General features: G+C 69.4%; 72 protein-coding genes, 2 tRNA genes and 4 pseudogenes. 34 read left to right on the forward strand and 44 right to left on the reverse strand.

Annotated elements, in window-relative coordinates; genetic code table 11:
• Positions 1–43 precede the first annotated feature (43 nt).
• Positions 44–601: a YceI family protein gene (locus tag H4N64_RS08205; RefSeq protein WP_186281444.1), complete on the forward strand. Its 558-nt coding sequence runs from the start codon at positions 44–46 to the stop codon at positions 599–601.
• Here H4N64_RS08205 and H4N64_RS08210 read toward each other — a convergent pair.
• The 5 genes from H4N64_RS08210 to H4N64_RS08230 form a co-directional block, all read right to left on the reverse strand.
• Positions 588–926 carry a hypothetical protein gene (locus H4N64_RS08210; RefSeq protein WP_186281445.1) on the reverse strand — a complete coding sequence of 113 codons (339 nt, stop codon included), beginning with the start codon at positions 924–926 and terminating at the stop codon, positions 588–590. The genes H4N64_RS08205 and H4N64_RS08210 overlap by 14 nt on opposite strands.
• A 67-nt stretch (positions 927–993) precedes the next feature.
• Complete coding sequence (locus tag H4N64_RS08215) at positions 994–1,914, reverse strand: LLM class flavin-dependent oxidoreductase (RefSeq protein WP_186281446.1); 921 nt, start codon at positions 1,912–1,914, stop codon at positions 994–996.
• Entirely contained in the window at positions 1,907–2,515 is a 609-nt protein-coding gene (locus H4N64_RS08220; RefSeq protein WP_186281447.1) for an antibiotic biosynthesis monooxygenase, read from the reverse strand. Before H4N64_RS08220 ends, H4N64_RS08215 begins: the two co-directional genes overlap by 8 nt.
• Before the next feature lie 74 nt (positions 2,516–2,589).
• Positions 2,590–3,540, reverse strand: coding sequence for a pirin family protein (locus tag H4N64_RS08225; RefSeq protein WP_186281448.1), 951 nt, complete (start codon positions 3,538–3,540; stop codon positions 2,590–2,592).
• A gap of 169 nt (positions 3,541–3,709) precedes the next feature.
• Positions 3,710–4,354: an isochorismatase family protein gene (locus H4N64_RS08230; RefSeq protein WP_186281449.1), complete on the reverse strand. Its 645-nt coding sequence runs from the start codon at positions 4,352–4,354 to the stop codon at positions 3,710–3,712.
• 289 nt (positions 4,355–4,643) lie between these two features.
• On the opposite strand from H4N64_RS08230, the gene H4N64_RS08235 reads away from it, so the two are divergent.
• Positions 4,644–4,787 (forward strand): hypothetical protein, encoded by a 144-nt coding sequence (locus H4N64_RS08235; protein WP_186281450.1) that lies wholly within the window; start codon positions 4,644–4,646, stop codon positions 4,785–4,787.
• A gap of 28 nt (positions 4,788–4,815) precedes the next feature.
• Here H4N64_RS08235 and H4N64_RS08240 read toward each other — a convergent pair whose 3' ends face one another.
• Both H4N64_RS08240 and H4N64_RS08245 read right to left on the reverse strand, forming a co-directional pair.
• A complete protein-coding gene (locus tag H4N64_RS08240; protein WP_186281451.1) occupies positions 4,816–5,457 on the reverse strand; it encodes an isochorismatase family protein in 642 nt (213 codons plus the stop codon).
• A gap of 124 nt (positions 5,458–5,581) precedes the next feature.
• Entirely contained in the window at positions 5,582–7,213 is a 1,632-nt protein-coding gene (locus H4N64_RS08245) for an MFS transporter (protein ID WP_186281452.1), read from the reverse strand.
• 185 nt (positions 7,214–7,398) lie between these two features.
• On the opposite strand from H4N64_RS08245, the gene H4N64_RS08250 reads away from it, so the two are divergent.
• Complete coding sequence (locus tag H4N64_RS08250; protein WP_186281453.1) at positions 7,399–7,788, forward strand: LysR substrate-binding domain-containing protein; 390 nt, start codon at positions 7,399–7,401, stop codon at positions 7,786–7,788.
• Here the strand turns inward: H4N64_RS08250 and H4N64_RS08255 are convergent.
• From H4N64_RS08255 to H4N64_RS08270, 4 genes are all read right to left on the reverse strand, one after another.
• Positions 7,751–9,649 (reverse strand): AMP-binding protein, encoded by a 1,899-nt coding sequence (locus tag H4N64_RS08255; protein ID WP_186281454.1) that lies wholly within the window; start codon positions 9,647–9,649, stop codon positions 7,751–7,753. The genes H4N64_RS08250 and H4N64_RS08255 overlap by 38 nt on opposite strands.
• A gap of 301 nt (positions 9,650–9,950) precedes the next feature.
• On the reverse strand, positions 9,951–10,859 hold the full coding sequence (locus H4N64_RS08260) for an NADP-dependent oxidoreductase (protein WP_186281455.1): 909 nt from the start codon (positions 10,857–10,859) through the stop codon (positions 9,951–9,953).
• Positions 10,860–10,934: 75 nt separating this feature from the next.
• Complete coding sequence (locus H4N64_RS08265) at positions 10,935–12,050, reverse strand: NAD(P)H-dependent flavin oxidoreductase (protein ID WP_186281456.1); 1,116 nt, start codon at positions 12,048–12,050, stop codon at positions 10,935–10,937.
• Between the two features lie 52 nt (positions 12,051–12,102).
• Positions 12,103–12,711 (reverse strand): flavodoxin family protein, encoded by a 609-nt coding sequence (locus H4N64_RS08270; protein ID WP_186281457.1) that lies wholly within the window; start codon positions 12,709–12,711, stop codon positions 12,103–12,105.
• A 118-nt stretch (positions 12,712–12,829) separates the two neighbouring features.
• Between H4N64_RS08270 and H4N64_RS08275 the strand changes: the two genes are divergently transcribed.
• The 4 genes and pseudogenes from H4N64_RS08275 to H4N64_RS08290 all read left to right on the forward strand — a co-directional run bounded on the left by H4N64_RS08275 (position 12,830) and on the right by H4N64_RS08290 (position 15,521).
• Positions 12,830–13,423 carry a TetR/AcrR family transcriptional regulator gene (locus H4N64_RS08275; protein ID WP_186281458.1) on the forward strand — a complete coding sequence of 198 codons (594 nt, stop codon included), beginning with the start codon at positions 12,830–12,832 and terminating at the stop codon, positions 13,421–13,423.
• Between the two features lie 160 nt (positions 13,424–13,583).
• Positions 13,584–13,789, forward strand: a pseudogene (locus H4N64_RS08280) (PAS domain-containing protein); the annotation flags it as partial.
• 306 nt (positions 13,790–14,095) lie between these two features.
• A complete protein-coding gene (locus tag H4N64_RS08285; RefSeq protein WP_186281459.1) occupies positions 14,096–14,722 on the forward strand; it encodes a carboxymuconolactone decarboxylase family protein in 627 nt (208 codons plus the stop codon).
• Complete coding sequence (locus tag H4N64_RS08290; protein WP_186281460.1) at positions 14,715–15,521, forward strand: SDR family NAD(P)-dependent oxidoreductase; 807 nt, start codon at positions 14,715–14,717, stop codon at positions 15,519–15,521. The genes H4N64_RS08285 and H4N64_RS08290 overlap by 8 nt, the downstream gene beginning before the upstream one ends.
• 66 nt (positions 15,522–15,587) lie before the next feature.
• Here H4N64_RS08290 and H4N64_RS08295 read toward each other — a convergent pair whose 3' ends face one another.
• Entirely contained in the window at positions 15,588–16,250 is a 663-nt protein-coding gene (locus H4N64_RS08295) for a TetR/AcrR family transcriptional regulator (protein ID WP_186281461.1), read from the reverse strand.
• 51 nt (positions 16,251–16,301) lie between these two features.
• Here H4N64_RS08295 and H4N64_RS08300 point away from each other — a divergent pair, with 51 nt between their 5' ends.
• On the forward strand, positions 16,302–16,652 hold the full coding sequence (locus H4N64_RS08300; RefSeq protein ID WP_186281462.1) for a DoxX family protein: 351 nt from the start codon (positions 16,302–16,304) through the stop codon (positions 16,650–16,652).
• Between the two features lie 203 nt (positions 16,653–16,855).
• Here H4N64_RS08300 and H4N64_RS08305 read toward each other — a convergent pair whose 3' ends face one another.
• The 3 genes from H4N64_RS08305 to H4N64_RS08315 form a co-directional block, all read right to left on the reverse strand.
• Positions 16,856–17,395 carry a hypothetical protein gene (locus H4N64_RS08305; RefSeq protein ID WP_186281463.1) on the reverse strand — a complete coding sequence of 180 codons (540 nt, stop codon included), beginning with the start codon at positions 17,393–17,395 and terminating at the stop codon, positions 16,856–16,858.
• Positions 17,396–17,467: 72 nt separating this feature from the next.
• Positions 17,468–18,421, reverse strand: coding sequence for a hypothetical protein (locus H4N64_RS08310; RefSeq protein WP_186281464.1), 954 nt, complete (start codon positions 18,419–18,421; stop codon positions 17,468–17,470).
• Positions 18,422–18,811: 390 nt separating this feature from the next.
• Positions 18,812–19,480, reverse strand: a complete 669-nt coding sequence (locus H4N64_RS08315; protein ID WP_186281465.1) for a TetR family transcriptional regulator — start codon at positions 19,478–19,480, stop codon at positions 18,812–18,814.
• A gap of 134 nt (positions 19,481–19,614) precedes the next feature.
• Here H4N64_RS08315 and H4N64_RS08320 point away from each other — a divergent pair, with 134 nt between their 5' ends.
• Complete coding sequence (locus H4N64_RS08320) at positions 19,615–22,410, forward strand: helix-turn-helix transcriptional regulator (RefSeq protein ID WP_186281466.1); 2,796 nt, start codon at positions 19,615–19,617, stop codon at positions 22,408–22,410.
• A gap of 99 nt (positions 22,411–22,509) precedes the next feature.
• On the opposite strand, the gene H4N64_RS08325 is transcribed toward H4N64_RS08320, so the two are convergent.
• From H4N64_RS08325 to H4N64_RS44905, 10 genes and pseudogenes are all read right to left on the reverse strand, one after another.
• Complete coding sequence (locus H4N64_RS08325) at positions 22,510–22,917, reverse strand: PIN domain-containing protein (protein WP_186281467.1); 408 nt, start codon at positions 22,915–22,917, stop codon at positions 22,510–22,512.
• Entirely contained in the window at positions 22,914–23,147 is a 234-nt protein-coding gene (locus tag H4N64_RS08330; RefSeq protein ID WP_186281468.1) for a type II toxin-antitoxin system VapB family antitoxin, read from the reverse strand. The genes H4N64_RS08325 and H4N64_RS08330 overlap by 4 nt, the downstream gene beginning before the upstream one ends.
• 81 nt (positions 23,148–23,228) lie before the next feature.
• Positions 23,229–23,987 (reverse strand): annotated as a pseudogene (locus tag H4N64_RS08335) (hypothetical protein).
• 100 nt (positions 23,988–24,087) lie between these two features.
• Positions 24,088–25,662, reverse strand: coding sequence for a sodium/solute symporter (locus tag H4N64_RS08340; protein ID WP_186281469.1), 1,575 nt, complete (start codon positions 25,660–25,662; stop codon positions 24,088–24,090).
• The gene (locus H4N64_RS46325; protein WP_186281470.1) at positions 25,662–26,288 is read right to left on the reverse strand and encodes a DUF485 domain-containing protein; all 627 of its coding nucleotides are present in this window, start codon (positions 26,286–26,288) and stop codon (positions 25,662–25,664) included. The genes H4N64_RS08340 and H4N64_RS46325 overlap by 1 nt, the downstream gene beginning before the upstream one ends.
• A gap of 348 nt (positions 26,289–26,636) precedes the next feature.
• The gene (locus H4N64_RS08350) at positions 26,637–27,806 is read right to left on the reverse strand and encodes a DUF475 domain-containing protein (RefSeq protein ID WP_186281471.1); all 1,170 of its coding nucleotides are present in this window, start codon (positions 27,804–27,806) and stop codon (positions 26,637–26,639) included.
• 61 nt (positions 27,807–27,867) lie between these two features.
• Positions 27,868–28,305, reverse strand: a complete 438-nt coding sequence (locus H4N64_RS08355; RefSeq protein WP_186281472.1) for an ATP-binding protein — start codon at positions 28,303–28,305, stop codon at positions 27,868–27,870.
• Between the two features lie 195 nt (positions 28,306–28,500).
• Positions 28,501–29,487, reverse strand: a complete 987-nt coding sequence (locus H4N64_RS08360) for a TAXI family TRAP transporter solute-binding subunit (protein WP_260859595.1) — start codon at positions 29,485–29,487, stop codon at positions 28,501–28,503.
• An 8-nt stretch (positions 29,488–29,495) separates the two neighbouring features.
• Positions 29,496–30,521 carry a TRAP transporter large permease subunit gene (locus tag H4N64_RS44900; protein ID WP_336246664.1) on the reverse strand — a complete coding sequence of 342 codons (1,026 nt, stop codon included), beginning with the start codon at positions 30,519–30,521 and terminating at the stop codon, positions 29,496–29,498.
• 79 nt (positions 30,522–30,600) lie between these two features.
• Positions 30,601–31,608, reverse strand: a pseudogene (locus tag H4N64_RS44905) (TRAP transporter large permease subunit); the annotation flags it as partial.
• Between the two features lie 207 nt (positions 31,609–31,815).
• Between H4N64_RS44905 and H4N64_RS08370 the strand changes: the two are divergent.
• Together H4N64_RS08370 and H4N64_RS08375 are read left to right on the forward strand one after the other, a co-directional pair.
• Positions 31,816–32,601, forward strand: a complete 786-nt coding sequence (locus H4N64_RS08370; protein WP_186281474.1) for a response regulator — start codon at positions 31,816–31,818, stop codon at positions 32,599–32,601.
• A 15-nt stretch (positions 32,602–32,616) separates the two neighbouring features.
• Complete coding sequence (locus H4N64_RS08375) at positions 32,617–34,044, forward strand: sensor histidine kinase (protein ID WP_186281475.1); 1,428 nt, start codon at positions 32,617–32,619, stop codon at positions 34,042–34,044.
• Between the two features lie 18 nt (positions 34,045–34,062).
• On the opposite strand, the gene H4N64_RS08380 is transcribed toward H4N64_RS08375, so the two are convergent.
• Complete coding sequence (locus H4N64_RS08380) at positions 34,063–35,025, reverse strand: TAXI family TRAP transporter solute-binding subunit (protein ID WP_186281476.1); 963 nt, start codon at positions 35,023–35,025, stop codon at positions 34,063–34,065.
• Positions 35,026–35,923: 898 nt separating this feature from the next.
• Here H4N64_RS08380 and H4N64_RS44910 point away from each other — a divergent pair.
• From H4N64_RS44910 to radC, 9 genes are all read left to right on the forward strand, one after another.
• Positions 35,924–36,052, forward strand: a complete 129-nt coding sequence (locus H4N64_RS44910) for a hypothetical protein (protein ID WP_260859596.1) — start codon at positions 35,924–35,926, stop codon at positions 36,050–36,052.
• A 225-nt stretch (positions 36,053–36,277) separates the two neighbouring features.
• Positions 36,278–36,973 carry a type 1 glutamine amidotransferase domain-containing protein gene (locus H4N64_RS08385; RefSeq protein ID WP_186281477.1) on the forward strand — a complete coding sequence of 232 codons (696 nt, stop codon included), beginning with the start codon at positions 36,278–36,280 and terminating at the stop codon, positions 36,971–36,973.
• A gap of 3 nt (positions 36,974–36,976) precedes the next feature.
• Positions 36,977–37,540: a TetR/AcrR family transcriptional regulator gene (locus tag H4N64_RS08390; RefSeq protein WP_186281478.1), complete on the forward strand. Its 564-nt coding sequence runs from the start codon at positions 36,977–36,979 to the stop codon at positions 37,538–37,540.
• Positions 37,541–37,776: 236 nt separating this feature from the next.
• Positions 37,777–39,297, forward strand: coding sequence for an MFS transporter (locus H4N64_RS08395; RefSeq protein ID WP_186281479.1), 1,521 nt, complete (start codon positions 37,777–37,779; stop codon positions 39,295–39,297).
• A 154-nt stretch (positions 39,298–39,451) separates the two neighbouring features.
• Positions 39,452–40,114, forward strand: coding sequence for an NAD(P)-binding domain-containing protein (locus H4N64_RS08400; protein WP_186281480.1), 663 nt, complete (start codon positions 39,452–39,454; stop codon positions 40,112–40,114).
• A gap of 54 nt (positions 40,115–40,168) precedes the next feature.
• Positions 40,169–41,119 carry a LysR family transcriptional regulator gene (locus H4N64_RS08405; protein WP_186281481.1) on the forward strand — a complete coding sequence of 317 codons (951 nt, stop codon included), beginning with the start codon at positions 40,169–40,171 and terminating at the stop codon, positions 41,117–41,119.
• 819 nt (positions 41,120–41,938) lie between these two features.
• Positions 41,939–42,772 (forward strand): alpha/beta fold hydrolase, encoded by an 834-nt coding sequence (locus H4N64_RS08410; RefSeq protein ID WP_186281482.1) that lies wholly within the window; start codon positions 41,939–41,941, stop codon positions 42,770–42,772.
• A gap of 63 nt (positions 42,773–42,835) precedes the next feature.
• The gene (locus tag H4N64_RS08415; protein WP_222108677.1) at positions 42,836–44,728 is read left to right on the forward strand and encodes a GmrSD restriction endonuclease domain-containing protein; all 1,893 of its coding nucleotides are present in this window, start codon (positions 42,836–42,838) and stop codon (positions 44,726–44,728) included.
• Between the two features lie 13 nt (positions 44,729–44,741).
• Positions 44,742–45,410, forward strand: a complete 669-nt coding sequence (gene radC, locus H4N64_RS08420) for a RadC family protein (RefSeq protein ID WP_186281483.1) — start codon at positions 44,742–44,744, stop codon at positions 45,408–45,410.
• Here the strand turns inward: radC and H4N64_RS08425 are convergent.
• The 8 genes from H4N64_RS08425 to H4N64_RS08460 all read right to left on the reverse strand — a co-directional run bounded on the left by H4N64_RS08425 (position 45,394) and on the right by H4N64_RS08460 (position 54,510).
• A complete protein-coding gene (locus H4N64_RS08425; RefSeq protein WP_186281484.1) occupies positions 45,394–46,098 on the reverse strand; it encodes a restriction endonuclease subunit S in 705 nt (234 codons plus the stop codon). The genes radC and H4N64_RS08425 overlap by 17 nt on opposite strands.
• Before the next feature lie 440 nt (positions 46,099–46,538).
• Positions 46,539–48,056, reverse strand: coding sequence for an HsdM family class I SAM-dependent methyltransferase (locus H4N64_RS08430; RefSeq protein ID WP_186281485.1), 1,518 nt, complete (start codon positions 48,054–48,056; stop codon positions 46,539–46,541).
• Positions 48,056–48,826: a nucleotidyl transferase AbiEii/AbiGii toxin family protein gene (locus tag H4N64_RS08435; protein ID WP_336246666.1), complete on the reverse strand. Its 771-nt coding sequence runs from the start codon at positions 48,824–48,826 to the stop codon at positions 48,056–48,058. Before H4N64_RS08435 ends, H4N64_RS08430 begins: the two co-directional genes overlap by 1 nt.
• Before the next feature lie 107 nt (positions 48,827–48,933).
• A complete protein-coding gene (locus H4N64_RS08440) occupies positions 48,934–49,533 on the reverse strand; it encodes a type IV toxin-antitoxin system AbiEi family antitoxin domain-containing protein (protein WP_186281486.1) in 600 nt (199 codons plus the stop codon).
• An 82-nt stretch (positions 49,534–49,615) separates the two neighbouring features.
• Complete coding sequence (hsdR, locus tag H4N64_RS08445) at positions 49,616–52,069, reverse strand: EcoAI/FtnUII family type I restriction enzme subunit R (RefSeq protein WP_418896253.1); 2,454 nt, start codon at positions 52,067–52,069, stop codon at positions 49,616–49,618.
• A gap of 421 nt (positions 52,070–52,490) precedes the next feature.
• Positions 52,491–53,513 (reverse strand): DUF6907 domain-containing protein, encoded by a 1,023-nt coding sequence (locus tag H4N64_RS08450; RefSeq protein ID WP_186281488.1) that lies wholly within the window; start codon positions 53,511–53,513, stop codon positions 52,491–52,493.
• A 667-nt stretch (positions 53,514–54,180) separates the two neighbouring features.
• A tRNA-Ile gene (locus tag H4N64_RS08455) sits at positions 54,181–54,257 on the reverse strand.
• Positions 54,258–54,437: 180 nt separating this feature from the next.
• A tRNA-Asn gene (locus H4N64_RS08460) sits at positions 54,438–54,510 on the reverse strand.
• A gap of 143 nt (positions 54,511–54,653) precedes the next feature.
• On the opposite strand from H4N64_RS08460, the gene H4N64_RS08465 reads away from it, so the two are divergent.
• The 4 genes from H4N64_RS08465 to H4N64_RS08480 all read left to right on the forward strand — a co-directional run bounded on the left by H4N64_RS08465 (position 54,654) and on the right by H4N64_RS08480 (position 60,222).
• The gene (locus tag H4N64_RS08465; protein WP_186281489.1) at positions 54,654–54,959 is read left to right on the forward strand and encodes a YtxH domain-containing protein; all 306 of its coding nucleotides are present in this window, start codon (positions 54,654–54,656) and stop codon (positions 54,957–54,959) included.
• 57 nt (positions 54,960–55,016) lie between these two features.
• Positions 55,017–56,456, forward strand: a complete 1,440-nt coding sequence (locus H4N64_RS08470) for a xylulokinase (RefSeq protein WP_186281490.1) — start codon at positions 55,017–55,019, stop codon at positions 56,454–56,456.
• 104 nt (positions 56,457–56,560) lie between these two features.
• On the forward strand, positions 56,561–58,294 hold the full coding sequence (locus H4N64_RS08475; protein ID WP_186281491.1) for an ABC transporter transmembrane domain-containing protein: 1,734 nt from the start codon (positions 56,561–56,563) through the stop codon (positions 58,292–58,294).
• Complete coding sequence (locus tag H4N64_RS08480) at positions 58,294–60,222, forward strand: ABC transporter ATP-binding protein (protein ID WP_186281492.1); 1,929 nt, start codon at positions 58,294–58,296, stop codon at positions 60,220–60,222. The genes H4N64_RS08475 and H4N64_RS08480 overlap by 1 nt, the downstream gene beginning before the upstream one ends.
• 34 nt (positions 60,223–60,256) lie before the next feature.
• On the opposite strand, the gene H4N64_RS08485 is transcribed toward H4N64_RS08480, so the two are convergent.
• The 5 genes from H4N64_RS08485 to H4N64_RS08505 all read right to left on the reverse strand — a co-directional run bounded on the left by H4N64_RS08485 (position 60,257) and on the right by H4N64_RS08505 (position 67,150).
• A complete protein-coding gene (locus H4N64_RS08485) occupies positions 60,257–61,528 on the reverse strand; it encodes a sigma-70 family RNA polymerase sigma factor (RefSeq protein WP_186281493.1) in 1,272 nt (423 codons plus the stop codon).
• 104 nt (positions 61,529–61,632) lie between these two features.
• Positions 61,633–63,534: a DNA primase gene (gene dnaG / locus H4N64_RS08490; protein WP_186281494.1), complete on the reverse strand. Its 1,902-nt coding sequence runs from the start codon at positions 63,532–63,534 to the stop codon at positions 61,633–61,635.
• Between the two features lie 38 nt (positions 63,535–63,572).
• A complete protein-coding gene (locus H4N64_RS08495; protein ID WP_186281495.1) occupies positions 63,573–64,838 on the reverse strand; it encodes an FAD-dependent oxidoreductase in 1,266 nt (421 codons plus the stop codon).
• 135 nt (positions 64,839–64,973) lie between these two features.
• Positions 64,974–66,263, reverse strand: a complete 1,290-nt coding sequence (locus H4N64_RS08500; RefSeq protein WP_186281496.1) for a deoxyguanosinetriphosphate triphosphohydrolase — start codon at positions 66,261–66,263, stop codon at positions 64,974–64,976.
• Positions 66,264–66,316: 53 nt separating this feature from the next.
• Positions 66,317–67,150: a sirohydrochlorin chelatase gene (locus H4N64_RS08505; protein ID WP_186281497.1), complete on the reverse strand. Its 834-nt coding sequence runs from the start codon at positions 67,148–67,150 to the stop codon at positions 66,317–66,319.
• A 173-nt stretch (positions 67,151–67,323) separates the two neighbouring features.
• Here H4N64_RS08505 and H4N64_RS08510 point away from each other — a divergent pair, with 173 nt between their 5' ends.
• The gene (locus H4N64_RS08510; RefSeq protein ID WP_186281498.1) at positions 67,324–67,992 is read left to right on the forward strand and encodes a SanA/YdcF family protein; all 669 of its coding nucleotides are present in this window, start codon (positions 67,324–67,326) and stop codon (positions 67,990–67,992) included.
• Here the strand turns inward: H4N64_RS08510 and H4N64_RS08515 are convergent.
• A pseudogene (locus tag H4N64_RS08515) lies at positions 67,979–68,089 on the reverse strand (enoyl-CoA hydratase-related protein); the annotation flags it as partial. The gene H4N64_RS08510 and the pseudogene H4N64_RS08515 overlap by 14 nt on opposite strands.
• A gap of 199 nt (positions 68,090–68,288) precedes the next feature.
• Between H4N64_RS08515 and H4N64_RS08520 the strand changes: the two are divergent.
• On the forward strand, positions 68,289–70,379 hold the full coding sequence (locus H4N64_RS08520; RefSeq protein WP_186281499.1) for a molybdopterin oxidoreductase family protein: 2,091 nt from the start codon (positions 68,289–68,291) through the stop codon (positions 70,377–70,379).
• Here H4N64_RS08520 and H4N64_RS08525 read toward each other — a convergent pair whose 3' ends face one another.
• Positions 70,380–70,787, reverse strand: coding sequence for a gamma-glutamylcyclotransferase (locus tag H4N64_RS08525; protein ID WP_186281500.1), 408 nt, complete (start codon positions 70,785–70,787; stop codon positions 70,380–70,382). It abuts the gene before it with no gap.
• Between the two features lie 108 nt (positions 70,788–70,895).
• On the opposite strand from H4N64_RS08525, the gene H4N64_RS08530 reads away from it, so the two are divergent.
• Positions 70,896–72,548: a M4 family metallopeptidase gene (locus H4N64_RS08530; RefSeq protein WP_186281501.1), complete on the forward strand. Its 1,653-nt coding sequence runs from the start codon at positions 70,896–70,898 to the stop codon at positions 72,546–72,548.
• A gap of 75 nt (positions 72,549–72,623) precedes the next feature.
• Entirely contained in the window at positions 72,624–73,529 is a 906-nt protein-coding gene (locus H4N64_RS08535; protein WP_186281502.1) for an aminoglycoside phosphotransferase family protein, read from the forward strand.
• 2 nt (positions 73,530–73,531) lie between these two features.
• Here the strand turns inward: H4N64_RS08535 and H4N64_RS08540 are convergent, their stop codons facing one another.
• Entirely contained in the window at positions 73,532–74,410 is an 879-nt protein-coding gene (locus tag H4N64_RS08540) for a Rossmann-fold NAD(P)-binding domain-containing protein (RefSeq protein ID WP_186281503.1), read from the reverse strand.
• Between the two features lie 81 nt (positions 74,411–74,491).
• On the opposite strand from H4N64_RS08540, the gene H4N64_RS08545 reads away from it, so the two are divergent.
• The gene (locus tag H4N64_RS08545) at positions 74,492–74,941 is read left to right on the forward strand and encodes a winged helix-turn-helix transcriptional regulator (protein ID WP_186281504.1); all 450 of its coding nucleotides are present in this window, start codon (positions 74,492–74,494) and stop codon (positions 74,939–74,941) included.
• A 68-nt stretch (positions 74,942–75,009) separates the two neighbouring features.
• On the opposite strand, the gene H4N64_RS08550 is transcribed toward H4N64_RS08545, so the two are convergent.
• A complete protein-coding gene (locus H4N64_RS08550; RefSeq protein WP_186281505.1) occupies positions 75,010–75,594 on the reverse strand; it encodes an NADPH-dependent FMN reductase in 585 nt (194 codons plus the stop codon).
• A 249-nt stretch (positions 75,595–75,843) separates the two neighbouring features.
• On the opposite strand from H4N64_RS08550, the gene H4N64_RS08555 reads away from it, so the two are divergent.
• Together H4N64_RS08555 and H4N64_RS08560 are read left to right on the forward strand one after the other, a co-directional pair.
• Positions 75,844–76,365 carry a hypothetical protein gene (locus H4N64_RS08555; protein ID WP_186281506.1) on the forward strand — a complete coding sequence of 174 codons (522 nt, stop codon included), beginning with the start codon at positions 75,844–75,846 and terminating at the stop codon, positions 76,363–76,365.
• Positions 76,366–76,473: 108 nt separating this feature from the next.
• A complete protein-coding gene (locus H4N64_RS08560; RefSeq protein ID WP_418896254.1) occupies positions 76,474–77,139 on the forward strand; it encodes a class F sortase in 666 nt (221 codons plus the stop codon).
• A 10-nt stretch (positions 77,140–77,149) separates the two neighbouring features.
• Here H4N64_RS08560 and H4N64_RS08565 read toward each other — a convergent pair whose 3' ends face one another.
• Positions 77,150–77,968 carry a sulfite exporter TauE/SafE family protein gene (locus H4N64_RS08565; protein ID WP_186281507.1) on the reverse strand — a complete coding sequence of 273 codons (819 nt, stop codon included), beginning with the start codon at positions 77,966–77,968 and terminating at the stop codon, positions 77,150–77,152.
• A gap of 210 nt (positions 77,969–78,178) precedes the next feature.
• On the opposite strand from H4N64_RS08565, the gene H4N64_RS08570 reads away from it, so the two are divergent.
• The 3 genes from H4N64_RS08570 to nirD are packed head-to-tail and all read left to right on the forward strand — an operon-like array spanning position 78,179 to position 82,343.
• A complete protein-coding gene (locus tag H4N64_RS08570) occupies positions 78,179–79,393 on the forward strand; it encodes an NAD(P)/FAD-dependent oxidoreductase (protein ID WP_186281508.1) in 1,215 nt (404 codons plus the stop codon).
• Positions 79,393–81,987: a nitrite reductase large subunit NirB gene (nirB, locus tag H4N64_RS08575; protein WP_186281509.1), complete on the forward strand. Its 2,595-nt coding sequence runs from the start codon at positions 79,393–79,395 to the stop codon at positions 81,985–81,987. Before H4N64_RS08570 ends, nirB begins: the two co-directional genes overlap by 1 nt.
• Positions 81,984–82,343, forward strand: coding sequence for a nitrite reductase small subunit NirD (gene nirD / locus H4N64_RS08580; RefSeq protein ID WP_186281510.1), 360 nt, complete (start codon positions 81,984–81,986; stop codon positions 82,341–82,343). Before nirB ends, nirD begins: the two co-directional genes overlap by 4 nt.
• The last annotated feature ends 29 nt before the right edge of the window (positions 82,344–82,372 follow it).

Raw genomic sequence — 82,372 nt, forward strand, 5'->3', positions numbered from 1 at the left:
GGCGGTTCGCCTTTGCCCGTCATCCGACACTCAGGAGATCACCATGAGCGCAGCGCCGCCCGCCGAGACCGACCAGCTCACTGGCGTCTGGCAGATAGACGCCGCCCATTCCGAAGTGAGCTTCACCGTGCGCCACCTCATGGCCCGCGTGCGCGGCAGCTTCTCGTCCTTCGGCGGGACCATCACCGTCGGGGACGACCCGGCACGGTCCAGCGTCCAGGCGGAGATCGACACCACGTCGATCGACACACGCAACTCCGAACGGGACAAGCACCTGCGCAGCGCCGACTACTTCGACAGCGACAAGCACCCGACGGCACTCTTCGAATCCGCCGCCGTACGGGAACAGGAAGGTGGCCGATACAGCGTCGAGGGGCTGCTGACCATCCGCGGCGAGACCCGTCCGGTCAACCTCGACCTGGTGTTCCTCGGCGTCGACAGCGACCCGTGGGGCGGTACGCGAGCCGGATTCCGGGCATCCACCCGGATCAGCCGCTCCGACTTCGGCGTGACGGGCAACGTACCCCTGGGCGGAGGCCGGGCGCTGCTCGGGGACAGCGTCGAGATCGAGATCGAGATCGAGGCCGTCAGGCAGCAGTAGTCCCCGTGCCCGGCTGGAAGGGGGCCGACGGCGAGGTGTCCGCCCCCTGGTCCGGCCCGTCGTGCCCGGACCGCGCGGACAGCGGGCAGGGCACCGTAGGGCCCAGCAGCCCCTGAGCACTCCTCCAAGGGGCGGCGGTCAAGGCGGTGGAATCGATGACGGCAGCACGCCGGTGCCGGACGGCGTCCTCACCGGCGGCGCGGGCGATCACTTGCCGCACCGCCTCGCTGCTGCGCCGCGCCTGGACGACCCACGTCTGGGTGCCGCGCACTTCCTCGTCGCCCACGGTGCGCACGGTGGGGGCGGTGACGTTCCACAAGGTCATAGCTGTAACTGCTCCTGGGTCGGGACCTTGGCGAAGGCCGGATGGTCGGGGGGGGACAGTGGCCGGATCAGCTGCAGGCCAACGGCGGCGCCTGGTCGAGCATCTCCCGTACGGCGGGCACCACTTCGCGGGCGAAGCGCCCGATCTGATCGACCGTGGCCTCCTCCGGCCAGAAGACGAAGGTCCGGAAGGGCTGCTCGGTCGCCAGGCGTGCCAGCAGTGCGGCCCACTGCTCCGCAGTCGCGCGCACAGGGGCCTTGCCCGTCCTGGCCGCGGCGTTGCCTGGCCGGTCGGTGATGGTACCGACGAGCTGAGCGATCCTCAGGACGTCCTGAGGGTTCCTGCCGGAGGCGCGGGCCGCTTCGTCGATCAGGGCGTTGGACTCGGCCCACTTCTCGTACGGCAGGTAGCTGGGGATGGGCGCGGCCCGTCCGTCTGCCAGCCGACCAGTCAGTTCCAGGGATCGGGGCCCCTGGGCGCCGATCCAGATACCGATCGGGTGGGCCGGAGCGGGCCCGCTGCGCAGTCCGGGGATGGTGTAGTGGCGGCCCTCGAACGTGACCGGCTCGGGTGCGGACCGCCACAGTGCCCTCAGGATCTGGACGGCCTCGCCCAGTTGGGACAGGGCTTCGGCCCGCCCGAGCTGGGGCGTCATTCCCATCCTGGCGATGGCGGACCAGTAGCCGCCGCCACCGATACCGAGTTCGAAGCGGCCCGCGGAGAGCAGGTCGAGCGAAGCCGCCGTCTTGGCGAGCATCGAAGGATGTCGCAGCGGCAGATTGGCCACGTCCGGGAAGAAGCGCAGCCGCTCGGTCCCTTCCAGCAGCATGGCGATGAGGGTGAAGGTGTCCACAAGCGCCGGGCTGTACGGGTGGTCCTGCACGCCGACGAGGTCGAGTCCTTCCTCCTCGGCCGCGCGGACCAGGTCGCGGTGTGCCGCGATGTCGGTGGTGGGGTTGAGCGAGAAGCCGAACCGGAGGTCACGCATGGCTGTCCTCGCGTTGGGGGGTTTGGGGTGCGGATGACGGTGCCGGACCGCTCAGCCAGCGGCGCAGGACGCGGGAGAGCGCGGGCAGCAGCGCATAGGTCATGGCGGCGCTGAAGAAGAGCGCGATCAGTGCATTGCGCAGGGCTGACGGAAGGCCGCCTGTGTACGGCACCAGGAGAACGTCGGCGAGGAGCGAGAGGGGATACACGGCGGCCGCTGCCACAAGAGTGAGCTTCCAGCGGGGCGGCGCGGCCCGGTCCGGCAGAGCGAACAGATCCTCCATGCCGGACAGATGGCGGGTGCGGACCAACTCGTGCAGTTCGCTGCCATGGTGGAGGCAACGTTCGTTGTGCGGTGAGCTCTCCCAGGCATGCAGGGAGGCCTGGTCGGTGAACCGGTAGACAAGGTGCCAGCGGTCGTCTGCGGCTGCAGGGTGCAGGACGCCGCCGCCGAGATATCCGGGGAAGCCGGCGGCTTCGGCCAGGATGCCGTACGCCCACGACCGGAACTCCTCCCCCCTGCCGGGAAGGACGCGGCGTTCGACCAGCACGGTGACGGGGTCGGCATGCCTCTGATCGGGGATGGGGCGGTCGATGCTCATGGGCGGTTTCCTGCGATGGCTCGGGAGGGTGGGGGCGGCCGGGAACTGGGACCCTGAGCGATCCCGGCACGGGATCAGGCGGCCGGGATCCGGCCGAACCGTCCGGACTGGAAGTCGTCGAACGCCTGCATGAGTTCGCTGCGCGTGTTCATGACGAAGGGGCCGTTCCAGGCGACCGGCTGACGGATCGGCAGACCGCCGAGGATCACCACGTCAAGCCCCGGGGACCTGCTCTCCTGTTTCTCGTCGGCTGCGACGCTGATCGCGTCACCCGGACCGAAGACGGCGAGCCGACCGGAGTGCACCGGTCGCCGCTCCTCACCGACGCTGCCCCGGCCCGCCAGAACGTAGACGAGGGCGTTGAAATCCGGGCGCCAGGGAAGGGTGAGCAGGGCACCGGGGCTGAGAGTGGCATGGAGCAGCGTGATCGGCGTGTGCGTCGCACCTGGCCCGTGCCTGCCCGCCAGCTCACCGGCAATCAGCCGGACCAGGGCTCCACCGTCGTCACTGGCGACGAGCTCCAGTTGTGAACCGCGGATGTCCTGGTATCGGGGTGCGGACATCTTGTGGTCGCGGGGCAGATTGACCCAGAGCTGGAAGCCGTGGAACAGACCGCCGCTCATCACCAGATGTTCGGGGGGCGTTTCGATGTGCAGCATGCCGGAGCCGGCCGTCATCCACTGGGTGTCCCCATTGGTGATGACGCCGCCGCCTCCGTTGGAATCGCGGTGCTCCATGATGCCGTCGATCATGTAGGTGACGGTCTCGAACCCCCGGTGGGGGTGCCACGGGGTTCCTTTGGGCTCGCCGGGGCTGTATTCCACCTCACCCATCTGATCCATCATCAGGAACGGGTCGAGGTGGCGCAGATCGATCCCTGCAAGTGCCCGGCGTACCGGGAATCCTTCGCCTTCGAAGCCTTGGGGAGCGGTGGTCACGGCAAGGACGGGACGCTGTCGGGCGGTTTCACCGGGACGCGGGATCCGTGGCAGGGCGAGGGGCGAGTCGACGGTTACGGCGGGCATGGTCTTTCTCCTTCACGCACCGGATCGCGCAGTGCGCAGCACCGGGTGGGGGCAATGGGGCTGGGGCCGGGTGCCGGGCCGTGCGGGGAACAGGGCCCAGCACCCGGGAGCTCCCGCGGCGCGGTTACGGGGGCCGTGCCCCGCGGGAGCGGCTCGGCGGCTGGACGGGTCAGCCGTTCTTGGAATAAGCGGCGGACAGCTGACCGACCAGGGTGGCGAACGGCATGTCCAGCGCCCCATAAAGCTCGTACGCCTTCGGGTCGGCGTTGTCGGCGAGGATCTCGACCATCGTGGTGGCGTAGTCGGTGACGATGACACCCGCCTGCTGCATCCGCAGCAGACCCGCCGTGCGCTTGGTCTCGCTGAAGGTGCCGGAGGCGTCGATGGCCGCGTACGCGTCGTAGCCGGCGGCCGTGGCGGAGATCGCCGGGAACGCGAGGCAGACCTCGATGGAGATACCCGCGATGATCAGCTTCTTGCGGCCGGTGGCCTCCACGGCCTGACGGACACGCGGCTCGTCCCAGGCGTTGACGGTGCCGCGGTCGAACACCTCCAAATCCGCGGGAAGGACCTCGGCCAGCTCTGGCACGAGCGGGCCCCACATGCCGTCCGCCATCGTGGTGGTCACCACGGTGGGGATGTCCAGCACCTGAGCCGCCTTGGCCAGCGCCGCGACGTTGTGCTTGAGCGTGGCGACCTCGATGTCACGCACTCCGGTGAACAGGCCGACCTGGTGATCGACCAGCAGCAGGGCGGCGTTGTCGCGGGTCAGGGGCTCGTGGAAGCGGCTGGTTCCGGGAAGGTTCTCGCTCATGAGGCGTCTCCTGCGTCAGGGGGCGGTCACCCGCCCCACTTTGGTAACAATCTTGATAGTCAAGAACTATGACTAGTGTCAGCCTATTCCCGCCCTGGCGGGATAGACAAGATCACCCCCCAGGAGACCCCCCGGCCCTCCCGCCACCCGCGGCCCTCGCAGGACCCGCCGCCCTACAGCCCCATCACCGAGCAGGATGCGGACGCCGCGGAGCGCCGCCTGGCGCAGCGCAGTCGCCAACTGGGCCAGGGCGACGCCGGGGCCGCGGTGCTCGGCGTGAACGACGGGCATGGCGACCGCGGTCGTCGGCGGCGTACTGTCCCGCTCCTCGCAGCGCGGCCTGGTGCGAGGAGCGGTGCGTCAACTGGTGATGACAGCCGCCGCCGACGTGACGTTCGCGCTCGGACGGACGGCCGGCACGTCCCTGGCCTGATCAGTCGGCACCCTCGGTCCGACCAAGCTCAGGAACGCTTGGCGTACGCCGTGGCGAGCTGTCCGACCAGGACCGCGAACGGCATGTCGACCGCCGCGTACAGGTCGGGTGCCAGCGGCGAGGCGTTGTCCTCGAGCATCTCGACAGCAGCCGTGGCGTAGTCGGTGAGGATCACCCCCGCCTGGTGCATACGCAGCAGCCCGGCAGCGCGTTTGGTCTCGCTGAAGGTCCCCGAGGCGTCGACCGGGGCGAACACCGTGTACCCGGCCGCGGTCGCAGCGATGGCCGGGAAGGCGACGCAGACCTCGGTCGATACACCGGCGATGATGATCTTCTGTCGGCGGGTCGCCTCGACGGCCTCCCGCACCCGCGGCTCATGCCAGGCGTTCACGGTGCTCCGGTCGATGATCTCCAGCTCCGGCGGCAGCACTTCGGCCAGCTCCGGGACCAGCGGTCCCCACATGCTCTCGGCCGCCGTGGTGGTGGCCACTATCGGCACCTCAAGCGTCCGCGCGGCCTTCGCCAGGCCCACCACGTTGTGCTTCAGCTCTGCCACGTCGATGTCCCGTACGCCGGTGAGCAGCCCGATCTGGTGGTCGACCAGCAGCAGCACCGCGTCCTGACGGGACAGCGGCTCATGGAAACGGGATACGGCGAATGTGTCGGTCATCTCTGTCCCTCTCCAACCCCCTTCCCCCCTCACCGTGCTCCCTCATTGCTCCCTTCCTCTTTCTCTTTCTCCGGTTGCTTTCTCCGGTCGTTCCGCAGAATGCGCGTGGTGCAAGTCCTTGCCCTTACCGCCTTCGCCGACCGCTGGAGGTGAAGGCATGGGTGACGACAGGAGGCTCCTCCAGTAGCGCCCAGGCCCGCTCCTCCAGGTCCCGGTCGGCTCCAGTGAGCCTTCCGCCGTGCTGCGCCATGTGTTCGGACCAGGAGGCGACCAGGTAGTTCTCCAGGAACCGCTGCTGGTCGTCCGCGTCCTGGTACAGCCCCCAGTCAATACCGCCGATACGCCTCCGGGCCAGGGCCAGCTCCTGCATCGTCTGCACGAACGCGGCAGTGTTCTCGGTCGGCACCCGGTACTCGATGCTGATCAGGACCGGGCCGCGATCCGGCGCGGGCTCGAACACCAGACTGGGTACGGGCCAGTGCATGGAGGCCGAACGATCGAGCTCGGCCGCCTCGCTCAGCGGCCAGACACCTACGGTGGCCGCCCCGATCAGCAGCACGCCCGCGGCGATCAACAGCGTCTCGGTGAGACCGATGCGCGAGGCCAGCGCCCCCCAGAACGCGGCGCCAAAGGCCGCCCCTCCCATGAACACGGTCATGGAGATCGCCAGCCCGCGCGCCCGCACCCACGCGGGCATCAGCAGCTGGAGGGAGGCGTTGAAGGTGGAGAGCACCGCCAGTTCGGCCAGCCCGGCCACCACGAGCAGCGCAGCCAGCAGCGCGGGAACGTCCACGACCGCCATCACCACGAGCACGGGAGCCAGCGTCGCGCTGCCGACGCCGACCAGCAGGGTGCTGCCCCACCGGCGGCTGACCCGGGGAAGCACCGCCGCGCCGGAGACGGCCCCCACGCCCACCGCAGCGAGCAGCAGCCCGTATCCACCGGCGCCCATACCCAGCGTCCGGTCGGCAGCGACCGGCAGCAGGGCCCACAAGGCCGCGCTGGGAGGTACGAACAGCAGGACCCGCAGCAGGACCCTTCGCGCCTCGGGATCGTTGCGTACGTACCGCCCGCCTGCCCGCAACGCCGCCAGCGCCCGCTCCCGCTCGCCTCCGACCGGCACCTGGGCAGGCCGCCGCCACCGCGCCAGGACCGCCAGGACACCGATGAACGAGACGGCGTTCAGCGCGAAAACCCAGGCCGGCCCGGCCACCGCGACGAGCAGTCCGCCCAGCGCGGGGCCCACCGACCGGGCAATGTTCACATTGGCCGCACCCAGCGAGGCCGCCTGGAGCAACTGATCACGCGGCACCAGCTCCGGCTGGATCGCCTGCCACGCCGGACCCATCAGCGCCGTACCGCACCCCAACAGGAAGACCAAGCCCAGCAGCACGGCCGGTGTGGCCAGCCCGGCCCAGGTCAGCCCCGCAAGCCCCCCCGCTGTCACCAGCATGACCACCTGGGCTGCCATCAGCAGACGCCGGCGGTCCACCAGGTCGGCGAGCACCCCCGACGGCAGCCCCAGCACGAAGACCGGCAGCATGGACGCCGTCTGCACCAGCGCCACCAACGCCGGCCCCCGCTGGACCATGAGCCACTGGGCGGCGACCGTCTGCATCCACGTCCCGATGGCCGAGGCGAGCTGAGCGGTCCACAACGCCCGGAAGACCGGGTGGGCCAGCGGAGCCCAGACCGGCGGTGCGGGCTCCCCGCTCTGCACCCCGGCTCCAGTGCCGCTGCCCCTCGGCTCGCTCATGCCGTCCTCCATTCCCACCCTGAACCCCGGGGGCCCGAGTCGCAGGTCCAGCAGGCGAGGACATCGGACGGCTGACGGCTGACGGCACCGTCAGATAGCCGCGATCTGACGCCTACGACCAGGCCCGGATCCCCTCGATCCCGCTGCCCCTGTCGCCGCAGGCCCGGTCGGCCCGCACTACCACGATGCCCGTGATCACCGACCTGGTCATCGAAATGGTCGCCGGCGGCCAGGGTGCGACGATTCTCCCCAACTGGGTCGCCGCACCGTACACGAACTCCCACGACCTCGCGCTGATCCAAATCGGCGCCGTCCCCATGGCGCGCACCTGGTACCTGGGCACCCGCCAGGGCCGCCGCACGCCCCATCTGCAGGCTTTCGTCGATGAGCTGACGACCCATCTGACGCGCCCGTGGCCGAGCTGCTGTCCCTGTCATGGGCTGGTCAGCCGGCTCGTGGGCTGCGGGCTCCGGCCGCTGCGCGGCTGTCCGGTACGGCCATGGGAGATGCCGTACCGGACAGCCGCGCAGATGGAGATCAGGCCTCGCGGGAACCCTCGTACATCGCCTCGATGACCTCGGCGTACTCGCGCTCGACGACCGGCCGCTTGACCTTGAGGCTCGGGGTGAGTTCACCGTGCTCGATGTCGAGGTCGCGCGACAGCACCGAGAACTTCTTGATTGTCTGCCACCGTTGCAGGTCGCCGTTGACCCGCTGGACGAAGCCGTCGATCAGCTCGTGGACCTGTGGCGAGCAGACGACCTCGGCGTAGCTGCGGTCGCCGAGGTCGTGAGACGCCGCCCAGGGCATGATCACGGTCTCGTCCAGGGTGATCAGTGCGGAGCAGAAGTTGCGGCCGTTGCCGATGACCAGGATGTTGCTGACGAACGGGCAGATGGCCTTGAAGCGGCCTTCGATCTCGGTGGGTGCCACGTACTTGCCGCCCGAGGTCTTGAACACGTCCTTCTTGCGGTCGGTGATCCGGACGAACCCGTCCTTGTCCACCTCGCCGATGTCGCCGGTGCGCAACCAGCCATCGCTCTCCAGCACCTCCGCGGTCTTCTCGGGGAGATTGTGGTAGCCGCGCATGACGCCGGGGCCCCGCAACAGGATCTCGCCGTCCTCGGCGATGCGGACCTCGGTGCCGGGCAGCGGCTTTCCGACCGTGCCGACCCGGGAGTCCTCGGCCGGGTTGACGATGCAGCCCGCGCTGGTCTCGGTCAGGCCGTAGCCCTCGAGGACGTGCACGCCCGCGCCGGAGAAGAAGTAGCCGATATCCGGGGCGAGGGCGGCACTGCCCGAAACGCTGGCACGCAGATTGCCTCCGAACGCCGCGCGGATCTTGCCGTACACCAGCCTGTCAGCGACGGCATGCTGCACGGCGAGCGACAGAGGCACCCGGCGCCTTCCGGTTGCCGCCATGCTCTCCTGCCCGGTCCTGGCGTAGTCGCGGGCGACCTTCGCCGCCCACAGGAAGATCTTGTACTTGACGCCGCCCTCGGCCCTCGCCCTGCTCGCGATGCCGTTGTAGACCTTCTCGAAGATCCGCGGCGCGGACGCCATCAGGGTGGGCCGCACGGCGGGCAGATTGTGGACGATGCGGTCGACCCGCCCGTCCACCGCCATCACATGGCCGGTCTGGACCTGACCGGAAATCAGAGCCTTGCCGAAGACATGGGACAGCGGCAGCCACAGAAACTGCACATCGTCGGAGCGCAGCAGCCCGCCGGCCTCCTGCGCCGCGCCCTGGTACGACCAGCAGTCGTGCACCAGGCGCACGCCCTTCGGCCGGCCGGTCGTGCCGGACGTATAGATCAGGGTGGCGAGTTGCTCCCGCTCGATTGCCTGGACCGTTTTCTCGACCGCGTCCGGGTGCTCTTCCAGGTACACCGTGCCGCGCTTTTCCAGCTCAGCGAGGGACAGCACCTCAAGCCCCTCCACCTGGGACACGCTTGCCTGAGGGTCGAAGAGGATCACGTGGCCGAGCTCGGGCAGGCGGTCGAGGTGGGCGGCCACCTTGGCCAACTGGTCGGCGTTCTCGGCAAAGAGCGCCCGGCTGCCGGAGTCGGAGAGGATGTACACCGTCTCATCCGCATTGGTGCTGGGGTAGACGGCGGTGGCGGCGGCCCCCGCGCACATCGCGCCCAGGTCGGCCAGGATCCACTCCACCCGGGTGGAGGAGGAGATCGCCACCCGCTCCTCCGGCTGCAGCCCGAGGGCAATCAGGCCGGCCGCGATCGCCCTGACGCGCTCGCCGGTCTGCGCCCAGGTCAGCGAGCGCCACTGCTCGGTGCCGGAAGCGCCGTCGTCGGCCTGGTTGTCGATCGGCGCGGGGTAGCGGTAGGCCTCCCGGTCGGGGGTGGCCTCGACTCTGGAGAGGAACAGATGCGCCACGGAGACCGGGCGGCTTTCAAGAAGGGACTGCGCGGAACTCACATCGACCTCCGGGCCCGGGGGCGCTCTCAATGTCTTGTTAACTGGCAGGTAACTCGCAAGCAGTGGGTTGAGACTAGAGGTAGGACCGCCGACGCGTAAGGGAGGTAAATGCTGGACAAAGCCGCCCAATCGATCTATCGGCACACCAAAGGGCCTCCCCGCCAGGGGCCTCGGCGGCGCTGCGAGTGGTACTCGCGAGGCAGTTCCCAGGCGATGACAAGGGTCGGCGACAGCAGGTCGCCTTGAGGATCCGCTCCCGGGGCGTCAGCGACCACCGTTCGACCCGTGCGGACAATTTCCGTCACAGGGTGAGCACGAGTTTGCCGCGGACCTGGCCGGTCTTGCTGATCCGGTGCGCTTCGGCCGCCTTGTGCAGGGGCAGGACATCCTGGACTTCGACATGGACGACCCCGGTGTCGATGAGCGTGCTGATGCGGTGCAGCGCCTCGCCGTCCGGGGCGACGATGACGCGCTGCCCCTTGATCCCCGGCACACGGTGCGCCTCGTCGATGGGTTCCGGCAGGGTGATGAGGGTCCCGCCCGGTCGCAGCAGAGGCCACGACTCCCACTGAGTCCGGCCGCCGACGGTGTCGATGACAGCGTGGACCGGTTCGATGGTGTGCAGGCTGTCCGAGGTGCGGTCCACAGGCTCGTCGACACCGAGACGGCGCAGGAAGTCGAGATTGCGTGGTGAGGCGGTGGCCGCGACGTGTGCCCCGCGGGCTTTGGCGAGCTGTACGGCGAAGTGGCCTACCCCGCCCGCGCCGGCGTGCACCAAAACCCGCTGCCCTGAGGCCACGTGTGCGGCATTGAGAGCCTGCCATGCGGTCAGGGCCGCCAGCGGAACGGCCGCGGCCTGGGCGAACGACAGGCCTGCGGGCTTGGGCGCCACCGCCGATGCAGGCAGGACGGCGAACTCCTGGTAGGCGCCGCCGTGCGGCAGGGGCAGCATGCCGTACACCTCGTCACCGACATCTGGACCGTCAGCCGTCGCCGTTGCGACGACCTCCCCTGCCACATCCCAGCCCAACGCCAGCGGGAATTGGCGGTCCGTGCCGACCGCACCTTCACGGAACTTCCAGTCGACGGGGTTGACCCCAGCCGCCCGAACCTTCACCAGGACCTCTCCGGCCGCGGGGGCCGGTACTGGTTGCTCGGTCAGTTCCAGGACGCTTTCATCGCCGTAACGAGAGAAGACCACTGCACGCATGACACATACTCCTCATTAAGTCGGGGCAGGCTTGCTGGGCAGTCGGGCCGTGACGAGCCCACGCCAGTAGGGGGCTCAGTCGTGCCCGGGCGCCGGGCGGCGCAGTGCCGCCTCTGTGCCGACGACGAGTTCGTCGAGGTAGGCGCGGGCGCCACGCGGCCGGGTGAGCGCCGCCGCTTGGCCGGACCAGAGGTTGACGTAGTCGGCCAGACCGCGTTCCGCGGCTGCTGTGCGGAGCGGGCGGGTGAGCGTGTACTGGAGCGGGTAGGGCGCCAGTTCGCTCTCGTACGCCAGTGCCTCACGAGTGAAGCGGTTGGGGATGGCTCGCGCGAGCCGCCCCGAGAAGGCTCGGGTCAGTACGGTCGTACGCGCGTCGGGGCCGTGCAGGACGGCCCGGTGGATGGCGCTCGCGCCGGACTCCTCAGTGGCCAGGAAGCCGGTGCCGATCTGCACTCCGTCCGCCCCGAGCGTCAGCGCCGCGGCAATTCCGCGGCCGTCGGCGATGCCGCCGGCGGCCACGACGGGGATCGACACGGCCTGCGCGACCTGCGGAACGAGGGAGAAGGTCCCAACGAGGGACTCGTTCACAGGGCGCAGGAATGAGCCGCGGTGCCCTCCTGCGTCACTGCCCGAGGCGACGACGGCGTCCATGCCCGCCGCCTCGATCGCGAGGGCCTCCTCGACGGTGGTCGCGGTACCGACGGTCCGGATGCCCCGGCGCCGGGCCTCGTCGAGCACCCGGGCCTCAGGGATGCCCATCACGAAGCTGATCACCGGCGGCTCCGCCGCGAGCAGCGCGTCGATCTGCTCATCGAAACCGGGGGCGGGAGGCGGCTCCTCCAACCGGTCCGTCGGCAGCCCGAGTTCCTCGAACCACGGGCGCAGCAGCCCGGCGTACCGGGCCATCCGGTCACGGTCGGGCGATGCCGCGGCTTCCTCGGGGTGCGGGACCCAGAGGTTGACGGCGAAGGGTCGCGCGGTGGCCTTCTGCAGCTCGCTCACGAGCGCGCCGATCCCGTCCGGAGTGAGGATGTGTCCTCCGTACGAGCCGAGCCCGCCGCCCTCGGAGACAGCGGAGGTGAGCGCCACGGACGAGAGTCCGCCGCCGAACGGCCCTTGCACGATGGGGACTTCCAGGTCCAGTAGCTCGGCGAGCCGGCCACGGGCCCAGGAACGCTTTCCGTCGGTCATGACAGTGGTCCTTGGAGTCGAGAAGTCGAGGGAGGTCTGAGGCCGAGTGCGTTCACCGCACGAGGGCGAGCGCCGCGCGGCCCGCCACCTGCTCAAGGGCGGTCTCGGCCACCCGCCGCCCGAGGTGCTCGGCGGTCCGCAGGTCTGCCCCGGAGGGCGAGTCGCCCGGGCCCAGGTCGGACGGCGACTGGGCCATCGCGCCGAGGAAGCCGCCGAGGCGGTTGAGGTCCTCCGGGGTTCCGGTCGTGGAGTACTCACCGCCGGGCGGCAGGCCCAGCGAGACCCAGTTCATGCCGTGCTGCGCGGCGAAGACCGAGAGGGAGACCAGGACGTTCAGCTTGTCGCCGTTGACGCCCGCGGAGTTGGTGAAGCCGGCGGCGAGCTTTCCGGCCCAGCCCTGCTCCATCCAGATCGGGGCGCTGGCTTCGGCGAAAGCCTGGAAGACGGCGGACTGGCTGCCCATGTAGGTCGGCGTGCCGAAGACGATCGCATCGGCGGCGGCCAGGGTCTCCCACAGCCGGTCGTTCACGACGGCCACGTCGCACAGCTCGGCCTGCGCTCCGGGCACCGACCCGGCTCCGGCGGCGACCGCACGAGCCTGGCGGGCGGTGTGGCCGTAGCCACTGTGGAAGGCGACGGCGACGGTGATGCTTTCGGGCATGGCGAAGTCCTCGCAGGTCTGCTATTCGGCGGGCAGGTTTCCCACCACCGGAAGAGACAGTAGACGACCGGTCAACTAAAAGCCACCGCAATAGTTGACCGGCCGTATACTCATCGCCATGGGACGAACGAGCACGGCACGGGAACGACTGCTGGACGCGGCCTGCGGCCTGATGCTGAGCCGCGGTTACGGCACGATCGGCGTCGCCGAGATCTGTGCCCGCGCGGACGTGAAGAAGGGCAGCTTCTACCACTTCTTCGAGTCGAAGCAGGCCCTGACGATCGAGGCGATCAACGCCCACTGGGCGGCCCAGCGGCCCGATTGGGTGGCGACCTTGCGCGGCGACGGGCCGGCGGAGGACCGACTGGAGCGGCTCTTCCTCGACCAGGCCGCAGCCCAACGCGCGGCGAAGACGGAGGGCGGCGCGGTCAATGGCTGCCTGTTCGGCAATCTGGCGCTGGAGATGAGCACCCAGGACGTGGTCGTCCAGGCCCGCCTGGCAGAGATCTTCGACGAGCAGATCGACCTGGTTCACGCCACACTGACGGATGCCGCGGAGCAGGGCACCATCCCCACCTCTGCCGCGACCCGCACCACCGCCCGCGCGGTACTCGCCCAACTGGAGGGCATGGTCATGTTTGCAAAGCTGGCAAACGACCCCTCCGTACTGGACGGACTGTGGGCGCAAGCCGCCCGGCTCCTGCGAAGCTAGGGGGCGCAGCGCGCCGTAGCGGACACGACGGCGCGCGTTGAAGCCGTCCAAGGCCCGTTTCCTGCTGGCAGGGGGAGCGAGCGCCTGGAATGAACTCAGCCGATCCCTTCCGCGGTAACTCCGGTCAGCCGCAGGCCCAGCCGCCGTCCCGGCTCGGCCGCTGGACCGCCTCAGCGTTGCCGCGGTGGTTCTGGACACCGAGGCGCAGTTCGTGTTCGGGAGCCCGCAGGCCGAGGAACTGTTCGGATACACCGCCGAGGAGTCCTGGGCCAGTACGCGGGACGACTGCTGCTCCACGAGCAGGACCTGGACCTGGTCATCCGGCTGTTCGCCGAGGTGATGGAGAGCGGGCAGAGCTGGGCGGGGCCCGCAGCGGATTCCCCTTCCGGCGTGTCCGGACTCGGTGGCGATGGAAAACCTGAACCGGCCCACCGGTCGGCCGGCACATCCCAACGCCCAGCCGAGCATCTACCCGAACCCGGCCACCGGTTCCTCTGGGTTCCAGGTCAAAGCTTGTGGGACCAAGCCATCACCGCCCCTATTGGGCGGCCAGTCGGAATTCCCGTCTGCAGCCAGCCATGACGGGGCCAGACCTTCACAGGAGTACGGCCTCGCCGACGATCGCTTGCTAAACGTTCAGCCAGTTTCTACTGTGAGCGTATGGACGACGCCATGGCTGACGTACCTGACCCACCTCACAACCGCATCCCAGGTGGCAACCACCTCCCCCGCGTCGCGCCGCTGCCGGAGGACCGCTGGGACGCACGGTTGCGCGGGCTTCTGGCCACCGCTCCACGGGACCCGGGAGGAGGGGTGCCCAGCATCTTCACCACCTTGGCCCGCCACCCGGACCTCTACGCGCGGTTCATGCCATTCGCCGGGCAGCTGCTCCGCGGCGGGCTGCTGCCGGGGAGGATCAGGGAGCTACTGATCCTGCGCACCGCGCACAACACCGGGGCCGCTTACGAGTGGGGACGCCATCTGCCGCTGGCCGAGGCCGTCGGCGTCACGACCGCGGAAGTCCGGCGTCTCACCCAGGACCCGGACGCCGCCGCCGGATGGACGGACGTAGAGAGGCATCTGCTCCGGGCTGCCGACCAACTGCACCGCGACGCACGGATCTCGACCGTGACCTGGGAAGCTCTCGCGTCCCACTACGAGGAGGCAGAGCTGATAGAGATCACCATGCTCATAGGCCAGTACCACATGCTGGCGTTCTTCCTGAACTCCACCGGCGTGCAGCTGGAGCCTGGCTTCGACCGGACCGGCACCGGGCAGGGGACGCGCATTGATGGATGAGCAGCGGAGACCGGAGAGGGAGGCGCGCCGTCTGGCCGGCCGCAAGCTCCTGGTGATCGGTGCGGGCACCCGTCCGGACGGGGATCCGCAAGCACCCGTCGGCAACGGGCGGGCGATATCCGTCCTTGCCGCCCGTGAGGGAGCGAGTGTGGCCTGCGCCGACATCGCACCCGAGGCGGCCGCAGCGACCGCCCGGCTTGTCACCGCCGAGGGCTCCACAGGGGTCGCCCTGGTGGCTGATGCCACCGACCCCGAACAGACGGTCGCGCTGGTCGCCGAGGCGGACCGCGAGCTCGGCGGCCTGGACGCGCTCGTGGTCAACGCGGGCATGGGGCTCGGCGTCGGCCTGGCCGACTCCTCGCCCGAGGACTGGGACCGCGTCCTCTCGCTCAATCTGCGCGCGCCCTTCCTGGCCGCGAAGTACGGCCTCCCGACGATGGGCGACGGCGGTGCGTTCGTCTTCATCGGATCCGTTGCCGGACTGCGCGCCGCCACCGGCTCGCCTGCGTACGACAGTTCCAAGGCGGGTCTGGGGGGTCTGACCCGGCACGTCGCCAAGGAGGGCGCGGCGCGCCGTATCCGCGCCAACCTGGTCGTACCAGGCCTGATCGACACCCCGATGGGCCGTCAGGCATCAGCAGCACGCAGCTCCAGGACCCAGTCCTTCGCCCGGATCCCGCTCGGTCGGCAGGGCACCGCATGGGAGGTCGCGGAGGCAGTCACGTTCCTGCTCTCCGACCGCGCCTCCTACATCACGGGCCAGCAGCTGGTGGTGGACGGCGGCCTGAGTGCGGTCTGACCGCGGTTCGGCAACCGTCCGGCCTCTGCGGGGGCCGACTCCCGCAGAGGACCACTGCCGTCGGCGTCAGCCGGTCCTCCGGTCCGAAGTGAGTGCCAGCAGCACCATGTCGTGGGCCGCGCGGCCGATCTCCTCCAGTCGGGCGCGCGAGGAGTCCAGCTGGTACTGGACCAGTACGCCGCGCGCCAGGCTCTCCAGAAGGAACGCCTGCGCGCGGGGGTCCAGGTCGGGGCGGATGCTGCCGTCGGCGACGCCACGGCGGACGTCGTCCTCCACGCCGGTGCGGACCAAGTCGAGTTGGCCGCCCAGGGGCCCCCTGGCGGTCTCCCCCGGGCTGCCGACCGCCTCGACGAGCAGCACCAGCAGCGCACGTGCCCGGACACTGGGGCCCGGCTCGGCCAGACTTGAGAAGTACTGCTCCAGCTTGGCCAGCACGGCCTCGAGCCCGGTCATCCGGTCGTATCCGGGGAGCGCCCGGAGCCGGTCGACGAAGACCTGGCGGATGTCGTTGATGACCGCCTCGACGAGCCCGGCCTTGGACTCGAAGTGATAGTTGACCATGCCCCGGCTGACCCCGGCGCGATCACCGACCTTCTTCACCGTGAGGCCGCGGTAGCCCTCCTCGGCGAGGATCCCCAGTGACGCGTCGATCAGTCTGCGCCGGGAAGCCTCCCGCTGGTCGTCGCGCATCGTCGGCAGGGGGCCGGTCGTCGTCGTGGGATCGGTCATCGCCCCAGCAGTATCCCATCCGCGACTGCCCCACTGCTCGAAAGGTGACCTGTGGACATCTTGCGCATCATCCTGGCCGTAGCCCTCGGCCCGATATTCGTCCTCACCGGGGGGATCAAGATCTACGGGCTGCGCCGGTCCCTGCAGTACCGCGACCACTTCGGCATGCCGCCCTCGCTCTGGCGGGCGATCGGCGTGCTGGAGGCAGCGGGCGGCTTGGGGCTGCTCGGGGGGCTGGCGGTCCTGCCGCTGGGCATCGCGGCCGGCGCGGGACTGTGCGCGCTGATGTTCGGCGCCGTACTGACGCACCTGCGGGCCAGGGATCCGATCCCCGTGGTGGCCTCCGCCTCGGGCGTTCTCCTGCTCGCCTCGATGTCCCTCGTGTGCGGCATCGCCGCATGACCCCCACGAACCGGAACGACTGCGGTGGGGAAGGCCCAACTGTGCCCTGGCGCGCAGGACGCGTGGGCAAGCGGCTGCGTCGGCGTAGAGGCGACACCGCCGGCCTGGTCATGGTGCGGCCGTTCGGTCGCCCTCCCTGCGGCTGTCCTCCTGGTCACCGGCCACCGTGACCTGTCCGCCGACGAGGCGCACTTCCACGCCGGTCATGACCGGCTGTTGAGAAATCCGATCGTCACGGCCCCCCACCAGCCGAGTTGGGAGAGGACGGCCGAGATCACTCCACGCACGAGCAGCCGCCGCAGGGGCAACGCGCCTCCCTGGCCGACCAGGGTGCGGTGCAGAGCTTGCGCGTGCACTCCGTTGAGCGCGACCAGGAGGACGAGCACCAGCTTGACCCGTGTGAGGGGTGCCTGTGGGTCGGGATCGAGGGCTATCCCGCTCAGCACCAAGCCGGCCAGCCCCGCCCACACGGGCACGTGCAGCGGGTCGGCGAACTCCAGCGCCTGACGCAGGCTCCGCCTCCCCAGCAGCCACAGCGCGCCGTAGTAGTCGATGGTCAACACCGAGCCCAGTCCGATGACCAGCGCCCCCAGATGCACGAACAGCGCGACCGTGCGCACCGCTGGGCCGGCCTCCACATGGAGCGCCGCCCACACGCTGCCCGCCCATGCCAGACAGATGAGCACGTCCGCTGTGATGAGCGTCCAGCCGTGCAGGGGCCTGCGGGACCCACCCGGATTCATGCGATCACCTCCTTGGCGGGCGTGGGGCAGCAGGGCGGTGGGGCTGGTATCCGCCCCACCGCCCGAGGCGGATCAGTTCCGGGCCACCCAGCCGGCCATGATCCCCATGACGTCGTCGTGCGAGTGCCCGTCGATTTCGTACCTGCTGGTGATTTGCAGGACATCCCCTCGGTGGATCGTGCCGAGGGGGTCACCGCTGCAGGGCGGCATGTCCGAGATCTCGGTGTTGCCGTGCAGGTCGATGAACTCGGGGCTGCCGCCTTCCTCCGCCACGATGTTGCACAGGAGTTCGCCCGTGGTGAGGTTCTCGGTCCGCACCGAGTGACCGCTGTGGTGGAGATGGCCGCGCATGTGCACCAACGTCCCGGAGATCGTGGATCGCCACCGCCGGATCCTTTCGCTGACTCCCTCCGGAGCGTCGTACGCGCTGCCGAGGCATCCGCCCGCGTCCATCCAGATCGGTGTCACCGGCTTGAGTCGCGAACCCGTGGCGGATTCATGGGTGTACGTCACGGAGAGGTAGACCGACTTGTTCTGTGGGGCGTGGTTCATCAGGTCGTAGAGCATGTTCCACCGCTCGCCCCTGCCGACCTTGATGCCGTATCCGGCGGGCAGGATGCTCTCCACACGCTCGTTGCCGGAGGCGAATATTCGCTGCGGGCCGTTGCACACGACATCGTTCTTCCAGTGATTTCCCATCACCATGTGGTGCAACATGGGCCCGGTGTTGACATTTGCGTTCGACCCGTCCGCGTAGACGAGATTGGGCTTGAATCCGGTGATGAAGCAGTCGTCGCACGGCTTCTGGACGTTCAGGGAGAGCCGGTTGCCCGTCTCCCCGTGGTCGTGCCCGGACGCGGCAGGGATGGTGAAGGGCCCGTACCGTACAGTCGTGACCTGCGGGCCGTGGTGCTGCCGCCAGGTGTCAGGGCCGGGGGCGGCTGCGGAGACGGCCGCGGGCACGGCGCCGGCCGCCAGTGCCGCGGCGACGATGACGGCGGTCAACGCGAGTTTCCGCTGAAGCATGTTTTCCTCCTTGCCGGAAAGAAGTTCTTCGGAATCGGCGGATGCGCACGGAAATTGGACGCAGGTTCGCCTCGCCTCACAATGGCGAGGGCATCGGGATACCCGATCGACATCACACAGACAGGCGCGTCTTCTCTGGACAGGAACGCATGACGGTCTACGCCGCAAGAGCGGACAGCGCATATCGAGGGAAGTCCCCTCACCGATAATTGCCTCGCTTGACTGCCCGTAGAGTGACGTGTGGCCTTTCCACTGTCAACCGGTCCCCGCCGCAGTGAAAACGGGGAAATTCCCGCCGAGTTGCTGACCAGCGTCTACTCGGGACGCTCGCCCCTCGGGCCGGCGCAACACCGGTGACTTCGCCGATTGCGGTCGTGGTGCATCGGTGATTCAGCCGCTGCTCCGCCCCGAACGGCCCCCGGCCGAGCGCCGGGCGGCGGTCGCGGTGCGGACAGCGGCCGAGGCCAGCCCGGCGAAGAGCCTGTGCACCAATGCGGTCCACGCCTTGCGGTCCGGGCCCTCGAAGTCCAAGGCGGTGAGTACGTCGACCCCGAGGGACACACACAGCACCAGGCGGGCGCAGGCCGCGCTGTCGACCTCGGGGGCCAGTGAGCCGTCCTGTTGGGCGAGTTCGACCAGCTCCGTCAATTTGGCCTCCGCCCTGCGCAAGGCGGCGTGGACCCTTCGGGCGACCTCGTCGTCCCGCCGCGCGGCGGCGAGTGCCTCGCTGACCAGAGGCGCCCACGTTCGCCGGCGGGGGTCGGAGAGGTCGGTGGCGACCATCTTGAGCAGGTCGGTGGAGGCCGCCCCGCGGTCGAGCGCCTCCACCAGCTTGCGCGCGGCGGCTGCCAGCCCGCGGTCGACCGCCTCGGCAAGAAGGTCGGCCTTGTTCCGGAAGTTGCCGTAGATCGCGCCGGTGGAGAGCCCGGCACGACGGGCTATGTCCTGCACCCGCGCACGGTCGTAACCCTGCTCGCCGAATTCGTGAACGGCTGCCTCGATCAGCCGGTCACGGATCAGGGCACCGGACTGCCTTGAGAGGGAATCAGGCTCTGCCACGACCCAAGCGTAGCCGCGTAGGGAGGATCCAAGGGGCCCTCGCAGAACGGCACTTCGGGCGTCGCCACTATTGCACTCCCGGTCAAGAATAGTCATTATTCTCGACCTGAGGCGTCGAGCCGGGAGCGTGCGTCATGACGTACGGCACCGAGCAACCCCCCATCATCGGCAGACAGGCCGAGCGCCGACAGCTCGCGGCGGCGTTGGACGCCTGCCGCGAAGCCTGCGGCGGCGCCCTGCTCCTGACCGGTGGCCATGGCATCGGCAAGACCACACTGCTGCGCTACGCGTCCCACCTGGCCCATGAATTCCGCACGGTCAGGGCCGACGGGGTACCGGCGGAGCAGCACCTGGCGTACGGAGCGGTGCAGCGGCTGGTCAGGCCGCTGGCCGCCGACATCCCTCAGCTGCCGCCGCAGTCCCGTGAGGTTCTCGAGCGGCTGCTGCTCGGGCACGTCCCGTCGCCCGGGGAGCGTTCCCTCATCGGCGTCGCCGTGCTGGCGCTCCTGGCGAAGGCGAGCGGCCGCAGCCCGGTGCTGGTCGGCGTGGACGATCTGCACCGGGTCGACGCCGAGTCCCGGTACGCAATCGGCTTCGTGGCCCGCCGGATCAGCGCCGAGCGGGTCCTGATGCTGGCCGCGACGGAGAGGCACGCGTGCGCTGCCGTGTCGGGGGTGCCAGTACTGCGTCTGGCGGGCCTGAGCGACCAGGACTGCCTGCGGCTCATCGCACGGATCGCGTCTTGTCCGGTGGCGCTCCCGGTGCGCGAGGTGCTCCTCCATGCAGCCGGCGGCAATCCCCTGATCCTGCTGGAGTTATTGCGGACGCTCACACCCGCAGAGCTGAGCCAGGTGTCCCGGCTGCCCGATCCCCTGCCGCTGGCACCTCGCCTGGCGCGCCTTCGTCTCGCCGAGTTCCGTCGGCTTCCCGAAGACTGCCGGAGACTGCTGTTGCTGCTGGCCGCGGAACCGGGTCTGGACCCCCTGACCTTCTTCCGCGTCGCCCAACGGACGAGCATCGACCCGTCGGCCCTGAAGCCGGCCGAGACCGCGGGCCTGCTCACCACCTCCAGGACCGCGATCTCGTTCCGGCACGACGACCTTGGCCGGGCCATCTGCCAGGGAGCGGATCCCGCCGAGCGGCACTGGGCGCACGACATGTTGGCGCGTGCCTTCGCCGACACGCACGACGATCGTCGTTGCTGGCACGAGGCGGCCCTGCGGTCGGAGGCCGACGCCGACCTGGCCGATGAGCTGGAGCGTCAGGCTGCCTGCACACATCAGCACGGCAGCCCGGCACACGCGGCGGCGCTCATGGAACGCTCGGCCCAGCTGAGCCACGAGGACGGCCGCCGGGGAAGCCGCCTGGTCACTGCGGCCGACTACAGCACACGCGCAGGACGGCCGAGGCGGGCGGCCCGGCTGCTGGAACGGGCGGAGACCCTGGTCGGCAGGGATCAGCCGTCCTTGCGGGGACGCATCGCCTACCTGAAGGGCGTGATCTCCCTGCAACACGCCGCCGCGCCAGATGCCTACGACGGGCTCTTGACCGCCGCCGACCTGCTGGCGGGTGACAACCCGTCGCAGGCCGTCAAGGCTCTGGTGGCAGCGGGGGAAGCGGGCCTGCATGCGGGAAACGCAGCCTTGTGCGCGCAGGCCGGCCGACGCGCGCTGGCGGTGCTCAACGGCTCGGCGACTGGGGAGGAAGAGCCGGCGAGCCGATTGGCCGTCGATGTTCTGCTGGCGGTCGCCGATGCGCTGCAAGGACGGCCGGCGACCGCGGTGCCTCGGTTGCGCGAGCGTCTCGGCACGGCGGCACGGACGGACGATCCCCTGCTGCTCGCGTGGGCGTCGCACGGTGCGCTGTTCATCGCCGACGATGCCCGCGCGCGTGCGCTGGCCGGCCGCGCGGTGGCGCTGGCGCGCACGGCAGGTGACACACCGACGATGGTCCACGCGATGCAGTACCTCTCGTATCCGGAGTGCTGGCTGAGCGGACCGGACACCGCGACGCTCACCGCCACCGAGGCACTGCGGCTCGCCCGCGAAACGGGCCAGCTCACCTGTGTCCGCAATCTGATGGGGATGCTGATGCTCGCTGCCGGTGTCACCGGAGACTCCGGGACGTGCGGGCAATACGCGGACCGCGTCGTCGGCGAAGCACAGGCGCACGGCCTGGGCCTGCCGTCCGCCCTTGGCCTGTGGGGCCTGGCGCACCTGGATCTCGCCTCCGGAAACTGGGCCGAGGCGGCTGCCAAGCTGCGCCGGCTGGTCCGTACGAGGCTCGGACATCCCGGTGTCGCGATCGAGGCCGTGCCCAGCTACGTGGAGGCCGCCGTGCGAGCCGGGGACCGACCGCGGGCGGAGCGCGCCGCGGCGGCTTTCGCTCCTTGGGCGGAGGCGGTCGGCCGGGGGTGGCCGACCGCGCTGGCGGCCCGGTGCCGCGCGCTGCTGGAAACCGGCGACACCGAGCAACATTTCCGGAGCGCTCTGCTTCTGCACCCGATCGGCGATCGCGAACTGGAACTGGCCCGCACATGCCTGCTCTACGGCGAGTACCTCAACCGCGAGCGCCGACGCGCGGACGCCCGCGCCCAGCTTCGGGAGGCGGCCGACATCTTTCGCAGGCACGGAGCGCGGCTGTGGCTCGACCGTACCGGGGCCGAGCTGCGCGCCACCGGGGACGACTGGGACCCCACGGAGAACGAAGCCCCGGCTGTTGAAGGCAGGACCGGAACACTGACCTCCCGTCAGCGCCAGATCGTCCGGCTGGTCGCCCAGGGCGCGACCAACAAGGAGGTGGCGGCCCGGCTGTACCTGAGCCCACGCACCGTCGACTATCACCTGCGTCGCATCTTCGAGCGCCTTGGTATCACCTCGCGGTCCGACCTGATCCGCCGGTGCGCAGCCGACGCCGGTTCCGGCACATGATCCGAGCAGTTGGCCGCCGCCATGCCGAAGGCCTGGGCAGGCCGGCCGACGCCAAGGAGATTCGTACGGCCCCGACAGACGCGATCCGGCCTCAGGAGATCAGGCTCGTGCGTCTCGCTGCTGAACTTCCTTGAGGACTCCGGCCACCGTCGCGAAGTCATTGTCCACGTGGAGGACGGTGTGCCCATGGTGTACAGCTGTCGCACACACCAACAGGTCGATCGCTCCCGCCGCCCGATGCTGGCCTCGCTGGGTCAGTTTGTACTGGGCGGTGTCGACCCACCGCCAGGCGTTCTTCGGAACCGGAGAGAGCAAGCAGAGCGCGTCCAGTTCCTCTGCCAGCTCATCTCGGTGAGACGGGCTGGTCGCCGAGTAGAGGAATTCGGTACGTGTCGGCTCGCAGAGGTGGAATACTCCGGCGGCGATGTGTCCCTCCCAGGGGCGCAGCGCACCTGGGGTGCGGAACAGGTGCCACAGAGCCGAGGTGTCCACCAGATACGTGATCACTCGAAGGCCTCGCGTCGCGCACGCTTCTCGGCTTCATGCGCCGCTGCGGCCTGCTCGAACTCGCCACGCGAACCTCGCGCGGCCAGCTTCTCCGCGGCCTCAAGCCTCTTGATCCGCGCCACGTAGTCCCGAAGAGCCGCGTTGACGGTCTCCTTCTTCGTCGTGGCACCCATGAGCCGCATGGCCTCGGCGAGCGCCTCGTCGTCGAGATCAATCTGCGTGACGGACACCGGACACCTCCAACATCCACAATGTATGCATCCAAGATACATCGCCAACATTGACGCGGCCACCGATCGCGAACAGACCGCTCAAGGGAGGTGCGCAGGATGTTGAGGCGTTATCAGCGGGGGCTGCCGCACCTCGATACGAATCACACCATGGAACCTATGACGGACTTGGGTCTGGCGCAGCAGTCGTCGGCTGAGCAGCGCCGCTCCGCCCGTGGTGACGGCCGCGGCGACCGAAACGCCCAGTGCGACCGGCAGTTGCTCGGTGACCGCGTCGCCGATGTGCTTCGTCGTGATCCCGGCGGACACCAGCCCCACCACCGAGCCGCTGGGATCCTTGACGGGAACCACAGCACCTACCGATGGCCCGAGCGTGCCGGTCTAGGCCTCCGTGACCGTCCCACCTGCCCGAGCGGGGGCAATGGTGCCGATGAAGTGCTGACCGAGGCGGTCCGGGTTGGCGTGGGTGTAGCGAATTCCGTCCCGGCTCATGATGACGATGAAGTCGACGTGCGAGCGTTCCCGGGCGGCTTCGGCCGTGGCTGGAGCGCCGCGGTCGGATCTGGGGACGCGAGCGCCTTGAGGATTCCGGGTGAGTTGGCGACGCTCTCCGCGACAGCCAGAGAACGCTGTGCAGCCTCGTGCCGGCTGTCCCTCATGGCGTCCAGGACGAGCACGGTGGTGGCGTCGGCAGCGAGCAGCAAGAGGACCGCGACCTGCAGCAGGAACATCTGACCGACGACACTGCGCTCGCTCAGCACCGAACGCCGTCCACGTCGCGTCTTGCGTACAGAAAGGCCGATGGAAAGGGAACTCCGGGAATTCCCGGAGCGGTGGCACCCATGAATCATTTCTACCCAATACGGCTGAAACATGTGGAATATCGATGGGAGCCTCAGCTCTTGCTGGTCGCCGACGCGCCGGTGCAGGAGTGATCCGATCAGTCGGTCGGGGCGAGGGCCGCCGGGTCCTCGCTGTGCCGGACCGCGCCGTCGGCGGAACGCCTCCGCGTGCCGAGGACCGATCCCAGCCATCCGAGGAGGAAACCCACGGGAATGCACACCAAGCCGGGGTTGCGCAAGGGGAAGATCGCGAAGTCCGCGTCGGGCAGCAAGGCGGCCGGATGGCCGGACACCGCGGGGGACAGCGTCATGAGGAGCAGCACGGTCAGCAGGCCGCCGTACAGGCTCCAGGTTGCCCCTCGGGTAGTGAAGCCCCGCCACCACAGGTTGTAGAGGATGGCGGGCAGGATCGCGGAGGCCGCGATGGCGAAAGCGAGTTCCAGCAGGAAGGACAGGTTGAGGTCCTGGGCGAACATGGACAGGGTGATGGCGCCGGCGCCGATCAGCAGGACCGCCCCTCGGGCCACGGCGAGTTCCTCCTGCTCCGAAGCCTTGCCCCGCCTGATCGTCGCCCCGTAGATGTCGTGGGCCAGTGAGGCCGCCGCGGTGAGGATGAGGCCCGTCACGACCGCCATGATCGTGATGAAAGCCAGGCAGGCGACGGCGGTGAGCGTAATCGAGCCGCCGAGGGAGTCGGCCAGTAGGAGTACAGCGGTCTTGCCGGAGGGACTGTCCGAGACGATGGCATGTGTGCCGAGCAGGCCGGCCGCACCGAGCCCGATCACCACGGCCGCCATGAAGAAGCAGATGATCAGAAGGCTGCCGAACTGTATCGATCGCCTTGCTTCGCGTGCGGTGGCCACAGTGCCGATCCGCATCAGCACATGGGGCAGACCGGCGGATCCGAGCACCCTGGTGAGCTCCAGGCCCAGCGCATCCAGTGCGCTGGCGCCTTCGTCGGCGTGCGCGCCGGGCCGCAGGAAGTCGTCGCCGAGTGCGCTGTGGTCTGCTGCGGCACTCAGCAGGGTTGCCGGGTTCCAGCCGAAGCGCGAGAGCACCGCGAGCGCCAGGACGGCACCGCCCGCCAGGAGCAGCACGGCTTTGACGCACTGCACCGCGGTTGCCGCCCGCATGCCGCCGCCGACTACGGAGAGAACCATCAACATCCCCAGACAGGCGACGAGGGCCCTCTGGGCGGCCGCCCCGTCCAGGCCGAGGATGGGCGCTGCGAGCGTCCCGGCGCCGACGAGCTGCACAATCAGATACACCAGCGAGATGAGCAGGGCAACCACGCCGGCGGCCATGTGCGTGGGCCGCGGGCTCAGACGGCGGGCGAGAGAGTCGCCGACGGTGAACCGCGCCGAACCGTGGTAGGCATCGCTGATCACGACCAGGAGCACGATCCAGGCGGCGGAGGAGGCCAGCACGTACAGGATGCCGTCGTAGCCTCTCAGCGAGACCAGACCCGGGTTGCTCAGCATCCCGGCGGCGGACATGTAAATGCCGAAGACGGCCAGCCCGTTGCCGACCCATGACAGCCGTCGATGGCCGAGGTAGAAGTTGCTCAGGGTGTCACGGCCCACGGCAGCGAGGCAGAGGAACAGCGTGCTCGCGCCGAAGGCGGCGAAGACCGTGAAGACCGGGAAGGTGTCGTTGTAAGAAGCCTGGGTCATCAACGGTCGCTCTCCGGGTGCGCGAGGCTGGACGGAACGTGCTCGGTCAGTGGATCGATCGTGGCCTGGGCGTACGGCCCGTACCACACAGCGGCCCCGGCCGTGACGGCAAGCTGCACCAGCAGGAGGCCGAAGCCGACGTTGAAGGGGCCGGCGATCGGCAGGGCCAGCAGATCTCCGGCCTGCCTGGCCAGAACCGCGATGGCCATGTGGACGCCGAGCACCGCGACGGTGACGCGCACCGGCAGCCGCCGTGCCGCGCACAACCGCTGCACCGCTGAATCCGGCCGACGGCTGGGGGAGGCAGTGGCAGCAGCGGGTGAGGAAGCAGGGCCGGCCGCCCGCGGCGAGGGCGTCCTCCCCGTCGGCTGCTCGTCCTGTGCCAGAACGGCCGCCATGCGCAGGGCCCAGAGTCTTCGCTCCCATGAGCCCTGATCGTCGGCCGCACGCTGGGCCGCCCAGTACCGGGGCAAGAGGGATTCGGCCGGATGAAGGCCCGCGTAGCTCTGGGCGATGGCCTGCCTCAGCTCCGCGGGGGTGTACGACGAGCCGTGGCGGAGTCCGCTGAGGTAGAGGGCGGCGACGATGGTCGAGTCGTGTTCGGGGGACGGGCCGTGGGAGGACACCGAGTCTCCTTCGGACGGGAGGACAGACGGACGCAAGGGCCGCATGGATCCAGCGGTGCGGAAATGCCCCGGAGCGCGATCAGCGCACGTCACGTAGGGCAGAAGAGCCTGGCCGGGTTCCCCCCGGCAGCGCGTCCGTGAGGCGTAACCGTGCCGGAAGGGAGATGTGACAGGAAGGGGCCGAACCGCAACGATCAGACCTACTTGCGTACGTTGCGGTCACCGGCACGCCGATCCTCGAAACGGTTGCACGCACGGCAGTTGTCGCCGTCGGCGCCGTAGGCCCTTCGGAAGCGGGCGGTTGCTGCTCTGAGATACGACCGCACAGGGTCGGATTTTGATCCGCCGTCAGTCACGATTCTCTGTCGCCGAGAAGCCGACATGGGGTCGCCGGGCGCAGGTTGTGGCCCCTCCTGGCATGTCCCCCTTCGCCGGGAGTGCGTTGTTGCGGCGGACGGAGGCGAGGAAGGAGGCGGCGATCAGGACGACGCCGATCAGGCCGGTGATGATCTCGCTGATCTGGTGCTGGACGGTGATCAGCAGGATCGCGGCGAGGGCACCGATGGCGTAGTGGGCGCCGTGCTCCAGGTAGACGTAGTCGTCGAGGGTGCCCTGGCGGACCAGGTAGACGGTGAGTGAGCGGACGTACATCGCGCCGATGCCGAGGCCGAGGGCCATCCAGAAGATGTGGTTGGTGATGGCGAAGGCGCCGATCACGCCGTCGAAGGAGAACGACGCGTCCAGGACCTCCAGGTAGAGGAAGAGGAAGAACGCGGCCTTGCCTGCGAGGGCGACCGCCGAGACCGGTCTGCCCTCGGCCCTGGCCTTGTCCGCCTCCTCGTGCTCGTGTTCCTCCTCGTCTTCGAGCCTGTCCTCGAAGTAGCCGGAGAGGCCGCCGACCACGAGATAGGTGATGAGGCCGGCGACCCCGGACAGCAGTACGGTGGCGGACTTGTCCGCGTGGCCGGTGCTGACGTGGGCGTGGGTGGCGAATGTCATCGCCGTGGCCAGCAGGGCGATGAGCGCGACGCAGACCGCCAGCATGTCGATCTTGCCGAGCTTGGCGAGCGGGCGCTCCAGCCAGGCGAGCCACTTGATGTCACGGTCCTCGAAGATGAAGTCGAGGAAGATCATCAGCAGGAACATGCCACCGAAGGCGGCGATCGCCGGGTGTGCGTCGGTGACCAGGTCCTCGTAGCGGTCCGGCTCGTCGAGGGCGAGCTGCACCGCCTCGATGGGCCCGACGTTGGCACTGATGGCGACGATCACGACCGGGAAGACCAGCCGCATGCCGAACACCGCGATCAGAATGCCGACGGTGAGGAAGGTCTTCTGCCAGAAGGCGTTCATCTTCTTCAGAATTCCGGCGTTGACGACCGCGTTGTCGAAGGACAGCGAGATTTCCAGGACCGACAGGATCAGTACGATCCCGAAGGCCTCCCAGCCCCACTGCCATGCCGCGAAGGCAAGCCCGGCCGCCGTGACGGCGAACGACCAGCCGAATATCCTCAAGATCATCTTTATCCCAGCTTTGAGGAAAGTGTTCCGTGATACGTGCAGAACCCAGCGATCGCCGGCGTTACGACGCCAGCCGGTCAAGGTCTGCGGTCGGCGGCGCGGGCGCCACCTCGAACCAGACGACCTTGCCCGTCGCAGTGCGTGTGCTGCCCCAGCTCGCCGCCAACAACGCGACCAACACAAGGCCCCGGCCGCTCTCGGCGTACAGCTCGTGACGACGCGGTGTGGGCAGCCCGGCTACCGTGTCGGTCACCTCCACCCGCAGCCGGACCCCCGTCCAACGCACCGTCACCGAGCACGGCCCGGTGGTGTGACTCACCGCGTTGGCGATCACCTCGCTCGCCAGCAGCCCGAGGTCGTCCCGCGTCTCGTCCGCCAGCGGGAGATTCCAGCCGCGGACCACCGACAGGAGCAACCGACGAGCCTTGGGCACGGTCGCCGGGTCCTCCGGGGAGACGCGGAAGCTGTGGAACAGTGACAGTCCGGGGATGTGCGTCATGATCATTCCTTGGTGCGCGGCCCGCCCCGACAGGGGCGGGAGAAGGCCGCCGTGCCTCGTGGAGGGAGGACCGGTCGGTCCTCCGGCCGTAAGGGGAGGCTCTGATCCCCCGCGGCGGCGCCGGAGTGCCCGGCGGTTGGGGGCCGGTCCCGTGGCGTCCACGGATGTGGACCGGCCCCTGCCCGCGAGGCAGGCTCAGGACTTCTGGGCCAGCGCCTTCAGGGCGTTCTCCGCGCCGGCGTTCAGCGGGACGGGCGAGACGGCCTGCGCCTGGGCGAGCTCGATCTCAGTCGCGGCCGCGTTCACCTTCTCCAGTTCGCTCTTCTTCTCGTAGATCAGGTTGACGATGTCCGCGGCCAGATCCGGGTCGAAGCCCTTCTTCACGAGCAGCACGTTCGCAACCACGATCGTCGGCACGTCCTTGGGCTGGTTGTATACGGACGCCGGGATGGAGCCCTTCTGGTAGACGTCGCCGTACTCCTGGTTCAAAGCGGGCAACTGCGGGGTGACGTCGAGGAGGCGGACGTCCTTCTTGAGGCTGGTCGTGAGGTCGGTGATGCCGCCGCTGGGCAGTCCGCCGGACCAGAACAGCGCGTCGATGGTGCTGTCCTTCATGGCGTCGACGGACTCGGGCAGAGCGAGGCGCTCCGCCGTGACGTCCTTGGCCGGGTCCAGCCCGGCGGCCTTCAGCAGACGGTTGGCGATCACTTCCGTGCCGGAAGCGGGCGCCCCGGTGGACACTCTCTTTCCTTTCATGTCCTCAAGGGACTTGATGCCGGAATCGGCCCGGACCAGGACCTGGGTGTAGTTCGGGTACAGCCGGGTCAGGGCCTCGATCTCCTGGGGGGCGTCGAACCCCTCCTTGCCCTCCACGGCGTCGTCGGCGGTGTCCATCAGGGAGAACGCGATGTCGTAGGTGCCGGCCCCGAGGCCCTGGATGTTCTGTACCGACGCTCCGGTGGAAGTGGCGGTGGCCCGGTAGCCGTCGATGTTGCCGGAGATCAGCTCCGCGAGGCCACCACCGATCTGGTAGTAGACACCGGTGGTGGCACCGGTCGCGATCGTGAGCCGGCCGCCCTTTCCGCTGCTCGCGCCCGTGTTGTCGGTCTGCTTCCCGCCGCCGCAGGCGGTGGCGGCCAGAGCGGTGACCAGGGCGGCGACTGCGAGGCGTGTGGCACGCATCCGGTGCTTCATGAGGGGAGGTGTCCTTCCGTGATGGTTTCCGCCGGGCGGTTCTCACCGGTGGTGGGAACCGCGGGGGTCTGCTGCCTGCGGCGTACGAGATGGATGCCGAGGGCGAGTACGAGTGCCACGACACCCGCGGCGATCGCGACGGGTTCGAGGTAGAGGAGGCAGAGCGCGGCGACAGCGCACAGCGTGCGCTCCACACGCCTGGCCGGGCCGAGCAGCCACCCTCCGGTGGCGGCGGCCAGCGCGGCGACCGCGAGGGCCGAGATGGCGGTGGTCCACACGATGCCCACCAGGCTTCCCGTGCCAAGCAGTTGGGAGCCGTTGTCGGTCAGGACGAAGGCGAACGGCACCAGGAACGCGGGCAGTGAGTACTTCCAGGTCGCCACCATGGTGCGCATCGGGTTGCCCCCGGTGATGGCGGCGGCCGCCGCCGCCGCGAGCGCCGTCGGAGGGCTCACCTCGGACAGAACGGCGTAGTAGAAGATGAACATGTACGCCTCGTGGGTGGCGACCCCCAGCGAGAGAAGTGCCGGCGCGATGATCACTGCGGCGATGATGAAGGATGCGGTGACCGGGACGGCGAGCCCCAGGATGGACACCGAGACCGCCGCGAAGAAGACGGTGAGGACCAGTACCACGGTCTTGTCGTCGCCGAAGAGTCCGGCCGCGTCGACGATTACCGAGGCCAGGCTCAGGCCGAGCCCTGTCTGGGTGACGACGGCGACGATGATGCCTGCCGCGGCACAGGTGGCGACCACCGGCAGCACTGATCGACAGCCCTCGGCGAGCGCCGCGTACAGCCGCCGCGGCGTCATCCGGTGCTCGGGGTCGAGGAACGAGAGCAGGAACTGCAGGGCCGTGGCGTAGACAACCGCCTTGAAGGGCGGCAGTCCCGCAGCCATGAAGCCGATGATCATGAAGAGGGGGAGGAAGTGGTAGCCGAACCGGCCGAGCAGCCTCAGCGCCGACGTGCCCTTCTCCCCCACCACTGGCTGCGCCTGGTGCTTGCGGGCGTCGATCTCCACCGCGAGGAGGATGCCCAGGTAGTAGCAGGAGCGTGGGCACCAGGGCGTACAGCAGGACGGTGAGGTAGCTCTCCCGCAGGTACTCGGCGATGATGAACGCCGCGGCGCCCAGGGTGGGCGGGGAGAGGATGGCGCCGATCCCGGCCGCCGCGAGCACGCCGCCGCCCTGCTCCTTGCCGTAGCCGGCCCGGCGCAGCACGGGCCAGGCGACCGATCCGAGGCTGACCGCGGTCGCGGTGCCGGACCCGGAGACGGTGCCGAGCAGGAAGCCGGCTGCGGTCACCGTGCGGCCGGGGGCGCTGCGGGAGCCGCGGAAGGCCGCGAAAGACAGGTCGATGAAGAACTTGCCCGCACCGGAGATGTCGAGGACCGCGCCGAAGATGGTGAACAGCACGATGTACGTGCCGGCCACGTTCAGCGGTACGCCGTACACCCCGTCGGTGCCCATGAAGAAGTGGGCCGCGATCGCGTCGATGTCGAACCCGCCGTGCGCCAGGGACCAGTCGTACGGCAGCAGCCCGCCGTAGTAGGCGTAGAGCAGGAAGGCCGCGCAGAAGGCGGGCAGTACCCAGCCGGTGGTGCGGCGGCACGCCTCCAGGACGAGCACGATGAGGACGAGCCCGGCCAGCACGTCGAGGGAGGTGGGCAGCTGCCGCCGTTCGATGAAGGGGTCGAACTCCAGCAGCGGGTATACGCACACGGCGAGCGCGGCCGCAGCGAGCAGCCAGTCGAACCAGCCGGGGTCGTCGCGCCGTGCCGGTTTGCCGGGCTTCTTGTGGGCGTCGGCACCGCGCCGCCAGGGAAGCAGCACCGCCGGTACCCGCACCGCGCCGCGGTAGGTCAGGAAGACCAGCGGCAGCGTCGCGGCGAGGAAGATCGTCAGGTAGTACTGGCTGCCCTTGGCCAGCGGGAAGAAGATCGCGTAGAGCACGAAGACCGACAGGGCCGCGCACGCCAGGGACACCGGCACGGACACCCGTGGGGAGAGTTTCCGGGCCGGCCGTTCCTGGTCGAACTCGGCCACCAGATCCTCAGCGGTCCGCTGCTGCGGCTCGGTCGGCGCCGTTGCCATGCTCATCTCGGCCATCTCCTGGGGCTGGGTCGCTTCGCTGTAACCCCAACGTGGCAGCCGTCATAAGCCGGCAACAGAGAACGCCTGCGGTCTTAACCTAGGTTTAGGGTTGGGTGACGGGGATCACTTCTACGCTCGTTCCGACGGCCGAAACCCGCGCTGCCCCTGGCCTTCGTGCCCTGACGGGGCTCAGGGTCCAGCGCACGAGAACAGGGGACTGCGGTGCGGATACTCCTGGTCGAAGACGACAATCGGGTCGCCGACGCCCTGGCGGGTGCGCTGCGGCGCAACGGCTACGAGGTGCGGCGCGCGGCCAACGCCGTCGACGCGCTGGCCGCGCCCGCCGTCGATCTGGTCCTGCTGGACCTGGGCCTGCCGGACCGGGACGGCATCGAGGTGTGCCGGGAGCTGCGTGCCCGGGGCGGGGTCCCGGTGATCGCGGTGACCGCGCGGGGAGGCGAACCCGACCGGGTACGGGGGCTGCGCAGCGGCGCCGACGACTACGTGGTGAAACCCTTCGGCACCGCCGAGCTGCTCGCCCGTATCGAGGCGGTGCTCCGGCGCAGCATGAGCCAGCGCGCCCACGAGGCCCGGCTCGTCACCGTCGACGGCCTCCAGATCGACCTCGGACGGCGTGCGGTCACCCTGGACGGGCAGCCGGTGCCCCTCACCCGCAAGGAGTTCGAGGTGCTGGCCGTGCTGGTGCGCGCCGACGGTGCCGCCGTGCCCCGGGACCGCATCGTCGTCGAGGTGTGGCAGACGACGTACGAGGGCATGTCGCGCACGCTCGACGTGCATGTGGCCACCCTGCGCGGCAAGTTGGGGCGGGCGGGAAGCGTGGTGCGGACGGTGCGCGGCTTCGGCTACCGCCTCGCGACCGCCGACGGGGTGGCCCCGGCCACGGTTCCGGCTGCGCCCCCGGCTCCGGACACCGCCCCTGATGCGGCTCCTGCCCCGAACTCGGACTGCCCGACCCCTGCCTCGCCGCCCATGGCGGCCGACAGCTGAGAACGCTGATCACCGATGCGCCGCCGACTCCTCGTCATCGTCTTCGCCCTGGTCGCGGGCCTCATCGTGGCGCTCAGCCTGCCCTTGGTGCGGGCCACCGCGGAGCGTACGGTCCAGCGTTCGTTCATCGGACGGGTCGAGGACGGCGCATGGTTCGCCGACATGGCGGCCACCGCCCTCGAATCGGGACGGACCGGCCGCCTGGAGGCCGCCGCCGACCGCTATACGGCCCTGTACGACTCGCGGGTCGCCGTCGTCGACGCGGACAGCAAGATCGTCGTCGCCCCCCGCCCCCTCGACCTGGAGGAGCCGCAGGTTCGGTCGGCGCTGCTGAGAGCCCTGGCCGACCGGCCCGCGCTGCAGCCCAGCGTGGTCTGGCCGTGGGACGATCGCCCGTTCGTCCTGGCTGAGCCGGTCAAGCGCGACGGCCGGGTGCTCGGCGCCGTGCTCATCGTCTCGCCCACCGACCGGGCCCGTTCCGAGGTCGCCGACCACGTGACCCTTGTCGTCCTGGGCAGCCTCGCCGCACTCGCCGCCGTGGTCATCGCGGTCGCGGCCCCGGTCGTCCGGTGGGTGCTCCGCCCGGTCCACGAACTGGACCGCGCCACGCACGAGGTCGCCCTGGGGCGGCTGAAGACCAGGGTCTCGGAACGGGTGGGCGCTCCGGAACTGCGCCGCCTCGCCAACAGCTTCAACGCGATGGCGGACAGCATGCACGCCTCGCAGGAACAGCAGCGCGCATTCGTGGCGCAGGCCTCCCACCAGCTGCGCAATCCGCTGACCGCGCTCCGGCTGCGGGTGGAGAACCTCGAGGAGTTCGTGAACGACCCACGTGGCCTGCACGAACTGCACTTCGCCGTGGAGGAGACCGACCGGTTCGGCGAGATCCTCGACGGGCTGCTGCGCATGGCCAGGGCCGAGGCGTCCGAGGCGGAACGCCGGCCCGTCGACGTAACGGCCGTGGTCGTCCACCGGGTCGACGCCTGGCGGACGGCCTACGAGGCGGAGGGCGTCCCGCTCACGATGCGGGTTCCCGACGGTGTGAGCGCGCTGTCCCTGCCCGACTGCCTCGACCACGCGCTGGACACCCTGCTCGACAACGCGCTCAAGTTCGGCGACGGCACCCCGGTGGACGTCTCGGTCACGCGGGCCCCGGCCGACGACGCTGTTGCACCGGGCGGGCAGGACGACGGTGTGGTGGAGGTGACGGTCCGCGACGGCGGCTCCGGGCTGACCGCCGAGGAACTGGCTCAGGCAGGCGGGAGGTTCTGGCGCAGCACACGCCACCAGAACGTCCGGGGTACGGGACTCGGCCTCGCCCTCACCCGCATGGTGGTTGAGGCGGGCGGCGGCGAACTTCGCCTGGCGGCGGCCGAGCCGCGCGGGCTCGCGGCCACGATGCGGTTGCCCAGTGCTCCCCCGCCCCCTGTCGCGGCGCCCTGACCAGAACGTCGGCCGGTGTCAGGGATGCGACTCGCGGAACCAGCGCGCCGCGCCCGGGTGCAGGTCCAGCGGGTAGGTGGCGATCGCCGTACGCCGGTCCAGCCGACGGGCCTCCGGGTGGGCGCGGATGAGCTGCGACTGCCCCTCGAACAGCAGCCGGGTCAGCCAGTACGCCTCCGCGTCCGGCATGTCCCTCCGCACCACCAGAAAGTTCGGCAAGCTCACGGTGGTCACCGCACTCTGCGCCCCGTAGACGACGGCGGGCACGGTGGTCTCCGTGTAGAGCTCGCCGTAGGACCGGGTGAGATCGGCGACCACGTCGCCGAGGTCGACAAGGCGGATGGGCAACGTCCGGCGGAGCTCGGTGATCGCCGCGGTGGGCAGGCCGCCGCTCCACAAGAAGGCGTCGATCCGCCCGGCGGCCAGGGCAGCCGTCGCCTCTCGCACATCGAGGCGCACGGTGCTCACGTCCTTGCCCGCAGAGAGCCCTGCGACCTTCAGGATGCGTTCGGCGAGCAGCGCGGTGCCCGAGCCCGCAGCGCCCACGGAGACCCGCCGCCCGCGGAGCTCCCTCACACTGCGTACCGGGCTGTCGGCGGGGACCACGAGCTGCACGTAGTTGTCGTAGAGCGCGGCCAGCGCCACCACGGGTACCCGCCCGGTGAACGGCGCGCGCCCGGCGACGGCGTCCGCGGCGGAATCGGCGAGCGTGAAGGCCACCTGCACGTTGCCCGCGCCCACCCGGCGCAGGTTGTCGACACTGCCCCCGGTGTGCAGGACACGGGCGGACGCGTCGGGCAGCCGGCGCTCGATGAGATCGCCGTATCCGGCCCCGTACTCCGCATAGACGCCGCCCTGGTTGCCGGTGGCCACGCTGATCTCACCGGAAGGTCGGGACGGCTCATCGCTTCCGGTGCACCCTGCGAGCAGCATCACCATCATCAGTGCGATGGTGGCGGCAAGCAGGCGTGCCACCGGCATGGGGGCCTCCTTGGACACGGCGAACCGGGCTCTGACCGCCGGGGACGGACCACAGACCACCGACGGACCCACGCGATCAGCCTAACGGGCCTGGAACGGGTGGCGTCATCCTCGGCGGAGGGCGAAGCAGCGTCATGACCTACTACTGCGCTGATGCGCCTTTGCGCCGGCTGACTGGCCGCGGCGAAAGCTCTGGGCCAGGGAGCGGGGTGAGAAGGGGATGCGATAGAGACGGTCATGAGAGCGCCCGGTTCGTCCGGAGCGGAGTAGGTCTCGGCGATGGCCTGGTCGAGCTCGGCGTCGGAGTGCAGCGATTCATGGTGGAGGCCGCTGAGACGGAGGCCGCTGCTGTGCTGGGATCCTGCGACACCGCGCCGCCCCGAGCCGGAACCGGAGCCGGGTAGGCGACGGTCCCCAGAGCGCCACTTCCGATTACCCGCGTCCTGCCGGCGTCTTGAATACAGCGTCCAACTGCTCGTAGCGGTTCGAACTAACCACGACGGCAACGGCGTTGAACTCGCGAGCAGCGGATTCAGTCCGTTGGCTCAAAGTCCCGAATCCGCACGCCCGCTGAGACGTTTCCGCAGGTCACATGCCTGCACAGTGGGGCGGGTGGGACTCGAACCCACGGCCGACGGATTATGAGTCCTTTTCGGATCTTCCGATCCGTCCCCACTCTTGCCTCGATCTTCCTATAACTGCAGGTCAGAGGCTCTTTGTCATTCTGCCTCTGCGCCGGCCTTCCTGATCCTTCCGCGCCCTTCCGTCCCCTGCGTGTCCCCTGGCAGTCCCCCGAGAGCCTTCCCTGAGGAGACGCTTGGGGGTGTTGCTGAATCGACGCAGGTTGAGCATGGCGTAGTTGAGGTCTCGAACTCTCACGCAGCGGAGTGCCTTACCGATGGAAAGGGCCCCGCCTGGATCCAGCCAGGGCATCCGGCGCTGGGCCGACAAGGGCCGCCAAGGCGCCGACGGCACCGTGGGGGTGCTGCCCTACCGCAGCCGCTGGGAGGTCGGGTACACCGGCTGATCCCAATTCCCGAAGCGCCATAGGAGTTCCAATGCCAGGCATTGGATTCCTCATTGGATACCTATCGGACCGCGGCCTACTGTCGAGGACATCGCCGCTCTGACGAACTGCACTCACAGTGTCAGTGATCGCAGAGTGTCAGCGGACGCAGCACTTCAGAGCGCGCGATATGCAACCCACCCCTCCGAGCCCCGGCCAGCCGGGCCCGTACCTCGGAGAAACACCATGTCGAAGATCCTTTTCGTGATGACCGGCGTCGACTACTGGACGCTGGCTGATGGCACCAAGCACCCGACCGGCTTCTGGGCCGAAGAGGCCGTCGCCCCGTACAAGGCGTTCAGGGCCGCGGGCCACGAGATCGTCGTAGCCACCCCGGGCGGCGTCGTCCCCACGGTGGACAAGGTCAGCCTCGTCGCCGAGGTCAACGGCGGCCAGGAGAACGCCGACAAGATCGCGAGCGCGCTCGCCGCGATGACCGAGCTGCAGAACCCGATCAAGCTCGAGGACGTGAACCTCGACGACTACGCCGTCGTCTTCTACCCCGGCGGTCACGGCCCGATGGAGGACCTCGCCGTCGATGCCACCTCCGGCAAGCTGCTCATCGACACCCTGGAGGCGGGGAAGCCGCTGGGGGTGGTCTGCCACGCCCCGGCCGCCCTGCTCGCCGCCGTGAAGACCGACGGGTCCAACGCCTTCGCGGGCTACCAGGTGGCCGCGTTCACCAACTCCGAGGAAGCGCAGGCCGGCTTCGCCGACAAGGCGAAGTGGCTGCTGGAGACCCGCCTGACGGAGGCGGGCGTGCAGGTGCAGCCGGGCGAGCCGTGGGTTCCCAACGTGGTCGTCGACCGCAACCTGGTCACCGGCCAGAACCCGGCATCCTCCGCCCCCGTCGCCGCGGAACTGCTCAAGAAGCTGGCATGAGCCATGGGCACTGACCGGCTGGATGAGGTCCTGGACGCCACCTACGACTGTCTGACCCGGTACGGCGTGCGGCGCACCACCATGGACGACATCGCCACCACCATGGGCGTGTCCCGGTCAGCGGTCTACCAGTACGTCCGCAGCAAGGACGACGCCTTCCGGCAACTCGCCCACCGCCTGCACACCCAGGCACTGGAGCGCGCCCGGCAGGCCGCGGCCGCCGAGGACGCCCCGTACGCCGAGCGCGTCCGGGGCGTCCTGGCCGCCAAGCTCGACTTGGCCCTTCAGCTCGCCGGGGACTCCCCACACACCGCCGAACTCCTGGACGAAAAGGCCCGGCTGTTCGGGGGGATCTGCACCGCCTTCACCGCGGACCTACGTCGCCTGCTGATCGGCCTGTTCACCGAGGCCGGCACCGTGGGCGGTATCGAGCCCGGCGAGGCGGCTGATATCGCGATCGCCCTGGCGATCGGACTGGAGTCGGTGGGCGACGGCAGGCTGCTGCTGGGGCCCGCGACCGACGCGCTTCTGTCCGGCCTGCTGGGCGCCCCGGTCGCGACCCGCTGACCGCGCGCCCCGGGCGTTCGTTCTCCCGTTCCTCTGTCGTTTCGCTCTGTGCCGCTGAGCCATGCTCGTTTCCAGCCGGTTCAGCCACCGCAAGGCCCGCCTGGACGTACGTGCCCCTGCACTGAACTGCCCCCATCCAGTCCCTGCCGCCCTGGCGGAACGGCCAGGGCGGCACCACCGCCCCTGCGGTCCAACACCCCCGTCCCGCCGGACAGCTCTTCCCGAAAGGCGCCCCCATGTCGTCCAAGCACCGTGTCCTGACCGCGCCTGCCGGCGCTGGATACGGGCTCGTTTACATCCTCGGTCTCGCGGCCACTGTCGTGGCCATGATGCAGACCCTGGTCGTGCCCATCCTGACCATCATCCGCGACGAGTTGTCCCTGACCACCTCCACCGCCAGCTGGCTGACCACCGCCACCCTGCTGTCCGCAGCCGTCTTCACCCCGCTGCTGGGGCGGCTCGGGGACATGCGCGGCAAGCGCCCCGTCCTCATCGGCATCCTGCTGGTCACCGTGGCCGGCTCCGTCCTTGGAGCCACCACCAGCTCCCTGCCCCTGCTGCTGACCGCCCGGGCGATGCAGGGCGCCTCCACCGCGATCTTCCCGCTGGCCCTGTCGGTGCTGCGCGATGAACTGGAGCCCCGCCGGCTGTCCGGCGCCATGGGCGTGATCAGTGGCACCCTTGCGGTGGGTGCCGGGCTCGCCCTGGTCGGCGCGGGACTGCTCACCCAGGGCACCGATCCCGACTACCACCGCGTCTTCTGGATGGCCACCGCCCTGTCCCTGATCGCTCTCGTGGGCGTCATCGCCGCCGTCCCGCCCTCCCGCGAGACCACCGGCGGACGCACCGACTGGGCCGGCGCGGTCACCCTGGCGGCCACCCTCGTCCTGTTTCTGCTGCCCGTTTCCCAGGGCAACACCTGGGGCTGGACCTCCCCGCGCACCCTGATCCTTTTCGCCGCCGCGGCCGTCCTGGCCACGGTCTGGGTGGTCGTCGAGCGACACGTCAGCGAGCCCATGGTGGACATGACCATGTTCGTGCTCCGGCCGGTGCTGTTCGCCAACATCGCCGGTGTGCTGCTCGGCTTCGGCATGTTCACCCAGTTCATCGGCATCGCCTTCCTGGCCCAGACCCCCAGGGAACTGGCCGACTACGGCTTCTCGGCCTCCGTGCTGGGCGCCGCGACCACTTACCTGCTGCCCAGCACCCTCGCCTCACTGATCGCCGCGCAGCTGGGCGGCACCCTGGTACGCCGCATCGGCGCCCGCGTGACCCTGGCTGCCGGCGCCGCCTCGGGCGTTGCCGGCTTCGCCTGGCTCGCCCTCGCCCACGGCAGCACCGCATCCGTCGCCAGCGCGGGCGTCCTTACCGGCATCGCCGTCAGCTTCGGCTTCGCCGCCCTGCCCGCCTTCATCGCCCAGGGCGTGCCCGCCCACCAGAGCGGCATCGCCAACAGCATCAACTCCATCGCCCGTTCGGTCGGCAGCTCCGCAGGCTCGGCCGTCATCGCCACCGTGCTGGCCGCCAACACCCTGCCCCATCTCCCGCCCGGCACCCCTGCGCTGCCGGCCGAGACGCAGTACAGCGTCGTCTTCGCCCTCGGTGCCCTGGCCTTCGCTCTCATCGCCCTGGTCGCCCTCACCGGCCTCAACTTCAACGGCACGACGCCCAGCCGCATCGTGCGGCAACCGGCCAACAGCCTCCCGGCTCCGTCGGCACCGCCACAACCTGCTGTGCTGAACACCGCTGGCAACTGACCCTGACGGTCAGCACATCCCTCTCGCTGAACAGGCCCATCCCCGCCCAAGGTTCAGCCCATCCAGCTCACATGAAAGGAATGCTCGACGTCGTGTGACACGGCCGGCACAACACCCCGCCCTCCGCACCCACCCCGACCCAAGGAGACTCCCCATGAAGATCGGCATCATCGGCGCCGGCAACATCGGCGGCAACCTCACCCGGCGGCTGACCGCCCTCGGGTACGACGTGTCCGTAGCCAACTCCCGCGGCCCGCACACCCTGACCGCGCTGGCCGAGGAGACCGGCGCCACCCCGGTAGCCGTGATCGAAGCGGCCCGCGGCGCCGAGATCGTCGTGGTCACCATCCCGCTCAAGAACATCCCCGACCTTCCGCCCGGCCTGTTCGACGGGGCCGCCGACGGCTTCGCCGTGATCGACACCGGCAACTACTACCCCAAGGAGCGCGACGGGAGGATCGCCGCGATCGAGGACAAGGGGCTCACCGAGAGCCGCTGGACCCAGCAGCACCTCGGTCACCCGGTGATCAAGGCGTTCAACGGCACCTACGCCCAGGACATCCTCGACAAGCCACGCCCGAAGGACGACCCCGAGCGCATGGCGCTGCCGGTCGCGGGCGATGACGAGGCCGCCAAGAAGTTCGTCCGCGACCTCATCGACGAGCTCGGTTTCGACACCGTGGACGCCGGCGGCATCGACGACTCCTGGCGCCAGCAGCCCGGCACCCCGGTCTACGGCCTGCGCGGCGGCGTCGACGCGGTGACGAAGGCCCTGGCCGGGGCGTCCCCCAAGCGCCCGGCCGCGTTCCGGGAATAAGGCTCCGGATGCCGCCCAGCCCGCCTTGCTATAGGGAACGGATAGGATTCCTTCGTGAGACATAAGGATCCCGATGGCCCGATCCGGGTGCGGCAGTCCGCTGCGGCACCCTCACCGGACCTGAACCTGCTGCGCACCTTCCTGGCTGTGTACCGCTCCGGTTCCTTCACCGCCGCCGCCGGACTGCTGGGCCTGTCCCAGCCCACGGTGACCACCCAGATCCGGGCCCTGGAACGGCAGACGGGCCGCGAGCTGTTCCAGCGCCTGCCGCGCGGCGTCGCCCCGACACCCGTCGCCCACGACCTGGCGGCCCGCGTGGCCGCGCCCCTCGACGCGCTCGCCGCCGTCGCCGGGCACGACATCGCACCAGACGAGCCGGCCGCCCCCGTCCATCTGGCAGGGCCTGCCGAGCTGCTGTGCACCCGGGTCCTGCCGACGCTCGCCCCGCTGGCCGCCGACGGTGTACGGCTGCGCGTGACCATGGGCCTGACCGACCCGCTCCTGGAGGAGTTGCGCTCCGGACGCTATGACCTGGTGATCGCCACCGTCCGGCCGCGCGGGAGGGCGCTGGCCGCCGTGCCGTTGATGGACGAGGAGTTCGTCCTGGTCGCCGCGCCCGCCTGGGCCGACCGCCTGAGGGAGCGGCTGGCCGCCGACGGCCCGGCCGCGCTGCACGCCGTCCCCCTGGTCACCTACGCCGAGGATCTGCCCATCGCCCGCCGCTACTGGCGCCACGTCTTCGGCACGCGGCTGTCGTGCCCCGCTGCCGTCACCGTGCCCGACCTGCGCGGCGTACTCGCCGCGGTCGCCGCGGGAGCCGGTTTCACCGTCCTGCCCCGCTTCCTGTGCCAGGACGAACTCGCCTCCGGCGCCCTGGTGCCCCTGCACGAACCAGACGACCCGCCCATCAACACCGGCTACCTCGTCCAGCGCCCCGGCAGGCCCGACAACCCCGACGTCACCCGGGTCCGCGACCTCATCCTCGAGGCGGGCCGCACCTGGTGACTCCGAACGGGCTCTGCGGCGGCTGCGCCACTGCGGAGAAGCCGAGGGCGTACCGTCCTGATCGGGGCGCTCGTGGTCGACTCGGTCGGCAACGGGCTGTTCCTCGCTTCCAGAGTGCGTCGGTGGTCCGCCCACGCCGCCCTCAGACCGTTCTGATGTCACCGTTCTGATGTCCCCTCCACGGCGGCAGCCTTCCTGGTGAACGCATCCACACGGGCACACAAACCCTTTCGACACCGACCAGACTTCCTGGCAGCCCACGCCTCATGACGCGTTAGTCACACCTTGTCCGCCGCGCCCTGGCCCAGCCACGGCCGACCAAGGCGGTCCGTTCTCGTGACGGAGGCCGGTCAGCAGCGGGCTGAGGACGTCGGATTCGGAGCGCCAGTAGCGGTCGTCGTGGCCGGTGAGGTCCAGCAGGCCGGTAGTGATGGCGCGGTTGGTGACGGTGTGGACGGCGCGGAGCTGCTGCTCATCGGGTTCGGGTTCCAGGCCCCGTCGTGCAGGCGTACGGCGCAGTTGATCAGGTTCGGGCGCCTGGAGCCGACTTCAGCAGGCGCTGACAGGCCTACCCCGGGCCCGGACCGATCAGCCGCATGGGGGACGAAGGCAGCAGGGGCTACCCAAGGTCTGATGCCGAGGGTTGACACGCGTGCAGCATGAACGCAAAATCGCTGCCCATCGACAATGCCGAACAGTGTTCGGCTGCAGAGTCACCCGCACGGCATGCCGCTCGCGGCAGGCCATCAACCGTCGCGACGGGGTTCACCAGTTCCGTCCCCGCCCTACCGCCCCCTCCCCCGTCGAAAGAGGAAGACCATGTCTCCGCGCCTCCCCGCAATCCTTACCGCCGCCGCGCTCGCGGTCACCACTGCCGTCTTGTCCCCTGCATCACCGGCCACCGCCGACACCACCGATATCTCTCCGCCCGGGGCCAACGACTGGTCCTGCAAGCCCACCGCCGAGCACCCCGAGCCGGTCGTGCTGGTCCACGGGACGTTCGAGACCATGGCCAAGAACTGGCCGACGCTCAGCCCCAAGCTGAAAAGCGAGGGGTACTGCGTCTTCGCGCTGAACTACGGCGGCAACGCCATGGGACCCATTGCCCAGTCGGCGAAGGAACTCAAGTCGTTCGTCGGCGCGGTCATGGGGGCAACGGGCGCCAGGCAGGTCGACCTGGTCGGACACAGCCAGGGCGGAATGATGCCCCGTTACTACATCAAGTACTTCGGCGGCGCGACCCAGGTCGACGACCTGGTGGGGATCGTTCCGTCCAACCACGGCACGGAGGGCGTGATCGCACCGCCGCCCGAGCTCGAAAACAGCGAAAACAGCGCCTGCCCGGCCTGCGACGAGCAACAAGCGGGGTCGGAGTTCCTGACCGACCTGAACGCGAAGGACGAGACGCCGGCCGGTCCGTACTACACCGTCGTCACCACCAGATACGACGAGGTCGTCACGCCCTACACCAGCGCGTTCCTGGACGGCTCGGACCGGGAGGTCACCAACATCACTCTCCAGGACCGCTGCCCGCTCAACACGATCGAGCACGACCAGACGCCCAACGACCCGGTCGTCCACCAGTGGGTTCTCAACGCGCTCGAGCGCAAGGGGCCGGCCGACCCGGCCTTCGTGCCATCATGCGTCGGCTGACGACGCGGCCTACCCACGCGAAGGCGCTGTCCGTCCACTGCGTGTCCACTGGCGGATCCCCCTGTGAGCCCTCCCGAGGGGGCACCTGAGGCATCTGCCTGGATCAACGCATGCCGCGCGGCGCGCGAAGTCGAGGTCTCGAACTCGCGCGCAGCAGAGTGCCTTTCCGTCGTGCCGGGCTACGACCGCCGTTGTCAGTGGCGCCTCATAGACTGTCGTCAACTGCTCAGATGGGGGAATGCGTTGGCGACGATTCCTGTTCAGAAGCGCCAGGCACAGGATCCGGACTCGAGCGTGCCACGACTGGTAACCGTGGTCGACCGGGTGCTGGAGGGCGATGTAGTACTGCCCAAGTTCCAGCGGAACTTCGTTTGGACTCGGCAGCAGATCCTCGATCTGCTCGACTCCGTAGCGCGTAACTACCCCATCGGCAGCATCCTGCTGTGGCAGAGCACCGAGCAGCTTGCGAGTGAGCGCACGGTCGCCGGATTGGCCGTCGGCGAACACCGCCATGGCTATCCGGTGAACTACATCCTCGATGGACAGCAGCGACTGGCGACGATCTGCGGGGCGCTGCACTGGGCCCCGGATGGTGACGCCGAGAGTAACTGGAACATCGTCTACGATCTCGAAGAGCAGGCGTTCAGGCATACGGACACGCTGGAGGACCCGCCCGCGCACATCATCCCGGTCCGGCTGCTCTCCAACGGCTTCCTCTTCGCCAACCGCGCTTCGAAGCTCGGCTCCGCGGACCTGCAGGAGCGGGCCGCGGAGCTGTACAACCGGTTCTCGAACTATCAGATCGCCGTAGTCACCCTCCGGGGCATGCCGTCGACCGAGGTTGCGAAGGTCTTCGAGCGGATCAACAGCACCGCGACCCCGCTCACCGTCGTCGACCTGATGCGGGCGGCGACCTGGAGCCCGGAGTTCGATCTCAAGGACGAGATCGACGAGCTGCTCGAAGTCCTGAGCCGGAAGCAGTATGGCAAAGTCGACACGAAGACCATGCTGCGCACGATCTCCGCCGCTGCCGGGTTCGGGTTCTCTCGTGAGGACATGAACCAGCTGCGGAATCTGAACAAGGATGAGCTGGAGGAGGCGGTCAAGGCCGCCGTCGAAGCATCCAAGCTCGCGGTCGACTTCCTGACCACGCATGTCCGTACGCCCCGTGCTACTGCCTTGCCCTACTACAACCAGTTCGCGGTCCTGGTCGAGATCTTCCGCCAAGTGCCGAAGGCCACAGCAGCCCAGTACGACGCCATCGAACGATGGTTCTGGCTCACCGCCAGCGGCGAGTACTTCAAGGGTTGGAACGCGCGGCAGATGGCGGACGACCGCGAAGCGGTCCACAGCTTCGCCTCGGGTCGGACCGATGAGATCGAGGTCAGTGCGGGCGTGCCGCGCAGCGTCCTGTGGCGCCGCAATCAGTTTAGGGCCACGAACGCCCCGTCGAAGCTGCTGGGCCTGTTGCTCGCCGAGGCCCACCCGCTGGACCTCCGCAACGGCCGCCGGATCGACACGGACAGGGCGCTGTCCTGGCAGAACGACAAGGAGTTCCACCACTTCTTCCCGAAGTCGTTCCTGAAGAAGCAGGGGCTGAACGTCAGCCAGGCCAACGTCTGCGCCAATTTGATCATGCTGAGCTCGGTATCGAACATCGCCATCAGCGACCAGCCGCCCTCGGTCTACCTGAAGGATCTGTGCGAGACCCAGGGCAAGGAGACGATCCGTAAGCGCCTGGCGACCTGCCTCATCGACGAGGACGCCTTCGAGGCTGCTCTGCGGGATGACTATGAGGGCTTCCTCCGCGCCCGCTCCGAAACCCTCCACAAGCGCCTGATGGAACTCATCGGCTCGTCCGCTGCCGGAGCGCAGGAGCATGTGGCCGTCCCCGACGACGGCGGGAGTGGGGTGAGCGATACGGACGAGCCGATCGACCGGGATTCCGCAGACTGAGCGAGGCATGCGCATGCGGGTCAAAGACATGCCGGCGGCCGACCGCCCGCGGGAGCGGCTGTGGCTCCACGGCGCAGAGGCGCTCGCTGACCGAGAACTACTCGCCCTTCTTCTGGGCTCAGGCATTCCGGGGCAGGACGCGGTCCAGCTGGCCGGCGAGCTCCTCGCGGCGCACGGCGGGCTCCGCGGCCTGGCTCAGGCAGACCCGCAAGCCCTCGTGCAGCTCCCGGGGATGGGCCAAGCGAAAGCGGTACGGGTCGCGGCGGCCTTTCAACTGGCCCGCCGCCTGCAGAACTCGGACCTGCACAGCCCTGACCGTGTCACAACCACTGCCGACCTCGCCGCGGTCACCGCACCACTGCTACGCGGACTGCGCCACGAACGCGTAATCGTCGTGGCATGTGACACGTCCGGCAAGGTCCTCCGAATCGCCCGCCTGACAGACGGCGCCACGGACCGCAGCCTGATTCCAGTCCGTGACACCCTCGCCGGGGTCCTGTCGGCTGGCGCCTCGTCCTTCGGCGTGGCCCACAACCACCCCTCGGGCAACCCCGAACCGAGCATGGCCGACCGACAGGTGACCGATCGCCTGCGGGATGCGGCGCAGACGGTCGGACTACGGTTCCTTGATCACGTGATCATGACGGACAGCGCCTGGCGCCGGGTCACAACTGGCCGGTGAAGGCGGCGTTGAGGATGGAGGGCCGCAGCGCGGCAAGCGAGGGCTCAGCGTAGGCGGTGCTCAGCCTCTCCGCGAGCCGATCGAGGGTGCTCGCGACATGGTCCTGCACCGGGCGCGGGGGAAGCGGGATCGTCAACGCCTCGAACCGCTTCCGGCCGAGGGTTCGGTTGCGCTCAGCGCCTGCCGAGCATGCAGACCCGACGAGCGCCAATCCCTGCCGGCTCAGCAGGAAGTGCCGGAGGTAGCTCGTGTTCGCTCGGTCATCAACTGGCAGATAGAAGAAGAACCGATTCGATGCGATGTACCCTGCGTCCTCTGTCTGCGTAACGGAAATTCCCCCCTCCCAGGCCATGAGATTGCTCAGGGCAAGTGCGCCCTCGGGGAATGTGAAGTAGCTGAGCTTACTCAATCCGTCCGGGGAGACGTCGGGATGGTGAATGATGCCCCGACCGAACGACCGGATGCCGATGGTTCGATAGATGCCAGCTTCGTCAATTTCTACTGGCGTGCGCGTGAAAGTCAGGGTCTCGCCAATCCGAGCCGATTCATTGGCGCTCGCCACGGCTGAATCAATGAGCGACTCGGCTAGGTTCGAGTGAAGAGCTGTCAGATGGTCACGCAGTTTGATTACGGAATCTACGCGGTCTATCACTGCATCCAGCTTGTCGGCAATACGACGTTGCTCCACAAGGCCAGGGAAGGGGACATGTGTCGCCAAGAGAGTATCGGGCGTAGTCCGCTTACGTCGGACCATCGAACCTCGAGGGGTGAGTTGCTCCCAGAGAGTCGGCCAAGAGACAAGGTACTTCAGATACCTCGGATCTGCGACGTCTTTATTGATGCCAAAGACAGGGTATTCCGAGGAGACGAAAGTTCCCGAGAACTCCTCTGAAACGACGGCCAGAGCCCCTTCCCATGCGTTGAGCTTACTCATGACGAGTTGCCCAGTCCCAAGTGGGGTGAGGTTGCGGTACGAAGTTTCGGATCCCGAGATTGGGGAACGCCGAATCAATCCCTTGCCAAAACTGTAAATCCCGGCGATCCTGTATTCGGTTTCAGGAATTACTGGAACACTGCCCATGAACTTCGCTAGGGCAACTCCGAGGGGCCTCTGCGGTAGATCTGTCATCAGAGATGCCTCAATTCAGCCTTCAGCTCGCCCAACAGGTCCAGGATCTCCCGCTCCGTCTTGATCAGTTCGTCCAGAAGATCTCCCGGGGAGCGGTGCGTTAGGTCACCACCGGCCTGCGGATTGGACAGGTCGAGGTTGTACCCGCCCTTCGCGATCTCGCTCGCGTCGACCTTCCAGGCGTACTCGGTGGCCTCCCGCCCGGTTCGCTCCTCACCGCCCCACCACTTCGCGCACGCGGCGAACTCCTCGTAGCGCATGGGCTTCGTCTTGCTGTAGCCTCTCCGACCCTCCGGCAAAGGGACCTCGTAGAACCAAGTCTCCTTCGTCGAGCCGGCCTTCTCGAAGAAGAGCAGGTTCGCGGGGATCTGCGTGTACGGGGCGAAAACGCCCTGCGGGAGGCGCACGATTGTGTGGAGGTTGCACTCCCGCATCAGCTTCTGCTTGATCTTTGCGCCCACGCCGCCGCCGAACAGCACGCCATTCGGAAGGACGATCGCGCAGCGTCCGCCGGGCTTGAGTCGCTCGATCACGGAGTAGAGGAAGAGCCAGGCGGTCTCGTGCGTCCCGACGCCGGCCGAGTCGAAAGCTGCCGCCACCGACTTCTCCTCCTCGCCGCCGAACGGTGGGTTGGTGAGCACCACGTTCACGCGGTGCCTTGGGCTGCTCTCCTCCCTCATCTTGCGCAGCGCGTTCGTGCGGATCACGTTCGGCGCGTCGATCCCGTGGAGGAGGAGGTTCATCATCCCGAGCAGATACGGGAGCGGCTTCTTCTCCATGCCGCGGATGTTGTGGTGGAGTTCGGCCAGTTCCGCCTGGGAGCGCGGGAGCTCCTTCAGCTCCTCGTAAGCCTCCACGAGGAAACCGCCCGTACCGCAAGCCGGGTCGAGGATGGACTCGCCCAGCCTGAGGAAGCTCTGTTCCACCATGAACCGGATCACCGGTCGCGGGGTGTAGAACTCGCCCGAGTCACCTGCGGCGTCCCGCATCTCCTTCAGGATTGATTCGTAAACGAAGGCCATCGTGTGGATGTCATCAGCGGAGTCAAAGTTGATGTCATTGACTACGTTGACGAGGTCGCGCAGCAAGGTGCCCGAGAGCATCCGGTTGTTGACGTCCTGGAAGATGGTGGAGATCACATTCCTGGGATCTCCCTCCTCATCGCTTCTTAGGTCACGCAGATACGGGAGAAGTTTCATGTTGACAAAGTCGAGGAACTCCTTCCCCGTGAATTCGGTTCTTGCTCCCCAGCTCTTCCAGTCGTATGGTGGCTGGATCACGCGCTCGTAGCCAAGGATCTCCGCCTCCCGCTCCTCCTCCACGCACACATCAAAGGCCCGGAGGAACAGAATCCACGTCAGCTGAGGCAGGCGGTCCAGGTCACCGTTGAGGCCAGCGTCCTTGCGCATGATGTCGCGCGCCGACTTGATGGCCGACTGAAGTTCCCCGCGGGTTCGCTTTTTGGGCTGGGCGGGTACGTCAATGGCCAGTTGGTTGGTAGTGTCCTGCGGCGGCATCAGTCTTCCGTTCCGGTGGAGGCGTTCACAACTCGCGCCCAGAATTCGCGCACTGCGGTCAGCGCGCCGTCCAAGGTCGCTGTGGTCTCAGTCAGTCCCTCGGCGAGGGGTGGGTACGTTTCCCGCCACAGCGGTGGTGGGTCGGGAATCAGTTGAGGGACGGCATGCGTGTCCCGGATCGTGAAGACATGCCGCACTACGCCGTACAGCTCCACGTCGGCGGCCATGCCCGTCTCGATCAGCAGCACGAGATCAGCCAGGTCCTTGACTCTCGTATTAGGACGGTCACCGTATTCACGTGTGAGGGCATGTAGCTTTTCAGCGAAGTGCTGCCGCCGGTCCACGGCCTCGATCGTCCGGGCGGGGATTCCGGCGAAGTCCAGTGCACCGAGGAGCGGCAGGGGTTCCGTGGCCGCCACCTCCTCGCCGCGGGCGGCGACGTCGATCCGGACACCGGCGAAGGACTTACCGCCAAGGCCAGCTTCGATGGAGAACCTCCACGCCGGGCGCCCCCCGGTATCAGCGGCCAGCTCCACCGGCGCGGGAACCCGGAAGGTGAACCAGTCTCCGTCCGGGTCTTCTGCAAGCGCATCGAGCAGTGCCTCGCGAAGCGTGCCGCCAGTCAGTCCTGTTTCCCGGATGGCGAGGTCCATGTCCTTGGTCGCTCGGGCCCGATTCCGGAGCCGGAACTCAAGCGCGGCCCCGCCCTTGAGGATCCACTCGGCCTCCGAATCGGCTGAGAGCCGTGCCGCGATGCGGTCGAAGACCACTCGGCGGCGCAGGCGTCCCAGATCAGTGGCTTCGGTCTCCGACTGGCGCTTCAGCCTCGCCTCCAGCGCCCTACGGAGTGCGACGGCGTCCTGGTACCGCTTCTCCGTCACTCCGTCACCTCCCTTAGCGCACGCTCTACGCCGAGTTCGGCTCGCGCTCCGAGTTCCTGGGCCGCGTACAGAAGGCGGCGTCGGGTGGTCAGGCCCCGCGAGAGGGCGTCGTTCACTGCGGAGTCGACTACGTCTTGATCAACCCCGTCCGCCGCGCTCTCCGTGATGGCCCGCAGGGGTGTGGTGACCTTGAAACCCTCGTGTTGTTCGATGTCCGCAGCGCCGAGAGTGGCGCGGTGGAGGACGACAGCCGAGTCGTTAGCACGAAAGCTCGGAGGTACGGTCAGGTGGATCTCCGCTGGGTTGGCGATGCCCAGGTCGTGTACAGCAAGGGCCGTCGTGTGTGACACCACAGCCTGGTCCCGGCTCCAGAGAGACCAGCGGACCAGGTGGTCAGTGTCGGTGCTCGGCAGGTCGAGATACTCGCGGAAGCGGTAGATGCCGCGGTCGATACGGATCCAGTTGCGCCGACCGACGTGGAAGTGCTGGGCCTGGTAGGAGTAGCCGGCCTTGAGCGCCTGGGCAGCCGTGAAGTAGCCGCGTTGGCTGGCGGCGGTGCGCCATAGACGGTCGCGAGTCGTGTCATCACCGAGCACCGTGAGAGCGTAACAGAAACACTCCTCCTAGTTTCCTTTAGCTTCACGCAGATCGATACGCGAAACTAAAGTCAGGATGTAGTTACGCGACGTCGAAGATCCGCTTAGCCAGGTCGTCGATCGCCTCGTGCATCTGCGGCGCCCCGCCGAACCGCGCGGCCAGCTGCCGGACCGTACCCAGCTGCCGGAAGGGTGGTACGCGCAGCGCGCCGGCCTCCAGCTCGGTGGCGCCCTTCTCGGTGAAGCGGTCCAACAGCACATCCAGCACCTCACGCGCCTCAGGTGCGAAGCTCTTGAGGAACTGATCGTGCTCACGGCGTACCCGGTGGGCGCGCTCGGAGCGGCTGATCAGGGGTAGCTCCCAGGCCGCGTTAATCAGCAGATCGATAGGGTCGGCTTCGGGATGGTCGAGCTTGCGTAGCAGGTCCTCCTCCGTGATGCCGATCTCGTCGCTGTGCAGACGCTCACGCAGGATGTTGCGACTCTTGGCGGTGGCCCACTGCGTCCTCAGATCCGTAGGCGACAGCTTCAGCTCCAGCACTCGGTCATGCACGTATTCCCGGTACTGGACCATGCGCATGGACTGGCCGTCAGGGTGCAACTGGTAGTGCATGTCATTCCAGACGAAGACCTCCACGCCGTTGACGTAGATGCGCCGGGTGCCGCGACTCTGGATCTCATCGACGCGATCCTCGTCCGTGATCACCGTCCCCTCGTCATCCGCGGGCAGTGTGCCTCCCTCCCCCGACTGGAAGTCCCCTTCGGGTTCTGCGACCTCTTCGGCGGGGCCGTCCGGGCTCTCCAGCTCTTCGCGCTCGATCAGCTCTCCCTGCTGGTCTGTCCGGTCATTGATGACTCTCAGCGGCGGGCCGTCGAACTCGGGATCGTTGAACAGAACAGTCGCATCAACGAAGTCGATGATGTCGAAGGACCCCTTGTCGATGTCCAGGCACAGCCGGGTGCCTCGCCCAATGATCTGCTTGAACTGCGGCATGGAGTTGATCCGGCGCACGATCACGATGTTGCGGGCCGAAGGGATGTCCACGCCGGTCGTCAGCATCTGGCTGGTCACGGCGATCACGGGCTCGTCGGTGTCGTCCCGCCGGAACCGGTCCAGGAGCTCCCTTCCCGGCTTGCCGTCGTCGTCGGTGATCCGGCAGACGTAGTCCGGGTAGTGCGCGACGAGGTCGAGGTTCGCCTGGTTGAGTGCGGCGACCATGCGGTGTGCGTGATCGTTGTTCTCACAGAAGACGATCGTCTTCGCCATCCGGTCCGTATCGGCCAGGTAATTCGTGAGGTACCGGGCTACTTCCTCGGTGCGCTCCTCAATGGCCAGGACCTTCTCGTAGTGGCGCTGGGTATAGACCTGGTCCGGGATGGGGTTGCCGGAAGTATCGAGCTGCCCAGGTTCGGGCTTGAAGCCCGTCATGTCGACATTCAAATGGACCCGTCGCAGACGGTACGGGGCCAGGAAGCCGTCCTCGATTCCGTCCTTCAGGGCATACTCGTAGACCGGCTCACCGAAGTACCCGTAGGTGTGCCGCTCCGAGTCCGCGATCGGCGTCGCGGTCAGACCGAGTTGTACGGCCTGGGAGAAGTGGTTGAGGATGCCTCGCCATTTACCCTCTTCGGCCGAGCTGCCGCGGTGGCATTCGTCCACGATGATCAGGTGGAAGTAGTCCGGAGGGTACTGGCTGAAGAGCGCGGCCTCGTCCCCTCTGCTGCTGTCGAGCGACTGGTACAGCGCGAAGAAGATCTGCCGGGCGCGCTGCACCCCTCCGCTGATCTTGTGGACAACGTCTCCGAAGACTGGCTCGAAGTAGTCATCCTTCGGCTGGTCAACCAGGATGTTGCGATCAGCCAGGTAGAGCACGCGAGGCTTCTCGCCTCCGTTCCACCCGCTCTCGCGCAGTTTTGAGACCAGTTGGAACGCAACCATGGTCTTGCCGGTGCCAGTGGCCAGCGTGAGCAGGATCCGCTTCTGGCCACGGGCTATCGCCAAGAGTGCTTCGTTGACCGCTCGACGCTGGTAGTACCTGGGGCGTTTGGGGGTGAGATCGTTGTTGCGCAGGCGATGGTCGAACGGGGCGAGGATGAGCTCGCGCTCCAGATCGGTCGTGATCTTCTTCTCGCCGCAGTACCGCTGCCAAAGTTCCTCCGGGGACGGAAACGACGACACCCGGTGCCGGTTGCCGCCGATCTCGATCTCCCAGATCTCGATGCCGTTCGTGGCGTAGGCCACAGGCAGGCCCAGTCTGCGGGCGTACCGCTTGGCCTGCTCGATGCCGGCTGCGACATCCACACTCGTCCGCTTGGCCTCGACCACCGCGAGGGGCACGTCGTCGCGGTACTCCAGGACGTAGTCCGCTATCAGCGCCCGCTCACGCCGATGCCGCCGCGGCGACACCACGAGCTTGCCGTCGTTGATCGAGTACTGCTCGCGGATCTGATCTTTGCTCCAGCCCGCCGCGGACAGCGCCGGCAGCACGAAGGCCCGGCACGTCTCCTGCTCAGTCAGTCCCCCTGCGCTCGCCATACAAGATTCGTACATCAGGAGGAGGGGTCGAGGGGCGAGAATCCGTCACCCGAGTGAGGAATCTGGGCTCCGGCGATCCGAGAGGGCCACCGTCCGGGTCCTTGTGTCCACTACATGTCCACACCTCGCGAAGCGAGCTTCCGTTTCCGCCCGCCAAGCGTCGGTTAGCCCCAGCAGCGAAGCGGTTCCTGCACTCGCCCCCAAGCGGTCGAACCTACTAGTCAACGAATTCCGCTCCGTTGAGGCCAAGTCAGTCTCCACACGCGACGTTCCCGGCTCCCCCTCGGGGCAGTCGGTGAGGACATACCTGCGGGCCGCCGCGTAGCTTGGAGCCGGTCGCAGCGGACTTCGATACCAGCGGAGAGCGGCAGGATGCGGGCGCCTTGATGAGCGGTCGATCCCGCACCCTGCCACCCCGAACTCATGCCGCAGCCTGGCCCTCCGGCCACACCGGCACACCAGGTACCCGCCCGGCATAGCGGACCTCAGTTCCGTCCTGAGCGATCAGCTTCGGCTCCCTCTCATGGAGTTCCGCGAGCAGAGAGGTGACCCGTTCCTCCAGGCGCGGTCCGGTGGTGTCCCTGGGCACGGTCACCCAGACCGGGCCGCCCTGCCGGGTGTCGCCGACCGCGTGCCCGTAGAACCCCTTCAGAGCCCACTCGCACTCGACGACCCGCACACCGCAGTAGTCGATCAGCTCCTGCAGCGAGGCGACCGCCTCCGGCTGTACGTACTCACGCCCCGCCGCGATGAACTCGTTGAGTTTGGTACGCAGTTCGTCCGCCTCCTCGAAGGTGAGCGCGACGTACTTCGAGCTTTCGAGGCCGCCGACGGTGAGGTCGATCTGCGGCTGCCGAGCATGCCCCATGTGCACCATGCCGAGTTCGAGGATCTCGGGATCCGGGCCGTCCTTGGTCCGCGTCACGGGCTGGAGCGCCAGCTCCATCTCGTGCACGTGGGCAGCGTGGAAGTGGTCGACCAGCAGCCCCGGGGTGTGTTCATTCTCGTCCCGGTACTGACACCAGGGCGGGCAGGGAGTGACGAGTTCGAGCGGGTGCGTGGCCGACGGGTAGTGATCGACGGCCTCGGTGACACCGCCCCGGATGACGACGTCGTAGCGGTGCCGCAGACCGCGCAGGCTCAGCGCGAAGTGCTCCAGGCCATCGATGAACGAGCCCAGGACGGTGCTGTCGAGTTCGGCGGTGCCGTCGACGGCCGAGAGCCACAGCCGGGCCGGTTCACCACGCGCTTCCTCGTCGTGACCGAGTCCGATCTGCACGGACAGCAGCGGTACTTCGATCCCTGGGCTTGCTCCTTCCGGAGCCGCGAGCCGGACGGGGGCGCTGACGTGGCTGCCGGTCGCTTCGGCATGCGGGTCTTGCGCGCACCATGCGGGACAGTCGCGCTCGGGAGCCGAGAGGGTCAGGACTGTTGCGCTGGACATGATGTCTCCTCGGGATAGGAGTGGCTTCTTGTCCAGCAGTCTTGCCCTGCTCGCAGAACATGCGGATCTATACTCGCGTTCCGGGCATGGAGCCCGTTGACCGGGAGCAGGCTGGAGCCCGCCGACCTCCTGCCCGCGACTGGCCGACAGGCCTGAAGCCGGCCCAGAGCTTTCGCGCGCATCGGCTGGACGCCATCGAAGAGGGCGGCGTGCTCACCTGCCGTGGCGGCTCACCCCGGCCAAGCGGGAGCCGACAGCGCCCTACGACCGGGGCGGCGTCTTGGATCAGCGTCCAGTCAATGGGCGGGCGCAGAAAGCGCCAACACCCACGGCGGGTGAGTCGAGCAGCCGTTGGAGAGGCATCCGGCAGACAGGGCTGGAGAGGGACGCCGGCCAGGCCGCGCGACTTCCTGCGCCCCGTCTGCATTTCCTCGCGTCCACTGAGCGTCCACTGGATCTTGCTCTTCGGCTCCGCTGCGTAACCTCCAGCCGACGAGCATGTTCTGCATTTCTGCAGGTCAGATCCTTGACAAGGGCGCCCGACGCCCGCCATGAGACCTCAGACAGTCCTTGTGAGCAGCGGATTCTCTCCGTTGGGACCGAGTAGGCGGCTCAGAGGCACTGAAAAGACGTTTCCGCAGGTCAGAACGTTTCTTTGACCTGCGCTTGGTGGGGCGGGTGGGACTCGAACCCACGGCCGACGGATTATGAGTCCGCTGCTCTAACCGGCTGAGCTACCGCCCCATAGCGGCGTGTCGCGCACATTTGTACGCGCCGTCTGCCGCAGCATAGCCGCTCATACGATCTCCTGCTTCGGATGGTCGACTACGCATGCCCAGAAGGACTTCAGCACGCCCCGCGCGGTTCCCGGGCACTTGGATCAAGACATGAAAAAGGACCCCGGCGGGGTCCTCGTTCAACCTGCTCCCCCGACTGGACTCGAACCAGTAACCTGCCGGTTAACAGCCGGCTGCTCTGCCAATTGAGCTACGGAGGAATGCCTCGTTGCATCGAACGTACCTACCTGGGTATTCGCCAGGGGGCGGACGCTCGCTGCGACACATACATTAGCGCAAGCAGGGGGGTGCTCCGCCAATCGGTTCCCCCGGCACCGACCTACACGAGGGAAGGGTGGCTGCCATGCGCTACAAGCTCACGTTCGTCGTCGGGCTGGCTCTGGGTTACGTACTCGGCACGCGCGCCGGACGCGAACGCTACGAACAGCTGAAGAAGTCAGCGCGTCAGGTGGCGCAGAACCCGGCGGTCCGCAACACCGCGGAGACGGCGGCCCAGCAGGGCCGCGTATACGCGGGCAAGGCCTACCACGCGGTCAGCGACAAGGTCGGCGACCGCGTCCCGGAGTCCGTCGCCCAGCGGGTCCGCCACCTCCGCGACCGCCACCCCAACGGCGAGGTGGAGGACGACTGGGGCACCAGCAATACATGAACGCCGGGTGGGACGGCCCGTAGGGGCCCATGACGCGTGGCCCATAGAATTTTCGCCATGGGGATAGTCGCCGGGTTGGACAGCTCGCCCGAGTTCACTCGTATCGTCGTCTGCGACGCGGACACCGGAGCCGTGCTCCGGCAGGGGTATGCGCCGCACCCGGTCGAAGGCCGGCCCTCCGACGTCGATCCGCAGGCCTGGCTGCTCTCCCTCGGCGAGGCCGCCGGCGGTGGGCTCCTCGAAGGTGTCCAGGCCATCGGCGTCTCCTCGCAGCAGAACGCCGTCGTGCCCCTCGACTCCCAGGGCAACACCACCCGCCCCGCGATGGTCGGCGGTGACAAGCGGGCCCAGGTCGCCGCGGCCGATCTCATCGACGCGCTCGGCGGGCGGGAGGCGTGGGCGCAGGCCGTCGGATGCGTGCCGCAGGCCCCGCAGCCGGTGACCAAGCTCCGCTGGCTCAGCAAGAACGAACCCGACGCCGCCGCCCGCACCGCCGTCCTCATGCAGGCCCACGACTGGCTGGTGTGGCAGCTGCTCGGGCGCCCGGTGCGCAGGACCACCGACCGCGGCGGCGCCTCCGGCACCGGCTACTGGTCCGCCGCCACCGGCAGCTACCGCACCGATCTCGTCGAGCTGGCGCTCGGTCACCAGGCCATGCTGCCGGAGGTGATCGGCCCCGCCGACGCGGCCGGTACGACGCCGGAGGGGCTGCTGATCTCCGCCGGGACCGGCGAGACGATGGCCGCCGCCTTCGGGCTCGGCATCGGGCTCGGGGACGCCGTCGTGTCGCTCGGCGCCTCCGGGTCCGTGATGGCCGTCCACCCCGAGGCCCTGCACGACCCGAGCGGGATGATCACCGCGCTGGCCGACGCGACCGGCATGCACCTCCCGGTCGTCACCACCCTGAACGCCGTACGGACCCTGCGCGGCACCGCCGAGCTGCTCGGAGCGCCCGATCTGGAGAGCCTGTCCGAGCTGGCGATGAAGTCGACGCCGGGGGCACACGGCCTGGTGCTGCTGCCCTATCTGGAGGGCGAGCGGACGCCGAACCTGCCGCACACCGCCGGGACCCTGGCCGGGCTCAGGCGGGAGGCGATGCGTCCGGAGCATCTGGCGCGGGCCGCGTTCGAGGGCATGCTGTGCGGACTCGCGGACGCCCTCGACGTACTGCGCGGCCGGGGGGTCGAGGTGCGGCGGGTCTTCCTGCTGGGCGCGGCCGCCGAGCTGCCCGCCGTGCAGGCCTCGGCGCCCTCGCTGTTCGGCGCTCAGGTCGTCGTACCGCAGCCCGCGGACTACACGGCGATCGGTGCCGCCCGGCAGGCCGCCTGGGCGCTCGGGGCCTCGCAGGGCGCGCTCGACGCGCGGACCCCGCCGGCCTGGCGGGGCGCGGCGGCGCAGGTGTTGGAGCCCGGCGAGGAGCTGGCGGTGGGGCAGGCGGTGCGACAGCAGTTCGTGTCGGTGCGGGAGCAGACCCATCCGGGCGCGTTTCGCTCGTAGCACACCCTTGTTGGGTTAATCAGTTGAGGTAACACCACTGGAGTGTTCGACGATAGGGGCCAAGGGCAACCAACCGCCCCGCCGCCGACTCCGAGAGACACAGCGTGCTCATACGACTCCTGCGGACCTATCTCAGGCCCTATCGAAAACCCATCGCCCTGCTGGTGCTGCTCCAGTTCCTGCAGACCTGCGCCACGCTCTATCTGCCCACCCTGAACGCGGACATCATCGACAACGGTGTCGTCAACGGCGACACGGGCTACATCCTCAGCTACGGCGCCCTGATGATCGGCATCTCACTGGCACAGGTCGTGTGCAACATCGGGGCCGTGTACTACGGCGCCCGGACCGCCTCGGCGCTCGGCCGGGACGTGCGCGGCGCCGTCTTCGACCGGGTGCAGTCGTTCTCCGCGCGTGAGGTGGGCCACTTCGGCGCGCCCTCGCTGATCACCCGTACCACCAATGACGTGCAGCAGGTCCAGATGCTGGCCCTGATGACGTTCACCCTCATGGTGTCGGCGCCGATCATGTGCGTCGGCGGAATCGTGCTGGCCCTCGGCCTGGATGTGCCGCTGTCGGCGGTGCTGGTCGCCGTGGTGCCGGTGCTGGGCATCTGCGTGACCTTGATCGTACGGCGGCTGCGGCCGCTGTTCCGGGCCATGCAGGAGCGTCTGGACACGGTGAACCGGGTGCTGCGCGAGCAGATCACCGGCAACCGTGTGATCCGGGCCTTCGTCCGCGACGAGTACGAGCAGCACCGCTTCCGCAAGGCGAACACCGAGCTCACCGACATGTCGCTGGGCACCGGAAACCTGCTCGCGCTGATGTTCCCGATCGTGATGACGGTGGTGAACCTGTCGTCGATCGCGGTGGTGTGGTTCGGCGCGCACCGGATCGACAGCGGGGGCATGCAGATCGGTGATCTGACGGCCTTCCTCGCCTATCTGATGCAGATCGTGATGTCCGTGATGATGGCCACCTTCATGTTCATGATGGTGCCGCGCGCGGAGGTGTGCGCCGAGCGGATCCAGGAGGTCCTGGACACGGAGTCCAGCGTGGTGCCGCCGGTGGCGCCGGTCACGGAGCTGCGCCGGCACGGCCATCTGGAGGTCCGGGGCGCGGGCTTCCGCTACCCGGGTGCCGAGGAGCCGGTGCTCAAGGGCATCGACCTGGTGGCGCTGCCCGGTGAGACCACCGCCGTGATCGGCTCGACCGGAAGCGGCAAGTCCACCCTGTTGGGCCTGGTCCCCCGGCTGTTCGACGCGACCGACGGGCGGGTCCTCGTGGACGGCGAGGACGTGGCGGGCATCGACCCGAAGATGCTGGCGAAGACGGTCGGCCTGGTGCCGCAGAAGCCGTACCTGTTCGCCGGGACCGTCGCGACGAACCTTCGCTACGGCAATCCGGACGCCACCGACGAGGAGCTGTGGCACGCGCTGGAGGTGGCGCAGGCCAAGGAGTTCGTCTCCGGCCTCGAGGGTGGGCTCGACGCGCCGATCGCGCAGGGCGGGACGAACGTCTCCGGTGGTCAGCGGCAGCGGCTCGCGATCGCCCGGACGCTCGTGCAGCGCCCGGAGATCTATCTCTTCGACGACTCCTTCTCGGCGCTCGACTACGCCACCGACGCGGCCCTGCGCGCCGCGCTGTCCCGGGAGACCGCCGAGGCGACCGTGGTGATCGTCGCCCAGCGGGTGGCGACCATCCGGGACGCCGACCGGATCGTCGTCCTCGACGAGGGCCGGGTCGTCGGCACCGGGCGGCACCAGGAGCTGATGGCGGACAACGAGACGTACCGGGAGATCGTGCTCTCCCAGCTGACGGAAGCGGAGGCCGCCTGATGGCCGGGCCGATGGGGCGGATGATGGCCGGTACAGGGCCTGACCACCGCTCGCTGGACTTCAAGGTGTCGGGCCGGCGGCTGGTCGCCCAGTTCAAGCCGGAGCGGCTCACCATCTATGTGCTGCTGCTGTGTGTCGTGGTCAGCGTGGGTCTGTCGGTCGTCGGACCGAAGATCCTCGGCCGGGCCACCGACCTGGTCTTCGCGGGCATCGTCGGACGGGAGATGGAACCTGGCGCGACGAAGGAACAGGTCCTTGAGGGCATGCGGGACCGAGGCGACGGCGATGTGGCCGACATGCTCCGCAGCACCGACTTCACGCCCGGCGAGGGCATCGACTTCACGGCCGTCGGGAACGTGCTGCTGCTCGCGCTCGCCGTGTTCGCCGTCGCCGGGCTGCTGATGGCGGTGGCGACACGGCTGGTGAACCGGGCAGTGAACCGGACCATGTTCCGGATGCGCGAGGACGTGCAGGTGAAGCTGTCGCGGTTGCCGCTGTCGTACTTCGACAAGCGTCAGCGCGGTGAGGTGCTGTCCCGCGCCACCAACGACATCGACAACATCGGGCAGACCCTCCAGCAGTCGATGGGCCAGCTCATCAACTCCGTGCTCACCATCATCGGTGTGCTCGCGATGATGTTCTGGGTGTCGTGGATCCTGGCGCTCGTGGCGCTGGTGACGGTGCCGGTGTCGTTCTTCGTCGCCACCCGGGTGGGCAAGCGGTCGCAGCCGCACTTCGTGCAGCAGTGGCGCTCCACCGGCCGGCTCAACGCGCACGTCGAGGAGATGTACACCGGGCACGCGCTGGTGAAGGTGTTCGGGCGGCAGGAGGAGTCGGCGAAGCAGTTCGCCGAGCAGAACGAGGCGCTGTACGAGGCCGGGTTCAAGGCGCAGTTCAACAGCGGGATCATGCAGCCGCTGATGATGTTCGTGTCGAACATCAACTATGTGCTGGTGGCCGTGGTGGGTGGTCTGCGGGTCGCGTCGGGCTCCCTCTCCATCGGTGACGTACAGGCCTTCATCCAGTACTCGCGGCAGTTCTCGATGCCGCTCACTCAGGTCGCGTCCATGGCGAACCTGGTGCAGTCCGGGGTCGCCTCCGCCGAGCGGATCTTCGAACTCCTCGACGCGGAGGAGCAGTCGGCGGACCCCGTGCCCGGGGTGCGGCCCGAGGAACTGCGCGGGCGGGTGGCGCTGGACGGTGTGTCCTTCCGGTACGACGCCGACAAGCCGCTCATCGAGGACCTCTCGCTGACGGTGGAGCCCGGGCAGACGGTCGCGATCGTCGGCCCGACCGGCGCCGGGAAGACCACGCTGGTCAACCTCCTCATGCGGTTCTACGAGGTCTCCGGCGGGCGGATCACGCTGGACGGGGTGGACATCGCGACGATGTCCCGGGACGAACTGCGCGCCGGGATAGGCATGGTGCTCCAGGACACCTGGCTGTTCGGCGGGTCGATCGCGGAGAACATCGCGTACGGGGCTTCACGCGAGGTCACCCGTGGGGAGATCGAGGAGGCGGCGCGCGCGGCTCACGCGGACCGCTTCGTCCGTACCCTTCCCGACGGCTACGACACCGTGATCGACGACGAGGGTTCCGGGGTCAGCGCCGGTGAGAAGCAGCTGATCACCATCGCTCGGGCGTTCCTGTCGGATCCGGTGATCCTGGTGCTGGACGAGGCGACGTCGTCCGTCGACACCCGGACCGAGGTGCTGATCCAGAAGGCGATGGCGAAACTCGCGCACGGGCGTACGTCGTTCGTCATCGCGCATCGCCTGTCGACGATCCGGGACGCGGACACGATCCTGGTGATGGAGAACGGCTCGATCGTGGAGCAGGGCGCGCACGGCGAGCTGTTGGCGGCCGACAGGGCTTATGCGCGGCTGTACAAGGCGCAGTTCGCGGAGGCGGTCGCCGAGGTCGACTAACGCGTGCGGGGGCCGCCGTCAGGCGGCCCCCCTCCTAGTCCAGGTAGCCCCTCAGTTGGTCCGCGAAGGCGTGGTCCCTGAGTTTGTTCAGGGTCTTCGACTCGATCTGGCGGATGCGTTCCCTGGTCACGCCGAAGATGCGGCCTATCTCCTCCAGCGTGCGGGGGCGGCCGTCGGCCAGGCCGTAGCGGAGCTGGACGACCTTGCGTTCGCGTTCGCCCAGTGTGGACAGGACCGCTTCCAGGTGTTCCCTGAGCAGGAGGAACGCCGCCGATTCCACCGGGCTCGCCGCGTCGCCGTCCTCTATCAGGTCGCCGAGCGCCACGTCGTCCTCCTCACCCACCGGGGCGTGCAGGGAGACCGGCTCCTGGGCCAGGCGCAGGACCTCGCTGACGCGCTCCGGGGCGAGGTCCAGGTGGGCGGCCACCTCGTCCGGGGTCGGCTCGTAGCCGCGTTCCTGGAGCATGCGGCGCTGGACCCGGACGACCCGGTTGATCAGCTCCACCACATGGACCGGGACGCGGATCGTGCGGGCCTGGTCGGCCAGCGCCCGGGACATGGCCTGGCGGATCCACCAGGTGGCGTACGTGGAGAACTTGTAGCCGCGGGCGTAGTCGAACTTCTCCACGGCGCGGATCAGGCCGAGGTTTCCCTCCTGGACCAGGTCCAGCATGGTCAGCCCACGGCCCACGTACCGCTTGGCCACGGAGACCACGAGACGCAGGTTCGCCTCGATCAGGCGGCGTTTGGCCATCCGGCCCATCACCACCAGGCGGTCCAGGTCCAGCGCCAACTGGCTGTCCAGGTCGGGGGTGTTGCCGAGCTTCTCCTCGGCGAACAGGCCGGCCTCGACACGGCGGGCGAGTTCGACCTCCTCCACTGCCGTGAGCAGGGGGATGCGGCCGATCTCCCGCAGATACTGGCGGAACAGGTCCGAGGACGGCCCGCCGGTGTCGGCCCGGGGGACGCGCACCGGCTCGGGCGGTTCTTCAAGGACGGCCGGGGTGTCCGGCTCCGCCTCGGGGTGCAGCACGGCACGGTTCTGTGGGGGCACCGCGACGAGAACGTCGGACTCCGCGTCCGGTTCTGTGTCTGTGCCGCCGACGGTAGTGCTGTCGGTCTGGGTGAGGGTCTGGGTCTGCACGGGGGCGACCTCCAGGATGATCGCTGCTGAAATGTGCGGCAGCGCGGCTTCGAGGGCGGAGTCGGCGGCCTCGCCGCTGTCCGTCCCGTACGCGATGAGCGGAACCGCGGGGGTGTGGGACCCGTGGGGGACGGATCGGCCGCGCTCCGAGGACTCAGGCACCGGAACCCAGTGTGGAGTACGACACATCGCCGCCACGAGGGGCGTGCGGTGACTTTTTGCTTCCGGTCCGTGACCGCGCGGTTATCGCTCCGGGCCCCGCAGGCCTACAGAGCTGCGGCTCCGTGCTCCCGCAGGGCCTGGTCGTACTGCTGGAGTACCCACAGTTCGTTCTGCACCGCGGCCAGTTGGGCCGGATCCCCGCCCGCGGACAGTCGGGTCATCTGGGACTGGATGTCACGAATGCGACGCTCGACGGCTCGACGGCGAACCGTGACGAGCTGTTCGCCCGCGTAGTTCTCGTCGACCGTGCGCCGCATGATTGCCTCGACGGCGAGCTCGGTGACCATCGCACGCACCGAGTCGTCCGGCGCCGCGTCCCGCACCCGGACCAGATAGTCCTGCGCGTCCTGTACGCCGTACTCGGCGCCGCCCGCCTCCATGACCGCCTGGCGTACAGCCGCGTAGGGCGCCGCGGTGAACTCGTCGACGCCGTACGCGTCGAAGGCCGGGGAGACCAGCTCCGGGCGCTGGAGGGCGAGCTTGAGCAGCTCGCGCTCGGTGGCGTAGACGGGGTTGCGGAGGTTGAGCGCCGGGCCCCCGGCCATGGGCCGTGGGGCGGCGTCGTACGGCTGCTGCGGGCCGCGTGCCGGGGCCGGTCCCTTGCCGCCGCGGTCGCGGGCCCAACGGGCCAGCTGCGCCACCCGCTTGACCACGAACTGGGTGTCGAGGATGCCGAGCATGCCGGCGAGCTGGACGGCGACCTCGTGCTGGGCGCCGCTGTTCTTGATACGGGCCACGATCGGCGCCGCCTCGTCCAGCGCGGCCGCACGCCCGCCCGGGGTGTCCAGGTCGTAGCGGACGACGATCTGGCGCAGCGCGAACTCGAAGAGCGGGGTGCGGGGTTCGACCAGGTCGGCGACCGCCTCGTCGCCCTTGGCGAGACGCAGCTCGCAGGGGTCCATGCCGTCGGGTGCGATGGCGATGTAGGTCTCGGCGGCGAACTTCTGATCGTCCTCGAAGGCGCGCAGGGCTGCCTTCTGGCCGGCCGCGTCACCGTCGAAGGTGAAGATCACCCGGGCCGAGCCGTTGTCCATCAGCAGCCGGCGCAGGATCTTGATGTGGTCGCCGCCGAAGGCGGTGCCGCAGGTCGCGATGGCGGTCGTCACCCCGGCGAGATGGCAGGCCATGACGTCGGTGTAGCCCTCGACGACGACCGCGCGGGACACCTTGGCGATGTCCTTCTTGGCGAGGTCGATGCCGTAGAGGACCTGGGACTTCTTGTAGATCGCCGTGTCGGGGGTGTTGAGGTATTTGGGCCCGTTGTCGGCCTCGTACAGCTTGCGCGCGCCGAAGCCGACGACGTCGCCGCCGATGTCCCGGATCGGCCACATGAGCCGTCCGCGAAAACGGTCGATGGGGCCGCGGCGGCCCTCCTGCGACAGCCCGGAGAGGATCAGTTCCTTGTCGGTGAAGCCCTTGCCGCGCAGAAAACGGGTGAGGTGGTCCCAGCCTTGCGGGCTGTAGCCGACGCCGAAGTGGACCGCGGCGGCCTGGTCGAAGCCACGCCCCGCGAGGAACACCCGGCCGGTCTCGGCCTCGGGGCTGACGGCGAGCTGCTCGGCGTACCACTCGGCGGCGATCTTGTGGGCCTCGACCAGTCGGATCCGCTCGCCGCGCTGGTGGGCGGGGTTGTAGCCGCCCTCCTCGTAGCGCAGGGTGATGCCGGCCTGGGCGGCGAGGCGCTCGACCGCCTCGGAGAAGGAGAGGTGGTCGACCTTCATCACGAACGTGATGGTGTCGCCGCCCTCCTGGCAGCCGAAGCAGTGGAAGAGCCCCTTGCTCGGGCTGACCTGGAAGGAGGGCGACTTCTCGTCATGGAAGGGGCACAGCCCCTTGAGGTTGCCGCCGCCCGCGCCTCGCAGCTGGAGGTACTCGGACACCACGGCGTCGATCGGGACCGCGTCCCGTACCGCCTTCACGTCCTCGTCGTTGATCCGTCCTGCCACGCGGTGATTCTACGGTGGCGCGGTGACAGTCCCGACAGCTAAGGGACGAGGTCTTCCAGCGCTACGTGTGGGTCGGCCAGCGCCTCCTCGTTCACCTGTGCCCTCGACCGGATCAGCCGCTGGATCGGGTCTGTGACGTCCCACACATTCACGTTCATCCCGGCCAGCACCCTGCCCTCCTTCATCCAGAAGGCGATGAACTCCCGCTTCCCCGCGTCCCCTCGGATCACCACTTCGTCGTAGGAGCCGGGGGGCGCCCAGCCGGAGTACTCCATCCCCAAGTCGTACTGGTCGGAGAAGAAGTAGGGCACGCGGTCGTAGACGACGTCCCGGCCGAACATCGCGCGGGCCGCGACCGGGCCGCCGTTCAGGGCGTTGGCCCAGTGCTCGACGCGCAGGCTGGTGCCGAAGAGGGCGTGCGGGAAGGACGCGACATCGCCGGCGGCGTAGATGTCGGGGTCGGAGGTGCGCAGCCGCTCGTCGACGACGACTCCGCCGCCGTGGGCACGTTCGGCGATCTCAAGACCCGCCGCCTCCGCGAGAGCGGTCCGCGGCGCCGCCCCGATCGCGGCCAGCACATCGTGCGCCGGATGCTCCTCGCCGTCGTCCGTGCGCGCGGCCAGCACCACCCCGTCCTGCCCGGTGATCTCGGTGAGCCGCGCCCCGAAGTGGAAGCGCACCCCGTGCTCGCGGTGCAGCTCGGCGAAGAGCTGGCCGAGCTCCGGGCCGAGGACGCCGTGCAGCGGGGTCGGCTCCGGCTCGACGACGGTGACCTCGGCGCCGTACTCCCGGGCCGCCGCCGCGACCTCCAGGCCGATCCAGCCGGCCCCGGCGATCACGATGTGGCCGTTGTCCCGGCCGAGCGCGGTCAGCACGCCCTTGAGCCGCTCGGCGTGCGCGAGCCGGCGCAGATGGTGGACGCCGGCCAGGTCGGTGCCCGGGATGTCCAGCCGACGGGGCTCGGCGCCGGTCGTGAGCAGCAGCTTGTCGTAGTGGACGACCGTGCCGTCCTCGCCGAAGCGGACCGTCTTCGCCGTACGGTCGATCGCGTCGACGGTCTGGCCGAGATGCAGCTCGATGTCGTTCTGCGCGTACCAGGCGGGCTCGTGCACGAAGACGCTGTCGCGGTCCTCCTTGCCGAGGAGAAAGCCCTTGGACAGCGGCGGACGCTCGTAGGGGTGGTCGCGCTCGTCGCTGATCAGTATCACGCGGCCCGTGAAGCCCTCTGCCCGCAGGGTCTCGGCCGCCTTCGCGCCGGCGAGTCCTCCTCCGACGATGACGAATGTCTGATCCGCGTCGACCACTTGATGCCTCCTCGTAAGGGTGCCGCCACATGGGAGCGTCCCGCACGGAGCGTGATGGGGGAAGAGGGAGTGGCCCGATCAGGCCACGCAGGGTCACATTCGGGCGCGTTTCACTTCACTCCTGGCCCCTGACTCTCACGAGTGCCCCGTAAGACGTACGTGAAGCGAACGGGCCGAGGCGTCGGTGAGGGACGCGATCTGGTCCACGATCACCCGCTTGCGTGCCCGGTCGTCGGGCGCCCCGTCGTACAGCGCCCGGAACTGAGGGTCGAGCCCCTCCGGCGCCCGCGCGGTCAGCGCCTCCGCCAGTTCGGCGACCACGATCCGCTGATCGGCCCGCAGCCGCTCCTGCTCGGCCCGCTGCATGACGTACCGGTCGGCGACGGCCTTCAGCACCGCGCACTCCAGCCGTGTCTCGTGCGGTACGACGAGTTCGGCGCCGTATCTGGTCAGCCGCCCGGAGCCGTACGCGGCGCGGGTGGCACCCTCCGCGGCGAGACAGAAGCGGCCGATGAGCTGGCTGGTGGCGTCCTTCAGTCGGGCCTGGGCGACGGCGGTGCCGTCGTAGCCGTGCGGCCACCACTCCTGGTCCTGCAGTCGGTCCAGGGCTTCCGCGAGTTCGGCCGGGTCCGTGTCCTCGGGGACGTACCGTCCGATGGCCACCGCGAAGACCGCCCGACGCTCCGGTTCGGCGTGCAGGCAGTTGGGGTCGATGTGGCCCGCGTGCAGGCCATCCTCGACGTCGTGCACGGAGTACGCGACGTCGTCGGACCAGTCCATCACCTGCGCCTCGAAGGTGGCGCGGGTGCCGGGGGCGCCCTCGCGGACCCAGTCGAAGACCGGCCGGTCGTCCTCGTAGACGCCGAACTTCTGGGACTTGGGGTCGGAGGGGTGGGCGCCTCGGGGCCAGGGGTACTTGGTGGCGGCGTCGAGGGTGGCGCGGGTGAGGTTGAGTCCGACGGAGCGAGTGCCTCCGGCGGTGAACCGTTTGGGCTCGATGCGGGTGAGGAGTCGCAGGGACTGGGCGTTGCCCTCGAAGCCTCCGCAGTCTTCGGCGAACTCGTTGAGGGCCTGTTCGCCGTTGTGGCCGAACGGGGGGTGGCCGAGGTCGTGGGAGAGGCAGGCGGCTTCCACGAGGTCGGGGTCGCAGCCCAGGGCTGCGCCCAGTTCTCGGCCTACTTGGGCGCATTCCAGGGAGTGGGTGAGCCTTGTGCGGGGGCTCGCGTCCCATGCGGATGCGCTGCGCTCGCCCGGGGTGACGACCTGGGTTTTCCCGGCGAGCCTTCTGAGGGCCGCGGAGTGGAGTACTCGGGCTCGGTCTCGTTGGAAGGCGGTTCTGCCTGGGCGCTTGTCGGGTTCCCTGACCCAGCGAGCGACTGACGTCGGGTCGTAGCCCGGGGGTGGGATGTGGTTCTCGTCCGCCATGTCTCCGACAGTAAGCGGATGAGCGTCTGCCGGGTTCTGTTTTGGACGCGCCCCTAGGCGGCCGCAGTCACCCGCGCTGCCAGTGACTGGTCGTAGCGGTGCAGCAGCAGGCGGGCCATCGCGGGGTGGGTGCCAAGGGGAGCCGAGGCGATCCAGGGGGCCATTGCCGCGCACTCCGTCGCGAAGCGGCCCGGCGCCGTGAAGTACGAGGCGATGGCTGTGCGGTGGTGGCCTCGTGCCGTCAGGTGGGTGATGGCCGCACCGACCGTGGGCGTCGCCGTCGTCGCGTAGGCCGGGAGGACCGGGGCGCCCAGGCGCTCCGACAGCAGAGCCGCCGTCCTCGTCGCGTCCGCCTTCGACTCCGGGTCCCGGGAACCCGCCGCCGCCAGGACGACCGCGGTTCCGGGCCCGTTCTCCCAGCCCGCCTCCATCAGGCGGTCGTACAGGGCCTCCACCAGCAGCGGGTGGGGGCCCAGCGCCTTCGCCACCCTCGCTCGTACATGGGACTCCGCGGCCATCTCGGGGATGTCCCGTTTCACGTGGTAGCCGCGGCTGAGGAGGAGGGGGACCAGGATCGCCTCGTCCGTGTCGAGGGCGGCGAGGGTGTCCGGGAGCAGGGGGGCGTTCAGCTCGATGTGACCCAGGTGGACGGGGAGGCCGGGGCGGAGTTCGCGGACTCGGTCCAGGAGGGTGTGGACGGTGCTCAGGGCTCGCGGGTCACGGCTGCCGTGGGCCACCACCACCAGCGCGGGCGGGGTGGGGCGGCGCCGGCCGTCGAGCGAGACGAGGCTGAGCTGGCTGGCGAGCTGGCTGCTGATCCGGTTCATGAGATGCGCCGTACTGTCGAGGGACGTGGACTCGTCGTGAAGTGGTTTCGACGCCGTCATGAACCGATAGTGGTGGCCGGAGGTTGCCGCGCCGTTGCACGGGGGTCACGGGTCTTTTCCGGGGGTTCACCGTCCGGCACCCGGGCTGTGTGAGGCGGCGTGACCTGGGGTTTCGACGGCCGGGGTGAACTTGGTCACGCAACCGGGGCCGGTCAGGTGACGTCCTACGGTGCATGAAGATCCGCCTGCCCCGCACCCGTACCGGACAGCGGCGGCTGGTGCAGGCGCTGATGGCGGCGTGTGTGCTGGCGCTGCTTCCCATGACCTGGATGTACGTCTCCACGGGCGACCGGCTGCGCACCGTCGCCGACGCGCCCCGCACCGATGTGGCCGTCGTCTTCGGCGCGGGCCTGTGGCAGGGGGAGCCCTCGCCGTATCTCGCCCATCGCCTGGACGCGGCGGCCGAGCTGTACCGCGCCGGGCGAGTGAAGGTCGTCCTGGTCACCGGTGACAACAGCCGCGAGGACTACGACGAGCCGGACGCCATGCGCACCTATCTGACCAGGCACGGGGTGCCCGGCTCGCGGATCGTCAGTGACTACGCGGGCTTCGACACCTGGGACTCCTGCGTGCGCGCGAAGAAGATCTTCGGCGTGGACGAGGCGGTACTGATCAGCCAGGGGTTCCACATCCGGCGGGCGGTCGCTCTGTGCGAGGCGGCGGGGGTGGAGTCGTACGGAGTCGGGGTGGACGCCGTGCATGACGCCACCTGGTACTACGGGGGCACCCGAGAGATCTTCGCGGCGGGCAAGGCCGCGCTGGACGCCGTCTTCCGGCCGGACCCCCGGTTCCTCGGTCCGGAGGAACCGGGGGTGCGGGAGGCGATGGCTAGCGGCCGGTGAAGCGCGGGGGGCGTTTCTCCAGGAAGGCGGTCATGCCCTCGCGCTGGTCCGCGGTGGTGAACAGGGCGTGGAACACCCGCCGTTCGAAGCGCACCCCGAACGGCCAACTACGGAACGAAATGCGTCACATGTGACGTCTCTCACAACAGAGGCAACTTTCGCCCCGTGCGGCGGCGACACAGGGGTGGGCAGGTGTGTGCCTCACCGCGGGCGGGCGGTGGCGGGGAGGTCGCGGTACCTCCGGCGTAACAATCCGCCGTCACGGCACGTAACACGGACGAAGCACGCTGGATGGCATGCAGAACACCGCCACGCCCACGCACTGTCCGTACTGCGCCCTGCAGTGCGGGATGAATCTGACGCCCGCCCCGGACGGGACGGTCGAGCTGAGTGAGCGGGCGGACTTCCCGGTGAACCGGGGCGCGCTGTGCGGCAAGGGCCGTACGGCGCCGGCAGTGCTCTCCTCCCGGGTGCGTCTGACCTCCCCGTTGGTCCGCTCCGAGGGCACGCTGGTGCCCGCCTCCTGGGAGGAGGCGCTGGACCGGATCGCCGAGGGGCTTCGGCGCACGCGGACGGAACACGGCCCGGACGCGTGCGGGGTCTTCGGCGGCGGCGGTCTGACCAACGAGAAGGCGTACACGCTCGGCAAGTTCGCGCGGGTGGTGCTCGGCACCTCCCAGATCGACTACAACGGCCGCTTCTGCATGTCCTCCGCGGCGGCCGCCGGAATGAAGGCGTTCGGCCTCGACCGAGGGCTGCCGTTCCCGCTGGAGGACATCCCGAAGACGGGGTGTGTGATCCTCGTCGGCTCCAACCTCGCGGAGACGATGCCGCCGTCGCTGCGGTTCTTCAACGAGCTGCGCGAGAACGGCGGCACCCTGATCGTCATCGACCCGCGCCGCACCAAAACCGCCGAGCAGGCCGACCTGCACCTGGCACCCCGGCCCGGCACGGACCTGGCCCTCGCGCTCGGGCTGCTGCACCTGGTCGTCGCCGAGGGACGCACGGACGAGGAGTACATCCGCGAGCGGACGACCGGCTGGGAGGCGGCCCGCGCGGAGGCGCTGGCGCACTGGCCGGAGTACGTCGAGCGGATCACGGGCGTGTCCGTGCCCGAACTCCGTGAGACGGTACGGATGTTCTGCGAGCCGGAGTCGGCGATGGTGCTCACCGCCCGCGGCCCGGAGCAGCAGTCCAAGGGCACCGACACCGTGGGCGCCTGGATCAACCTGTGCCTGGCGACCGGCCGCGCGGGCCGCCCGCTGTCCGGCTACGGCTGTCTCACCGGCCAGGGCAACGGCCAGGGCGGACGCGAACACGGCCAGAAGGCCGACCAGTTGCCCGGCTACCGCAAGCTGACGGACCCGGAGGCACGGCGGCATGTGGCCGAGGTGTGGGGCGTGGACCCCGACTCGCTGCCGGGTCCGGGGCGCAGCGCGTACGAGCTGCTGGACGCGCTGGGTACGGACATTCGCGCGCTGCTGCTGATGGGCTCCAACCCGGTGGTGTCGGCGCCGCGCGCCGCGCATGTCGAGGACCGCATCAAGTCCCTCGATTTCCTTGCCGTCTGTGACGTGGTGCTGTCGGAGACGGCGGCGCTGGCGGATGTCGTCCTGCCCGTGACGCAGTGGGCCGAGGAGACGGGCACGACGACGAACCTGGAGGGGCGGGTGCTGCTGCGGCGGAAGGCGATCACGCCCCCCGACGGCATCCGCAGCGACCTGGAGGTCATGCACGAGCTGGCCGACCGCCTCGGTGTGGACAAGGGCTTCCCCACCGACCCCGAGGAGGTCTTCGAGGAGCTGCGCCGGGCCAGCGCGGGCGGTCCCGCCGACTACTCCGGGATCACCTACCGCAGGCTCGCGGAGGAGAACGGGGTGTTCTGGCCGTGCCCGACGGAGGAGCCGGCCGAGGAGCCCACCCACCCCGGCACGCCCCGCCTCTTCCACGACCGGTTCGCCACGGAGGACGGCCGGGCCCGCTTCGTCCCGGTCGCGCACCGGGCGACGGCCGAGGAACCGGATGACGAGTACCCGGTGCTGCTGACGACGGGACGGGTGGTGTCCCAGTACCAGTCCGGCGCCCAGACCCGCCGGGTCGACGAGCTGAACGCCGCCGCGCCGGGCCCCTTCGTGGAACTGCACCCGAGGCTGGCGGCGAGGCTCGGCGCGGCCGAGGGCGACCCGGTGGCGGTGGTCTCCCGTCGCGGCCGGGCGGTTGCCCCGGCCCGCATCACCAGCGCCATCCGCCCCGACACGGTCTTCATGCCCTTCCACTGGCCGGGCGAGGGCCGCGCGAACACCCTCACGAACCCCGCACTCGACCCGACTTCCCGTATGCCGGAGTTCAAGGTGTGCGCGGTGCGGGTGGAGGCCGTGCAGGGGTGATCACAGGCGTGCGGTCCAGTCGCCGCCTTCGATGAGCTTGCCGTGCGCCCGTAGCCGGGCGGCGACCGCTGGGGCGGCGACGTACACCCAGGCGCGGACCGGACGGGAGTCGGTGAGCACCTCGCGCTCGACCCGCTCGTAGAGGTTGCGCGGGTCGCCCGGCGCGTAGTCCTCCAGTCTGTCCAGCACCCTCAGCAGGTCCGCGTACTCCTCGGGGCGGGCCGTGATCAGCTCGCCGCGTACCTGGGCGCCGGGCTCCTCCACGACGTACGGATATCCAGGGCCGTCGTAGAGCAGGGCACCGACCAGTACCGCCGGTTCCTCCGCCAGCGTGCGGCCGCGCAGGAAGACGTCGTGGTTGGGCTCTCCGGGGCGGAGGGTGCCGTAGACGAAGAACGGGAGGGTCACAGAAAGGATTCTGTCTCCTCACACATCTCCACGGGACGGGCCTGGCCACCGACCTGTCATGGCCCCTTAAATCGCAGGACAAGATCACCCCTGTTCCCGAGGAGATCCATGAGCCGGATACGGCCGCACATCCGAGATTCCCGTCTCGCCACCGCCGGTGTCGCCGTCACCGCCGCCGGCCTGCTCGCCGCCGCGCTCACCCCGACCGCCGGAGCCGCCAACCGGCCGACCCGGGCCGTCGCGGTCGAGAACGCGGCCGCCGCCCTCGTCGACCACGCCGCCGACCTGGGCCTGACCTCGGCCCAGGACACGAAGGTACGGGACGTGATCGTCGACACGGACGGCACACAGCATGTCCGGTACGACCGGACGTACCGTCAACTTCCGGTGCTGGGCGGCGACTTCGTCGTCCACCTCGCCAAGGACGGAACCTACCGCAGCGCCTCCCGGGCCGTCGAGGGGTCCCTCGCCCCCGCCGCCGGTGTCACCCCCGCGCTCCCTGCCACCCGCGCCGCCGACCTCGCCGTGAACGCCCTGCGCGCCGCCAACCTCGGCGAGGCGCTGCGGCAGCTCACCGCCGAGCCCCGGCTGGTCGTGGACGCCCTGCACGGCGCGCCCAAGCTGGCCTGGCGGACGGACGTCCTCGCCAAGGACTCCCTCGGCAACCCGGTCGGGCGGACCGTGCTGACCGACGCGCACACCGGCACGCAGATCGACGCCTGGGACACCCTGGAGACGGCGTCCGGCGACGGGAAGTCGCTGTACAGCGGCACGGTGCCGCTGAACACGACGCTGTCGGGATCGACGTACCAGCTCAAGGACGCCTCGCGCGGCGGCACTTACACCGGCGACGCGGCCAACAAGACCGACCTGTGTCTGCTCGGCACCATCTGCGTCAGCCGGGCGCCGTCGACGGTGTTCACCGACGCCGACAACCACTGGGGCACCGGCGCGAGCACCGACCGCGCGACGGCGGCGGTGGACGCGCAGTACGGCACGGACGTGACCTGGGACTACTTCAAGGGCGTCCACGGCCGCAACGGCATCGCGGGCGACGGCAAGGGCTCCTACAGCCGGGTGCACTACGGGACGCGGTACAACAACGCCTTCTGGGACGACAGTTGCTTCTGCATGACGTACGGCGACGGTGACGGGACGAACCTCGGCCCGCTGGTGTCGCTGGACGTGGCGGGGCACGAGATGTCGCACGGGGTGACGTCGAAGACGGCCGCGCTGACCTACTCGGGCGAGTCCGGTGGCCTGAACGAGGCGACCTCGGATGTCTTCGGGACACTGGTGGAGTTCTACGCCGGGAATGCCTCGGACGCCGGGGACTACCTGATCGGCGAGAAGATCGTCCGGGACGGATTCGGGCGCGACGCGCTCCGCTACATGGACAAGCCCTCCAAGGACGGCGAGTCGGTGGACTGCTGGAGCGCCACGACGGCCACCCTCGACGTCCACTACTCCTCCGGCGTCGGCAACCACTTCGCGTACCTGCTGGCGGAGGGCAGCGGCGCCAAGACCATCAACGGCGTCGCGTACAACTCCCCGACTTGTGACGGGTCTTCGGTGACGGGGATCGGCCGGGCCAAGCTGGGCGCGATCTGGTACCGGGCGCTGACGGTCTACATGACGTCGTCGACGAACTACGCGGGCGCGCGTACGGCGACGTTGAGCGCCGCGAAGGACCTGTACGGCGCGGGGAGTCCGGAGTACGCGGCGGTGGCTGCGGCTTGGAGTGCGGTCAACGTGGGCTGAGCGCACGGAAAATGCGGTGGCCGGGGCGGCAGGGGCGCGGTTAGGCTCCCCTGCCGCCCACACCTTTGGAGCCGTATGCCGACCTCGCCGCCGAAGATGCGCCCCGACGAACTCGACATAGACGCCGAGCTGGTCCGTCGGCTCGTCGCCGAGCAGTTCCCGCAGTGGGCGGAGCTTCCGGTTCGGCTGGTCCGTTCGGCCGGTACCGACAACGCCATGTACCGGCTCGGCGACGAACTGGTCGTACGGCTGCCCCGGTTGCCCGGTGGGGAGGGGCAGATCCTTCGGGAGCACCGCTGGCTGCCCCGACTTGCCCCGCATCTGCCGCTGTCGGTACCGGTGCCATTGGCGGTGGGTGAGCCCGGTGCGGGGTTCGCGCTGCCGTGGGGGGTGTATCGATGGCTGGAGGGCAGCAACGACCTGGTCGAACTGGCCGACGCCGCCGTGGAGTTGGGCAGGTTCGTCGCCGCCCTGCACAAGGTCGACGCCTCCGGCGGCCCGCCGTCCTACCGGGGCGCGCCGCCCGGCGGCAACGACTCCTACGTACGGCAGGCCATCCGCGACTTCGGCTCCCACGGCACGATCGACCCGGCGCTCGCGACGGAGGTCTGGGAGCGGACCCTGCGCCTGCCCGACTGGGACGGCGCCCCCGTCTGGCTGCACGGCGACCTGCTGCCGGGCAATCTGCTCGCCGTGGACGGCCGGCTGACCTCCGTCATCGACTTCGGCTGCCTCGGTGTCGGGGATCCGGCGGTGGACCTGATGGCCGCGTGGACCGTGTTGACCGCCGGGACCCGCGAGGCGTTCCGCGCCGCGGCCGACGTCGACGACGCGACCTGGGAACGGGGCCGGGGCTGGGCCCTGTGCTTCGGTCTGATGGCCGAGCACTATTACGGCGACGCCTTCGGCAACGGTATGAACCCGGTGCTTGCGGGAGTGGGCCGGCGAGCGGTGGCAGAGGCACTGGCCGAGTGCGCCTGAGCTCAGCCGCCCGCCGTGGCGGACGCGGCGACGAGGTCGTGCACCGGGCGGGGCGGCGCCTGCAGCAACTCGGTCAGATCGGAGGACCGGGCCTGAAGGAAGCCCGCGCCCATGTTGGAGAACAGGGACAGGGTGTGGGTGATCTGGTAGGCCTCGAAGCCATGCCCCGCCAGCCCGGCGCGCGCCTCGGCGAGGGACGAGGGACGGTAGGTGACCGGCCTGCCGTACCGCTTGGTGAGCAGATCGGCGATGTCCTCGCCGCCGAGCGCGGTCACGCCCTCCAGCTCGTACGTCCGTCCCGCGTGCCGGCTGCGCCCGCCGGCCGCGAGCGCGCGGTCGGCCTCTGCAGCCACCCGCACGGTGATGTCCGCGAGGTCCTCCCTGGCCACGACCGACATCCGTCCCGTGCCGAGGGCGGCCGAGAAGACCCCGGACTCGGCGGCCGGTACGGCGTCCGCCGCCGAGAGGCCGCCCAGGAGTTCGGCGTAGAGGCCGTTGCGCAGGATCGTGGCGTCGAAGGGCCCCTGGGCCAGGCGGTGCTCGGTCCAGCGGTGCGGGAGCGCGAGGGTCGTGCGCTCGCCGGAGCCCGCCAGACTGGTGTAGATCACCTGGCGTACGCCCGCTGCCGCCGCCGCGTCGGCCACCGCGCCGTGGCGGGCCAGCACGACGTCGTCCTCGGCGTATCCGGCCGAGATCATCACCAGTACGTCGACCCCGGCGAACCCCTCCGCCAGGCTCGCCGGGTCGTCGAAGTCGATACGGCGCGCTGTGCCGCCGTCGCCGCCGCGGGTGCCGGGCACCACGTCGAGCCCGTCGAGCGCGGTCAGGCCCTGGAGCACCAGACGCCCGAGTCCCCCTGAAACGCCGGTCACGAGAATCATCCGAACAGTCCTTGCGTTGGTCCCTATACGAACAGCACCGAGCATCCGCCGAGTTCGGCGGGTCCGTAAGGAGGCACTTTCGTGTCAGCCCCGAACACGGCCGTAAGTTCCCAGGTCAGCGACTCTATTCCGGACGGGCCGTGTGGCGATGACGACTGTGGGATCCGCGATGTGCTGGACCGGCTCGGCGACCGGTGGACGGTGCTGGTGGTCGTGGAACTCGCCAAGGGCAGCCGTCGTTACGGCGAGTTGGAGCGGGCGATACCCGGCATCTCGCAGCGGATGCTGTCGCTGACCACGAAACGGCTGTGCCGGGACGGGCTCTTGGAGCGGATCGTCCATCCGACCCTTCCGCCCCAGGTCGAGTACCGGCTGACCGCGATGGGGCGCAGCTTCTCGGGCGTGATCTCCGGTCTCGCCGACTGGTCCCGGGACCACAAACCGGCGATAGCGGCGGCGCGTCTGGCGTGGGACGGGGAGCATCCGGGGAGGCCCCCGGCTGCCGGTGCCGGCCTCCCCTCGCCCTCCTGACCAGGGCGTCCATGCGGTGCCCTGGCCACGGCCGCCCCGGGTGCGGCCGCGCACCCCGCACCGGAGGGCTACGCGGCGTACGGCCGCCGCTCCTTCGCCTCCCTCAGCGCGCTCCCCCACCACTCCAGTTGGTCGAGCATCGTCTTCGCCGCCGCGTCCGGGCCCGTCGGGTCCTTCAGGCGGCCGTCGTCGTCGAAGGCGGCGCCGGCGTTGTGGAAGGAGACGGTGTCCCGGACCGTGACGGCGTGGAGTTCGGCGAAGACCTGGCGGAGGTGTTCCGCGGCACGCAGGCCGCCCGCGAGGCCGCCGTAGGAGACGAGGGCGACGGGCTTGGCCCGCCACTCCCCGTAGTGCCAGTCGATGAGGTTCTTCAGGCCCGCCGGGAAGGAGTGGTTGTACTCGGGGGTGAGGACGACGAAGGCGTCGGCGCGGGCCAGTTTCGGGCTGACGCCGGTGAGGACCTCGGCCGTCTCGGGGGTACGGGCGAAGGACGTGGGCAGCGGGATCTCGGCGACGTCGACGACCTCGGGGGTCATGTCCTCGCGGCGGCGGACGTGGTCGAGGATCCAGTCGGCGACGACCGGGCCGAACCGGCCGTGGCGGTTGCTGCCGATGACTACGGTGACATTCAGGGGTTCCGTGGCGGAAGTCATGCCGACAGCGTGATACCTCAACCTTTGTCGAGGTCAAGCGCCGCAATCGGGTCACCCGTTCACACGCGCCGCGCACGCACTTGCCGGACACCCTTGCGTGAGCGTCTTGACCTGCCGAAATGCGCCACCCCACCGGTTCTCCTAACACCCATTCACCCCAATTCTGACGCTCCCTCAGGAAGCGCTCCCGGCCCACTGCCCCTTACCTCTGTAGGGCAGTGACCCACCGCTGATCCCCAGGGAGCATCGATGCGCCTTACCGCCCGTCTGCTGACCGGGAGCGCACTCGCCGTCGCGGCTGCCGGGCTGGTCTCCGCCCCGGCGTACGGCGCGGGCTCCGCGAGCCTGGAGCTCTATCCCTCCTCGGTCGTGCCGGGCGCGCAGGTCACGGTGAACACGTCGGCCTGCGCGGACGGCGGTACCGCGGCGGGCGACGCCAGCGCGGTGAGTGCCGGCGCTTTCACGCTGGCGCCGAGCAGTCATGAGCAGAACGCGATCGGGCAGTTCCGGGTGCCGCCGAGCGCGCAGCCGGGGACGTACGAGATCACCGCGACCTGTACCGAGGGCGGGCGGAAGGTGACGGGCGACCTGGTGGTGACGCTGACCTCGCAGCGCCGGCAGGTGCACCCGCGAGGAAGTGTGGAGACGGGGGTCGGCGGCGCACTCGGCCCCGGCCCCGTGCAGACCGCGGCCGGCGTGGCGGCGCTCGCCGTCGCCGCCGCGGGCGGTACCTGGCTCCTGCATCGCCGGGCGAGAGGCGACGGGATCTGACGGACGCCCTCCGCTGTCCGTCCCGCCGGTACCGCACGTCCCCTCCCCCTCCGGGTCCGACGCCCCTCGCGGCCCGGAGGGGGACCAGGGTCCGTCCAGGAGGCTCGGGTGCGCAAGCACAGCAACACCGCGCGCACATACGGCAACGTCGCGCGCAGATACGGCAACACCGCGATAGCGGCCGTCACCGTGGTCGCCCTGTGCTCCGGGGCCTGGCTGCTGCGCAGCGGCGCCGAGCGGCACGCCCCGCCGCAGCCGTCCGCCGCCCAGGCGCACGCCGACCCCGCCGACCGGCAGGCGTCGGCCGCGCCCGCGCTGCCGCCGTCCCCGCCCGACCGGGTCCGCATCCCCTCGATCCGGGTGAACGCCCCCCTGATGGGCCTCGGTCTCACCCCGGCCGGCAGTCTCGACGTCCCGCCCGCAGACCGGAAGAACCTGGCCGGCTGGTACGAGGCCGGGACGACACCCGGTGAGACGGGCACCGCGATCGTCGCGGGCCATGTCGACAACGCCGAGGGCCCGGCCGTCTTCTACCGGCTGGGCGCCCTGAAGAAGGGCAGCACGGTGGAGGTGGACCGGCGCGACGGCACCGCGGCCGTCTTCACGGTCGACTCCGTCGAGGTGTACGACGACCGCGACTTCCCCGACGAGAAGGTCTACGGCGCAGCCCGCCGCCCTGAGCTGCGGGTGATCACCTGCGGCGGCGGCTACTCACGCACCACGGGATATCGGGGCAACGTCGTCGTCTTCGCGCACCTCACCGGCAGCCGCTGACGCCCGACCGCTAGGCCGACCACTGCTCGTACGCCATGTTCGCCACCAGGGCGAACACCACCGTCAGCAGCACGACGCGGACGAAACCGCTGCCCTTCTTCAGTGCGGTGTGGGCGCCGAGCGTGCCGCCCGCCAGGTTGAAGACGGCCATCAGGGCGGCGAGCTGCCACAGGACCGTGCCCTGCCAGGCGAAGGTGGCGAGGCGCCCGCGATGGGGGTCCCCCCGGCGCGAGCGAAGCCGAGCGTTGGGGGAACAGCAGTTGACGATCTTGGCGGTGGCGGAGGCGGCGCCCAGGTCGAGATGGAGGACCGCGGTGAGGGTGAGGACCAGGAAGGTGCCGGTGCCGGGGCCGATCAGTCCGTCGTAGAAGCCGATGCCGATGCCCGCGAGGCCGATCGCGGTGAGGATCTGGCGGCGGGTGGCAGGGCCGGGCGCGGGGGCCGTGCCGAAGGCGGGGCGCAGGATGACGAAGGCGGCGACCGCGAGCAGCACCACCATGATCACCGGCTTAAGGACCTCGGTGCTCATCCCGGCCGCGAGGAAGGCCCCGCCCGACGATCCGGCCAGCGCCGCGAGGCCGATGCGGACGGCGGTGCGGACGTCGACCGGGGCCTTGCGGGCGTAGGTCACGGCGGCGCCCGAGGTGCCGACGATCGCCACCGCCTTGTTGGTACCGAGGGCGTAGGCGGCGGGCGTGTGCGACGGCAGGCCCAGGATGAGCGCGGGCAGGAGCAGGAGCCCGCCGCCGCCGACCACGGCGTCGATCCAGCCGGCCGCGAAGGCCGCGAGGCAGAGGACGACGATCATGGTCAGCGATATGTCGGGCATGATCGCGACCCTAGGGACGGGATACATGCCACGTCCATCTACCTGAGGGGTTTCTGAGGTTCCCCCGCGGCCGCACCCCGTCCTCACAGCCCACCACCCCCGGACCCGGGGAACCCTCACACCCACCCCCCGGCCCCGCTGAGGGCAGCGTTCCTCGTGAGAAACAGACGTGATGCGGTCGGGTAACACCCGCACCGCACGCTCAATGGCATGACCTCGAATACGCGTGTGGTGGTGATCGGCGCCGGCCTCGCGGGCGTACGGCTCGCCCGGCGGCTCGGTGAGCTCGGCACGCCCGCGCTGCTGATCGGCGAGGAGGAGCACCGGCCCTACAACCGGGTCCTGCTCGCCGAGGTGCTGGCCGGGCGGTACGCCCCCGAGGTGATCGCGCTGCCCTCCCCCGACGGACTGCTCCGGACCCGGGTCACCGGCATCGACCGGGAAGGGCGCACCGTCGAGTGCGCGGACGGCTCCAAGATCGCATACGACACGCTGGTCCTGGCCACAGGATCCAACCCCGTGCTGCCGCCGCTGCGCGGTCTGTTCACGCCGGACCATGTGCTGCCCGAGGGCGTGCACGCGTTCCGCACCATGGACGACTGCCTCGGCCTGTCCAAGGCGGTACGGCCGGGCGTGCGCGCGGTCGTCATCGGCGGCGGGCTGCTCGGCGTCTCCGCGGCCCGCGCGCTCGCCAAGCGCGGCGCCCAGGTCGTGCTCGCCCAGCAGTCCGAGCGGCTCATGGAGCGCCAGCTCGACCCGGGCGCCTCCAAGCTGGTGCTGCGGCATCTGAAGGACCTCGGCGTCGAGGTGCACACCGAGTGCCGGGTGCGCGACGTGCGCTGCGTCGGCGGCGCGGTCCGCTCGGTGGAGATGGCCGACGGCTACGCCCTCGACGCCGACCTGGTGGTGCTGGCCTGCGGGGTCTCCCCGCGCGCCGGGCTCGCCAAGGAGGCCGGGCTCGCCGTCCACAAGGGCATCCTCGTCGACGACGAACTGCGCACCTCCGACCCGCACATCCGGGCCATCGGCGACTGCGCCCAGCACGACGGCACGCTCTACGGCCTCGCCACCCCTGCGCTGGAACAGGCCGACGCGCTCGCCGAGCTGCTCGCCGGTGACGCCACCGCCCGCTACACCGGCACCCGGGCCCTGACCCGGCTGACGCTGCACGGCAACTCCGTCTTCGACCTCGCCGCGTTCGGCGAGACCGAGGCGCTCCCGGGCGACGACGTCGTCCAGCTCACCGACGCCACCCGAGGCACCTACCGCAAGGTCGTCGTCCGTGACGACCGCGTGGTCGGCGGGGTGCTCGTCGGTGAACTCGGCACCGTCGGCGCGCTCGCCCGCGCCTGGGAGGGAGCAGAGCCGCTCCCCGCGGACGGCGCTCCCCTGCTCCACCTGCTCACCAACGATGGAGGCTCCTGATGACCGCCACCAAGGGGGCCACCCCCACGATCGTGCTCGTCGGCCACGGCATGGTCGGCCAGCGCTTCCTCGAAGCCCTCGCCGAGCGCGGCATGACCGCGACCCACCGCGTGGTCGTGCTGTGCGAGGAGCCGCGCCCCGCGTACGACCGCGTCGCCCTCACCTCGTACTTCTCGGGCAAGACGCCCGAGGAACTGTCCATGACGGACATGGAGTTCATCGAGAAGCACTCGATCGAGCTGTACGTCGGCGACCCGGCGCTCACCGTCGACCGCGAGGCGAAGAAGGTCACCGCGAAGTCCGGTCAGGTCTTCGACTACGACACCCTCGTCCTCGCCACCGGCTCCTTCCCGTTCGTGCCGCCGGTCCCGAACAAGGACGCCGAGGGCTGCTTCGTCTACCGCACGATCGAGGACCTGCTCGCGATCGAGGAGTACGCGAAGAAGGCGACGACGGGCGCCGTGGTCGGCGGCGGTCTGCTCGGACTTGAGGCGGCCGGCGCCCTCAAGGGCCTCGGACTGACCTCCCACATCGTGGAGTTCGCCCCCCGGCTGATGCCGGTGCAGGTCGACGAGGGCGGCGGCGCGGCGCTGCTGCGGACCATCGAGGACATGGGCCTTACCGTCCACACGGGCGTCGGCACGCAGGAGGTCGTGGTCGACGAGGCCGGTGCCGTCACCGGTATGAAGCTCTCCGACGGCTCCGAACTCGCCACCGACATGGTCGTGTTCAGCGCCGGTGTCCGCCCCCGCGACCAGCTGGCCCGCGACTGCGGCCTTCAGGTCGGCGAGCGCGGCGGCATCGCGGTCGACGAACAGTGCCGTACCGTCTCCGACCCGCATGTCTTCGCGATCGGCGAATGCGCGCTGGCGGCCGACGGCCGGGTCTACGGCCTGGTCGCCCCTGGCTACGAGCAGGCCGAGACGGCCGCCGCCACGATCGCCGCCGACGAGGCCGCCTTCACCGGCGCCGACCTCTCCACCAAGCTGAAGCTGCTCGGCGTGGACGTGGCGTCCTTCGGCGACGCACACGGCACCACCGAGGACTGTCTGGACGTCGTCTACTCCGACTCCCGCGCGGGCCTGTACAAGAAGCTGGTCATCGGCCGTGACGGCACGCTGCTCGGCGGCATCCTGGTGGGCGACGCGGAGGCGTACGGCACCCTGCGCGCCTTCACCGGCTCGGTCCCGCCGGTCTCCCCCGAGTCGCTGGTGCTGCCGGCCGGCGCGGGCGCCCCGGCCCAGCTCGGCCCGTCCGCACTGCCCGACGACGCGATCATCTGCTCCTGCCACAACGTCTCCAAGGGCACCATCCGCGGCGCGGTCACCGACCACCAGTGCACGACCGTGCCCGAAGTGAAGAAGTGCACCAAGGCCGGTACCGGCTGCGGCAGTTGCGTCAAGGTGCTCGGCCAGCTGGTCACCGCCGAGCTGGAGGCGTCCGGCGTCGAGGTCGACAAGGGCCTGTGCGGCTGCTTCGCGCAGACCCGCGAGGAGCTCTACGAGATCGTCCTCGCCCTGCGCATCAACACCTACCAGGACCTGCTCGACCGCTACGGCCGCGACGGCGCCCGGGGCGGCGACGGCTGCGAGATCTGCAAGCCGGCGGTCGGCTCGATCATCGCCTCCCTCGCCCCGACGATCGGCGCGAGCGGCTATGTCCTGGAGGGCGAGCAGGCGGCGCTGCAGGACAGCAACGACCACTTCCTCGCCAACCTGCAGAAGAACGGCTCGTACTCGGTCGTGCCGCGCATCCCCGGCGGTGAGATCACCCCGGAGAAGCTGATCGTGATCGGCGAGATCGCCCGTGACTTCGGCCTCTACACGAAGATCACCGGCGGCCAGCGCATCGACATGTTCGGCGCCCGCGTCGAGCAACTCCCGGTGATCTGGGCCAGGTTGGTGGACGCCGGCTTCGAGTCCGGGCACGCCTACGGCAAGGCGCTGCGCACGGTGAAGTCCTGCGTCGGCCAGACCTGGTGCCGCTACGGCGTCCAGGACTCCGTCCGGATGGCGATCGACCTGGAGCTGCGCTACCGCGGCCTGCGCTCCCCGCACAAGCTGAAGTCGGCGGTCTCCGGCTGCCAGCGCGAGTGCGCGGAGGCCCAGTCCAAGGACTTCGGCGTCATCGCCACCGCCAACGGCTGGAACCTCTACGTCGGCGGCAACGGCGGCGCCACCCCGCGCCACGCGGACCTGCTCGCCCAGGACCTCTCCGACGCCGAACTGATCCGCCTGATCGACCGGTTCCTGATGTTCTACATCCGCACCGCCGACCGTCTGGAGCGCACCTCGACCTGGCTCGAGCGGATCCCGGGCGGCCTGGACCACGTACGAGACGTGGTCGTGGAGGACTCGCTCGGCATCTGCGAGGAGCTGGAGTCCCTGATGGCGGCCCATGTCGACCACTACCGCGACGAGTGGGCCGAGACCATCAACGACCCCGAGAAGCTGGCCCGGTTCGTGTCCTTCGTGAACGCGCCGGACACCCCCGACCCGGTCGTCGGCTTCGTCCCCGAGCGCGACCAGATCAAGCCCGACCTGCCGCTGCTGTCCATCGGCCGCCGCCCCCTGGAAGGAAGCGCCCAGCGATGACCCTGGCACCCGAGACGACCGACCTCAAGGTCCAACTCCGACTGGACTCCCAAGAAGGCGATTGGTTCACGGTCTGCGACCTGAGCCGGCTGCTTCCGGGGCGCGGAGTGGCGGCCCTGCTGCCGGACGGCAGCCAGGTGGCCCTCTTCCGCGACCGCTCCGGCACGCTGTACGCCATCGACAACCGTGACCCCTTCAGCGGGGCCGGAGTCCTCTCCCGCGGCCTGACCGGCAGCCACCAGGGCCGCCCGTTCGTGGCGTCCCCGCTGCTGAAGCAGCGGTTCGACCTCGCCTCGGGGCAGTGCCTCGACGACGAGTCGGTGCGGGTGGCGACGTACGCGGTCCGCGCGGCCTGAGCACGGCACAGGGCCCGGCCGGAGCACTC

This window comes from Streptomyces cupreus, assembly GCF_014257025.1.
GTDB classification, from domain to species: Bacteria; Actinomycetota; Actinomycetes; order Streptomycetales; family Streptomycetaceae; genus Streptomyces; species Streptomyces cupreus.

Coding starts and splice junctions, on each gene's coding strand:
- H4N64_RS08205 (WP_186281444.1), top strand. CDS start 44: ATGAGCGCAGCGCCGCCCGCCGAGACCGACCAGCTCACTGGCGTCTGG.
- H4N64_RS08210 (WP_186281445.1), bottom strand. CDS start 926: ATGACCTTGTGGAACGTCACCGCCCCCACCGTGCGCACCGTGGGCGAC.
- H4N64_RS08215 (WP_186281446.1), bottom strand. CDS start 1,914: ATGCGTGACCTCCGGTTCGGCTTCTCGCTCAACCCCACCACCGACATC.
- H4N64_RS08220 (WP_186281447.1), bottom strand. CDS start 2,515: ATGAGCATCGACCGCCCCATCCCCGATCAGAGGCATGCCGACCCCGTC.
- H4N64_RS08225 (WP_186281448.1), bottom strand. CDS start 3,540: ATGCCCGCCGTAACCGTCGACTCGCCCCTCGCCCTGCCACGGATCCCG.
- H4N64_RS08230 (WP_186281449.1), bottom strand. CDS start 4,354: ATGAGCGAGAACCTTCCCGGAACCAGCCGCTTCCACGAGCCCCTGACC.
- H4N64_RS08235 (WP_186281450.1), top strand. CDS start 4,644: ATGGCGACCGCGGTCGTCGGCGGCGTACTGTCCCGCTCCTCGCAGCGC.
- H4N64_RS08240 (WP_186281451.1), bottom strand. CDS start 5,457: ATGACCGACACATTCGCCGTATCCCGTTTCCATGAGCCGCTGTCCCGT.
- H4N64_RS08245 (WP_186281452.1), bottom strand. CDS start 7,213: ATGAGCGAGCCGAGGGGCAGCGGCACTGGAGCCGGGGTGCAGAGCGGG.
- H4N64_RS08250 (WP_186281453.1), top strand. CDS start 7,399: ATGCCCGTGATCACCGACCTGGTCATCGAAATGGTCGCCGGCGGCCAG.
- H4N64_RS08260 (WP_186281455.1), bottom strand. CDS start 10,859: ATGCGTGCAGTGGTCTTCTCTCGTTACGGCGATGAAAGCGTCCTGGAA.
- H4N64_RS08265 (WP_186281456.1), bottom strand. CDS start 12,050: ATGACCGACGGAAAGCGTTCCTGGGCCCGTGGCCGGCTCGCCGAGCTA.
- H4N64_RS08270 (WP_186281457.1), bottom strand. CDS start 12,711: ATGCCCGAAAGCATCACCGTCGCCGTCGCCTTCCACAGTGGCTACGGC.
- H4N64_RS08275 (WP_186281458.1), top strand. CDS start 12,830: ATGGGACGAACGAGCACGGCACGGGAACGACTGCTGGACGCGGCCTGC.
- H4N64_RS08285 (WP_186281459.1), top strand. CDS start 14,096: ATGGCTGACGTACCTGACCCACCTCACAACCGCATCCCAGGTGGCAAC.
- H4N64_RS08290 (WP_186281460.1), top strand. CDS start 14,715: ATGGATGAGCAGCGGAGACCGGAGAGGGAGGCGCGCCGTCTGGCCGGC.
- H4N64_RS08295 (WP_186281461.1), bottom strand. CDS start 16,250: ATGACCGATCCCACGACGACGACCGGCCCCCTGCCGACGATGCGCGAC.
- H4N64_RS08305 (WP_186281463.1), bottom strand. CDS start 17,395: ATGAATCCGGGTGGGTCCCGCAGGCCCCTGCACGGCTGGACGCTCATC.
- H4N64_RS08310 (WP_186281464.1), bottom strand. CDS start 18,421: ATGCTTCAGCGGAAACTCGCGTTGACCGCCGTCATCGTCGCCGCGGCA.
- H4N64_RS08320 (WP_186281466.1), top strand. CDS start 19,615: ATGACGTACGGCACCGAGCAACCCCCCATCATCGGCAGACAGGCCGAG.
- H4N64_RS08340 (WP_186281469.1), bottom strand. CDS start 25,662: ATGACCCAGGCTTCTTACAACGACACCTTCCCGGTCTTCACGGTCTTC.
- H4N64_RS08350 (WP_186281471.1), bottom strand. CDS start 27,806: ATGATCTTGAGGATATTCGGCTGGTCGTTCGCCGTCACGGCGGCCGGG.
- H4N64_RS08355 (WP_186281472.1), bottom strand. CDS start 28,305: ATGACGCACATCCCCGGACTGTCACTGTTCCACAGCTTCCGCGTCTCC.
- H4N64_RS08360 (WP_260859595.1), bottom strand. CDS start 29,487: ATGCGTGCCACACGCCTCGCAGTCGCCGCCCTGGTCACCGCTCTGGCC.
- H4N64_RS08375 (WP_186281475.1), top strand. CDS start 32,617: ATGCGCCGCCGACTCCTCGTCATCGTCTTCGCCCTGGTCGCGGGCCTC.
- H4N64_RS08380 (WP_186281476.1), bottom strand. CDS start 35,025: ATGCCGGTGGCACGCCTGCTTGCCGCCACCATCGCACTGATGATGGTG.
- H4N64_RS44910 (WP_260859596.1), top strand. CDS start 35,924: ATGGAAAGGGCCCCGCCTGGATCCAGCCAGGGCATCCGGCGCTGGGCC.
- H4N64_RS08385 (WP_186281477.1), top strand. CDS start 36,278: ATGTCGAAGATCCTTTTCGTGATGACCGGCGTCGACTACTGGACGCTG.
- H4N64_RS08390 (WP_186281478.1), top strand. CDS start 36,977: ATGGGCACTGACCGGCTGGATGAGGTCCTGGACGCCACCTACGACTGT.
- H4N64_RS08395 (WP_186281479.1), top strand. CDS start 37,777: ATGTCGTCCAAGCACCGTGTCCTGACCGCGCCTGCCGGCGCTGGATAC.
- H4N64_RS08400 (WP_186281480.1), top strand. CDS start 39,452: ATGAAGATCGGCATCATCGGCGCCGGCAACATCGGCGGCAACCTCACC.
- H4N64_RS08410 (WP_186281482.1), top strand. CDS start 41,939: ATGTCTCCGCGCCTCCCCGCAATCCTTACCGCCGCCGCGCTCGCGGTC.
- radC (WP_186281483.1), top strand. CDS start 44,742: ATGCGGGTCAAAGACATGCCGGCGGCCGACCGCCCGCGGGAGCGGCTG.
- H4N64_RS08430 (WP_186281485.1), bottom strand. CDS start 48,056: ATGCCGCCGCAGGACACTACCAACCAACTGGCCATTGACGTACCCGCC.
- hsdR (WP_418896253.1), bottom strand. CDS start 52,069: ATGGCGAGCGCAGGGGGACTGACTGAGCAGGAGACGTGCCGGGCCTTC.
- H4N64_RS08450 (WP_186281488.1), bottom strand. CDS start 53,513: ATGTCCAGCGCAACAGTCCTGACCCTCTCGGCTCCCGAGCGCGACTGT.
- H4N64_RS08465 (WP_186281489.1), top strand. CDS start 54,654: ATGCGCTACAAGCTCACGTTCGTCGTCGGGCTGGCTCTGGGTTACGTA.
- H4N64_RS08470 (WP_186281490.1), top strand. CDS start 55,017: ATGGGGATAGTCGCCGGGTTGGACAGCTCGCCCGAGTTCACTCGTATC.
- H4N64_RS08480 (WP_186281492.1), top strand. CDS start 58,294: ATGGCCGGGCCGATGGGGCGGATGATGGCCGGTACAGGGCCTGACCAC.
- H4N64_RS08500 (WP_186281496.1), bottom strand. CDS start 66,263: ATGGCGGACGAGAACCACATCCCACCCCCGGGCTACGACCCGACGTCA.
- H4N64_RS08505 (WP_186281497.1), bottom strand. CDS start 67,150: ATGACGGCGTCGAAACCACTTCACGACGAGTCCACGTCCCTCGACAGT.
- H4N64_RS08510 (WP_186281498.1), top strand. CDS start 67,324: ATGAAGATCCGCCTGCCCCGCACCCGTACCGGACAGCGGCGGCTGGTG.
- H4N64_RS08520 (WP_186281499.1), top strand. CDS start 68,289: ATGCAGAACACCGCCACGCCCACGCACTGTCCGTACTGCGCCCTGCAG.
- H4N64_RS08530 (WP_186281501.1), top strand. CDS start 70,896: ATGAGCCGGATACGGCCGCACATCCGAGATTCCCGTCTCGCCACCGCC.
- H4N64_RS08535 (WP_186281502.1), top strand. CDS start 72,624: ATGCCGACCTCGCCGCCGAAGATGCGCCCCGACGAACTCGACATAGAC.
- H4N64_RS08540 (WP_186281503.1), bottom strand. CDS start 74,410: ATGATTCTCGTGACCGGCGTTTCAGGGGGACTCGGGCGTCTGGTGCTC.
- H4N64_RS08550 (WP_186281505.1), bottom strand. CDS start 75,594: ATGACTTCCGCCACGGAACCCCTGAATGTCACCGTAGTCATCGGCAGC.
- H4N64_RS08555 (WP_186281506.1), top strand. CDS start 75,844: ATGCGCCTTACCGCCCGTCTGCTGACCGGGAGCGCACTCGCCGTCGCG.
- H4N64_RS08565 (WP_186281507.1), bottom strand. CDS start 77,968: ATGCCCGACATATCGCTGACCATGATCGTCGTCCTCTGCCTCGCGGCC.
- H4N64_RS08570 (WP_186281508.1), top strand. CDS start 78,179: ATGACCTCGAATACGCGTGTGGTGGTGATCGGCGCCGGCCTCGCGGGC.
- nirB (WP_186281509.1), top strand. CDS start 79,393: ATGACCGCCACCAAGGGGGCCACCCCCACGATCGTGCTCGTCGGCCAC.
- nirD (WP_186281510.1), top strand. CDS start 81,984: ATGACCCTGGCACCCGAGACGACCGACCTCAAGGTCCAACTCCGACTG.